Genomic DNA, 115,343 nt, shown 5'->3' on the forward strand with positions numbered 1-115,343 from the left:
AGCATCTGCCTTACAAGCAGAGGGTCATAGGTTCGAGCCCTATTGGTCCCATAGATATGGATGGATTCCCGAGTGGCCAAAGGGGGCAGACTGTAAATCTGTTGGCAACGCCTTCGAAGGTTCGAATCCTTCTCCATCCATTAGCCAACATGGCTTGTGCCGATGTGGCTCAATTGGCAGAGCAGCTGATTTGTAATCAGCAGGTTATCGGTTCGAGTCCGATCATCGGCTTTATCATGAAAATGATAGAATTAAATATTATCGCGGGGTGGAGCAGTCTGGAAGCTCGTCGGGCTCATAACCCGAAGGTCGTAGGTTCAAATCCTGCCCCCGCAATTCTGCCCAGATAGCTCAGTCGGTAGAGCAGAGGACTGAAAATCCTCGTGTCGCTGGTTCGATTCCGGCTCTGGGCATTTGTCTTAGTAAGACATTTGGTACGGGCGTGTAGCTCAGGTGGTAGAGCACTTGACTTTTAATCAAGTTGTCCGGGGTTCGAATCCCCGCACGCTCATAGGAATGAGAGAGAAGTAGTATTAATTTAATACTGCTTCTTTTTTATATACGAAATCAAACAAGAGAAAGTCTGCATAATTGTTTATAGAATTATTATTGACAAAAAGAAAAAATTTGTATATTCTAATAACACAATGATAAAAGGGAGTAACTGGCATCAATTAATGATGTTTACGACGTCGTCAGTACGATGAGCGATCATCCGTGTCGTAATGAAATGGTGAGACTTTTATTGCATATTTTATATGCAATAAGGTCTCTTTTTTGTTATGGCGACGAGGAAAATGCGCCATGCTTGCATGGCAGCATTTGACGACCGCTAATCAGCGAATAAAACTCGCAGAGCGTGTTTTATCGCTGTTATAGCGACAAGGAAATTTATGAAGAAAAGCATTTAACATCATAAAAGAGTGAATACTAAAAGAGATATTATTGCAGGAAAGGTAGAATGAATATGTTGACAAATGAACAGGCAAAAGAAAATCAAAAAAAATATGGATGGAACGAATTGGCAGAGGGAAAGAAAAAAAGCTGTATTACATTATTTTTGGAGCAGTTTAAAGATTTTCTTGTAATTATATTGATCATATCTGCAATAATATCCGGAATTCTGGGTGATGCAGAGAGTGCTGCAGTTATTTTCCTAGTTATTACAATGAATGCCATTTTAGGAACAGTACAGACATTAAAAGCGGAACAATCTTTAAAAAGTCTGAAACAATTGTCAGCACCGGAAGCGAAAGTAGTCAGAGACCATGCGGTGATACAGATCCCGGCAAAAGAAGTTACGATAGGGGATGAAGTGCTTATTGAAGCGGGGGATTGTATTCCGGCAGATGGTAAATTGATAGAAACGGCAAGTTTAAAAGTAGATGAGAGTGCATTGACGGGAGAAAGTCTGTCGGTGGAGAAGAATCTGGAAGAGGTTCCGGAAAATGCAGCAATCGGGGATCGGACGAATCAGGTATTTTCAGGAAGCTTTGTGACGTATGGTCACGGACGCTATGAAGTGACAGCAATTGGAATGAATACAGAGATGGGAAAGATTGCTTACCTGTTGAAGAATACTTCTGAAAAAATGACACCATTACAGAAGAATCTGGATGATTTCGGAAAGAAATTATCCATAATGATTTTAATATTATGTGGAATATTATTCATCTTAAGCATTTTACGTGGGGATAACATTTTAAATGCATTCCTTTTTGCTGTAGCATTGGCGGTTGCAGCAATCCCAGAAGCTTTAAGTTCTATCGTGACAATTGTTCTTTCATTTGGTACACAGAAAATGGCAAAAGAACATGCAATTATAAGAAAATTACAGGCAGTAGAAGGACTTGGAAGTGTTTCTGTAATCTGTTCTGATAAGACCGGAACCTTAACACAAAACAAAATGACAGTAGAAGACTATTATATTTATCCAAAGCGAATCTCCGTGTCTGAGCTAAATTTTGAAAATGATTCGGAAAAGGAATTGTTGATTTCCAGCATTTTGTGTAATGATGGAATGATCACAGATGGAGAGCAGATTGGAGATCCTACGGAAACGGCATTACTCGCAGTTCTGCAGGAAAAAAAGTATATAGAATATTCGTTTTCTGATGTCAGAGAAGCCTGTCCGAGATTATCGGAGATACCATTTGACAGTGATCGGAAAATGATGTCAACGGAAAACAAATGTGATGGAAGATATGTAATTTATGTAAAGGGTGCAGTAGATGTTCTTTTAAAGAGAATTACACATATCCGAAAATATGGAAGTGAAAAGCCGGAATTGATCAATGAGGAAGACAGATTATATATTGAAAAACAGAATCTTGAATTTTCACGAGAAGGGCTTCGTGTGCTGGCATTTGCGTACAAAGAATTAGATGCAGAGAAAGAACTTACTTTAGAAGATGAAAATAATCTGGTATTTTCAGGATTGATTGCAATGATGGATCCGCCACGGCAGGAGTCAAAACAGGCGGTCAAGGAGTGCATTAAAGCGGGAATCCGCCCGGTCATGATTACTGGTGATCATAAAGTGACGGCGGCTGCGATAGCAAAAAGAATTGGTATTATTAAAAATGAATCGGAGGCATGCGAAGGGGCAGTTATTGAAGAAATGTCAGATGAAGAACTGAGGACATTTGTAGAAGGAATTTCAGTATATGCACGTGTTTCGCCGGAACATAAGATCCGGATCGTGCGTGCATGGCAGGAACGTGGAAATATTGTTGCAATGACCGGTGACGGTGTGAATGATGCACCTGCATTGAAGCAGGCTGATGTCGGAGTTGCAATGGGAATTACGGGAAGTGAAGTATCTAAAGATGCTGCCGCAATGGTGCTTACAGATGACAATTTCGCAACGATTATAAAGGCAGTGGAAAATGGAAGAAATCTTTATCAGAATATAAAAAATGCCATTCAGTTTTTGCTTTCAGGAAATTTAGCAGCAATTCTTTCGGTATTATATGCATCTGTTGTTAATTTACCAGTTCCATTTGCACCGGTTCATTTACTTTTTATCAATCTGCTTACGGACAGCCTTCCGGCAATTGCACTGGGGTTGGAGCCGCACACAAAAGCGGTGATGGAAGAAAAACCAAGACCAATGAAGGAGTCAATTTTGAATAGAAGATTTCTCACAGATATAAGTGTAGAAGGTCTGGTTATTGGAATTATGACGATGACGGGATATTTTATTGGCTATAGTGAGAACGGCGCTCTGCTTGGAAGCACAATGGCATTTGGAATCTTGTGTACCAGCCGTCTGATACATGGATTTAATTGTAAATCCAGAAAACCAATTTTATTTACAAAGCAATTTTTTAATAATCCATATCTGATCGGAGCATTTGGAATGGGATTGCTATTGATCACAGGAGTATTAATGATCCCTGGATTACATGGGATTTTCCAGGTGGCAGCATTAGACTGGCAGCATTTATTGATAGTATACGGTCTGGCATTGCTTAATTTACCGGTTATACAGGGACTAAAATTAATTCGTGTGGGACGAGTTTAATTTTCATATCACTGTTAGCTGCTTTATCAATCGGAGAAAGGTGTCGGTGGCAGATTGTGTTTGTATAAAAGAAATTATGGAATGAAGGAAAATTTTAGGAGCGTATAAGTAAAGAACATAAGGAGTAAAGAAATTATATGGAATTAAACCGGGAGAATATGAAAAAAATACGAGAATTAATTTTGTTTACAGCAATTGTAATTGTCTGCTTGTGGAAATTTAATATGGTATTGCAAGTGCTATTGAAAGGATTAAATATATTCATTCCTTTTCTTTTAGGCGGAGCAATTGCATTTGTGTTAAATGTCCCGATGAATTTTGTGGAAAGACATTTATTTTCAGAGGATAAAAGAAAAGGAAAACGCTACATGCAAAAGGCAGCACGACCGTGTAGTATGATTCTTGTATTGATCTTTGTATTTGGAGTTGTAGCTGCGGTGATGTTTGTTTTAGTTCCACAACTGGGAAATACTTTTTCAAATCTAGGGAAAAATGTTCAGATATTTCTTCCACATGTACAGGCATGGGCAAAACAAGTTTTCCACAATAATAAGGAAATTATGAACATTGTGAATAATATTGAATTTGACTGGGATAAGATTATGAATGCCGGAATCGGTTTCTTTAAAAATGGTGCCGGAAGTGTGCTGGATTCCACGATAACAGCGGCAAAAAGTATCGTGAGTGGAGTCACAACATTTTTTATCGCATTTGTATTTGCTATCTATATCCTTTTGCAAAAAGAGAAGCTGGAAATCCAGGCTAAAAAAGTATTATTTGCTTTTGTACGAAAAGGACGTGCAGAGGCAATAATTGAAGTATGTTCTCTGACATATAAGACATTTTCCAGTTTTCTGACAGGACAATGTCTGGAGGCGGTGATTTTAGGTTCTATGTTTGTTGTTGCAATGACAATTTTCCGTCTGCCTTATGCATTGTTGATAGGAATTGTGATAGCATTTACTGCACTGATTCCGATATTTGGAGCATTTGTTGGGTGTGGAATAGGAGTTTTACTTATTTTTATGGTAAATCCGGCAAAAGCAGCTATTTTTATCGTACTGTTTCTTGTATTGCAGCAGATAGAAGGAAATCTTATTTATCCACATGTTGTTGGAAATTCAGTGGGGCTTCCGTCTATCTGGGTACTTGCGGCGGTTAGTGTCGGGGGAAGTCTGATGGGAATTACAGGAATGTTGATATTTATTCCGATTGTATCTGTGCTATATGCATTGTTTCGGGAAGTTGTATATTTAAAATTGAAGAAAAATAAGATTGATCCGGGGAAGATCCGCTAGCAGGAAAAAGATTGTCTGAGACATTGGTTTTGCAGAAATAATGCGATATAATATACTCCAAAGTAGTAATTTGGGAGGTATTTATGAAGAAGAGAGTAATTACAGTGCTTTTGTCAGGAATGATCGCCATGGCATGTACGATTGGCATGAATCCGGTAGAAAGTCAGGCGCAGGAGAAAGTTCATACAGAGAATCAGATTGCAGTACAGGATGCAGAAGAGACGGATGACAGTGTCATTACTGTAAGTGCAAAGAATGGATCTGATATAGCAAGGGAATTAGATAATGCTTTAAAAGAGGCAAGAGATACAGCTACAGACAGCAATCCGGTTACAGTAAAGGTGGTGGCAGGAAGCTATAAGCTGGGCTCCACGTTACATATTTACAGCAATACGACACTGGATCTGACGGAAGGCGTAACATTTACTTATTCAAGAACATCCAGTAATATGATAGAGACAGGAACAAATGGTACTTATAAAGGACATTCAGATTTTAATGCAAGTTTAGCTTGTAAAGGATATAGCGGATTCCGAAATATTTCTATTATAGGTGGAAAATGGTACGGAAATAGCAATTGTGATTCTTCTTTGATTCGTCTTTTTCATGCAAAGAATATTAAACTGGAAAATGTAACAGTATCAGGTGGAGGATGTGCACATCAGGTAGAACTTGCTGCAATTGATGGACTGAAAGTTAATAAATGTACGTTCAAAGATCTGGCAAGGAGAAAAAGCAGTGGCAATTTAAAACAGGAAGCTTTGCAGTTTGATATTCCATGTGATACATCTATTTATAAAAGTACATATTTGGATGGAACAACAATGAAAAATGTGGAAGTTACGAATTGTTTGTTCCAGAATGTACCACGTGGAGTAGGTACTCATACTCTTCTTAATGGCGCTTATCATGAAAATATTAAGATTACGGGAAATATTTTTAAAAATATACAGGAAGAAGCAATCATTGCATTAACATATTATAACTGTGAGATAAAAAATAATGTCATTGAAAATTGTGGCGGTGGTGTGTTAATTCAATATTTCAAACCACTTTCCAGTTCGGTAATGTCTACAATCTTTGATGGAAAGAAAGTTTACAAAGGACAGGTTCGCCATAATGCTAAAATGGTCGTTGAAAACAACCGTATGACGATCAAGTATACGAAATACAGTGATGAAGTATGCGGAGTTAAAGTTTACGGCAGAAAAGTTAGTACTACAGAAAAAGATAAGAAAAATAAAACAATCCCGAAAAAAGATTATTATATTAGTGGAGTAAAAGTAAGAAATAATGTAATTACTACAGCCGGACATGGTGTCCATATGATGGATGTACAGGATAGTGAGGCAACAGGTAATAAAATTACAGGAAAAAATTATTATGCTAAAGATCCAAGAAGGAAGAAATATGATGGCGTATTTGTAGATTTAGGATCAAAAAGAATTACTACAAATTCTAATATAATAAAAAATATGGCTCGAAGCGGTGTGTTTACACAGAATTACAGTACATCAATGATTATTACAAATAATCAGATTTCCGGCTGTAAACAGCATGGTGTACAAATGTTTAATAAGAGTACCTGCGGAAAGCTTTCCAGAAATGTGATCAGTAATATAAAAGAGCATGCAGTACATATTACAAAATCAACAGCCAATATTAGTGGAAATACAATCTCCGGAGTACCATATGGAGTATTTGTATCTTCTGATGCAAAAGGAAAGATTTATCAGAACACATATAAGAGTGGTGTAAAGAAAAAGGTTTATGTTGGTGGTAAGACGTCTGGAATAACACCAAAAGCGCCAAAGATAACAAAGAAATCCGGAAGTAAGACTTCTATGACTGTGAAATGGAAAAAAGTATCCGGTGCAGGAGGATATGAAGTGCAGTACAGCACGGATCCGAAACTTGTTTCGGGTGTGAAAAGTGTATCCTTATCTGCCAAGAAGACATCTGCTTCTATGAAAAAGCCGGCAGCAGGAAAGACATATTATGTGAAGGTGCTGTCTTATAAGAAAGTGAAGGGAATGCAGATGTATAGTTCTGCGAAAGCGATGAAATTGTAAAGCCATTCGGAATGCGCTACGCCGAGCCAGCTCCAACGCGAAAAACGCGTCGTCGCTGTAGGGCTGTCGCCGTATAAAGCAGCGCTACACCGAGCCAGCTCCAACGCGAAAAACGCGTCGTCGCTGTAGGGCTGTCGCCCAATAAGCCTAAAAATAAAGACGCTGGGAATTGGATGTAAGTACATCCTTTCCCGACGGCTGTCGCCCAATAAGCCAAAGCCGAGCCAGCTCCAACGCGAAAAACGCGTCGTCGCTGTAGGGCTGTCGCCCAATAAGCCTAAAAATAAAGACGCTGGGAATTGGATGTAAACACATCCTTTCCCAGCGTCTTTATTTTTATCCTTACTCGGCTTGTAGCTTAGCCAAAGTATCTCTTAAGCAGTCCTTCGAATGCTTTTCCGTGACGTGCTTCGTCTCTTGCCATCTCGTGTACTGTGTCGTGGATTGCATCCAGATTTGCAGCTTTTGCACGTTTTGCAAGGTCAAATTTACCAGCTGTTGCACCGTTCTCAGCGTCTACTCTGAGCTCAAGGTTCTTCTTAGTGCTGTCTGTGATAACTTCTCCGAGGAGCTCAGCGAATTTAGCAGCATGTTCAGCCTCTTCGTAAGCAGCTTTTTCATAGTATAATCCAATCTCCGGGTATCCTTCTCTGTGAGCAACTCTTGCCATTGCCAGGTACATACCAACTTCTGAACATTCTCCTTCGAAGTTTGCTCTTAAATCAGCAAGGATGTCTTCGCTTACACCTTTAGCTACTCCTACTACATGTTCAGCAGCCCATTCTCTCTCACCTGTCTGCTCTTTGAACTTGTCAGCACCTACTCCACAGACTGGACATTTCTCCGGTGCAGCTTCTCCTTCGTAAACATAACCACATACTGTACAAACAAATTTTTTCATAATGTTGATCTCCTTTTCTTATAATTAATTTTTATTGTGTTTTGCAATATCAATATTAGTAATTATTACTGATATTAATCTACCATACTTATTGAAAAATGTCAATCATTAAATTAACTTTTTTCATTAATTTTTGCCTTTTTTGAAGCATGCCGGACAAATACCAGAAAACAATGTTGTGTGAGATTCTATCAAGCCATCAAAGTTCTTACCTGCAGCTTCGTTCATCTCGTGGAAATACTTTACATCCATATCCAGATCAATGACTGCACCACAGGAAGTGCAGGTAAAATGATAATGTGGCTTCGTACATCCATCAAAACGATCTCCGCCATCCAGTGTAGTGATCTTGAGTGCTTCGCCCATGTCGGCTAAAAGATTCAGATTGCGATATACGGTACCAAGGCTGATGCGCGGAAATTCTTCTTTTACATGCTCATAAACAGTATCTGCAGTAGGATGTTCCGTTGTATGCATAAGATATTCTTTGATACACTCTCGCTGCCTGCTATATTTTAATGTAGCCATAAGCAATCTCCTTTCAATAATAGTAATAATTATTATAATTAGTATAAGATAATGATACAAGATTGTCAACAAGCAATCTGAAAATGTAACAATTTGTAACAAAATACTACATGGAAATGTCGTAGTATATCAAATACTGTAGTGTGATAGAAGCTTAAAAAAGCGTAAATAAGGTTGACATGATTGCTTTTGATGATATAATAATCACGTAACATATGTAACAATTCTGTAATATTTACAAAAGATAAGAAAACATAAAGGAGGGAGTTTATGGATTCTGTTCTTAAGAAAGGATTGTTCTTAGTTACTATAAGTAGCCTTGTGATGGGAATTTCTCCGGAAGTACAGGCTGCGGATACAGATTCTGTTTTACCCGGTGCAGGGATAGAGGAAGTTTTGAATGATTATGATGCTTCTGATCATAAAGTACAGGTAAAAGAGTATCTGGTTCCAACAGAGAAGGGTGAGTATTCAGATATGGCATTTGCGAATGTTCATTCGTTTCTTTATATAAGAAGTGAACCAACAAAGCAAAGTAAGTGGGTCGGCAAGCTTTATCCGGATTATGCAGCGAAAATAAAAGGTCCGGTAGGAGAGTGGACGAAGATCAAATCTGGTGATGTAACCGGATATGTATATTCACAATATATTACAATAGGAAAAAAAGCCCAAAAAAAAGCAAAAGAGATGAAAAAATTTCATTATGCGAGATCCAGAAAAGAGGAAGAAGCAATCCTGGCAAAACAGCGGGAAGCAAGCACAGCCGAAACGAACGGTGCGGACGGTGGCAGAGCAGGCAGTGGACAGGCGGTTGTGGAGTATGCCAGCCGTTTTATCGGAAATCCTTATGTATGGGGTGGTACAAGCCTTACACATGGTGCTGACTGTTCGGGGTTTGTACAGTCGGTATATAAGCATTTCGGTATACAGCTTCCAAGAACATCGTCTCAGATGCGCAGTGCGGGAAGAGCCGTCAGCTACAGCAATGCAAGACCTGGAGATGTTATCTGCTATAATGGACATGTAGGAATTTATAAAGGAAACGGGCAGATTGTAAATGCGATTAACCGGGCGCGGGGAATCGGAATCTTGTCGGCTACTTATGCTAATATTATAACAGTAAGAAGATTGTTATAAATTATGAAAATGTAAGACAATAAAGGTGAAAGAAATGAATAATTTCTTTCATCTTTTTTTGTGCTGTAAAGGAAAAAATCAGAAATAGCAAATTGTACAAAAATGTCATATTTTGAAAAAAGCGACGAAATAAAGTTATCCAAGTTATCCACATCAAAATATTGAAAAAAGGTGGAAAAATGGTACTTTGTTGCAATTTATCCACATTATCCACATTATTCACATCGAAAACGGGGGATTATTTTATGTTAAAAAAAGAACGAATGTTTTGTGGAGTTATAATAAAATTCGATTTTTGTCGAAAAAACTCGGCAAAAATGTTGACATTTAAGATGTCAAATATTAATAGTAAATTATAGGAAAATGTTTATACAATTGGAGCGGAAAGAAATGAGAATATCCAGAAGAGGAATTTACACGAGGAATTACACGAGGAAATCCCCTGAAAATGTTTACATGATGAAGAAAAACGGATATAATAAATACCACTGAAGAGAAAAGGAGGTGTCATGATGGCACAGGTTTCTAAAGATATGACAATCGGTGAAGTTCTTGCTATGAACCCGGAGGTAGCTCCGATCCTTATGGAGATTGGAATGCACTGTCTTGGTTGCCCGGCTTCTCAGGGAGAAAGTCTTGCTGAGGCTGCTATGGTTCACGGAATCGACAGCGATTTATTAGTAGAAAAGATTAATGCATTTCTGGCTGCACAATAAGCCAGAATATAAAAGCAGTTTTCGATAATTATCGAAAACTGCTTTTTTCATGCTTAAAATTCCATATTCAAACTGTAATCTGTGGGATGTACAATTAAATAGCTGCGAGCAGCTGGATTGCATTGTCTGCAACAAGTGCTTCGCAATGTTCTTCGAGAAAAGCAAGGATAACTCCGGATGTCTTCTCGGAAGTACCGTATTCTGTCAGCATATTACAGATACGGTTGAAATCATTAGCAGAATGTTCAGACTGGGATAATGCCAGAATATAAAGGTCTTCTGCCTGATCTTTGTATAAGGTGTTGGAACCGGTGTACATCGTGTTCAAAAGACGAGATGCTAAAAGCACATTGTCCATTGTGGCAAATGAAAACAAGCGAATCTTTGCTACCGGAGAATCTTCAGCAGCTGCATTGCTTTCGGAGTTCTCGTCAGTGGCAGAAGCTACATTTGCAGAATCTGTTCTGGCAGAAGAATCTGTTGCCTGTGCATCGGACGGAGAATCTGTCTTGTCCCTGCTTTCGGCTACATCCATCTTCTCTTTTACTTTGCCAAGAAGGTCCAGAAGTGTCTCTGCTCCTTCGAGCTTATTCACTGTTTCGGATTTTTTAGCATCGTTCTCACCCGCCGGTGACGGAGAAAACTTAGAAAATCTGGTGTCAAGTTCTTCCGGATCTTCTACTTTAGTAATTATCAGCACGATAGAATCGGAAGAAGCCGGAATTGCCTCGATCATAAGAGGAATGTCGTTGGCTTCAAATCCAAATTCAAAGGCTGCCTGTTGCATCATATCATGGAAAAGTGATTTTGCTTTTTCGGTTCCATAAGCCAGTTCGCTCAATTGAAGCTGGCGTTCGGCCAAGTCAGCACGTGTTAAAGTACAACGTATCTGATTGTCACTTATTTTCTCAATCTTCATATTCATCACTTCCTTCTAGTTTAGTATAGCATAGAATTTTTTGTATGTTAAATAAAATAAATATAAAATGAAAAAAGGACTTGCTTTTTAAAAAGCTGTCCGCTATAATGACGTTACTAAAAGATAGTTTTCCCGAATAGCTACATTCTTAGAACAAAGGAGGGAAATTTTTTTAACATTTCTGATATAGCATCTTTATTTCAAAACTATCAACAGATCAATAACATTATCGAACGTCGTTTCAGACAGACATTATCACAGAAATTAAGATCAACATCAACCTATTATGTAAATGAATACAATGCCTTACTGTCTTTTGGTTTAAGCTGCAGGAGGAGAAAAGTGTATCACAATTACAGCATTTTCTTTTGGAGTCTCTGGTATATGCAGCCGTAGTTATTATATGGGAACGGGCATTGAGAAGGAGGAATCCATGGGAGACCATCAGGAACAGCAGGTTCATAGTCTGTTTTCTGAGTTGACAGATTATGAAAAAGAAGGGATTCATATATTGCTGAATGGTCTGCCCGCAAGCCCTATGCAAGTCGTGCAGGCGCATATTATGCGGGAAGACTCAGTGTATATGCGAGATTATGTGTTGAATGAAAAAGGAGACATCAAGGAGCTGTGTTTTAACAACGTGGATCAACGAATTTCGGAACACGAATACCCCTCAAACTAGATTTTGTCAAATAAATAATGACGGGGCACATCTGTTTTGCTATAATAAGGTCTGACAGGAGGTACAGCATGGAAGAAAAAGATATGCAGCCGATGCAGCCGGAAGGCAGCTCACTGACAGGCAGACGAATCAAGGATGGTGCCAGAACGCCAGTTGCGGGCAGAAGAAGTAGCGCTTCAGAAGAACCAGGGATTTCCGGCAGAACAGGAAATTCCGGAAGATCAAGGATTTCCGGAAACAGAAGACTGGTAAGAAGAAAACCGCAATCCAGACGGAGAAGACAGCGGAATCTTATCATTAAGATGAGTGTCGTCCTGATATTACTGATCGTAGCCGTTGTAGGGACATTTTTGTGGAAAAAATACAGCCCTTCCAAGGAGAAAGCTGATCTGAATAAATATTATGGAATAGAAAAGAAAGGCCAGGTGGCGATCACAGTAAATAATAAGGTCGTGGATCCGCATGGTATGATATTCGATGGAAAGCTCTATGTGCAGTATGATGTGATCAGGGATTATGTAAACAGCAGATTTTACTGGGATCCGAATGAGAATATTTTATTGTATACACTGCCGAAGGACATGGTATCAGTTGAGGTCGGAAGCAAAGACTATATGGTGTCCAAGGAACGTAAGAGCGAGAAATATGTCATTGTTAAGACAGAAGGAAATACAGCTTATATTGCGCTTGATTTTGTTCAGCAATATACAAACATTGAGTATGAGGTATATGACAACCCGAGCCGTGTAATGATCGTCAGCGACTGGGGCAAGAAGAAAGTTGCCGAGGTTAAGAAGGATACTCAGGTTCGTTACCGCGGTGGTGTGAAGAGTCCGATCCTTTCAGATGTCAGCAAAGATGATACAGTTACGATTATTGAAAACGAAGGATCATGGGAGAAAGTCCGCACAAAAGACGGATTTATCGGCTATGTGAAAGACAGTGCACTCAGGACACCGGAGACCAAGAATGTAACCAGAAAATTTAACGAACAAAAATTTACCAGTATCAAGAAAGATTATAAGATTAACCTGGCATGGCACAATGTAACCAATAGTTCCGCTAATAACGGAGTGCTTGAAAAGATAGCAAAAAGTAAAGGGCTTACAACACTTGCGCCGACCTGGTATCATGTAGCAGATACGGAAGGTAATATAAAGTCAATCTCGTCGACAGATTATGTGAACTATGCACATAAAGCGAATATTGAAGTGTGGGCGACCGTCAGAGATTTTGACGGAGGAATCAATTCGCAGAAAGAATCTTATGAATTATTAAGCCATACTTCACGGAGAGAGAAGCTGATCAATCAACTGGTTGCAGCGGCATTGCAGACCGGAATTGACGGAATTAATGTTGACTTTGAAAAGATATCAAAAGAATGTGGTGAACATTATATTCAGTTTATCCGCGAATTATCTGTAAGATGCAGACAGAATGGTCTGGTATTATCCGTGGATAATTATGTTCCGAAGGGCTATAACATGCAGTATAACCGTAAAGAGCAGGGAATCGTAGCAGATTATGTTATCATTATGGGTTATGACGAACATTTTGCAGGATCACCGGAAGCCGGTTCTGTTTCTTCTTATAATTATGTAAAAGAGGGAATCTCTGAGACGTTAAAAGAAGTTCCGGCAAATAAAGTGATCAGCGGAATTCCATTTTTCACGCGTCTGTGGGAAGTAAGAGCGAAAACGGAAGATGAACTTGCACAAGATGCAGGTACAGCGAACGAAGAGTATACCAACAAAGTAACAAGTAAGGCACTTGGTATGGACAGTGCACAGGCTGTAGTCAAAGAAGCCGGTGTCAAGACGACATGGGATGATGAGACGAAGCAGAATTTCGCAAGCTGGACTTCCGGAGATACGACTTACAGCATCTGGCTGGAAGATGAGAAGTCTATGGAGTACAAGCTTCAGCTCATGAAGAAGAATAAGCTTGCAGGTACAGCTGAATGGGCACTCGGACAGGAAAATTCAGATATCTGGCAACTGATCCAGAAGTATGTAAATTAAATATTGAGAGAATAAACATATAAAATGCCTCCGGCAGACATATATTATGAAGAATAAAGTCTGGCTGGAGGTATTTTTTTGCATTTTCCAAATATCCGAAAGAACCGGCATATGACGGATGCGACAGGGAAGAAAATAGAATTTATACTGATTCTTCTGGCGCTTATGGTACTTGTACTGCTTAGTAAAAAATTGGAAAAATATGCATCAGGAGAGATTGTAAAACTGGCAGAAAAAGAGAAAAAATCGCAGGTGATTGTGCTGGATGCCGGGCATGGCGGAAGTGATCCGGGAAAGATCGGAGTACATGAAGAAAAAGAGAAAGAGATTAATCTGGAGATTGCTTTAAAAGTAGAGAAAATGCTGAAAAAGAAGAAAATAAAAGTAATCATGACAAGAACAGATGATCAGATGTTGGATGATCAATCGGATGCAGGACAAAAAGTCCGGGATCTGCGGGAACGGGTAAGAAAAATCAACGGGGAAAAGCCGGTATTTGCGGTTAGTATTCACCAGAACAGTTACCCGGACGCCGGAATCCATGGGGCGCAGGTGTTTTATTACCGCCATTCGGCAGAGAGTGAACAGGCTGCAAAGACAATGCAGGAAGCATTGCGGGCAGCAGATATCGGAAATACAAGACAGGCGAAAGCAAACGATACTTATTATCTGCTGAAACGGACGGAGGTGCCGATAATTATTGTAGAATGTGGCTTTTTAAGTAACCCGGAAGAAGCAAAAAAACTGACAACTCCGGAATATCAGGACGATGTTGCGAAAGCAATTGTAAATGGAATCGTAACTTGTATGGAGAAATAGAGTGTAGTATAATGAGACACATGGAAACGATTATAAAAAGAGTAAAAAAAGGACAATTGGATAAAGATAGTATTGAGATGGCAGGAGCCATTTTAAAAAAAGGCGGACTTGTCGCATTCCCAACAGAGACAGTATACGGACTGGGTGCAGATGCGTTGAATGAGAAGGCAGCAGAGAAGATTTATGCTGCAAAAGGAAGACCTTCCGATAATCCACTGATTGTACACATTACGAATCTTGGTGCATTGGAAAAAATTACAAAAAATGTTCCGGAGGAGACGAAAAAAATCGCAGATGCATACTGGCCGGGACCGCTGACGATGATTTTTGAGAAGAGCGAAGCAGTTCCGTATGGAACGACAGGCGGGCTGGATACTGTAGCTGTGCGTATGCCGAGTGATGAAGTAGCGCGTGCGCTGATTGATGTGGGCGGTGGATATATTGCAGCACCGAGTGCGAATACATCAGGCAGACCAAGCCCGACAATGGCAGAGCATGTAGAAGAGGATCTGACCGGAAGAATTGATATGATACTGGATGGAGGACCGGTCTCTATCGGACTGGAATCGACAATTCTGGATATGACGGTTACACCGCCAATGATCTTAAGACCGGGTGCGATTACAAAGGAGATGCTGGAAGCATGTATTGGCGAGGTGACAGTTGATAAGGCGGTCATTAAGCCGAACCAACGGCCGAAAGCACCGGGTATGAAGTACCGGCATTATGCGCCGAAAGCAGACTTAAGCATTGTAGAAGGTGAGATGTCAAAGGTTATTTCAAAGATCAATGAACTGGCAGCAGAGCAGGTGAAAGCCGGACATAAAGTTGGTATCATTGGAACCAAAGAGAGTGTAGCTAATTATATCTGTGGAGATGTGAAGTCTATCGGAACCAGGGAAGACGAGTCTACGATAGCCGTTCATTTATTTGCCATTCTGCGGGAATTTGATGCTGATCAGGTCGATTATATTTACAGCGAATCTTTTGATACCGAAGGAATCGGAAGCGCGATTATGAACCGTTTGTTAAAAGCGGCAGGACATCATGTCATAACGGTTTAAACAAATCAATATTATAAATTGATATTTTAAAATCAGAACAAGTGTCAAATGAGGAGGAAAAACATGTCTAAAGTACAGGTTATGGATCACCCATTGATCCAGCACAAAATCAATTGCATCCGCAAAGAGGATGTAGGAACAAAGGAATTTCGTCAGATCGTCAGTGAGATTGCTGCATTAATGTGTTTTGAAGCAACAAGAGATCTGAAGCTTCAGGATGTAAAAATCAAGACACCGATCTGTGAGATGGTGGGTAAAGAATTAAGTGGAAAGAAACTGGCAGTTGTTCCGATTTTAAGAGCCGGTCTTGGTATGGTTGATGGAATGTTAAGCATGATCCCGACTGCAAAGGTTGGACATATTGGTCTGTACCGTGATCCGGATACTTATGAACCGGTTGAATATTATTGCAAATTACCTGCAGACTGCGATGAGAGAGAAGTATTTGTCGTAGATCCGATGCTTGCTACAGGCGGTTCCAGCGTGGCTGCTATCCAGATGCTGAAAGACAAAGGCGTAAAACATATCCGTTTTATGTGCATTATTGCAGCACCGGAAGGTGTAGAACGTATGCAGAAAGAGCATCCGGATGTAGATGTTTATATTGGTGCACTGGATGAGCGTCTGAATGAACATAAATACATTGTTCCGGGACTTGGCGATGCAGGAGACCGTATTTTCGGAACAAAATAATTGTTGGAGGATGGCAGATGGGAAGCAAAAGAGAAGATTATATCAGCTGGGATGAATATTTTATGGGGGTTGCGCTTCTGTCTGGAAGACGCTCCAAAGATCCCAATACACAGGTGGGATGTTGTATTGTAAGTCAGGATAACAAGATTTTATCTATGGGATATAATGGACTTCCTACCGGCTGTTCAGATGATGAATTTCCATGGGTAAGAGAAGGCGACGATCCGCTGGAGACCAAGTATGTTTATACGGTTCACAGTGAATTGAATGCGATACTCAATTACCGTGGCGGAAGTCTGGAAGGCGCAAAATTATATGTATCTTTATTCCCGTGCAATGAATGTGCAAAAGCGATCATTCAGGCGGGGATCAAAGAAGTGATTTACGACAGCAACAAGTACAAGGGAACGCCGTCCGTGTGCGCATCTATGCGGATGTTTGATGCAGCGGGAGTCCGTTATCATCAATATCACCGGACGAACCGTGAGGTGCGGCTGGAGCTTTAAAGCATAGGATGACAGAATTGTGAGAATACGAAACAATTCGTAGGGCATCTTTTAAGAATAAAACTTAAAAAAGGACGATATACTGGAAGAAGAACAACCTTAATATCATAAAATGAGAAAGAAGGAATTACATATGCCGGGATATCGGACGCAGGTGCTTGTAAATTTTGTAGTCAGAGCTGTGATAGGAACAGCCTTGATCTTTTTTGTAAATCAGTTTTTAAACGCAAGAGGAATTGACATCCGGGTTGGAATGAACCCGGTGACAGTAGTGACTTCCGGTGTACTTGGTACACCGGGAGTTGCTTTATTATATGGAATTTCTTTTTATAGAGGATTCTGAACGCAGTAGGCGACACTGCAGAAATATTTATCCGGAGCCGGAAGTGCCTGAACCCGCCAGAGCGGATATTTTGTGAGCTGGTACAGACCGGAATCTGAATCGATCTCATCAATACGGAAGGAATCTGCGGAAATGGTAAATCCGGTTCCGATTCCTTTTAAAAATGCTTCTCGTATCGTCCAGTAAAGGAAAAAAAGCTGTGTACTTTCCCACTCCGGTAAATGTGCGAATCGCAGTTCTTCATCCGGGTGAAAGAAACGATGGACAAGGTGGCTGCTGCGTGCATTTTCACGTATTTTTTCGATGTCGATACCGACCGGGGAAGAAAAGGAAAATGCAAACGCAATCTGCTCTTCTGAATGAGAGAGATTAAAGGAAAGCCGTGGCAGATGTCCCAGACCTCTGACTGTAAGTGCATCATAATCCAGATAAAGTTTGCCATGTGTGCCTGTACGAAGCACAAGTTCTTCCGGTGCGATGTGCAGATATTTTCCAAGTAGCAGACGTAAGAGAAAGCGCGCAGTCTGATGCTGGATACGGTCTTTCCCCTGTGAATAACCGGCAATCCGATTCCGTTCTTCTGTGGAAAGAATTTGCGTATCCTGTGCATCTGGTGGAAAATCTTCTGTTTTAAAAAACCAGACGTCTATCGTCTGCATTGGCAGGGTAAAAGTTGCCGAAGATAAATCTGAAAAGTGAAAAATATTTATATTCATGTTGTTATTTCCTGACTGTTTTTTATTAGTATTATATCTTTTGATGTGAAATTTGTATAGAATTTTAAGGAAAATGAAGAACGAAATTTTAGCAGAGTTTCACAAAGATAGAAATTTTCAGAAAAAAGGATAGACAGGAAATAACCGGTAGAGTATAATCGTCCTACAAGTCAAATCTAAGACTTGTGTTGATCTGTTGAAAATAATAATTCTAAGTAATTCATGCCGTATCGGCGTAGGATTCAATGAAGTGCAACAAGTCCATAAGAGTATCAAATCGCAGCGAAAGCGGGCGTAGAAGAAGTGTTTTTACACAGGAGGCAGGCATATGTGAGTAACGGGAATTTAATTATATGTGATCCGGAAGAAGGATATGCGCAGGCACTTGCTTATTATCTGATGCATAAAAAGGAATTTGGCATGGAAGTGCAGGTGTATAACCAGATAGAAAAAGTGCAGGAAATTGCAGACAGAACGAAGATACAGATTTTATTTGTGGCAGCAGAGTACGAAGCAGAAGAACGGAAGAAAGTACCGGCAGAGCAGAAATTTCTGCTGACCGGTGCAGGGAACAGCCAGGTTCTGGAAGATGAGACGGCATTATATAAATATCAGTCGGGAGAGAAGATCGTAAAGCTGCTTTTGGAAAATGTTGATGCTCAGGAGTCGGAAAATATTCTCCTCGGACAGGCAGCAGGAAAGCAGGCAGTGAGACTGATCGGCGTGTATTCACCGGTTCACAGGATCGGAAAGACGTCTTATGCATTAAAGCTTGGAGAAGAACTGGCAGTGAATGCGAATGTATTATATCTCAACCTGGAACTGTATAGTGGTATTGGCGGACATTTTGCAGGAGAAGGACAGACGTTGTCGGATCTTCTGTATTATGCGAGACAGGAAAAAGGAAATCTTGGTTTATTTCTTACAACGATCGTGCAGCATAGAAGACATCTGGATTATGTACATCCAATGGCGGTCGCAGAAGACGTAAAGGCAGTAAGTGTACAGGAATGGAAAGATCTGCTTATGAAGATCGCAGAACAGAGTATTTATGAGATGATCGTACTTGATATTGATGAAGGACTCCCACAGGTATATCAGTTATTGCGGGTGTGTACAGAAGTACATGTTCCGGAGATAAGGGACTGTTATGCACAGGCGAAGATCCGGCAGTTTGAACAGGAACTTACGCTTCTGGGTTACGAAGATGTATTGCAGAAAATCAAAAGGAAGGATGTACATGATTGAGGCGGAACAGTTACATGCGAGGATTCTTGAAAAACTGGATCTGACAAGAGAAGTGGAAGATGAAGAACTGACCGGGATTATTTATCAGGTATTACAGGAAGCCGGGCAGAAAGAATATATTCCGCTGAAGATAAGGACAGCGCTTGGAAAGGAACTGTTTAATGCGTTCAGAAAACTGGATCTTTTACAGGATTTTCTGGAGGATGATGAGATTACTGAAGTGATGATCAATGGAGTACAGAGCATTTTCTATGAAAAACATGGAAAGCTGTATGAAGCAGAGAGACATTTCTTGTCCAGGGAGAAACTGGAAGATGTGATACAGCAGATTGTGGCGGGTTCAAACCGTATCGTCAATGAAGCATCACCGATCGTAGATGCGAGGCTGCCGGACGGCTCCCGAGTGAATGTCGTGCTTGCTCCGGTTGCGTTGAACGGACCAATCGTAACGATCCGTAAGTTTCCCAAAGATGCAATCACAATGGAGCAGCTGATTGCATGGGATTCCGTTAGCGAGGAAGTTACAGAATTTCTTGCTATGCTTGTAGTAGCAGGATATAACATATTTATCAGTGGAGGAACCGGTTCCGGGAAGACCACATTTCTAAATGCATTATCTCAATATATACCCAAAACAGAACGAATTATTACGATTGAGGACAACGCAGAGTTAAAAATACAGGATGTAAGCAACCTAGTCAGTCTGGAAGCCAGAAATGCAAATGTTGAAGGGAACGGAGCGATTACGATCCGTGATCTGATCAAATCGGCGCTGCGTATGCGACCGGATCGTATTATTGTCGGTGAGGTGCGCTCGGCGGAAGCAATAGATATGCTTCAGGCACTTAACACCGGACATGACGGGAGCCTTAGTACCGGACATGCGAACAGTCCAAAGGACATGCTCGCAAGACTGGAGACAATGGTATTAATGGGAATGGATATTCCGCTTCCGGCGGTCAGAAGACAGATTGCGTCCGGGATTGATATCATTGTCCATTTGGGAAGATTACGGGATAAGAGCAGGAAGCTGCTGGCAGTTACAGAAGTGATGGGATACGAAGCCGGAGAAGTGATACTGAAACCATTATATACATTTGAAGAGACAGGAGAAGTACATGGGAAGATTCAGGGGATCTGGAGAAAAGAACGAGAGCTTGAAAATATCACAAAATTACTGGCAGCAGGCTGTAAAACCGGTAGAACGAATGAAAATGGCAGGGCAGACAGCTGCGCTTCTCGCACTGACTGCATGGCTCTATTATCGGGAAATCTGGGCAATGGTGTTTCTGATACCGGTCGGAATTCTGTATTACCGGATGAAAAAAAAGGAATGCGTGAGGAAAAAACAACAGGTGTTTCTTTTGGAGTTCAAAGAGATGATCCAGAGTCTCGCCGCGGGACTGAACACAGGATATTCAGTGGAAAACGCAGTGCGGGAGACGCAAAAAGAATTAATGATGGTCTATCCCAAAGAGGCAGTTATTTCTAAGGAACTGGCAGTCATGACAAGAAAACTGAGGCTTAGTATGTCGATGGAACAGGTATTTGATGAGTTCGCAAGGCGGGTAGATATGGAAGATGTACGGAATTTTTCAGTTGTATTTACAGCAGCGAAAAAAAGTGGTGGAGATATGATCGCGATCATTCGGAACACTGTGGATCAGATCAGCGGAAAAATAGAGGTAAAGAGGGAGATCGAAACACTTCTTGCGGCAAAGAAATATGAATATAAAGTAATGTCGATCATTCCCTATGCCATTATCGCTTATATGCGGCTGAGTTTTCCGGAATTTATGTCTTACCTGTATGGAAATATATTAGGAATCGGGGTGATGTCTGTATGTTTGGGAATCTATGCCGGCGCATACGTGCTTGGTGCAAAAATGGTAGATATCGAAGTCTGAGCGTGGGTATTGCTGTGAGCATGTTCATTCTGGGGCTTACACTTCTGGCGGTGGATTTCGGACAGACACGGACAGCGATGAAAGATGGGTTGACAAGAAACCCCTCCGGGAAAGGAAGCAGTATGCATGATCTGGAAGCGGTTATTGGCGATTCACAGAAAGAAAAACTGAAAATTGAAGTTGGAGAACAGGAATATACAAAACAGGATATGAAGAAATTTTTCCGGCGCTGTATCAGAAAAATTGAAAAACAGATGCCGGGAGAAAATGAATCACTGGATCATGTAGAACAGGACCTTAATCTGATGACAACGCTGGAAGGAGAACCGGTGGAGATAAGCTGGGAATTATCGGAATACAAGGTTATGAATGTATATGGTGAGATCCAGAAAGAACATGTTCGGACAGACGGTACGCCGATCGAGCTTCATGCAGTACTGACTTATACGAAAGACCGGATGGAACAGGCAAGATACAGTTGTGCTGCAGTGATTTATCCGGAGTCACTCAGCGGAAATAAAAAAGAAACAGCAAGACTGAAAGAGAAAATTGAAGAAAAAGAAAAAGAGACACGGGAAAAGAAACGTTTTGTCCTGCCACAGACACTAGGGCAGAAAGCGGTGAAATATTATCGGGAGATGGATTACCGGGGACTGATCGTAATCGTGATGGGTATTCTTACGGGCGTGCTTTTGTGTGCACTGGAGAAACAGAAAGACGATGAAGCGAAAAAAGAACGGCAGAAGCAGATGCTTCTGGATTACCCGGAAGTTCTGAACAAACTGACGCTGTATTTAGGGGCAGGAATGACATTAAAACGGGCATGGTGGAAAATTGTAACAGATTATGAAGCACAGAGAGAAGTCTGGGGTGAACGTTTTGTATATGAAGAAATGAAACAGACCTGTTATGAGATGGAAAGCGGCATCATGGAGTCAGAGAGCTATGAGCGTTTCGGCAGAAGATGCGAAAGGCAGGAGTATATACGACTCGGCGCACTGCTGTCACAGAATCTGCGTAAAGGTGGAAAAGGACTGGGACAATTGCTGAAAACAGAAGCCATACAGGCGCAGGAAGAACGGAAAGCCCACGCAAAGAGAGCAGGAGAAGAAACAGGAACAAAGCTGTTACTTCCAATGTTCCTGATGCTTGCAGTTGTTCTGGTGATTGTGATCGTACCGGCATTTTTGTCGGTGCAGTTGTAGGTATACTTAAAATGTAAATGGTGTGAAAGAAAAAGGGATACAAAAGTAAAATGAAAATATAAAAAGGAGCGGAAATTATGTGGAGATGGTATCGGTTGAAACAGGTTTTACAGGAAGAAGACGGAATTGGTGTAGTGGAGGTTATTTTAATTCTGGTCGTGCTGATCGGTCTGGTTTTAATTTTCAAATCACAGCTGACCAGTCTGGTAGAGACGATTTTCGAGAAGATCACCAGCGAAAGTTCGGGAATATAGGAGGATAGAATGATGGTGTCAGGTGCAAAAAAAGGAGAAGTGACAGCCTATCTTAGCCTGATATTTATTCTGTTTATATCATTTGTCGGGGGCATTATGGAAAGTGCCTCCGTACAGATGGCAAAAAATTACAGGCGTGCGGATATGAACCGGGCAATGGAGTCCGTATTTGCAGAGTATCAGAAAGAACTTCTGGATGAATATGAGATTTTTGCATTGGAAGCAACTTATGAAACAGGGACGTATGGCGAAAGAAATATAAAGAAACGGCTGGAATTTTATGGGGCTGAAGGAATGGAACAGTCTGTGAAACGACTCAGCCTTTTGACGGATCATGGTGGGCAGCCTTTTCTTGAACAGGTGGCGGTTTATATGGAAGAGAAGTATGGAATGGATAAAGTGAAAGACCTGACAGGAAAAAGCGCAGACTGGAAAACACAGGAAGAAGAAGCGGGAAAATACGAAGAAAATGAGAAGAAACAGCAGGGAGAACTGGATCAGTTATTAGAAGAAAATGAAGGAGAACTTCCAGAGAAAGATAATCCGATTGCCCATGTAGCAGGTCTTAAAAAGTCGTCTCTTCCGGAATTGGTGATGCCGAAAGGAAAAGAAGTATCTGACAAGCAGATGAACCTGGCGGACACACTGGAATACAGAGGGAAAAGAGAGGGTTATGGTGACTTCTCGGATGTATCGGAAGGAATTGGAAAGTTAGATCATTTGCTTTTGGGAGAATATCTGATGGAACATTTCCCTGATGCAACAAAAGCAGGACGAAAAGGAGACCTGCTGGATTACCAGTTGGAGTATTTTCTGGAAGGAAAAGGAAGCGACCGGGAGAATCTGGAAGCTGTTGTAAAGAAACTGCTGATGTTACGTTTTGTTCCTAATTATATATATTTGCAGGGGAATGCTGCAAAAAAAGCAGAAGCGAAGGCGATGGCATTATCGCTTTGTGCGGTTCTTGCAGTTCCGGCGGTAACAGAGGCGGCAGCGCAGGTAATTCTTCTTGCATGGGCGTATGGAGAGTCGCTTGTAGATATACGAAGCCTGCTGGGAGGAGGGAAGATACCGCTTGTCAAATCAGATGAAAACTGGCAGTTATCTCTGGCGGGATTGTTGAAATTAGGTGAAGACGGAGATTTGAATGATGGAAAAGACTGCAAAGAAGGACTGGGATACCGGGACTATGTGCGCATGTTGTTATTTCTCACGAGTAAGGAGAAATTAGGACTTCGTGCACTGGATATGATCGAAGGTACATTGCGGGGGCGGTTCGGACTTGTTTTCTTCCGTGCAGACCAGTGCATCAGCAAGATAGAAATGAAAAGTACCTGTAAACTGCGGCGTGGGATTACTTATCAGTTTCCAACTTACTATGGATATCGCTAGGGGTGAAGACAGATGCTCTTTCAGACAAATAAAGAAAAACTTTTCATAGAACGAAGAAAGGAGAAGGATTCGTGCCATGATAAAAAATTATAAACTCCCCTTAAGACCTATCGAACGGACATCGTCTGAAAGAGTATCTGTCTTCACCTCTCGAAAAGGAAGTATCACAGTTGAGGCGGCTATAGCAGTGCCGATATTTTTCCTTGCAGTAGTCTGTCTTTTGTATTTGATGGAGATGATGGCAGTGCAGACGGCAGTGCGAAGCGGACTGCAGTACGCAGGAAAAAGGGCAGCGCAGGAATATGCCATAAAACCTTTTATGCAGACGAAGCAATTGGAAAAGGAAGTGATTGAAGGAATCGGTGCTGATCGGTTAGAGAGAAGTATTGTGGAAGGTGGCAGTGCAGGAATCGACTGCAGTCATTCGCAGATGTCAATACGGACAGGAATTGCGAATCTACAGGCGAAATACAGGATTCGTGTTCCAATTCCGATGTTTTCCATCCCTACGATTACATGTGGTGTGGAATTAAAGATCAAGGTGTGGACTGGTTATGAAAAAGAAGGATTTGGAGATCAGCAGAAAGAAACGGTATATATCACAGAAACAGGAATGGTTTACCACAGGGATTATCACTGTGCTTATCTGGATCTGACGATTAAGAGTGTGTCAAATGGACAACTGGATACTCTGCGCAACAGCAGTGGTGGAAAGTATCATCCTTGCGAGCACTGTCATCCGGCAAATGCAGGATCGGTATTTATTACCAATTATGGAAACCGGTATCACAGTTCTGTCTTGTGCAGTGGACTAAAGCGTACAGTATATGCCATTCCGGTGTCGGAGGCAGCAGGAAAAGGAGTGTGTTCAAAATGTGGAAAATAAGTCAGATGGTCTGCCTTGGGATTCTGGCAGGTATGTCTGTTACGGATTTATTATATCGGAAAGTGTCTGGAGAGCTTCTTGCGGCAGCGGGAATTGGAGCAGTCATTTTTCAGATATGCTATGGAAAATGTAATGTCTGGATTCTTGGCGGTGGAATTGCAGTCGGATTATGCTTCCTTGGGATCAGCAGACTGACAGGTGAAGGAATAGGATATGGAGACAGCATCATGATTCTGTTGCTTGGAATTTATCTGGGAATCTGGAAATTGCTGATTGTACTCTCTGGTGCATTTTTTCTTCTCGCACTGGCTGCGGTCGTGTTACTTAGTTATTACAGTATCCGGGGAAAGGGTATGGCGCAAGGAACTGTGGGGATGAAGAGAATATCCCGTAAATATGCACTTCCCTTTTATCCATTTCTGACATGTGGATATATATTGTATCTGGTCAGTTGGAAATAGAGCTGGGAGAAGACAAAGCTGAGAGGAGGCAGAAGTGTGAAAAGAAGAAAATTATCAGGAAGCATGACCGTAGAGATGTCTTTCTTAATGCCGATGATATTATTTCTGATCATGGGGTGTATTTTGGCGGTTTTTTACTATCATGATAAAAATATTCTCAGTGCGGCAGCATATGAGACAGCAGTGGTCGGAAGTACAAAAGCAAGGGAAAAAGATGGCGTAGAAACAGGAAAATTACAGGCATTATACAGAGAGCGGATAAGAAAAAAATGCGTTTTATTTCCAACGGGTCGAGCAAATGTAACCGTCGGAAAAGAAGAAATAGAAGTGACGGTAACCGCGAAAAAAGGAAAATTCAAAGTAGCGGTCCGAAAATGTGCTGCCGTTACAGAACCGGAAAGGAAGATCCGGGAGAAAAAGAAACTGGAGGAATTGGCAAATGGAGCGAAAAATAACAATTGAGGAAGAGACAGAATACAAAGAAGATTATCAGATGCGTATGCTGATGAGTAATGAAATTATAGGAATATTGCCGGTGAGAGGTAGAGGATTTAACGGGCGAAGTTGCTATGATTATAATGTGAGCGGCAAGATTTCTATGCGGGCAATGTATGAGCGAAATGAAATCAGTGCGAAAGACATAAAAATATTTCTGGAATGTTTAAGTATGGCGCTTGAAGAAGTGCAAAAATATCTGTTGGACATTCATTGTATATTATTAAACCCGGAATATATTTTTTATGAGGAGGAGCAGTTTTATTTCTGCTATTATCCACCGAAGACATCGGAATTATGGAAAGACCTGCATGAATTGACGGAGTATTTTGTCAAACATGCAGATTATCAGGATGAGGAAAGTGTACAGACGATCTTTTTTCTGCATAGAGAGACGATGGAAGAAAATTACAGCCTGGATAAGATTATGACAAAGATTCTCTATCAGGAGGATGAGCGAAAAGAAACCAGAGAGAATGAGGACAGAGAGATACAGAAAAAGGAGGTGCAAAACAGGAGGAATCTGTGGGAAAAAGAGGAAGTGCGGTATGATACGAGAGAACATGACTGGATCGCAGAGCAGGAGATGGGAAGCCTGATCATGGAAGAGACGGAGAATCTGTGGACACCGGTAAGGCGTTTCCTTAGAAAACACAAGAAGCCACGCTGGGGTGAATGGGATGATCTTCATATTGAAGAGGAAGAATTATAGATACAATTATGGATGGAATTGTAAAAGAAATTTTGATTTTTATATGTAATATATGCTATACTCAAGAAAAGATATCAGATAATTTGAAAGTGTGGTCTGACTAAATGAGATATAAACAGGAAAAAGCGCCCTGTACAGTTTTATTGATTCTGGCAAATATTATTGTATTCTTTGTACTGACAGCAAAAGGAATGACTGAGGATGCGGAGTTTATGCTTGGACATGGAGCCATGTATGTTCCTTATATTATAAATCGTGGAGAATACTATCGATTGTTTACGAGCATGTTTATGCATTTTGGATTCGATCATCTTGCGAATAATATGGTAATGTTGCTTGTTATAGGATGGAATCTGGAAGGTGAGATTGGAAAGATTAAGTTTTTGATCATATATTTCTTAAGTGGGCTGAGTGGGAATATCTTATCAGCACTCTGGGATATGCAAACGGGTGATTATGCGGTATCCGCAGGTGCATCCGGTGCAATCTTCGGGATTGTGGGAGCAATTTTATATGTAGCAATTCGTAACCGCGGCCGGATTGGAACGATTACCGGTCGCGGCATTCTATTTATGATCATACTGAGTCTGTACTATGGATTTACCAGTGGCGGTGTGGATAATTTCGCACACATTGGTGGTCTGGTATCCGGTCTCGTTCTTGCAGTGTTATTGTACTGGAAGAGAAAGCGTAAATACCGTGAAAGTGCCTGGGACTGAGGAGACAGTAAGTGTTCCGCCATGGGACGTGGCAATTCTCCGTGCCAGCGCAAGGCCAAGACCGGTTCCATCTTTTTTATAAGTGACGAATGGCTCAAAGATCTTATCACGTTGTTCTGATGTGATACCGCAGCCATTGTCCCGGATCTCGATTACAAGAGACTGTTTTGCACGACGGGCTTCCAGAAAGATGGAAGGAAGCTGTTCCGGGTTTTTCAAAGCCGGACTGAGTACAGCAGCTTTTGCATTTGTTAAGAGATTCAGTAACAGTTGACGCAGTTTTACCGGATCAGCCTGAATAACCGGAAGCGCAGGCGGAATTTTAGAAGTCATTTGAATATCGGTATCCAGGATGGATGTAGCAAAAGAAAGAGCAACATTCCGGAGGAAGGTATTCGTGTCGAGTGACTGAAGAGACAGGCGGTCTCCGTTATTAAAATCGGAGAGTTCCTCCAGAAGTTGTTTCATATATTCAACATCCTGGTGCATGTTCTTCCAGTGCTTCGAGGGGAGAAGTTCAGGAAATTCATTTTCCAGAAACTGCAGGTTACTGTATACCAGCGTAAGCGGGTTGCGGATTTCATGACTGATGGTACTGATCTCCATACGGTGATGGGAGAGAAGTCGGGTGAGAAGTTCCTTTTTCTCAGGGCTTTCTGCCATGATCTGTTGTAATTTGTCGTAGTCTGTCTGCGTAAACATAATACTTACCGCCTCCTTTCTGATTACTCAGTTTAGCATTGGCGGTTAAAATAATCAATTACATTTATAGAAAGGAAGAAGACATTATGAGAGATGATAATTGTATTTTTTGTAAACTGGCAAATGGGGAGATCCCGACAGCAACTTTATATGAGGATGAGGATTTTCGTGTGATTCTGGACGCAAGCCCGGCTGCAAAAGGACATGCACTGATCCTTCCAAAGCAACACTATGCGAATCTGTATGAGCTGGATGATTCTGTAGCATCAAAAGTACTCGTACTGGCGAAAAAGATGATCACTAAGATGACAGACATTCTTGGATGTGACGGGTACAACATTGTACAGAATAACGGAGAAGCTGCCGGACAGACAGTATTTCATTTCCATATGCATCTGATTCCGAGAAGCAAAGGCGATGAGGTAGGTCTTGGCTGGAAGATGGGCGAGCTTACAGATGAGGACAAGGAAGACATCTTGTCTAAGGTAAAATAAGATACAAGAGGCAGAGAATGTGTGTACATCACAGAATAATCTGCAGGTATCATAAAAAGCAGGCAACAAAGGATAAGTTATAGTTATAAAGGAAAGATGGGTGAGGTGTATGAACGTACGATCAATTGGGAAACAAGCGTTTGATGCAATTTATGAATCTAATCTTGATTATGTGTATCGTACAGCGTGTTATTACACCCAAAATCATTATCAGGCTGAAGAGATTACGCAGTGTGTATTTATTAAGTTGTACGATAATATAGATAACGTAAATATGCAGTCTGTGAATTCGTGGCTTTTAATAACAACAAAGCACATGGCATTAAATTACAAAAGAGATTATGCACGGGAAACGCTGATAGATGAACTTCTGTATGATAATGAAGTCGGAGACAGTCTGGAAACATGTTATATGACTGAGTTTGACAGGACAAAGCGAAAAGAACTGGCGGATGAAATCTATCTGAGATTATTTGAGGAAAATAAACGCTGGTATGATGCCATAATGGCGGTCTATTTGCTTGAAAAGCCACAGAAAGAAGTGGCACGTGAGATGGGCATTTCGCTGGAAGTGTTACACAGCATGCTATATCGTGCGAAGAAATGGATTCGTAAAAATTACGAGAAGAGATATCGCTATTTAGACGAGGCATAAGAAAAGGCTAATCTATAGGACAAAAGGTATAAGAAAAGCAGGTCGCAACAGGAATTTGCCTGTATGACCTGCTTTTATATACCTATTATTTACGCTTGCGGCTGACCGATTCAATCAGATCGATGATCGTATCGATAGAGTTCTGCTGAGAGGACTGCTTCATGGCATCGATGTATTTCTGACGGTTCTCATATACCTGATCTACCGTTGCCAGAAGGCTCTCGTTTGTCATCGTCTCTTCTTCCAGAACAACGCTGAAGCCCTGGCGTTCAAATGAACGGGCATTCAGGATCTGGTCTCCACGGCTGGCGCTTGCCGGAAGTGGGATCAGGATGTTCGGCTTATGTAAAGCAAGAAGTTCGCAGATAGCGTTCGCTCCGGCACGGGAAATAACAACATCTGCCATTGCAAACAGATCCTTCAGTTCGTCTTTGATATATTCGTACTGCATATAACCATCTAAGTGATTCAGTGTAGGATCAAGACGTCCTTTACCGCACAGATGGATGACCTGATATTTCTTCAATAACTGTGGAAGGATGGCACGGACTGCATTGTTGACTGCAACAGCGCCAAGACTTCCGCCGATGATGAGGATAACAGGTTTGTCAGATGTGAAACCGAGAAATTCTCTGGCTTTGAACTTATCACCGGTTAACAGTTCCTGGCGGATCGGTGATCCGGTAAGAACCGCTTTGCCTTCCGGCAGATAGCGAAGTGTCTCCGGAAAATTGCAGCAAATCTTTGTTGCAGCGGAAAAGGATAACTTGTTCGCAAGTCCCGGTGTCATATCAGATTCATGAATAATGGAAGGAACATGACAACTCTTACCAGCCAGAACAACAGGTACGGATACAAATCCACCTTTGGAGAAAATAACGTCCGGCTTTAGGATCTTGACCAGTTTCCTTGCATCTCCAAGACCTTTGAGAACACGGAATGGATCTGTAAAATTCTGAACGCTGAAATAACGTCTTAACTTACCGGTTGCAATCCCGTGATATGGGATTCCAAACTGCTCGATCAGTTCTTTCTCAATTCCGTTGTAAGAGCCGATATAGTGGATATCGTATTGCAATTCTTTTAAACGAGGAAGCAGTGCAATATTAGGAGTAACGTGACCTGCCGTACCGCCTCCGGTTAAAATAATTCGTTTCATAGTGACCTCCCAGATTTTAGCATTTACCTTTGTGGTAGTTATACTATATAATAAATGTACTATAATTGATGTCAGGTCTGAAAACATGACAGACCTCTGTACTTATATATTATACGTTACAGGGAAAATAGGTCAAGAGAAAGAAAAAAGTTCATTGATTTTTGAGAGAGAAAGGGAACAGGAAAAACATGAAAGAAAGCAAAGATCCATTCGATCGGATGATCCTGGATGATTTGGAGCGGGAAGCTGATGAGATTCGGCGCAACGTGGCAGCAGCGAATCTTCCGCCGATGACCAATGAACAGAAAGAAAGAATACGTGAAAATATCCAGAAAGAAATAGATGCCCGTGAGGTGCAGAAAATCTGCGAGCAATTGCCGAAAGAGTATCAGGAAGCCTTAAAAATCGGAATGGAAACGATAGAAAAAGAGAATTGGAAATCAGGCAAAGATAACGAAACGAAAGCAACGAAAGTCAGGGCAGAGAAGGAAACGGAAGAGCCGAAAGTCAGGGCAGAGAAGGAAACGGAAGAGCTGAAAGCCGGGGCAGATAAGGAGCCGGAAGAAGGAGAACCAGGATTCGGAGCAAACAAGGAGACAGAAGAAGGAGAGCTGAGTGCCGGAACAGATGAGAAAAAGCATAGATTCAGGAGAAAGGCATATCTTTCGCGGGTGGCGGCAGCAGTTGTTATAGTTCTGCTTGCAGGCGGAATCGGAGTTACCGGCTTTGGAGGACCTGAACGGGTGATGGAGATTGTAAAAAGTAAGGTTGGAACTCGTGAGGTAGAGAAAGTAAACTCGAATGATGATAACCTTGTAATAAAAAAAGAGAACGAAGAACAGGCTTATCAGAAGATAAAGGATGAGTTGGGCTTTGAACCAGTAAGAATTATAGATCGTCCAGATGGATTTAAATATAAATGGGCAAAGCTAGAAAAAGAGGCACAGATTTCGGAAATTATGTATCAATACAAAGGAGAAAACATTCTGTATACGGTCAGTATGACACAATCAAATAATTCATGGGGAATAGATGTGGATGATGCTGAAGTAGGACAATATACGAAGAAAGTAAATGGAGTAAATATAAGTATACATGAATATAAAGTTGCAACGTCTAAAAAAAAGAGATATGTTGCAAAATTTAAATATTTGGGTGCCGGATATTATCTGGCAGGAGTGATGCCACAAAAAGATTTTTATGATATTTTAAAAAAATTATATTTTTCATAAAATACGCGTCAGTTTTTCCAGACTTATGTGTCTTTATATATAGAGGATGGGATATGAGGAGAACATGGAGGATACATGAGATTGGAGGTGCTGATGGAAAAAAAGAATCGAAAAAGATATTCACTTCTACTGGTAATGTTAATGCTGACCTGTTTAATATGGAACAGTACATTATCAGTAAAAGCAGAAGGTGAGAAAAAGATTGGTGAGTCATATCTGACTCATGAGGAAGAAGCCGAAGGTACGACGCCAAAAAAAGTGACGCGTGGTGAAGACTTGATGACAGGATATTCTAAAATTCGGAGGATGGGACCGGAAAAATTATATGCAGGAGGATCAACAATAGCATCACATACAGTGGATCGCATTGGTGTGGCGGTTATGGTGGAACGTGCCAAGGAAGGCGCAACTGAATGGGATTTTTACGAAAGTTGGCAGAAATTTGATGAAAATACAGACAATCTTTCATCATGGAAACAGATGGATGTTGAAGGCGACTGGTATTACAGAGTTCGTTGTGTTCATTCCGCAGGTGAGGATGTGAGCAGCAGCTTTACAGACGGTGTTTTCATCGAAAAAAAGAGTATCCTTGAGCTTTAAAAAAGAAAATAAGTATAAAGAAAACAAGTATAAGGAAACCAAAAACTAATTTAACAAAGGAACATGTGCAATGCGGGGGCTGCGCCGGGCGCTGAGTGGAAAGGCGTCTGAAGAAACTGTCAATAATATTTTTAAAAGAAAGAGAATATTTCAGTTTACCGAGTTTTTCAACCGCATGCAAACAAAGTTAGGACTTATTTGAAGCTTGGCGTTCGGCGCAGTCCCCGCATAAGATTCTAAAAAATGAAAAAAGACAAGTGAAAAAACAAGTGAAAAGATAAGCGAAAAAGCTGCCGTAATGGCAGCTTTTTTGATGGAAAATTCGCAAAAAGTTGGAAAAGTGGATAAAAACTGTCAAAAACAGGTTAGAAAAGTGGATAAAAACAGCTAAAAATAGGTTGGAAAAGTGGATGAAAATAGCCAAAAATGGGTTGGAATAATGGATGAAATCATGTATGATATAGAAGAAAAGACGCATACTAGCAATGTGGAGGCGTAAAATATGATTCAGAGAATGATGAAAGCGACAGTGGATGACTGGATCGCGAATGGAAAAGAGGCACTTTTGCTTACAGGTGCAAGACAGATTGGAAAGACGTATTTAATAAGACAATGCCTTAAAGATAGCAATTATTCTTATATAGAGTTAAATTTTATAGAGCAACCAGAATTAGTTGAACTATTTTCGGGCGCAAAAGACGCAAAAGAATTATTGATGCGTCTGAGTATTGTGGCAGAAAAACCGTTGGAAAAGGGAAATACAATTATTTTCCTGGATGAAGTACAGGAATTTAAAGATATTGTTACAAGAATTAAATTTTTGGTAGAAGAAGGAAGTTATCGCTATATTATGAGTGGTTCTCTTCTTGGAGTGGAGTTGAATGACTTGCGGTCTGCGCCGGTAGGTTACATGAGAATTTGTGACATGTATCCGCTGGATTTTCGGGAGTTCGCAAAGTGTGTCGGCGTAAATGAAGAGATTATTGAATCTTTGCGGATACATTTTGAAAAAAGAACTCAGGTAGATACATTTGTTCATGAAAAAATGCTGGATGTTTTTAACCTATATTTGATTGTCGGCGGGATGCCGGAAGCAGTAGATGTCTATTTGAAAACGAATGATCTCTCACAAGTGGCACAGATACATGACAAGATCATCCGGCTTTATAAACAGGATTTTTCAAAATATGAACTGTATTATAAATTAAAATTGCAGGAAATATATGATGCAATGCCGGGGCAGTTAGATCAGAAAAATAAACGTTTTCAATTAAACTCTATTGGAAAAGGACTCAGTTATAATAAAGTTGAAAATGATTTCCTGTGGCTGAAAGATGCAGGAGTTGCGATACCTGTATATAATATCAGTGAACCGAAGCTTCCGCTGGTGATAAGCGAGAACCGCAATCTGTTCAAATTATTTTTCTCGGATGTAGGATTGCTGACAAGCCGGTATTCAAATCAGGTGAAAATGTCGATATTAAATAAAGATAAAGCCATCAACAATGGTGCACTATTTGAAAATGTGGTCGCACAGGAACTATTAGCAAAAGGGCATAAAGAATATTATTTTAACAGCAAAAAGCAAGGAGAACTGGACTTTGTAATAGAACTGGATGGAAAAGTAGTTCCGTTGGAAATTAAATCGGGGAAAGATTATAAACGTCATTCCGCGTTAAATAACGTGCTGGAATGTGAGGAATATCAGATTTCAGAAGGATATATTTTCTCAGAAGGAAATGTTGAGACTGTCGGACGGAAAGTTTATATGCCGATTTATATGATTATGTTTTTGGAAGAGAAGAAGATGGAAAATACAATATATAAACTGGATCTCAGTGGGCTTAAGGACAAAATTTAAAGAATGTTGTTTAGAAAACCAGCCACCCTCCGGAAAAGTAACGAATCAATGCTGTCTTTTCCGAAGAATGGCTGGTTAAAAATTGCTGTTTTTTAAATTAATTATTTCTCGTTTAATGCCTGGCGAAGCGCATGTGCAAGCTGATCCGGGCAGGATGTTGCTTTGCTGCCGCAGGTGATTCCCTCTAAGCGGGAAATTGCTTCGTTAGCATCCATTCCGCGAACGAGACTACTGAGTCCTTTTGTATTTCCGTTGCATCCGCCGAGAAATTCAACGTTTTTGATGGTAGTTCCGTCAAGTTCAACGTGAATTAACTGGGAACAGACACCGGTTGGTCTATAATCCATGGTAATTACCTCCTGATATGTTAATGTGGATGAAAGTATCCAATGCGCATTATAACAGAGTTGGAAAAGAAAAGCTACAGGAAATCTTTTAAAATTAACCGTTCCTGTGTTATACTGAAATCTCAGGTTGTATGAGTTTGTATTTTCTGTTTTATACAGAATACAAGGTAGGATTATAATAAAATTATTTTTAAATTATGAAGAGAGGAACGAAATTATGATAGGTATTATCGGAGCAATGGAAGAAGAAGTCGCTGCATTAAAAGAAACGATGCAGGTCGAGTCTGTAACAGAGTATGCATCTATGACATTTTGTAAAGGCGTTTTATGCGGGAAGGAAGTTGTGATTGTCCGCAGCGGAATCGGTAAAGTAAATGCAGGAATCTGTGCGCAGATTCTGGTAGATAAATTCGACGTAAACGCATTGATCAACACGGGAATTGCGGGATCATTGAACGCGAAGATTGATATCGGGGACGTTGTAGTGTCCAAAGAAGCACTGCATCACGATATGGATGCGACAGAATTTGGTGATCCGATTGGACAGGTGCCGCGTATGGATACACTGGCATTCCCGGCAGACGAGCGTCTGATCGGGCTTGCAAAAGCGGCAAATGAAAAGGTAAATCCGGATATTCATACATTTGTCGGAACGGTGGCGAGCGGTGATCAGTTTATTGCAAGCCAGGAAGCAAAAGATAAGATTGTAAATAATTTCCATGCTTACTGTACAGAAATGGAAGGGGCTGCGATTGCGCATGCCGCATATCTGAACAAAGTTTCGTATGTCATTATTCGTGCTATTTCGGACAAAGCCGACAACAGCGCACATGTTGACTATCCGGAGTTTGAAAAGATGGCAATTGCCCGTAATATCAAGCTTGTACAGGAAATGCTGACATCTATGTAAATAAGTCAGAAATTATTTTGCGACATAAGAAAAGAAAATCGGACAGTATGCGACAGATGCATGTCGAATACTGGGGAACGAATTTTCGGCCCTCCTCTAAGATTTCAATTATAATGCTTAGAAAAGGAGGGCTTTTTTATGGTGAAAATGATAGTAGAAAAACAAGTGCTGCTGATAATTGCGGGAGTGTTTATGGCATTGGGGATCGGGAGTAAATGTGTGGTCGATGCGACGCTCAGAAAACTGGTGTATGGAGCGGGAAATATGAATAAAAGTACACATCCGTTTATCCGGCTGGTGCGGGCGAAATTTGAGCATGCCTGTATGATCAGTGAGAAGGTGGAAAATGTAGGCGTTTTTGTGGATAAGTACCTGTATGAATACCGGGTGCTGGGGATACGTTTACATACGCTTCGGAGAATGGAGCGGATATCGGCAGTTTTATGTATTTGCTGCGGAGTGACCGGAGCAGGACTTCAGTATGTACAGGATGGCGGAATGACGGATGTGGTACTTAAGACAGGTGCAATTGGGATCGGCGCAGGAATTTTTGTGTTTCTTTTTCATCTGACAACAGATGAAAATTATAAGCTGCAGGTAGCGAGAAACTATATGGTTGACTATCTGGAAAATATCTGCCTGCACCGGTATGAAAAGGCTTACCGGAAAGAGAAGGAAGAGAGCCAGAAGATGAAAGAGAAAGTGGTTGCAGCGAGTGTGGATGTTAGTATGAGCAAGAATATGGCAGTGAATGGAGAAAGTTCAGTTGTAGGAGTGGACATGTCGGCGGGAAGAAATGTGGCAACGTGTACAGATGTGATGACGGAGAAAACCGGAACGGCAGGTACAGAGACATTTGCAAATAGATATGCAGAAAATGAAAATATAGTGGCAGCAAACGCAACAATTACCCCAATCCGGGAAGAACTGTCGAAAGGGGATTCGCCGGAAGAGAATATCCTGAGGGAAAAGGAAGAAAAGAAAGAAGAAAAAGAAGAGAAAGAAGAGAAAAAGTCAGTGGACAAGGATGTCCTGATCCGACAGATTCTGGAAGAATTCATGGCGTAAGCGAACTTAGCAGTAAGGAACAAGATCTGGGGTGTGGCAGGACTTATCTGGCGACACCCTATTATAACGTATTAAAACTTGCTATAATTTCCGTGATTTGTTAAAATTATGAAGAGAGTATGCATGTCCAAAGATATACGGATAATAACCGGACAGACCGGTCATGCAGAGAGTATTGAGGATGAAATACATGGGTAAAATATATTATATGATGGGCAAGAGTTCTTCCGGGAAAGATACTTTATATAAAGAAGTATTGAAAGCACTGCCGAAGCTTAAGACACTGGTGCTCTATACAACCCGCCCGATCCGGGAGGGAGAACAAGAAGGCATAGAGTATCATTTTGTGACGGATGAAGAGCTGGAGCGATTTGAGAAAGCCGGAAAAATAATTGAAGAAAGAACTTATGATACCGTGTATGGAGCGTGGAAATATGCTACAATAGAAGACGGACAGATAAATCTTGCGGCATATGATTATCTGGTTATCGGAACACTGGAGTCCTATGCCGGAATGAAGAAGTGCTATGGAGCAGAGAATCTGGTTCCAATCTATATAGAAGTGGAAGATGGTGAACGGCTTTCGCGGGCACTTTCGCGGGAACGGCAGCAGGAGCAGCCGAAATATGAAGAGATGTGCCGGAGATTTCTGGCAGATCAGAAGGATTTTTCCGAAGAGAATCTGGAAGAGGCAGGCATCGTCCGACGCTATTACAACGATGATAAGGTACAATGTTTAGAAAAAATTATAGGGGAAATACAAAATGGGAAGTTTTAAAGATGTGGTAGGCCACAAAGACATCATTCAATATCTGCATAATGCAATTTCAGAGGATCGCGTTTCACATGCGTATATTCTGAATGGAGAGCGTGGATCGGGAAAGAAGCTGTTGGCGAGATTATTTGCCATGACACTTCTATGTGAAGAACACGGACCGGAGCCGTGTAATCACTGTCATTCCTGCAAGCAGGCAGAGAGTGGGAATCATCCGGATATTATTACAGTTACACATGACAAGCCGAACACGATCAGTGTAGATGATATCCGTGTTCAAGTGAATAATACGATCGATGTCAAACCATATCAGGGACCATATAAGATTTATATTATCCCGGAGGCAGACAAGATGACGGTGCAGGCACAGAATGCCCTGCTTAAGACAATCGAGGAACCGCCGAAGTATGCAGTAATCTTACTGTTGACAGAGAATGCGGAACTTCTGCTTCCGACGATCAATTCCAGATGCGTTATGCTGAAGCTTCGTTATATCAAAGATAAACTGATCAAAAAATATTTGATGGAGAATCTGGAGATTCCGGACTACAAAGCGGAAGTATGTACTGCATTTGCACAGGGAAACATGGGCAAAGCAATCATGCTGGCAAATTCCGATCATTTTAATGAGATCCGTGAGGAGGCAATCCAGCTCCTTAAGTATATTCATGAGATGGAGTTAAGCGAGATTGTGGATGCAGTGAGCCACATTTCTGTATACAAACTGGAAATCACAGATTATCTGGATATTATCATGATCTGGTACCGTGATGTCCTAATGTACAAAGCAACGAAAGATCTGGACAAAGTGGTATTCAAAGACCAGATAAAATACATTAAGGAACAGGCACAGAAGAGTTCCTATGAGGGAATTGAACTGATTTTAGAAAGTCTGGAAAAAGCAAAGACAAGATTGAAAGCGAATGTAAACTTCGATCTGGTTATGGAGCTTTTATTCCTTACGATAAAGGAGAATTAGTACGATGACAAAAGTAATAGGTGTAAGATTCAGAACAGCGGGAAAGATCTACTTCTTTGCACCGGGAAAGCTGAATATACAAACCGGAGATAAAGTAATTGTAGAGACTGCCCGCGGGGTAGAATTTGGTACGGTTGTAACCGGAGAAAAGGAAGTGGAGGATGACAAGATCATGCAGCCACTGAAGCCGGTGATCCGTATTGCAACCGCAGAAGATAAGAAGAAGGATGCCAAGAACAGAGACAAAGAAAAAGAAGCTTTTGGCATTTGTTTGGAGAAGATCCGCAAACACGGTCTGGAGATGAAGCTGATTGATGCGGAGTATACATTTGACAATAATAAAGTGCTGTTTTATTTTACAGCAGATGGAAGAATCGATTTTCGTGAACTGGTCAAAGATCTGGCAAGTGTGTTCCGTACGAGAATTGAATTACGTCAGATTGGAGTAAGAGACGAGACAAAGATCCGTGGAGGAATCGGAATCTGCGGACGTCCGTTATGTTGTCACACTTATTTATCAGAGTTTGCGCCGGTATCGATTAAGATGGCAAAAGAGCAGAATCTTTCTTTGAATCCGACAAAGATTTCAGGTGTGTGCGGACGACTGATGTGCTGTCTGACGAATGAGGAAGAGACTTACGAAGAGCTGAACAGTCATTTACCATCTAACGGAGATCATGTGACAACACCAGAAGGGCTTAGAGGGGATGTACAGTCCGTGAATGTCCTGCGTCAGCTTGTAAAAGTAGTTGTTACGCTGGACAATGATGAAAAAGAGATCCGTGAGTACAAAGCAACCGAATTAAAATTTAAACCAAGACGCCGGAAGAAAGAGCAGAAGTTATCTAAAGAAGAGATGGCAGAGCTTAAGGCATTGGAAGGAAAACGTGGAGATTCTAAGTTAGATGATAATTAATCAAAAACCGGAAGAACGGCTGGATGATCTGCAGATCAAAGGGTATAAGATATTGCAGAATCCGGGACGCTTCTGTTTCGGGATGGATGCGGTGCTCTTATCTGCATTTGCAGATGTAAAGAAGAATGAGAGAGCGCTGGATTTGGGAACGGGAACGGGCATCCTGCCGATTCTGTTACATGCGAAATATAAGGGACAGCATTACACCGGGCTTGAAATCCAGCCGGAGAGTGCAGATATGGCAAGGCGAAGCGTAGCGTATAACAGTCTGGAAGACAAGATAGATATTGTAACAGGAGATATAAAAGAGGCGGCGGAACAATTCGGACCAGCCTCTTTTGATGTTATTACGACAAATCCGCCGTATATGATCGGAGAGCATGGTCTGAAAAATGAAAAAGAAGCACTGTACATTGCAAGACATGAAGCACTGTGTACACTGGATGATGTTCTGGCGCAGAGTGCGAAAGTGCTGAAAGTAAAAGGCCGTTTTTATATGGTGCATCGTCCGTTCAGACTGCCGGAGATCATGACGAAGATGTGTAACTATGGTCTGGAGCCGAAGAGAATGCGGCTGGTATATCCTTATGTGGACAAAGAACCAAATATGGTTCTGATCGAGGGAAGAAAAGGCGGTAATCCGAGAATGACAGTGGAGGCACCGTTGATCGTATATGAAAAAGATGGCAGTTATACACAAGAACTTTTGAAACTGTACGCAGGTGAATAGGCGACAGGTCATTTATAAGTGATTCTGCCGGGCGAATGATAGAGAAGTTTACTGGAATTGCCAGTTAGGGATTGTATGGATTCAATTTAAAAATTTATAATTAAAAAAGGAGACAGAAGATGGCAGGAACCTTATATTTATGTGCAACGCCGATCGGCAACCTGGAAGATATGACATTTCGTGCAGTGCGGATGCTGGGCGAAGTAGATTTGATCGCGGCGGAGGATACGAGAAACAGCATCAAGCTTCTAAATCATTTTGAAATAAAGACACCGATGACGAGTTATCATGAATATAATAAGATCGATAAGGGACATTATCTTGTAAGACGATTACTGGAAGGCGAAGATATTGCACTTATCACGGATGCAGGCACACCGGGGATCTCAGATCCGGGCGAGGAGCTTGTGAAAATGTGTCACGAAGCGGGTGTGACCGTGACGGCACTTCCGGGAGCGGCTGCATGTATCACCGCGCTCACCATTTCCGGACTGGGAACGAGAAGATTTGCATTTGAAGCATTTTTCCCCACCGATAAAAAAGAACGTCAGGACATATTAGAAGAGTTAAAAAATGAGACGAGAACAATGATCTTATACGAAGCACCGCACCGGCTTGTGCGAACACTGAAATTGTTAAATGAGACACTGGGGAACAGGAATGTCAGCATTTGCAGAGAGTTGACGAAGAAGCATGAGACGGTATTCAAGACGACGCTTGCAGATGCACTTGCTTATTATGAAGAAAATGCACCAAAGGGCGAGTGTGTGATCGTGCTGGAAGGAAAAAGCCGACAGGAGATCCGTGAGCAGGAGACTGCAAAATGGGAAGAGATGAGCATCGAAGATCATATGGAACATTACCTGAAAATGGGAATAGATAAAAAGGATGCCATGAAAAAGGTGGCAAAAGACCGTGGCGTGAGCAAAAGAGACATTTACCAGGCACTGCTGTAGCGTGCAGGTTGTACAGGAGGGAGAAAGATGGCAGGAGTATCATTGAAGCACATTTGCAAAACTTATCCAAATGGATTTGAGGCGGTAAAAGATTTTAATCTGGAAATAAAGGATAAAGAATTTCTGATTTTTGTCGGGCCATCAGGATGCGGAAAGTCTACGACACTCCGTATGATCGCAGGTTTGGAGGAGATTACTTCCGGAGAATTGAAAATTGGAGATACGGTTGTTAATGATGTAGAGCCGAAGGACAGGGATATTGCTATGGTATTTCAGAATTACGCGTTATATCCGCATATGACAGTTTATGAAAATATGGCATTTGGACTGAAACTTCGGAAGGTGCCGAAAGACCAGATAGATAAGATGGTGAAAGAAGCTGCAAAAATCCTGGATTTGGAGCAACTCCTTGATCGGAAACCAAAGGCATTATCAGGAGGACAGAGACAGCGTGTAGCGATGGGAAGAGCAATCGTGTGCAACCCGAAAGTGTTTTTGATGGATGAACCATTATCCAATCTGGATGCAAAATTGCGTGGACAGATGCGGATTGAAATTTCTAAATTGCATCAGCGTCTGGAAACAACGATTATTTATGTTACACACGATCAGACAGAAGCGATGACTCTGGGAACACGAATTGTTGTTATGAATGCCGGCGTGATCCAGCAGGTAGACACACCGCAGAAATTATACGAAGAACCAGGTAATATGTTCGTTGCCGGATTTATCGGATCGCCACAGATGAATTTTCTGGATGCGGTGTGCCAGGTGGAAGACGACGATGTGTATCTGACGATCGGAGAAATGAAACTTCGCCTGCCGGAAACAAAGGCAGAGAAATTAAAAGCCGGTGGATACGATGGAAAGACGGTTGTTCTTGGAATCCGTCCGGAAGATCTGCATGACGAATCGGAATTTGTTGAAAGTTCACAGGGTACAGCTCTGAAAGCGAAAATCCGGGTATATGAAATGGTGGGAGCGGAAGTTTTCCTGTGTTTTGAATATGAAGGAACAAATATGACGGCGAGAGTAGCACCGAAGACAGCCGCAAGAACCGGAGATATTGTAAAATTTGCTCTGGATGCGGATAAAATCCATGTATTTGATAAAGATACAGAAAAGACGATCACTAATTAAGGTCAGATTGTGTTGAATTGTACTTTTTCAGTGAATAGTTAGACACTTATACTTTACTATGCTAAAATGGAAGAGCGTGTAACAAAAGGGGCGGTTGTGTCAGAGAGAACAGCCCATATGAAGTACAGGAAAGATTAGGAGGACAGACAGAACATGATTAAATTATACGATGGAGGCGCATATCTGTTAAACGGAACAGAGATTGTAGAATCGGCTGCAGAAGTCGGAGCGAAGACCGGACAGACACCGGATCAGAAAGAAGCAGCAAAGCAGACAATGGCTTATCATATTTTGGCAGACCATAATACTTCCGGCAATATGGAGCAGCTGCAGATTAAATTTGACAAACTGACTTCTCATGATATTACATTTGTAGGAATTATCCAGACAGCGAGAGCTTCAGGACTGGAGCGTTTTCCAATTCCTTATGTACTTACAAACTGCCATAACTCACTATGTGCAGTAGGCGGGACAATCAATGAAGATGACCACATGTTTGGACTGACTTGTGCAAAGAAATACGGCGGAGTTTATGTACCGCCTCATCAGGCTGTTATCCACCAGTTTGCAAGAGAAATGCTTGCAGGCGGCGGTAAGATGATCCTTGGCTCGGACAGCCATACCCGTTACGGAGCGCTTGGAACGATGGCAATGGGTGAAGGCGGACCGGAGCTTGTAAAACAGCTTCTGAATAAAACTTATGATATTAAGATGCCGCAGGTAGTAGGAATCTATCTGGATGGAGAGCCGATGAAAGGTGTCGGACCACAGGATGTGGCACTGGCAATCATTGGAGCGACATTTAAAAATGGCTATGTAAACAATAAAGTGATGGAATTTGTCGGACCGGGTGTAGAAAAGTTAAGTGCAGACTTCCGAATTGGCATTGATGTTATGACAACCGAGACGACATGTCTGTCATCTATCTGGAAAACTGATGAAAAGATCAAAGAATTTTATGAGATCCACGGAAGAGTGGGAGAGTATAAAGAATTGAATCCGGGAGCAGTTACTTACTATGATGGTATGGTATATGTGAACTTAAGCGAGATCAAACCAATGATCGCGATGCCGTTCCATCCATCGAATGTCTACACAATCGATGAAGTGAATGCAAACTTAAAAGATATTTTGCATGATGTAGAGCAGAAAGCACTGGTAAGCCTGGACGGGGCAGTAGATTATTCTCTGCAGGATAAGGTTGTAAATGGTAAATTATATGTAGATCAGGGACTGATTGCAGGATGTGCCGGTGGTGGTTTTGAAAATATCTGTGCGGCAGCAGACATTATCAAAGGTCACTACATAGGGGCAGATGCATTTACATTCAGTGTATATCCGGCAAGTACACCGATTTATATGGAACTTGTGAAGAATGGCGTAGTGGCAGATCTGATGGAGGCAGGAACGATTGTGAAGACAGCATTCTGCGGACCTTGCTTTGGTGCAGGAGACACTCCGGCAAATAATGCATTTTCTATCCGTCACTCAACAAGAAACTTCCCGAACCGTGAAGGTTCCAAGTTACAGAGCGGACAGATTGCATCCGTTGCTCTTATGGATGCAAGATCAATTGCAGCAACAGCAGCAAACAAAGGCTTCCTGACACCTGCAACAGATATGGATGTCGAATACAAAGGACAGACCTATCATTTCGATGAGAAGATTTATGCAAACCGTGTATTTGACAGTAAGGGCGTAGCGGATCCATCTGTAGAGATTAAGTTTGGACCGAACATCAAAGACTGGCCGGCAATGGCAGCACTTCCGGAGAATCTGCTCTTGAAAGTAGTATCCGAGATCCACGATCCGGTAACGACAACAGATGAGCTGATCCCATCCGGAGAGACTTCTTCTTACCGTTCGAATCCTTTAGGACTTGCAGAATTTGCACTGTCCAGAAAAGATCCGGCTTACGTTGGAAGAGCCAAAGAAGTACAGAAAGCGGAGAAAGCAATTGAAGCAGGAAAATGTCCGTTGGATGAATTAGAAGAATTAAAACCAGTTATGGATGTGATACATACAAAATATCCGGAAGTCGGAAAAGGCAACCTCGGAATCGGAAGTACAATCTTCGCTGTAAAACCGGGAGATGGTTCTGCGAGAGAACAGGCAGCATCCTGCCAGAAAGTACTTGGTGGCTGGGCGAACATTGCAAATGAATATGCAACCAAACGTTATCGTTCCAACCTTATCAACTGGGGTATGCTTCCATTCCTCACAGAAGAGGATGATAAGAACTTAAGTTTCAAGAATGGCGATTACATCTATGTGCCGGAGATCCGCAAAGTGATCATAGAGAAAGCAACAGATGTAACGGCATATGTAGTCGGTGATGAGCTTAAGGAGATTCGCTTGAAGCTTGGAGATATGACAGATGCGGAGAGAGAAATTATCTTGAAAGGATGTCTTATCAACTACTATCGTGGATAAGTATGTGGATAGAATAAAAAACGCTGAAAAGGGGACGGGGATTTTCTAGAAAATCCCCGTCCCCTTTTCAGCGTTAACTTTTTTCCAACTTTTATGCAACACTTTTCCACATGTTTTCCTCTAATATATGTGGAAAATAATTCATCGATGATGGAAACAGTATCTAACAGGGAGGTCATTTATGAAATGTGATGTGGATACGTTCGCGCGGATGTATGAAGAGATTTATAAAGATTTGTATCGATTTGCATTGTGTATGATGAAAAATGAACAGGATGCAGAGGATGCGGTGAGTGATGCGGTACTTTCCGGGTATGAGAACATCCGGAAACTCCGGGATGAGAAGGCTTTTAAAAGCTGGATGTTTACAATACTGGCGAACACATGTAAGAAGAAACTGCAAAATAGAAGCAGAAAGTTTCGTATGGAGAAGGATATGGAGTCGTCAGAGTCGGAGAGAAATAATTTTGGAACCGGACATCCGGATTATGGAATATCCGTAGATGTGCAACGTGCATTTTTGCATTTGTCTGAGGAAGAGCAGACAATCATTGCGCTGTCTGTATTTGGTGGATATAACAGCAAAGAAATCGGCGAAATGCTGAAGCTGAATGCCAATACGGTACGGTCTAAGAGAAGCCGCGGACTTGAAAAGATGGAATGTATATTAGCGTAGGGAAAAGGAGCGTGCAATATGGAGAAAAGAGAACAGAATCTCTTGTATAAGATAGAAGTGGGCAGCGAAAATGTAGTAGTTCCGGATAGCCTGAAGCCGGAAAATATGAAGAAAAAACTGGAACAGTGTGCGTGGGAAGAACGCAGGAGAAAAAGACGCAGACAGTGGAAGTTCGCGGGTGCGGCAGCAGCCGGTATTGTATTGGTGGCAGGAATCACAGTATACCAGAATCGGACGAGAATGGTAAAATCGGATTCGGCTGTGATAAACAGTGCTGATTCTTCGGATGGTGTAGTGGCAAAGTCTGTTGAGAAATGTCCGGTAAACAAGGGGAATCAGGAAAACCAGAAATATTATGCAAAAAGCTACAAAGAAATCCGTAAATATATAGAAGCGAGTGAGAAAGAGGAAACTGCCAAAGGAAGCACAAAAGAACAACTGTTATGCGCAGACGCGACAGGAGATTATTCAAATACGAATGTGCGTCAGGAAGGTGTAGATGAAGCGGACGTGGCAAAGACGGATGGTCGTTATCTCTATGTGTTAGAGGATGACGGAGACTATGTTTCTATCGTAGACACGAAAACAAATATGAAAAAAATCAGTGAGATTAAGGCACCGAAGGATGAAACTATCGAGGAATTTTACCTGATAGAAAAAAATAAAAAAGTAGTAATGATATGCAGTAATTCATCGGATGATGATTATGAAGATGTGGAAGATGTTACCAGGAGCTCTTTAATAAGTAAACAAACAGAAGAAACCCAAGTAGTGACTTACGATGTGCAGGATAAGAAACATCCAAAAAAAGTGGGTAAAGTATCCCAAAGTGGAGAGTATGAATCTTCGAGGATTTCGGATGGGTATCTGTATATTTTCTCAAATTATTGGGTGCCGGAAAACTGGAAGAAAAAGCATCCGGAGACGTATATCCCTTACGTAGATGATAGTTTGATGAAAGCGAAAGATATTTGTTTGCCGGATGGAATGAAGGGATGCATGTATGAAATTGTTTCGTCAATTAATCTGAAACAGCCGGATAAGATCGCAGACAGCAAAGCTATTTTTTCAGAAGGCGGAGACGCATATGTAAGCAACAAAAATATTTACTATTATGAAGAAGAATGGACTGGCAACGGAAAGCAGGAGAAGACATTACTCCGTAAACTATCTTACAAAAAAGGAAAACTGGCGGTTGTTGCGCAGAAGACATTCAGAGGATATCTGAATGATTCATTTTCGATTGATGAATATGATGGATATCTCCGCATGGTTGTGGCGAGAGGTAAGACAAATGCGGTCTATGTCCTGGATCAGAAATTAAAGCTGACCGGAAAGATTACAAACCTTGCGAAAGACGAGCGCGTGTATTCTGCAAGATTTTTAGGAGATACAGGATATTTTGTTACTTATAAAGAAACGGATCCGCTGTTTTCGGTAGACTTATCTAATCCGAAGAATCCGAAGATCCTTGGGCGCTTAAAAATACCGGGATTTTCCAATTACCTGCATTTCTATGGAGAAGATAAGCTTCTTGGCATCGGAATGGATGTAGATAAGAAAGGTGATGTAACAGATGGTGTGAAGCTGTCCATGTTTGATATTTCCGATAAAAAAAATGTGAAAGAGGAACATAAGTATACACTGAAAGATGTTTATAGTACAGATGTGGAATGGGATTATAAAGCGGCGCTTATTGATGTGGAAAAAAATATAATCGGCTTCCCGGCAGGAGGAGAAAACAGACAAATGTATTATTTATTCAGCTATACAGAAGAAAAGGGATTTCAGTGTAACATGAAAGAAAAGATTTATGGAAGTGATGCGTTATCGACAAGAGGCATATATATTAAAGACCGTCTATATGTAATCCATGGAAATGTACTGAAAGCATACAGCCTGAAGACATATAAGAAAGTTGATGACTGTCTGTTGTAAACGGAATTTACGCTGTAAATATAATTGTTGACTGGGTGCTGCATACTGTTGCAACAAAAAAAGAATTTTAATCTTATAATATGTAAATAGCAGATATGAAAAATAAAGAAAACCTTCGGCAAAGGATTCCTGATTTACATGAGGTGAAAAAGGAACCGATATGTCGGAGGTTTTCTCTGTTTGGGCTCCGAATGAAAGTGCCAATTGCAAATTCAGTTGGGGCTCTATAGGGCTAAGATTTGGCTAAATCGATTTATTTTATTGCAGACAGACGGCTTCTTAAGATCGGTCCTACAATCATAGCGATAATGATCTTAACAGCATCTCCGGCAAGATACGGAAGCACGCCGACAGATAATCCTGCCATGAAAGAAATATGCATCTGGTAAGCAAGCCATGCAGTTCCGAAAATGTAAGCAACAGCAAGACCGAGTACCATGCCAAGAACAGCCGGAAGCTTTTTGCCGCCAAATTTGTTAGTACCGATTCCTGCGATTATCGTCATAAAAATGAATCCAATCAGATATCCGCCAGTCGGTCCGGCAAGCTTTTCAAGTCCACCGGTAAAACCGGAAAATACAGGCAGACCTGCAATTCCGAGAAGCAGATAAATGATATAGCTGAAAAGTGCATCATTCCAGGAAAGAATAAAAACAGCGATATATATAACCAGATTTGTCAGTGAAATCGGCACCGGACTGACTGGAATTGGAATAGCAAATGGTGCCAGAATACAGATAACGGCAGTGATCAAAGCAATCTCTACCATACGTTTTGTAGTAAAAGCTGATTTAGTAGTTGATGTTTCCATGTAAAAAGTCCTTTCTGTGATGTGAGTTTGTTCGTACAATAATCATTTATTTAACAAAGTCATTATAATTGTAGATATGAAGAATGTCAACTATAAAAATATAAAGGTTAACAATTAAGAGTCGAAAGATGTCATAAAATCACTCCCTGACAAGCACATCGAATTTGTCATCATTTAAATACATATCCAGTTTAATGAAACGTCCCGATTCTGGAAGCTTTGACACAGCGTGGATTGCATTTTTTATTTTGATATAGATATCGGTCACTTTCAATAAAATTGTCTTGTTATTCACATTGAAAAAACGGCATGTCACGCAGACGGAGCGCGCAGAGGATGAGCCAGTGAGCGTGGAAGTTATGGCAGAAAAAGCTGCAAATTATATAGAAGAGGAGTATGGAGATGATGATTTTGAGTCTGTTTGTTATGGTTTGAAAATGTTATGCTATGTATCAGAAGAACATGAATAAAAAGTCAGAATTGACAGATAATAATAAAATAACAATGATGAAATAAAATAATAAAATAAAAATATAAAAATAGTGTTGACAAAACAAAGGCGCGGTGCTATTATAAAGTCAATCCAAAAGAGATACGAAATCTAAAAATCAAATAAAAGAAGATCTGACGAGAAAGGATTTTCGAAATAACATTTGAGAGATTTGAAGATTTGGAAATTCATGTAAAGGAGGCTTATTCCGTTGGACAGTTTAATCGATTCATCAATTCAATATGTTAGTGGTATGGCAGAGAATGATTCCCGAAAAATAAGCCTTTACCATAGAAGTTAGAATCCGGTAAGATTAGAATGGAAGAAAAAAAGAAATCGGAGATGTCAAAAAACCGGAAGATAGAATAAAGAGTTACATCTGCACAGACATATTGGAAATAAATACCACAGATAGAAGAAAAACGAGTAAAACTTATGTGAAGTTATAAAATGTGTAAAGAAACATTTTATACATACCCCTTACTCATCCTTAAAAATAGAAAGGAAAAGGTTACGGGAATTGGTAATAATATTTCCTCCGATTTAATATAATAATAAATATGATAAAATTCAATATAAGATAGCCATTGCAATCAGGAACGACTGTAATGGCTATTTTAATGTTACATTTTTGTAATATTTTTTTAACAAATAGAGCGTATATTTTGACAATGCTAATACCATATGCTAAACTTATATCATCTTTAAATATAGTAAAATAGTAGAAATATAATTAAATTTTGAGGTGAGAAATTTGGATAAATATGAATATCGGGTTAAGACCGAGCAGATGCTCGAATACGTGGAGCAGAAGCAGTATAAAAAAGCTATGGAGATCGCAGATACGATTGACTGGCGCAGAGTAAAAAATGCATCCATGTTGAATACCGTCAGTGAGATTTACGAATGTAACGGAGAGTATCAGAAGAGCAGGGATGTGCTGTTCCTGGCATATGACCGTGCACCTGGAAGCCGTAAAGTTATATACCGGTTAGGTCTTCTGGCATTGAAACTGGAGGACACACAGGAAGCTTCTGACTGTTATGAAGAATTTGTTAAAGTGGCACCGCGTGATCCGAATCAGTATATTTTGAAATATAAGATTCTGAAAACACAGGGAGCTGATCTGGAAGAACAGATTCGTGCGCTGGAAGATTTCAAGAAATCTGAATATGTTGAGAAATGGGCATATGAACTGGCATTATTGTATCACGAGGCAGGAATGACAGCGAAGTGTCTGGAAGAATGTGATGATCTGATCTTGTGGTTCAGTGAAGGCAAATATGTATATCAGGCGATGGAATTAAAGATGAAATACAAACCGCTGACTCCGCTTCAGCAGGAGAAGTATGATAGCAGACCTGGCGGAGTAAGACCGGAACCGGCATTTGACGAAGAGGATGCTGAGAGCGAAGAAGAGGATATGCCGGAAGAGAGTGCGGCAGAAGAGGCAGTCGAAGAAGAGAAAGCTTATGAAGCAGAACCGGAAGAAGTCGTAGAGGAAACTTGCGAAACAGAACCGGAAGAAGTTACCGAAGAAGCAGTGGAGCAGGAGGTTTACGAAGCAGAGCCGGAAGAAGTTGCAGAGGAAACTTATGAAGCAGAACCGGAAGAAGCGGCAGAGGACGTTTACGAAGCGGAGCCGGAAGAAGTTGCAGAGGAAGCTTACGAAGCGGAGCCGGAAGAAGTTGCAGAGGAAGCTTATGAAGCAGAGCCGGAAGAAGTTGCAGAAGAAGATGTTCCGCTGGAGACAATGGAACCTGCAAGTGATCCGGTACAGGAGATCAATATAGAAGAAAAGGCAATGGCTGAGAAGGAAGAAGAACTTCTGCTTGGCGGACAGATGAAGATTGAAGAGATCCTGCAGGAGTGGGAAGAAAAGCAGAAAGCAAATGCAGAAGCAATCAAAGAGCAGAAAGCCAAAGATGAAGCGCGTCTTGCAAAAGAAAGAGAAGAAGCAAGAAAACGCCGCGAAGCAGAACGACTTGAACTGGAGCGAAAGGCTGCTGAGGCTGAGGCAGAGCGCAAGCGTATAGCGGCAGAAAAAGAAGCAGCAAGAAAGCGTGCCGAGGAAGAAGCGAGAAGAAAAGCGGAAGAGGAAGCTGAGAGAAAGCGCAAAGCCGAGGAAGAAGCGAGAAGAAAGGCTGAAGAAGAAGCAGCAAGAAAGCGTGCCGAGGAAGAAGCAAGAAGAAAGGCTGAAGAAGAAAGAGCCAGAAAAGAAGCTGAAAAAGAAGCCGCTATCCAGGAAGCAGCCAAAAAGGCAGCAGAACGACTTGCAAAACAGCAGACAATGGGTAAGCCGGACGAGAAAGTTACAGAAGAAAAGAAAAATACACAGCGTCTGCCAGACGATATTTTAGATTTGGTAGAGCAGCTTGAAAGCAGAGCAGCAACACCTAAGACTTCAAAAATTGTACTGGATGAAGATCTGGATGATGAAGAAGATCTGGAAGATGCAGTATTTGGTGGAGCAGAAGATGACTTCGACGGTGATGATTTTATTGAGGATGACTACAATGAAGAAGAATATGTAGAAGACTTCGATGAGGAATATGATGAAAATGATTTCGATGAAGAGAACTTTGACGAGGAGCCGGTAGAAGAAGACTTCGACGAGGCTGATTTTGACGAAGGAGATTTCGGCGAGGAAGACTTTGATGAAGAGGATTTCGCAGAAGGCGGCGAAGATTTTGATGAGGCTGATTTTGACGAAGGAGATTTCACAGAGGAAGGCTTTGATGAAGAGGATTTCGCAGAAGACGGCGAAGATTTTGATGAGGCTGATTTTGCTGAAGGAGATTTCGGCGAGGAAGACTTTGATGAAGCCGATTTTGCTGAAGAAGATTTTGAAGAAGCATCCGCGGAGGAAGAAGATTTCGTAGAAGGAGATTTCACAGAGGAAGATTTTGCAGAGCCGGAAGAAGTATCTGCAGAAGATGAGCCGGAAGAGGTTTCTTATGAAGAAGCTGAAGAAGAAGACTTTGATCTGGATGATTTCTTCAATGATGACAAAGATGATGATACAGATCTCGGTGAAGCGCTTGAGATCGAGGAGCCTTCAGAGGCAGAGATACAGAAACGTATCAAGAAGTCTAAAGGTGGCGGAGTTCCGTTTGATACAGGATTTGTAGTAACCGGTCGTTATGACTTAAGTGCAACAAGTGAGATTGGTCTGAAAGCCGGACTTACAGAAGAACAGAAGAAGTTATTCTCTTACTTTGTACCAGTCAGAGGTATGAGTGAGCAGATTGTAGAAGTTCTGGATAATGACCGCCGTGCACAGAGAGAAGGAACTTCCAAGACAGGAAACCTTATGGTTATCGGAAGAAAAGGATCTGGTAAGACAGTTCTTGCTGTTGATATTGTAAAAGCAATCCAGAAACAGCGTAACCTGAAACAGGGTAAAGTTGCAATTGTAACAGGAGAGTCACTGAATAAGAAAGAGTTATCCAATATTATCCAGAAACTCCGTGGTGGAGCGATCATTATCGAAAAAGCCGGTAAGTTAAATTCCAGAACAGTAGAAGAGTTAAGCTATCTGATGGAAAGAAAGACAGGAGAGATGCTGTTTGTACTGGAAGATCAGAGAAAACCATTGGAACGTATTATGACAGCTAATCCGGATTTCAAACGCAAGTTTACTTCAAAACTGGAGCTGCCGGTATTTATCAATGATGAGCTGGTAACATTCGGTCAGACATATGCGAAGGAAAATGGATATAAACTGGATGAAATGGGAATCCTTGCATTGTACAGCCGAATCGATGTAATGCAGAGAGAGGATCATGCCGTAACAGTTGCCGAGGTTAAAGAGATTATGGATGAAGCAATCGCTCATTCACAGAAAGCAAATGTAAAACATCTTGCAAGAAGAGTCTTTGGAAAAGGAACGGATCACGCAGACCGGATCATCCTTAAAGAAGAGGATTTCAGAATTTAGTTTGACAATAAAAATAAATTCAAACTATAAATGAGAAAAAAGAGTTTTGACAGATAATGTTTGTCAAAACTCTTTCTTTTTACCTTGTTCTAACGTATAATAAATATATTACCATAAGAGTATGGGAAGGTGGAATTATGGCTGAAAGAAAGAAAAAAACATATGAGATCGGGGAGCTGGATCAGTATCTTTTTGGACAGGGGAACCATTACGAGATATATAAGAAGCTGGGATCGCACCGAGTAAAGGATGGACACCGTCAGGGTGTGTATTTTGCTGTGTGGGCACCGCATGCGAAGTCGGTATCCGTTGTCGGTGAATTTAACGAATGGGATACACAGGCGAATCCGATGAAGCGGGAAGAGCCGTTGGGAATTTATACGTGCTTTATACCAAAGGTACAGGAAGATATGATGTATAAGTATTGTATTGAGACTTATACGGGAGACTACATTTTCAAGGCAGATCCATTTGCAAACTATGCAGAGTTACGACCGGGAACTGCATCGAGAGTGCATGATATCAGTGAGCTGAAATGGTCGGATACGCAGTGGATGAAGCGCAGGGAAGACTGGGATCATAAGAAAGAACCAGTGTCTGTGTATGAAGCGCATATCGGTTCGTGGAAGAAACATCCGGGGTGTGAGGACGATGGATTTTATACATACCGGGATTTCGGTAAAGAGATAGTCAAATATGTAAAAGACATGGGTTATACGCATGTGGAGCTGATTGGTATTGCGGAGCATCCGTTTGACGGTTCATGGGGATATCAGGTGACAGGGTATTATGCACCAACTTCCAGATATGGAACCCCGCAGGATTTTGCATGGATGGTCAACCATCTGCATCAGCATAATATCGGTATCATTCTTGACTGGGTGCCGGCACATTTTCCGAAAGATGCACACGGACTTGCTGATTTTGATGGAACCCCAACGTTTGAATATGCAGATCCGAGGATGGGAGAACATCCGGACTGGGGAACGAAGATTTTCGATTATGGAAAGAATGAAGTGCGGAACTTCCTGATTGCCAATGCGCTGTTCTGGGTGGAATACTTCCATATAGACGGTCTTCGCGTAGATGCGGTTGCGTCCATGTTATATCTGGATTATGGAAAGAATGCAGGAGAGTGGGTGCCGAATAAGTACGGAGAGAATAAGAATCTTGAAGCGATTGATTTCTTTAAGCATCTTAATTCGGTTGTGCTTGGCCGTAATCCAGGTGCAATGATGATTGCTGAGGAATCTACTGCATGGCCGAAGGTAACCGGGGATGTGGAAGATGACGGACTGGGATTCAGCTTGAAATGGAACATGGGCTGGATGCATGATTTTACAGAATATATGAAATTGGATCCGTATTTCAGAAAAGATAATCATAATCTGATGACATTTGCAATGAGTTATGCATATAGTGAGAACTATATTCTGGTTCTGTCGCATGATGAAGTTGTACATCTGAAGTGTTCAATGTTGAATAAGATGCCGGGACTTGGATTTGATAAATATGCGAATCTGAAAGTCGGATATGCATTTATGATGGGACATGTCGGTAAGAAACTGTTGTTTATGGGACAGGAATTTGCACAGCTCCGTGAGTGGAGTGAGGAGAGAGAGTTGGACTGGTATCTTCTTGCAGAGCCGGAACATCAGGCGATTCAGAACTGGGTACGTGATCTTCTGCATTTGTATAAGAATAAAAAAGCGATGTATGAGGCAGATCATGAATTTGGTGGCTTTGAGTGGATCAATGCTGATGACACATACAGAAGTATTTTCAGCTTCATGCGTCATTCCAAAGATGGCAAGAAGAATCTGTTGTTCGTATGTAACTTCACACCGATGGAAAGAGCAGATTATCGTGTCGGTGTTCCGAAGAGAAAACAGTATAAGTTGCTGCTGAACAGCGATGAAGAGAAATACGGTGGAACGGGTGAGAAACGCCCGCAGGTATACAAAGCACAGAAGCAGGAATGCGACGGAAGACCATATTCATTCGCATATTCACTTCCACCATACGGCGTAGCAGTTTTTGAATTTTAAGAGTAACTATTCAGAACCAAGTATAAAAAGAAGAACCGGATACACATGTTTACATGTGAGTATCCGGTTCTTCTTTTTATACAGGTGACTCGAATAGAGTCACCGCCCCGAACATGAGCAAAAGAGCTGCGAAGCAGCGGAAAAGCGCGAGGAACGCGCGATTTTGCGAATGAGCGGGGATGGTTCTGAAAAGTAAAAGAAACTCGAATAGAGTCACCGCCCCGAACATGAGCAAAAGAGCTGCAAAGCAGCGAAAAAGCGCGAGGAACGCGCGAATTTGCGAATGAGTGGGGAAGGTTCTGAATAGTAAAAGAAACTCGAATAGAGTCACCGCTTAGCTATTTCACTTCCTCCATCGTCGGGATAGAGACAGCCGCTCCCGCTCTGGAGCAGGTAATGGCAGATGCTTTTGACGCCAGTTCCAGCGAAGCAGGAATATTTTTGCCGTGTAACAGTCCAGATAAAAAGAACCCGGTAAATGTATCTCCGGCAGCGGTTGTGTCTACAGCTTTTATTTTAAAGGCTGGCTGATAAATCTGTGTGTCGGAAGAGAGATACATAGAACCTTCTTCGCCGAGTGTCAGTACAAAATCGTTCTCAGGGAAAAGCTCCTGCAGTCTGGAAGCAAGCTCTTCATTATCGGAAATATCAGCATCCGACAGTTTGCTCTTAATCAGCCCGGCAGCTTCAATCTCATTTACAAAAAACAGATCGATGAGATGCAGCGGAAGTTCAAAAATCTTCGCATCCATTGGAGATGGATTCAAGATGATCTTCATGCCTCTGGCTTTCGCATTGATAATGATATAAGAGAGCTGATTGATCTCATTCTGGAGAACCAGATAATCTCCTGAGCCAAAATGAGAGAGAACTTCATCTGCATATATTGTTGTGATTTGCTGGTTTGTTCCGCCATAGAGAAGAATACAATTGTCTCCCTGCACATCATTCTGGATGATTGCATGCCCGGTTGGCGTTTTGGTGTCGGTATGCAGAAATTCTGTATGTACTCCGGCAGCAGTCAAAATGTCAGAGAGAAATTGTCCATCGGCTCCGATGACTCCGGCATGCCAGACTGACATGCCGGCTTTTGCAAGGGCGATAGACTGGTTCAGTCCTTTTCCACCCGGATATTGTTTTAAATCTTCGGAAGAAAGGGTTTCCCCTTTCTTCACAAAGTGCGGTACTTTATATACGTGATCAATATTTAATGACCCGAAATTCAGTATTTTCATACCTGTATCCTCCGTCTGTAAAATATCGAAAGTACAGTGACTTTAGTTGGAGGAACTGTCGTCCGAAGAATTGCTGTCTGAGGAATCTGAATCACTTCCGGTCAGTCCCTTGAAAAAGTTCACGACTTTATCCCACCAGCCTTCAGTATCTGCATTCTGAACTTTGTCTTTGATATCGTCCAGTGTGCTGTTGCTGACAACATCACTTCCGAGAATATCATCTTTGGTCTGGCTGATGATTCCACCGGAATTGCTGTCATTTCCGCCGAAAAATCCTTTGATGTTATCGACTAGTTTTGTGAAGAAACCTTCGCTTTTGCCTTCCAGGTTGTTCAGCGTCTGCTGAAGAGATTTGACATCGTAATCATACTGGGAAATCTTCTCCATCAGGGATACGATCTTATCTTTCTGCTCGTCGGTGAGATTAACGTCCAGATCTTTCGCTTTTTCATCGACTGTATCTGCAATCTTATCTTCGTCGCTGATATCATTTGCAATGACATTTTCTTTGACATCGTTCATCAGATCCGTTGCCTTGTCCTGTCCGATATCGTCAGCAAGTTCACCGGTAGTTACAAGCTCTTCTGTAGCGGCTTCTTTCTGCCCTTCGTCCAATTTCTCACCGCTTGCAGTCTCATAAGCCATCATGATTCCGGTTAAAGCACCGGTTCCGGATACTTCGATCGGAGATGCCGCAACAACGTTGCAGTTTTCTACGCCGGAAGTTGTCAGAGTGCTGGCAATCATGGAACTGGTTACAAATGTAAGGTTTGCGACCTTCACCTGGATACCGCCGCTTGTAGTTGGCTCTACATAAGAACAGCTGTAGGTCTTGTGACCAATCTGCGCTTCAGATGCAATTCCTTCCATATATTTACGTTCGTCCTGATTGGTAACTTCGATCGTTTCTACACTGTCCTTGCTTGTCCCGAAATATTCATACATAGACTTCTTCTGGTCGTCTGACAGGTTTGTCCCGATCGTAACAACTTTGGAACTGTCTGCGTTGGCGATCATCGGAAGACTTGCACATGTAAGTGTAACTGCCAGAGCAAGTGGAATGATTTTTTTAAATTTTTTCATAATAATGGCTGTTGCCGTACCTCCTTTTATGACTGGTATTACCAGATGTATTTTTAATGAGTTTAAATAAAAATGATGCCAGAAGACTGCAGAAATGTATTGATTTTGCAATCTTTTCCATTATTATATGGGAGCTGGCATCATTATAGTATCATAATCGTTTTGGTTTGCAAAGAAAATCCGTCTTAACTCTTTCTGAAGATTTTCTTTAGGCGTTTTTCTAATATAGAAGAGGAAATCAGTCCGCCGAAAGAGGCGAGAACTGTACCGTTTTTAAAGCAGACGAATGTCGGGACGAGATCATCCGTATAAGTTTTGGCTAAGAGTGGTGATTCGTCAATGTCTACTTCTATAAATAAATACTGCGCATGGTATTTGCCGGATATTTCTTCTGCAATTGGTTTCATCATTGCACATTTTGTGCACCAGGATGCGTAAAACATCACAACGACCGGCACGCCGGAATTGTGTATAACAGCAGGAAAATTTGCTGTAGTGACATGCTTCATAAATCAGCCTCTTTTCTTCGTATGGCAGTCCGTGTCTGTATTCAGGTACCGGCATACTTCGCAGAAAGAATGTAAAAGACATGAGAATGGTCTGTGACAGCGCCTGTTGCAAATGTTGGTAAAACAAAAACAGGAGTGCCGTCGTCTTCGTTTCGGTTTCATGAATGTGTACCTCTGCACAGACTATTGTTACTTTATTATATGATACAAAGTAAAAAATGCGTATGATGAACGTGCAAGAGGCATATGCTTATTTCCTTGCCGCAATCAGTTTGTTGATCGGATGTTTCATGGAAGAGAATTTCTCCTCGTATTCTGTCATGACATTGCCTTCGTTCATGGCAGGATCATGATGCAGGTCATAGGTACATGCGGTCATTTTCCAGATGTCGGATGTTTCCAACTGTTCGGTGGAGAAATCAAAGAGATCTCGGTTGTCTGTTTTAAATTCGACAGTGCCATCCGGAATGAGGATCTTGTCATAGCGGGCAAAAAATTCTGCAGATGTCAGACGTCTTCTTGCATGGCGGGCTTTCGGCCATGGATCGGAGAAATTCAGATAGATCCGGGATACTTCATTTTCAGCAAAAACTTCCGGAAGATCTGTGGCATCCATACAGATAAAGCGTAGATTCGGAAGATGGAGTGTGACTGTTTCTTCGGATGAAGAATCGGATGTTACCTCCAGTTTCTCGACAGCACGTAGAAGAACGCTGGAATAACGCTCGATGCCGATATAGTTGATATCTGGGTTCTGCTCTGCCAATGTCAGAATAAACTGACCTTTTCCCATACCGACTTCAATATGAAGTGGATGATTATTGTGAAAAATTTCGCTGTTCCATTTGCCACGGAAGTGTCGCTCATCTTTGATTACCATTTCTGAATTGGCAAGTACGCTCTCCGCACGGGGTATATTTCTTAATCGCATAGAATGTTCCTTTCTGATATTATCCTTATTAAATACATTTTTTCATGTATATTGCATGTGCTTTTTCAGTTTAACTTTTGTCCTTTAAAATGTCAAATTTGCTATGGATTTTTCTAAAAATAAGAGTATTATATAACATATACATAAAAATATGGAAAAAGAACGGAGGCGGATTATGGATTCTGTAATAGAGCAGTTGAGCGAAATTGAAAAAACAGCAGAAGATATTGTTGAACATGCCGAAAAACAGAAGACGGAGATTGAACATCAGATACAAAATGAACGAGACGTGTTTGATCGGGAAACAGAGCAGGCTATACAGGAAGAGCTTTCCAGAATTCGTACGCAGGCAAAAGAAAAAATGGATGCAGTTATGGAGGAGCAGAGGGAGAAGAACCAGAAGCTTCTGGAAGAACTGCGAAAAGAATATGAAGAAAATCATGAGGCGTATGCCAGAGAGATATTAGAACATATCACAGAGGTATAGAACATGGGAAATGTTATGGCTTACAGCGGAATTGTCACGAAAGTCCACGGGATGCAGGCGAAACTTCTGTCGGAAGAGGAGCTTGAGGAAGTCGCATCCAAAAAGACAGTTCCGGAAGTAATTGAGTATCTGAAAGAAAAGCCGGCATATGCAGAGTATATGAACCGGCTGGAGGTAAAACTTTATCATCGAAGGAATGTTGAGAAAGTGCTGTATCAGTCTTTGTATGCAGACTGGTCCAGACTGTTCCGGTTTGCGGGAATGGAACAGAAGAAGTTTTTGAAAGTTTACTGGAAACGGTATGAAGTGGATTTGATCAATTACTGTCTTCGTATCGTATTTAATCATTATGAAAAACCATTTGATCTGGAATACAAGAAAGACTTTTTTGACCGGTATTCACAGATCTCGATTGACAAGATGATTACGTCCAGAAATATTGACGAGCTGGTAGATAATTTACAGGGTACGGAGTATTATGAACCGCTCATTAAGATAAAAGATTCAGGTGCAGCGACGTTGTTTGACTATGATCTTGCACTGGATCTCTATTATTTTACGACACTTTGGAGAAAACAGCGCAGACTGCTTAAGAAGAAAGAGCTGGAGATCTATACGCGAGACTGCGGAACAAAGATTGACCTTTTGAATATCCAGTGGATATACCGTGCGAAGAAATATTATCATTTACTGCCGCCGGATATTTATGCACTTACGATTCCAATCCATTACCGGCTGAATCTGGAAGATTTTAAGATGCTGGTAGACACACCGAGTGTGGAGGAATTTCAAAATCGGCTGGACGAAACATATTATGCGAAGAAATATGAGATCGGGAAGGAACAGAAGACGATGGAGCAGATCTATCAGGACTGCCTGCGTCAGTTGTACCTGTCAGACCGAAGGCGAGAGCCGTATTCGATCGCATCGATCAGCACATATCTGTTTTTAAAAGAAGAAGAAATTAAAAAGTTGACGACAGCGTTTGAATGTATTCGCTACGGATTAACAACAACAGAGACTTTAGCATATATGAAAGGGGTGATTCGATGATCGTCAAGATGAAATTCTTAAGCATAAGCGGGCCGAAGACAGACATTGACCGTGTCTGCGACCAGTATCTTTCTAAGTATGAGATGCAGTTGGAAAATGCAGTGGCTGAGCTTAAGACAACGGACAATCTGCAGCCATTTGTAGATTTGAATCCTTACCGGGAACCGCTCGCGAAGGCGGAGCAGTTTACGGCAATGATCAAGGATGACAAGATCTGTCCGAAAGCAGTGACATCGCAGGAGGAGATGCTTGCAATGATCCGGGAAGTGAATCATGATTTTCTGGAACTGCAGGAACAGAAAGAATTATTAAAAAAGAAAGTAGAAAGTTTACGGGAAAGACTGGATGTATTGACACCGTTTCAACCGCTGGATCTGGATCTGTACAAAGTTATGCGTTACCGCTATATGAAGGTGCGGTTTGGACGGATTTCGGTAGATTATTTTAATCGGCTTGAAAAATATTTATTTGATGATCTGAATGCAGTATTTATAGAGGGAGCAAGAGATGAGAATTATGTCTATGGATGTTATTTTACATCCAATCCGGAAGCGAGCAAAATAGACTCTGTATTTAATTCACTTCATTTTGAGCGGATCAGCCTGTCATCAGATTTTATTGGAACGCCGACACAGGCATGTGAGGAATTACAGAAAGAGATTGGTAAAACGAAAAAGAAGATCAAGAAGATTAAGCAAAGTATCCGTGTGCTGGTTGAAAAGCATGCGGCAGAACTGTTAGGAGCGCAGAAGCGTCTGGAAGAATTGTGCAATATCTTTGATGTGCGTAAGATGGCAGCGCGGATTGAGGAAGGCGACAACAAGGAAGAGTATTATATCCTGTGCGGATGGATGGGCGAAGAAGATGTCGCTAAATTCCTGGAAGAGACGAAAAAGGATGATAAGATATTTGTTGTAGTGGAAGAAGACAGAGAGAAGTTCTTCGGTGAACCGCCGACAAAACTTAAGAATCCGAAGCTTTTCAAACCGTTTGAGATGTTTGTACGGATGTATGGGCTTCCGGCGAATGATGAGATGGATCCGACAATGTTCGTGGCACTTACTTATACATTTATTTTCGGCGCGATGTTCGGAGATGTGGGACAGGGCTTCTGCCTGTTTGCAATTGGTGGAATCCTGTATTTGACGAAGAAGATAAATCTCGCGGGAATTATATCGGTTGCAGGTATTTTCTCAATGGCATTTGGATTTATGTTTGGAAGTGTATTTGGTTTTGAAGATGTGATACCGGCACTATGGTTGAAACCGGTAGAAGCTATGACAAATCTGCCATTTATCGGGCAGCTGAATACGGTATTTATTGTGGCGGTTGCCTTTGGCATGGGACTGAACCTGCTGGTGATCCTGTTCCAGATGATCAATGCGATAAAAGCACATGATAAAGGCAATCTGTTATTTTCCAATAACGGGCTGGCGGGATTTGTATTTTACGGATGTATCATTCTGACAATCGTTCTGTATATGACAGGACATAAGACGCCGAGTAATATTTTACTGGCAATCTGTCTTGGCATACCGGTCATCCTGTTTGTATTTAAAGAACCTCTGACGAATCTTGTGGAGCATAATCACAAGAAACTCGAAGAGGGAAAAGTGATGTTTCTTGTGCAGGGATTTTTTGAATTATTTGAAACGATGCTGAGTTATTTTTCCAATACATTGTCTTATGTGCGAATCGGTGCATTTGCAGTCAGCCATGCGGCGATCATGGAAGTTGTACTGATGTTGTCTGGAGCGGAGAGCGGAAGCGTGAATATCTTTGGCGTGATTCTCGGCAATGTGATCGTGTGCCTGTTAGAGGGACTGATTGTAGGAATCCAGGTACTCAGGCTGGAATATTATGAAATGTTCAGCCGTTTTTATAAAGGAACCGGAAGAGAGTTTAAACCATTTGATCAACATAAAAAAGAACATTAAGATCTGGAAAATAGGAGGATATTATTATGACACTGACTGTAAAATTACTGCTGATCGCAACTTTGATTCTGAGTATCATCATACCATTTGGGTATTATCTGCTTGGCGAGCAGTCGAAAAAACGCTATAAAAAAGCAATCGGAGCAAATGTGTTTTTCTTCTTTGGAGCATTTCTGATTGCGGGAATTATGTTATTTGGCGGAGACACTGTACATGCAGCAGAAGCTGCAACGCAGACCGCTTCTAATGCAACCGGATTCGGATATCTTGCCGCCGCACTTGCAACCGGTTTATCCTGTGTCGGTGGAGGTATTGCCGTAGCCAGTGCGGCAAGCGCAGCGCTGGGTGCCATCAGTGAAGATTCCAGCGCACTTGGAAAATCACTGATCTTCGTAGGACTTGCAGAAGGTGTTTGTCTGTATGGACTGATCATCTCCTTCATGATCCTTGGTAAATTGTAAGATGAAAATGTATCTGATCAGTGATAATATCGATACTCTGACAGGAATGAGGCTTGCCGGCGTAGACGGCGTGATGGTGCACACGCGGGAAGAGCTGCGCAGTGCCATTGAAGAAGCGATGCATGATAAGACCGTTGGAATTATCCTGCTGACAGAAAAATTTGGAAGGGAATTTCCAGATCTGATCAATGAGATTAAACTGGAAAGGACGATGCCGCTTCTGATTGAAATTCCTGACAGACACGGAACCGGACGAAAAAAAGATTTTATCACTTCGTATGTAAATGAGGCAATCGGACTGAAGTTATAGATAGGAAGAAGGTGGCATGCTTGACATTAGAGGAGAAAATAAAGCATCTTCGCACGAAGGCGATGGAAGAAGCCCGTGGCGAAGGAAATGCAATCATCAAACAGCATGAGGATGCGCTCCGGCAGCTTGCAAAGCAGCATGAAGAAGAGGTGAAACGTCAGGTAGAGACGCGGATCAAAGCAGAGCAGGTAAGTGCAAAGCAGCAGCTCAATATGGCAATGTCAAAGGCGCAGCTCGAATTGAAAAGAGAGATCAGCGCGACGCAATTTGAATTAAAAAAAGAACTGTTTCAGGAAGTGGAAGAAAAACTGAATGATTATATGCAGACACCACAGTATCAGGCACTTCTTGTTACTTATATAGAAAAGGCTGCCGGATTTGCAGATGGAAAAGAGATGACGATATATCTTAATCCGTCGGATGCAAGATGGAAAGATTATTTGGAAGAGCATACCGGCATGAAACTTACGATCAGTAAAGAAGATTTTATTGGCGGGGTGCGCGCGGTAATTCATGAAAGAAATATATTAGTTGACTATGCGTTTAAGGGAGCGCTGGAAAATGAATCCCATAAATTCTCATTCAAGGGAGGTGCGGGAATTGACTAGCGAAAAGACTGGAAAGATATATGGCATTAATGGCCCCGTTATCTATCTGAAAGGGAAGAATGGATTTAAAATGTCGGAGATGGTCTATGTCGGAAAGGAACGCCTTGTCGGTGAGGTGATTTCTCTGGATAAAGATCTGACAACGATCCAGGTATACGAGGAGACATCGGGACTGCGTCCGGGAGAAGAAGTTACGGCATCGGGCGCTGCTGTCTCTGTGACACTGGCTCCGGGAATACTAAATAACATATTTGATGGAATCGAACGACCGCTTGAGAGAATCGCAGAATCAGGAGGTGCATTTATCACACGTGGTGTCAGCGTGGACGAACTGGATAAAGAAAAATTATGGGATACACATATGACAGTGGGTATCGGTGATCTGGTGCACGGAGGAATGATTATTGCAGAAGTTCCGGAAACGCGTGCAATCGTGCATAAATGCATGGTGCCACCGGATGTAGAAGGAAAAGTAATTTCGGTTGTACCGGATGGACAGTATACGATCAAGGATACGCTGATAACACTGGAGCTTGCGGATGGAACATTAAAAGAACTGTCAATGACACAGAGATGGCCGATCCGTGTACCGCGGCCGGTATCGGAACGGTATCCGGCAAGCGTACCGCTTGTAACCGGACAGAGAATTCTGGATACCATGTTCCCGATTGCAAAGGGCGGAACCGCCGCAATTCCTGGAGGATTCGGAACCGGAAAGACGATGACACAGCATCAGATCGCAAAATGGTCCGATGCAGATATTATTATTTATATCGGATGTGGAGAGCGTGGAAATGAGATGACACAGGTTCTGGAAGAATTTTCCGAGCTGGTCGATCCGAAATCCGGCAATCCTCTGATGGATAGGACAGCGCTGATCGCAAATACTTCTAATATGCCGGTAGCTGCCCGTGAAGCATCTATTTATACCGGACTCACCCTGGCAGAGTATTATCGTGATATGGGGTATGATGTGGCGATTATGGCAGATTCTACTTCACGATGGGCAGAGGCACTGCGTGAACTGTCCGGACGACTGGAAGAGATGCCGGCAGAAGAGGGATTTCCGGCTTATCTTGCATCCAGACTGTCCGCATTCTATGAGCGTGCAGGTATGATGCAGACATTAAATGGAGCAACCGGATCAGTATCGATCATCGGTGCAGTATCGCCACAGGGTGGAGATTTCTCTGAACCGGTCACACAGAATACAAAGCGTTTCGTGCGCTGCTTCTGGGGACTGGATAAATCGCTGGCGTATGCGAGACATTTCCCGGCAATCCACTGGCTGTCCAGCTACAGTGAATATCTGAACGATTTAAGTGGATGGTATTCGGATCACGTATCGCCGAAGTTTGTAGATTACCGGAATCGTCTGATGGCAATTCTGAATCAGGAGAGCAGTCTGATGGAGATTGTAAAACTGATCGGTGGCGATGTACTTCCGGATGATCAGAAACTGATTTTGGAAATTGCAAGAGTGATCCGTCTTGGATTCTTGCAGCAGAATGCATTCCACAAAGATGATACATGCGTTTCGCTGGAGAAACAGTTTAAGATGATGGATGTTATTTTATATTTATATAAGAAAAGCCGGAGGCTGGTTGCGATGGGTATGCCGATGTCTGTGCTGAAAGCCGAAGGGATTTACGAAAAGGTAATCGCTATTAAATATGATGTGCCGAACGATAACCTGCAGCTTTTGGATCTGTATAAACGGGATATTGACGAGTTCTACGATCGTGTCGTAGAGAAGAATGCATAAAGGGGGAGTAAGTTGTGGCAATTGAATATTTAGGACTGAGCAGCATAAACGAACCTCTTGTTGTGCTGGAAGGGGTACAGGATGCATTTTATGATGAAATTGTAGAATTTGTAGTAGATCATAAGATCCATAAAATGGGAAGAATCGTGGAACTTGATGAGGACAAGGCAATCATCCAGGTATTTGAAGGTACGGAAAATATGTCGTTGGACAATACGCATACCAAGCTGACCGGACGTCCGATGGAAGTTGATGTGTCCCCGGAGATGCTGGGGCGTACATTTAACGGAATCGGCGAACCGATTGATGGACTTGGACCGATCACGGCAGCAGACAGGCGGGACATCAATGGGCTTCCGTTAAATCCGGTAAAGAGAGAGTATCCGAGAAACTATATCCGTACCGGCATTTCAGCAATTGACGGACTGACAACACTGATCCGTGGGCAGAAGCTCCCGATTTTCTCAGGAAACGGACTTCCGCATGACCAGCTTGCGGCGCAGATCGTGAAGCAGGCATCACTCGGCGAAGGTTCGGACGAGGAGTTTGCGGTTGTATTTGGCGCTATGGGTGTCAAACACGACGTGGCAGAATTTTTCCGCAGAACATTCGAAGAGAGCGGTGTATCCGATCATGTATGTATGTTCCTGAATCTTGCAAATGATCCGGTTGTTGAACGTCTGATCACGCCGAAAGTGGCACTGACAGTGGCAGAATATCTTGCTTTTGAGTGTAATATGCACATCCTTGTTATTCTGACAGATATGACATCCTTTGCGGAGGCGATGCGTGAAGTATCTTCTTCCAGAGGAGAAATCCCGTCAAGAAAAGGATATCCGGGCTATCTGTACAGTGAGCTGGCAACGATTTATGAGCGTGCCGGAATTGTAGAAGATTCGACTGGTTCTGTGACACAGCTTCCGATCCTGACGATGCCGAATGATGATATTACACATCCGATTCCGGATCTGACCGGATATATTACAGAAGGGCAGGTTGTTCTGGACCGGAATTTACACGGGCAGGCAATTTATCCGCCAATCAGTATCCTGCCGTCACTGTCCCGTCTGATGAAAGACGGGATTGGAGCAGGCTACACAAGAGAAGATCATCAGGATCTGGCAAATCAGTTATTTTCAGCTTATGCAAAGGTGGGGGAAGCGAGAAATCTTGCCTCCGTTATCGGAGAAGATGAGCTGTCACCGATCGACAAGCAGTATCTGAAATTCGGAGAAGAATTTGAAAAACGATATATCGGTCAGGGCCCAAAAGAAAACCGTACGATTCTGAATACGCTGGATCTCGGCTGGGAACTTTTAGGTTTACTTCCAAAAGAGGAATTAGACCGAATCGATACGAAACTGGTTGATAAATATTATAAGAAAAAAGAAGAGACGGATGAGGAAGAAAGTGAATCATAAGAAATAATTTTATTTCTATGACAGAGACCAGAATGAAAGCAGAAAAGGAGGCAGAGTATGGATCCGAGAGAATTTCCTACAAAAGGAAACTTAATGCTTGCCAAAAACTCGCTGGCACTGGCGCATCAGGGCTATGATCTGATGGATAAGAAGCGGAATATTCTGCTCAAAGAGCTGATGTCACTGATTGATGAGGCAAAGGATATTCAGGAAGAGATTGACCAGACATTTACAAAAGCATATGCATGCCTGCAGCGTGCGAATATCGAGCATGGAATCAGCAAAGTGCGGGAACTGGCATTTACCGTGCCGATCGAAGATTCTATCCGCATCCAGACGCGGAGTATTATGGGAACAGAGATCCCGCATGTCAAATACGATGCAAAGCAGAATGATCTGACGTATTCGTTCAGTACAACGAGAGAGTCGATCGATATTGCGCGAGAAGCATTCCGGGAAGTGAAAGATCTGACCATCAAATTGTCGATGGTGGAGAATGCGGCGTATCGTCTGGCAACGAATATTAAAAAGACACAGAAACGTGCCAATGCGCTTAAGAATATTACGATTCCGATGTACAGCAATCTGGTATACACGATCAGCAATGCGCTGGAGGAAAAAGAAAGGGAAGAGTTTACCAGATTGAAGGTGATTAAGCGGATGAAGTCGTAGAGGATTATATAATAATGAAATATAAGAAAAAGACTTGACAATTTTTGCGTGGGGGGGAGACTAAAACTAAAAAAGGGAGGCACAGGGGAATGAAAAAGTATAAAAAATATTTTATCATTACACTTATGTTAGCGTTCGTGTTTAGTTTTAGTTTTACTTCTTTACCGGTTTCAGCTGCATCAAAATATGGAACATATGGTAGAAGAACATATTACTATACTGTATCAAAAGCTAAGAATATTAGAATTGAAAAAAGAGGTAAAGCTGTTGGCAAGTATTTAAATGAATGGATGGAAGGCGGCGTGAAATTAGCTGTGAGCTATGCAATGGGAAATTATTCGATTCCATTTAGTATTGTCGAAATAATGGTTGGAGATGGTGGCGTTAAATATGATAAAAAATCATATTCATCCTATGTTTTTCAGGCAAAATATACGACAAGAAATATTTTTTATTATCAGGACAATGCAAAGAAAAAGAAAAAAGTAGTACTTTCTGATGAAAAAGGTGTAGCAGATGTGTTTTATGAATTTCATCCAGTTGGAGTTGGTTTTAAAAAGTCGACATATACTAAAAAATTAAAAAGTAAAGCAACCGTTAAAACAACTTATTATGATAAAAAGTCAAGGAACTTGGAAAGATGTAATATATTGGCAAATCATAATACAAAAGAAATGTGGACAATATCTTCAGAGCTTCTGACAGAAAAGTGGAGAAAAAAATAGCTCTAAAAGGAGTTGTCTCTTGTTGAGGGAAAATAATGAAAAAAAGAATTTTAATGTGCATAAGTACTGTTGTTGTAGTTGGAATTATAGCAATAATTATAGTTTTGAATGGACATACGACATTGGTAAGACAAATAGACAAAAATTTAGGTTCATCAACAAAATGGAAAATTATATCTGTCGAAAAAATGGAGAGTGATGAGAATCCAATTGTACATGACACAGATTTGCAGACGGTAATATATAAGAATCTTATTGATGAAATTAAAAAAACAAAGATGAAGCGTAAACGCAGAGAATTAGGGATGGAAATAAAAAAGCCACTCTATACAATGACAGTTTCTTCGGATAATGACTATATAACATTTACTGTAAATAATGAAGGTGAAATTCACTTAAATCAAACAGATATAACATATATTATTTTAAACGAAAATTCAAAACTATATGATGTACTCAAACAAAATTTTGGCTTGAAAAAATGATTAAAAGAGATAACAAAATAGTTAAGTGAAAGAAAACAGCTACGATATACTGTTGTGTAAGTATATTGTAGCTGTTTTAGCTGTCAGGGCATCCCCACTTTCTCTGGAACTTTTAATATGGCAGCTCCCGTTTACGCTGATGTTGACAGTTGTGCATGAATTGATTCACGGAATTACATGGGGAATATTTGCAGAAAAACATTTTCAATCTATAAATTTTGGCGTGATCTGGAAGATGCTGACGCCGTACTGCCATTGTTCGGTACCACTTAAGAAATGGCAGTATGTATTGGGAGCGGCAATGCCAACACTGGTTCTTGGAGCAGGGTTGGGAGTAGTGGCAATCATGACAGGCAATCTTGTGTGCCTTTATCTTGCGGAATTTATGACTCTCGGCGGCGGTGGAGATTTTTTGATTATTATGAAAATATTACGATATCACTCTGACAAGGAAGACCAGGTATATTATGACCATCCATATGAATGTGGAGTTGTTGTTTTTGAAAAATAGAACAAAAAAGAAATAAAAATAAGTTGAAAAGATGATTTGATAGTGCTAAACTCCTATAAAAGCATCTTTTTCTTTTGCGCTTTTAAGCGTGTCTTATTCATATCTAAAGTATCTGAAAGGAATTCATGCTTTTAAATTTCACTAATAACAGCAGGAGTCCTGAAGGTACTAACGAAGACCGCACAATTTCTTGTGAAGGACTCAGAATAAAGAAGGGAGTATTTCATGAGAAAAAACAGAGAGTACAAAAGTGATGTATTTTCCATGTTAATGGAAAGCAAAGAAAATGCGCTGGAAGTTTACAATGCATTAAACGATTCGGAATATACCAATCCGGAGGAAGTGGAGATTGTTCAGTTGGAGCGGGGCGTGTCGCTCTCCATTCGGAATGATGCTTCATTCATTATTGATATGAACATCAATTTTTATGAGCATCAATCCACATACAATCCCAATATGCCACTTCGAAGTTTAATCTATTTTGTAAATACATTGCAGGACTGGCTGAAAGATAATGACAAGGATCTATTCAGCAGAAGACAAATACAGATACCGACACCGCATTTTATCGTATTTTATAATGGGACACAAAAAAGAACGGAATACGAAGAAATGAGACTGTCGGATTCGTTTTACCACAAAGCCGAAGAACTGCAGATAGAGATCATCTGCAAAGTTTATAATATCAATCCGGAAAACAATCAGATTTTGAAAAGAAAATCAGCAGTACTGGAAGGATATACATATTTTGTGGAAAAGGTAAGGGAGAATCAAAGGCAGGGAATGAATCTGGAAGAGGCTGTGGACAGTGCGATAAATGATTGTATAACGAATCATATATTGGAAGATTTTTTCAGAAGCAGGAAGGATGAAGTGAAGAAAATGACACATCTGGATTATACGTGGGAAAAGCGGGAAAGGTTAATACGCATGGAAGAATATGCAGATGGCGAAGCGGCTGGAATACAGAAAGGCGAAGCCGCTGGAATACGGAAGGGCAAGATTGATTCGCTGATGGAAATCTTGCAGGAACTTGGCGATATTCCGGAAGTACTTCAAACCCGGATTGAATCAGAAAAAGACCTGCAGGTTTTAACGAGCTGGCTGAAAGCAGCCGCGAGAGCAGACTCTTTGAAAGAATTTCGAGAGAAAACAGGTTTGAATATTTAACGGTACTGCACCGTGGGTTTAGTCCGGAAATTATTTAAGCTATAAAATAAAAATTGTAACTAGTATGAATGAAAAGAGATTGGCGTATCAGTTGAATGATATGCCAATCTCTTTTTCAATCAATTCAGATTATGTAAGAAAAATATCATACTACAATTTAATATTCTGGATTATAACTGTCTGGATCTTTCAGCAGCAGCCTTGATACATTCCATAACCGAAGCGCGCATGCCGCCACGTTCCAGTGCTTCGCAGCCTTCGATGGTAGTTCCGGCAGGGGAAGTTACCATATCTTTTAAAGCACCCGGATGGATATCCATCTCAAGAAGCATCTTTGCAGTTCCAAGGCAGGTCTGCTCTGCAAGGCGGTATGCAGTAGCGCGAGGAAGTCCCTGTTTTACGCCACCGTCTGCCATTGCTTCGATGAACATTGCAACATAAGCCGGACCGCCACCGTTTAATGCGCAGGCTGCATCGATGAGATGCTCCGGAAGGAGTTCAACAACACCGATAGAGCTGTAGATGGATTTGGCGATTTCCATTTCATCTTCTTTGAAATCATTGTCAGAGCAAAGAGCAAATGCTCCTGCAAATACCATCGCCGGAGTATTTGGAAGAAGGCGCAGGATTCTAGGTGTACCATCGATCATAGCCTGAAGTCTTTCGACTGTTACACCGGCTACGATAGACATCATTGCTTTACCGTCCAGTGCTTTTTTGCACTGCTCTAAAGCTTCTGCGGCATTCTGAGGTTTAACGGCAAGTAAAATAATGTCGCTGTTCTTGCAGACATCTTCATCGTCTGCCGCGAGATTGACACCCCAGCCGTTTGCTTTTTCCATCATGGCAGGGTTAATGTCGTAAACGTATACATTCTCTTTTGCGAGTACACCGCTTTCCAGTGCGCCGTAGAGGATCGCGCCTCCCATGTTTCCGCATCCGATGACTCCGATTTTCTTTGTTACCATAATAATCGACCTCCTAAATCAAAATGTTTAATATGAATTATTATCAGACAGATTGTGTCGCGCGCTGCGCGTTCACAATCAGGCATCTGTATTCTTAAATTCTTCCCAGGCAGCAGTCAGTTTGTCCGGGGTTTCTAACAGCAGCTTTGTCCCTTCTGCTATACAGCGTGCAGCGTAAAGCATACCTTTGTGTCCGATACTCATGCCTGCCTGCTTTGCGGCAGCCCAGTGATGCAGAGACGTACCGCGGCACATGGTAGCAGCACTGATGGTGATGAGAGGAACGGTGTGGCTGACTTCCGTAGCGTCTGTACCGATGAAGATCGGAACAGGTTCCGGCTCCAGCGGTTCCAGTCCTTTGAAATAAATCCCGTCATTTTCCAACCCGGCTTCTTTACTGAGTTCGGCGGCAAATGTCAGTTCATCTTCGGTATATTCCGGAGTCGGGATATGTGTCATTGCCTCATAGTACAGCTCTGCAAGCACACGGTTGACTTTCATCTCTTTACAGCTGGTGACCAGTTCAATATCTACGGTTGTATCTGTCATCATGGCAGCACCGCGTGCACATTTATCCACACGTGCACTGGCATCTTCTGTGCGGGAACGCTTGAAAGAACGGATGAAATAATTCGTCTTTGCAAGATCCGGAACAACATTTGACGGGATTCCGTTATCGACATATGCATAATGCATACGGACTTCATCCGGCACATGTTCACGCAGATAATTTACACCGATATTCATAAGTTCGGCTGCATCCAGAGCGCTTCGCCCTTCCTGCGGAGATTTGGCGGCATGTGCGCTGACTCCGTGGAAAGTATAATTTTTCACATCCTGGGACATCCAGATATCGTTGCTGATCCGGTTCCGGTCAAATGGATGCCATGTTACGGCAACATCCAGGCCATCAAAGACGCCGGCTTTGTTCATAACAATCTTGCCGGACATGATCTCTTCAGCAGGACAACCGTAGACGCAGATCGTGCCGGGAATCTGTTCTGTTTCCATATGATTTTTCAGTGCGCAGGCGGCTCCGATTACGGCAGTGCCCAGTAAGTTATGACCGCAGGCATGTCCGACACCGGGAAGTGCATCGTATTCTGCGAGAAATCCAAGGATTGGTTTTCCTGTGCCCCAGGTTGCGGTAAAGGCAGTCTCAATATTTGCAGTTCCGCTTGAAACAGTAAATCCCTGTTCCTGTAAATAAGTACTTAAACGCACCGAAGATTTTTGTTCTTGATAGGCAAGTTCCGGATTGGCAAATATGTAATTTGCCGTATCAATTAATTCTGCCTGATGTGTTTTAAGCCAGTCTGCTACAATGTTACGGCTGGCGGAAGATTCGGAACAAATTTCTTCACTGAAATGATTGATCGTAGAATCTGTCATATTTAAACTTCCTCCGGGTAAGCACCCTCTAATACATCCAGATATTCCTGACCGAAAGTATCCACGTAATCAGCAAGGGCAAGATCAATTGCTTTCTGACCGTTTGTGCCAAGCTTTTCGATCAGTGTCTTACTAATTGTATCTTTCAGATGTGCGGTGTGAAAATTAAAATCTTTCATGCAGGAAGTGCCGAGATCCTTCTTCTTGGCAGCGAGAGCTTCGACATCTTCCGGCGTCAGTGGATAGCCCCAGTCAAATTCGCATTGTTCGCCGCCCCAGCTCATGGATGTAGCAGTTGGGGTACAGACAAAATCAGAGCGGAATCCCTGATAAACCGCATTATCAACATTGACACAATAAAGTTTACCGTATTCTGTAATATCGTGCTTTTTCCATGCTTCACACCAGGCACATTTCGAAATATAAGTCTGAAGTGTCGGTTCGGTACGGAGTGTACCAAATTGCATCTGTCCGTCATAGTCAGGCTTCCACTCGCCGTAAGCCTGGTTGGTCATTGTGTTGAGCGGATCGCCGTGAGCAATCGCTCGTGCAGCCATTCTTGCACCTCGTTCTTTACCATAGACAGTCATACCGTCTAAGATTGCCTGTTTTCCTTCTTCGCCACAGATTTCAATAGCGCGCTTGGCGAGAAAAGCAAACATCATTGCATGATGTTCGATCTTACAGGAAACCGTTTCTTTGGCTGTATTCATAATTATCATCCTTTCACATAGTAGTCTGTTAAAGTTTGGAGACATTATACTACATTTTATAAGAAGATACCAGTGTAAGGGAGGAAACTAAAGACACAAAATATAACTGATAATCTATAATCAGTAATAGAAAAAATCTATATCTGTCGTTAGTTATTAAAAAATATGAGTGGTTTTTTATCTGAAAAAAAGCTATGATGGTTATATGAGATAAACTGTATAAAAAATATAGAAAAAAAGAACGACAAAATGTAAAAAGAGGTAAAAAACAATGGACAAAAAACGTTTTATGGTAGTCAGTGGTTTCCTTGGAGCAGGAAAGACAACGACGATGGTAGCACTTACAGAGTACATTAACAGCACAGGCAAACATGCAGCAATCATTGCAAATGACCTGGGAGCAAATTATATTATCGATGCAGAGTATTCTGATCGTCAGAATGTAGAAGTCACACCGATCGGCGGCGACTGTATCTGCTATATTCCGGATACATTGATCGAAAGAATCGAGCGTCTGAACAGAGAGCCGAAAGATCTGGTTATGTCTGATATTCCGGGATGCGGAATCGGTGCACTGGATCATGTATATGGCAATCTGGACAAGAACCACAAGGATGAGTTTACACTGGCTCCGTTTCTTGTTGTAACAGACCCGGAGAGACTTCGTATGATCATGCCGGAGCAGGCAGATATCCATCTTCCGGAAGAATTAAAATTCCTTCTGGATGCACAGTTAAAAGAAGCAGACTGTATCGTTCTGAATAAGATCGATCTGATGTCTGATGAGGAAGTGGACCGCTATGTAAAATTCTTAAAAGAAGCTTGCCCGGATATTCCGGTGTTCCCTATCTCTGCAAAAGAAAAGATCGGTCTGGAACAGGTAGCAGACTATGTACTGACTGCAGAGAGCCGTGTGAACATTACAGATATCGGATACGGCGGACCGGAATTCGTTGCAGCTGAGAAGAGTATGTCATGGTTCAACAGAAATGTATTTATCACAGCAAAAGACGGCAAAGCATTTGACGGAAATGAATTAGTTGACGATCTCATTGACGAGATTCGTAACGGACTGATTGCAAATAAGAGAAATGTTCCACATCTGAAGACATTTGCAGTAGGAAAAGAGAATGATTATGGAAAATTCAGTCTGATCGGTGTAGATTATGACATCATCCATGACCAGGAACTGAAAGAAGAAACAGAAAAATTGCGTCTTGTTGTAAATGCGCGTGCAGTATGCGAATCTGATCTGTTATTAGATATTGTAGATGATGCATTTGATGCTGTAGCTGAAAAATATAATGTAAAGATTAAAGTATTCTTCAGTGAGTGCTTCGGAATGATGGACGAGGGAAGACATTAAGCGAAAGTCTGTTACAAAGTAATGGGAAAGAGATCACAAATTATGAGCAATGATATTCACGAACAAATAAAGGAATATTATGGAGTCATCCTGCAAAGCAGTGATGACCTCAAAACAAATGCGTGCTGCTGCAGTTCAGCGCCGCCGAAGTATGTAAAAGATATTTTGCCGTTGATCAAGGATGAGATAAAAAACCGTTTTTATGGCTGTGGTTCTCCGATTCCGATGGGAATGAAAGGATGCCATGTGCTGGATCTCGGATGTGGTACGGGAAGAGATGTCTATATTTTATCTAAACTGGTTGGGGAAGAGGGACATGTCTATGGCGTAGATATGACACCGTCCCAGATTGAAGTTGCCATCCGTAATGAAGCAGCGCAGATGGAGGCATTTGGATTCGAAAAGACGAATACAAGTTTTCATCTGGGATATATCGAAGATCTGAAAAGCATCGGAATTGAAGATAATTCCATCGATGTTGTGACATCTAACTGCGTAATTAATCTGTCGCCGTTCAAGGAGCAGATTTTCCGGGAAGTATACCGGGTATTAAAAGAAGGCGGAGAGATTTATTTCTCCGATGTTTTTGCCGACCGCAGGCTTCCGGATGAAATAAAAAATGATCCGGTCATGCGCGGAGAATGTATGGGTGGCTCCATGTATCTGGAAGATTTCCGCAGAATGATGGAAAAATGTGGTTTTGTCACTTATTATACGATGGAAAAGACACCGATCCAGCCGCATGATTTCGAGATTGCGAGATTGACAGGAGACATCCAGTTTTATTCCTGTACAGTACGCGCATTTAAGTGTAGCGGCCTGGAGGACCGGGAAGAAAATTACGGACATAGTGCGACCTATCTTGGAACGATGGAGGAAAATAAACGGTATTGCGATTTTGATGAGACATTCCGTTTTCTGAAAAATAAACCACTTGGAATCAGTGGTAATCTTGCAAAGATTTTAAGGGCTTCCAGATTCTGTAATTATTTTACGGTTGAAGGAGAAGGGGAGACACATTATGGCCTGTTTAAAGAACTGGATCAGAGTGTTAATCCGACGCAGTATGATAAAAATGCAAAGATTACAGCAAGGACACTGAAAGAAGAAGTCAGACGGTATGACATTCCGGAATTAATGGATCGTGTCAAAGGTGTGGATGAGCTGTATTCCAAAGAGCAGCTCACGACAATGCAGGTAAATGTCGGCTACAGGTGTAATCTGTCCTGTGCACACTGCTTCCTGGAGTGTGGGCCGGATAAAACGGAGATGATGAGCAAAGAGACAATGGATCAGTGCCTGCAGGCATTTAAGACCGGTGGGTTTCGAACGATGGATATTACCGGCGGTTCACCGGAGATGAATCCGAATCTTACTTATTTCATTGAGGCAGCATCGAAGCTTGGCGATGTGATTGTCCGCACAAATCTTGTTATTTTGCAGAAGGAAGCATATGCTCACTTAATAGATGTATATACAGAAAATAAAGTCCGTATTGTCTGTTCTCTGCCTTACTATAATAAGAAAGTTGTGGAAAAGCAGAGAGGCGCACATGTATTTGATCCGGCGATTAAGATTCTACAGGAATTAAATGCAAGAGGCTATGGCAGACAGGATGATCTGCGGCTGACGCTTGTGTATAATACAGATGGCCCGTATCTGCCACCGAATGAATTTATGCTGGAAAAGACATACAGAGAAATTCTGGAAAAGGAATATGGCATTGTATTTACGGATTTGATCGCAATTGGAAATGTGCCGATCGGAAGATTCGGGCAGGAGTTAAAGCACCAGGGAAAACTTGGATCTTATCTGAAACTGCAGAGTGAGAACTTCAATGAAGACAATCTGCCGAAGGTTATGTGCCGGGATCAGATCAATGTTGATTACGATGGCAGTCTGTATGACTGTGAATATTATCATGTCCTTGGAATGAAACCAGATGGGGAAGCACATATCAGAGAGCTTGCGGATCATGCGCCGAAGCCGCGGAAGATTCATACCTGTGCAGTTTGCTATAGTTGTACGGCAGGATATGGAAGCAGCTGTGGTGGGAATCTGTCACATTAAGTTGGCAGTGGAAGGTTCTGCCGGTGTGATTTGTCGGATAGAAAAAGAGCTGTTTGGAAATTATGAAAATGATTTCTGGAAAAATATGGAAGAAAAATAAAAAAATATTAAAAAACACTTGATTTTTAGAAAAACATGTCATATAATATTACTTGCGTCACGGAAAACTGATGACGCAGGATATGCGCGATTAGCTCAGTTGGCAGAGCACCTGACTCTTAATCAGGGTGTCCAGGGTTCGAACCCCTGATCGCGCACTATAAGATCGCTGTTTTTGCAGACAACAGAGCTGCAGGGACGGCGATTTTTTGTATAATAGGAAATTTCATTTCCTATTATACAAAAGCCTCCGGCAGGATGCGCACTGCGGCGTACAATGATGATGTCGCAAGCGACCACCGCAGGCGCGCGAATGTGCCAAGGCACATTCGATTTATAGCGACGAGGAGGGAACAACATGGCGGCATTTAACCGTTTTATAGAAAAATGGATGGCACTGGTGACACCAATCTGCCTTCTTTTGGGCGTGTGGTTCCCGGATATTGCAAAACATGGACTCCCATATGTTCCGTTTGTCTTTGCATTTATGACATTTAATGGTGCTTTGAAGTCTAGCTTCAAAGATGTGGCGGGGGTATTTAAGAACCCGTCAATACTTCTTGTGATGCTCGGGCTTATTCATGTTGTAATGCCGGTATTTGCCTGCGGACTTGGACATTTATTTTTCACAGATAATGCAAGGCTGATTGCCGGGATGGTGTTGGAATTTTCAGTGCCGACAGCGGTGTCAGGACTGATGTGGATAACAATCTACAGCGGAAATAGTCCGTTATCGCTGTCTCTGGTGGTGACAGATACGGTGTTGTCGCCGTTTTTAATTCCATTGACATTAAGGATTCTTCTTGGAAAAACAGTACATATGGATACAGTACAGATGATGCAGGAGCTGATCTTCATGGTGGCATTTCCGGCAATTTTTGCTATGTGCCTGAATCAGATCAGCCATAATCGCGCAAAAGAATGTTTGCCGAAAGTGCTCGCACCTTATTCCAAACTGGCGTTGATATTTGTTGTAATATCCAATTCATCCAAAGTGGCACCGTATATTCGCCATATGAACGGACAGCGGGTAGCTGTAGCAGTAACAATTCTCGTACTGGCGGCAAGCGGTTATGCAATCGGACTTCTGGTCGCAAAATTATGGAAGAAGGATCACGAAACATCTATTTCCATGATGTACGGAAACGGAATGCGTAATATCAGCGTGGGAGCCGTGATTGCGGCGGCATATTTCCCGGGAGAAGTGATGTTCCCGGTTATGATCGGAACGTTGTTCCAACAGGTACTGGCTGCATTTTATGGAAAAGCAACGGAGCAGCCGGGTGACAGCAGTAAAAACTAAGATTTCCCTAAGAATATCTTTAGAATTATTTTCTTTACAAGGATGTGTATTCTATTTATAATTTTACCAACAAAAGAAATGAGGAAAAAGGATGCACAAAAGACGAAGAGAGTTTAAGAAGAGAGCCAGATGTGTGTTGAAGACGCATTACTGGCTTTTTGTTATGTTATGCCTTATTGCAGGCATGATCGGAACAGAATTTACCACTTCCGTGAAACTGGGAAAGGACGCAGCAGTGTCTTATGCGGAAGCAGAGAACACGGTCAATCGTCTGACAACGGATAACCTGATCGGAGCGTTCTATGATAATCTGGAAGAATTTAATGAAGGAAAAGAGGCGGAGCAGAGAGCGCGCATTGATGAAAAGAAGAAACGCTATGAAGAAGAATCAAAAAAGAATGAAAATGCGGTTCTTGGACGAAGCAGGGGTGTCTTTTCCGGCATTGTAAATAAAGCCGCTTCCGGTGAATATATTGTTACACTTGCAGTTGCGGTGCGCTCACTGGTCGGCTCGGATAACATAGCTGCCTGGCTGCTGATCGTTGTCAGCCTGGCACTGATCTTTTTCGTGCAGACCTTTATCGTAGATGTGTATCAGATTGTTATGCGAAGGATGCTTTTGGAAGGGCGCTGTTATAAGCGCGTTCCGCTACACAGAGTGTGGTTCCTGATGCGGGTGCGCAAATGGATGCATGCGGGAGTCACGCTTCTGTTAAAACAGGCATTGCACACTGTGTGGGGGCTTACGGTTATCGGGGGCGTTGTCAAATATTATTCTTATTATCTGGTTCCTTATATTGCAGCAGAGAATCCATCAATTAAGGCGGCAGATGCGATCACATTATCAAGGCAGATGATGGACGGGCATAAGTGGGAATGTTTTGTGATGGAATTGTCGTTCTGGGGCTGGAGATTTCTTGGATTTTTTACAATGGGAATTGCCAACATTTTCTATATCAATCCATTTATGGCTGCGACAATGGCAGAATATTATGTGAGTCTGCGAGAGGAGGCAATCGACAGGAAACTTCCGCTGGCAGAACAGTTAAATGATAGATATCTGTATGAGCATCCGGAACAGATGGTGCTGGATGCGGCTTATGAAGACGTTAGAGAAGTGGAGGAAGAACCGCCGGTTGTTATAGAAGGTCTGACTGGAGTTCAGAAGTTTCTTGCAAATACACTGGGAATCACAGTGCTGCATCAGAAAGAGATGGATGCGCTGGAGGAAGAGGCAAACCGAAAATTCCGGGTTGTGCATGATATACGTGCATACAAAGGAATTGTTTATCCGACCAGACTGTATCCGATTTCGGAAGTGAAGAGAAATAATCTGCTGGAAAATATGAACTTTTTGCGTCATTACTCTATCTGGTCTGTGATCATGATGTTTTTTATTATGTCATTTGCAGGCTGGGTGTGGGAAGTGAGTCTACATTTTCTGACCAAAGGATGTTTTGTTAACCGTGGGGTTCTTCACGGTCCGTGGTTGCCGATTTACGGGGCTGGCAGTGTACTGATTTTATTGTTGCTGAACCGTCTGCGCAGAAAACCTGTGGCAGAATTTATTGCAGCGGTAGCCTTGTGTGGATTTATAGAATATTATACATCTTATTTCCTAGAGATTATAACGCATGGCAAGCGATGGTGGGATTATCATGGATATTTTCTGAATCTTAACGGAAGGATCTGTGCAGAAGGGCTTTTGACATTTGGAATCGGAGGCGTTGTAATGGTATATGTACTGGCGCCATTTTTAGACAATCTGATCCGCAGGCTTCCGATGCGACGTCTGATTGCGTTATGTGTGCTGTTGTTAGTATTGTTTGGCGCAGATCAGATGTGGTCGGTACGTCATCCGAATGAGGGGAAAGGAATCAGCAAAATGAGGACGACAGCCGTCCGGACATATGAAAAAGAAGGGAAGGTAGTAAAACAATGATCGCATTATATCTGGCTCCGCTGTATCTGTTATTATGCGGATATATACTCTGGCGCATGCTGCACTGGCTTGCAGCCTGTCACGATGTGACAAAAAATTTTTTTCTCAGGGGACTGCTCGTCACAGTGTACGTTTTTCTGGCGCTAAGCCTGCTTTTTGGATTCCTTGTACCGCCGTCGATGTTACAAAGAGTGCTGAAAGGGATTGGCAATTACTGGCTGGGTGTGTTATTATATATCTTGCTTACAGTTCTTGTAGCAGATCTTATAAGACTCATTCTGAAACATGTGTCATTTCCGAAAAAGGAAAGACTTTTTTCAAGAAAAGGACATGTTATCGTGGGCAGTATATGTCTGGCAGTGATTCTGGCATTCAGTGCCGCCGGGATCTATGGTGCACGTCATATCGTAACGACAGATTATCAGGTAAAGATATCAAAGAAAGCAGGGAATCGGAAGGAACTGAATCTTGTTCTTGTGGCTGATTTCCATCTGGGATACAGCATCGGCAGCAGCCATATGCAGCGGATGGTGGAGAAGATCAATGCGTCAAAACCGGATCTTGTAGTGATCGCGGGAGATATTTTTGACAATGAATATGAGGCATTGGATAATCCGGAGCGCCTGGAGAAGATATTAAGATCGATCAAGAGCAGGTATGGTGTCTATGCATGTTACGGCAACCATGATATACAGGAGAAGATTCTGGCAGGATTTACATTTCCGAGAAAAGGGAAGAAGATGAGCGATCCGCGGATGGATACATTTTTGGAGAAATCAAATATTCATCTGCTTCGGGATGAAGCAGTCGAGATCGACAATGCTTTTTATCTGTTCGGAAGAGCTGATTATGAACGTCCGGGAAGAGGGATCAGGAAGAGAAAGCTTCCGAAAGAACTGGTGAAGGAAATGGATCAGAAGAAACCAATTCTTGTAGTGGATCATGAACCGAGAGAATTAAAAGAACTGGCAGATGCGGGAGTGGATCTGGATCTGTGTGGACATACACATGATGGCCAGATGTTCCCGGGGAACTTGGTTACGGACATGATGTGGGAGAACTCCTATGGCTATCTGAAAAAGGGAAAGATGCATAATATCGTGACTTCCGGGCTTGGCGTATTCGGACCGGATATGAGAGTGGGTACGAAGAGTGAGATCTGCCGGATTAAGATAAAATTCAATTAGAGAGAAAGAGAGAAAGGGAATTGCAAAAAAGTAAAACTTTCTCTTTCTTTTCGCTCTGAATTGGTGTATGATAGTAAAAGACACAACATATTGTGTAATGACAAGTTAAAAATATCTATATTTTGTTATAAAAAAAGAATGCTAAAAAAGGAGAAATCAAGGGGATTATGGGAATTCAAGTGAAAAATCATGTGATCAAACGAAACGGAGAGGAAGTACCGTTCCAGCTTGATAAGATCATAAATGCGATCAAATCTGCAAACAAAGAGGTAGAACGGATCCATCAGTTGAATGAATATCAGATTCTTGCAGTGGCAGATACAATCGGTCAGAAAGTGAACGAATATCGCCATGCCGTGAATGTAGAAGATATTCAGGATATGGTAGAGACCGGCATCATGGAGATGCGTGGATATGAAGTCGCACAGAAGTATGTGCGTTATCGTTATAAGAGAGAGCTTACCAGAAAATCAAATACAACAGATAATGGAATCCTCGCACTGATCGAGCACATGAATGAAGAAGTAAATCAAGAGAATTCCAACAAGAATCCTGTGATCAATTCTACACAGAGAGATTACATGGCAGGAGAAGTCAGCAAAGACTTATCCAGACGTCTGCTCCTTCCGGAAGAGATTGTGCAGGCGCACGAAGCAGGAATCATCCACTTCCATGATTCTGATTATTTTGCACAGAAAGAACATAACTGTGATCTGATCAATTTACAGGATATGTTGCAGAATGGTACAGTGATCAGTGAGACGCTGATCGAGAAGCCGCATAGCTTTTTTACAGCATGTAATGTAACGACCCAGATCGTGGCACAGGTGGCAAGTAACCAGTATGGCGGACAGTCTTTTACACTGGCACATCTGGCACCGTTTGTAGATATCAGCAGACAGAAACTCCGTAAGAATGTTATCGCTGAGAGACAAGAATGTGGCGAGAGCATGGATCCGGAAATCATTGACAAGATTACAGAACGCAGACTCCGCGATGAAGTAAAGAGCGGAATCCAGACGATCCAGTATCAGCTTATCACACTGATGACCTGTAATGGACAGGCGCCGTTTGTAACCGTATTTATGTATCTGGATGAAGTAGAAGACGGACAGTTAAGAGATGACCTTGCTATGATCATTGAAGAAGTGATGAGACAGAGAATGCAGGGCGTTAAGAATGAAAAAGGTGTATGGATCACTCCGGCATTCCCGAAATTGATCTATGTATTGGATGAAGATAATATTACAGAAGGTTCCAAGTACTGGGAACTGACCAAGCTGGCAGCAGAATGTACAGCAAAACGTATGGTACCGGATTATATTTCCGCTAAGATGATGCGTGAGCTGAAGCAGGGAGAAGTTTACCCGTGTATGGGCTGCCGTTCATTTTTGACAGTTGAGGACGAGCAGAGAAATCCGGACGGAAGCCATAAGTTCTATGGACGTTTCAATCAGGGAGTTGTAACGATCAATCTTGTAGATGTGGCATGTTCTTCCAATGGAGATATGGATAAATTCTGGAAGATTCTGGATGAACGTCTGGAGTTGTGCCACCGGGCACTCCGCTGCAGACATGAGCGTCTTCTCGGAACGATTTCCGATGTAGCGCCGATCCTGTGGCAGTATGGTGCACTGGCAAGACTGAAGAAGGGTGAGACGATCGACAGACTGCTTTATAATGGATATTCAACAATCTCTCTCGGATATGCGGGCCTTTATGAGATGTGCATGCGTATGCTTGGCAAATCCCATACAGATCCGGAAGCAAGCCCGTTTGCACTGGAAGTTATGCAGAAACTGAATGATAAGTGCAAAGAATGGAAAGAAGCAGAGCACATCAGCTATTCCGTATACGGGACACCGATGGAATCTACAACTTACAAATTTGCAAAATGTTTACAGAAACGTTTTGGAATCATCAAAGGCGTAACCGATAAGAATTATATTACGAACAGCTATCACGTACATGTAACAGAGAAGATCGATGCATTTAAGAAACTGAAATTCGAATCCGAATTCCAGAAGTTGTCTCCGGGTGGAGCGATCAGCTACATCGAAGTACCGGATATGCAGGACAATATTCCGGCAGTACTCTCCGTTATGCAGTATATTTATGAGAATATCATGTATGCTGAGTTGAATACGAAGAGCGATTACTGTGAATGTTGCGGCTATACCGGTGAGATCCAGATCAAGGAAGACGGAAACGGTAAACTGATTTGGGAGTGTCCGAACTGCGGTAACAGAGATCAGGATAAGTTATGTGTAGCAAGAAGAACCTGTGGATATATCGGAACACAGTTCTGGAATCAGGGAAGAACACAGGAAATCAAAGACCGCGTACTTCACCTGTAAGAAGGAAAGATTGACAAAAAGAACAACTCCATATATAATATAACCTATTGAATTACTGGGAATATGAAGTGACCGGCGGGTGCATGCATGAGAGACATGGAATGCAGCCGCTGGTTTTGCGTAACAAACTTACAAAGCGTGTTCTATTATTGCGATAAAATCTGTGAGACACGTTTCGTACGGCAGAAGGAGAAGATAAGAAGATGCTGACACAATTTTCGAGAACCGAATTATTACTTGGAAAAGAAGCAATGGACAGGCTTGCGAATGCCAGAGTTGCGGTATTTGGAATCGGTGGCGTGGGCGGTTACGTCTGCGAGGCACTGGTGCGAAGCGGCGTAGGTGCATTTGATCTGATCGATGATGATAAAGTATGTCTGACGAACCTGAACCGTCAGATCATTGCGACAAGAAAGACTGTTGGAAAATATAAGACAAAAGTAATGCGTGACCGTATCCTGGAGATCAATCCGAATGCAAAAGTGACGATCCATGACTGCTTCTTCCTGCCGGAAAATGCAGATGATTTCGCATTTGAAGAGTATGATTATATCGTCGATGCTGTAGATACGGTAACGGCAAAGATCGCACTTGTGATGGCGGCAAAGGAGAAAAATGTGCCGATCATCAGCAGTATGGGGGCCGGAAATAAACTGGATGCCAGTATGTTCCGCGTGGCAGACATTTATAAGACGAAAGTATGCCCGCTTGCAAAAGTTATGCGCCGGGAACTGAAAAAACGTGGCGTAAAGAAGCTGAAAGTGGTATATTCAGAAGAGCAGCCAACCAGACCGAAAGAAGATATGGCGACCAGCTGCAGACACAACTGTATCTGCCCGCCGGGAGCAAAGCATAAGTGCACGGAGAGAAGAGATATTCCGGGAAGTGTGGCATTTGTACCTTCGGTGGCAGGACTTATTATTGCCGGTGAAGTGGTAAAAGACCTGGCTGCAGGAGAAACACAGAAATAGATTCGATAAGAAAGCAGAATTGGTGATACAAAGATGAGTATTTCAATAGCGGAATTAAAAAAATTAGAAAAAGACAGTTATGAGCTTCTGGATATCCGCAGTGAGGTAGAGATTTCCCACGGAGCAATTCCCGGAGCAATTGCGGTAAAGCCGGAAGAGATTGAAAAAAAATTAAAAAATAAAGAGCTGGATCCGGAGAAAAAGCAGGTTATTTGCTGTAGCAGAGGAAAAATCAGCGTAGAGATCGCAGAAGAGCTGGAAGAAGAAGGATATAACGCAGAGAGCCTGGAAGGCGGTTATGTAGCCTGGCTGATGGACGTTATGAAAGAGGAGATGGATAAGGATCAGAATAATGAGAAAGCAAAGGAAGTAGAGCAGAGCCTTCGCAAGAAATTCAAGAAAAAAATCTGGTCTAAATTTACAAAAGCGATCAACACGTATGAACTGGTAAAACCGGGAGATAAGATTGCAGTCTGTATTTCCGGTGGAAAAGATTCGATGCTGATGGCGAAATGCTTTCAGGAACTGAAAGTACACAACAAGTTTGATTTTGAAGTAAAGTTTCTTGTAATGGATCCGGGATACAGCCCGGAGAATCGCAAGGTTATTGAAGATAATGCGAAGAAACTGAATATTCCGATCACAATCTTTGAATCCGATATTTTTGAATCGGTATTTAATGTAGAGAAATCACCGTGCTATCTCTGTGCGAGAATGCGCAGAGGACATCTGTATCATTTCGCAAAAGATATGGGATGTAATAAGATCGCACTGGGACATCATTATGATGATGTGATCGAGACGATCCTGATGGGAATGCTTTACAGCGGACAGATCCAGACGATGATGCCAAAACTGCATAGTACAAATTTTGAGGGAATGGAGCTGATTCGTCCACTCTATCTTGTGCGTGAAGATGACATCAAGGCATGGAGAGATTATAACGATTTGCATTTTATTCAGTGTGCATGTAAATTTACAGACACTTGTACAACATGTAACAATGAAGAGAACCAGTCCAAGCGGATCGAGATCAAGAATCTCATCAGCGAATTGAAAAAGACGAACCGGTTCGTCGAGGGCAACATTTTCAAGAGCGTAGAAAATGTCAATTTAAATACCATTGTGGCATATAAGAAAGATGGAGTGAAACATAATTTCTTAGACACTTATGATGAAATATAAAAAACAGAGGGAACAGGAAAGTAAGTACGTGTTCCCTCTGTTTTTATAATGTGCAGTCTTTTTCAGTGAAAAAGAAAAGTTAAGAAGTTGTATCTCTGCGGATCAAAATCGGTGTAATCATTTTGTGGATGATATCAGACTGTGGTTTTGGCTTGCGTTTTTTTTGCTCGTTCATCTGTGATACAAGTAATTCCATTGCTTCATAAGCAATTTTATCAATCTGCTGACCTACAGTGCTGATAGGGATGATTGCTTCAGATGCAATTGGAGAATCATCAAATCCGACAATACGGTATTCGTCAGGGAAATGTCCATATTTGCGCATGAGTAAATTAAGAAAAATATTTGCATGTGTATCATTAGCCATAAAGATTCCTTTTCTTATATTTGGATATTTTCCCTCAATAGAAGAAAAAATATCAGCAATCCGCTGGGTGGTCTCGGCATAAGTATTTCCTAAATCAGAAAGAATGAGTTCATTCGGAATATTATATTGTTCGCATGTGTCACAGAACCCTTTGATTCGGCCATAGGAAGGGATCTGTGTGGGAACATGGGAATTAATGTGAATCAAAATCTCGCAATCGTTTTTGATAAGCAGACTGGTAGCCTGAACAGCACCCATATAGTTATCTGTGTTGATGCTGTTAACATATTGATCCTCACGTTCGATTGTAACAATTGGGATTTGATAGGAAGCCAGTTCCTTGGAAGGAATAGTATGGCTTAATACGATTAATCCCTCAATTTTATAAGCAAGTAATTCCTGGAGATATTTGCGCTCGGTTTCTTCGGATCCTTTTCCGGTTGAAAAGACAAGAAACTTGTATCCAAATTTTTCATAAGTAGATAAAATTTGATTTAACATTTCAGAGTAATAATGCAAAAATAAATTTGGAAGCATAATGCCGACAAATTCACTTTTCCCATTTGCAAGGACTTTTGCAAGTTTATTTTCCTGATAGTCCAGATCGATAAGAGCCTGGGCAATGATTTCCTGATTTTTCAGAGTGAGTGAATCTGGATTATTAAAATATCGGGAGATCGTAGTTTTGGAAAAATTCGTATATCTTGCTATATCATTAAAAGTAATTTTTTTCTTTTTTTCACTCATATATAGACACCTTCCTTTATATGTAGGTAATATGATCAACAATTATCAAATCTTCACTTAGTATAGCAGAAGTCCGCATACAATACAATTGTAAAATAACCAGTTAAGTAACCGGTTACATAAATGCGTAGAACAGTATTGACAAACAGGTTTCCCGGATGTATTATTGGATTATAAAGTAACCGGTTACTTTACCGGTTACACAGTGGAGTATAGATTGAATGGAAAGCTGGAAAGGAGACAAAAAAGATATGAAAAAACGCATAATAGCTGCGTTGATGGCCGGAGTGCTGATGATCAGTCTGACCGGATGTCAGAAGAGTACACCGAAGCCAGGAAGTATTGCAGGGTACGATAAAGGAGAACAATACTTGTCCATATGGGTGCATTCTATCGAAGATACGGATGAGGGACGATGCTACAGAGAAGCAGTGAATGCATTTAATAAGGCATATGATGGAAAATATTTTGCGGATATTGAATTTATTCCGAGAAATGATAGCGGTGGTGGCTACTCAGATAAAATCAATGCATCGGTTATGTCTGGAGATCTTCCGGATGTACTTACTGTTGATGGGCCAAATATTGCGGCTTATGCAGAGAACGGAATTATTCAGCCATTGGCAAAAATGACAGAAAAAGAAAAAAGTGTTTATTTGAAATCGATCATTGAGCAGGGAACTTACAACAATAAGTTATATGCATTAGGTGCGATGGAGTCAAGTGTCGGGCTGTATTATAATAAAGAAATTTTAGACGAAGCGGGCATTCAGGTGCCGGATGCAGATCATCCATGGACGCAGTCACAGTTTTTGGAAGTTCTGAAAAAACTGAAACCGATTATGGATAAGAAAAATGGTTATGCATTAGACATGACATTTCCGGTGGGTGAGGCTACCATATATTATTATGCTCCGTTTTTCTGGTCAAACGGCGGAGATCTGACAGACAAAACAGGACTTACCGTAGATGGAATTTTTAATTCTAAACAGAATATAAAAACAGTTTCTTATTTTAAGACATTATTGAAACAGAAATATATGTCGAAAGTTCCGATCGACTCTTTGTTTGAGAGCGGAAGAGCGGCATTTAAAATTGATGGAGCATGGGAAGTAAATACATTGTATACCAGTTATCCGGATGTATCTTTTGGTGTGGCACCGTATGTTGTGGGAGATGAATGGAATGGAGAGCAATATGCACCTACCGGTTCATGGGCATTTGCAGCTTCTTCCAAAACAAAGCATATCAAAGGAGCAACAGAACTTGTAAAATGGATGAGCGGCGTAGAGAGTGGAAAACGTCTGTGGGAAAAATCAAAATCTTTCCCATCTACTTATGAAGCATACGAGTCCATCGATGTGTTTAAAAAAGATAAGAACTATAAAGAATTATATTATCAGTTAAGTAAATACGGTCATCCAAGACCGAAGACACCTGCTTATCCGCAGGTAAGTACATCATTTCAGCAAGTACTGGAAAATTCTGTTCTGAGCGGATACGATGCAAAAGAACAGTTGGATAAATCTGTAGAAAGGATTGACGCAAAGCTGAAGCGTTATAAAACAAAGTAATGAGAAAAAGAATGGAATCCATTATGGGAATGGCTTTTTTCGGGCCGGCATTGATACTGTTAACCTTATTTCTGTTTTTGCCAATGATTCTGACTTTGATATTCAGTTTTACTGATTTCCTGGCATTAAACCCTGGACTGACACATTTTGTAGGACTGGACAATTATTTCCAGATCCTGAAGGATGATGATTTCCGACAGGCATTTGGCAATACATTAAAATTTGTTATAATCATAGTCCCTTTGCAGAGCATTGGTGCATTGGTACTTGCGTTGCTGATCAATAAAGTAGCATATTGCAAAACTTACTTTAAAGTAGCATTTTTTATTCCGGTTGTAATGTCTCTTGCAGTAGTTTCTACACTCTGGGTACAGATTTACAGCCCGGAAGGAATTTTGAATTCGATTCTTGCACATGTAGGAATCCATGCTCAGCCATTTATCAACAGTGCTTCACAGGCACTTCCGTCTATTGCGATCATGAGTGCATGGCAGGGAATGGGTTATCAGATGCTGATCTTCCTTGGAGGTTTGCAGCAGATTAATCCGGCACTTTATGAGGCGGCAGAAATGGATCATGCAAGCAACTGGCAGAAATTTAAAGATATTACATTGCCGGAATTAAAACCACTGTGTATTTTTGTATTCATTACCGTAACAATCGGAGCATTCCGCATGTTAGTACAGCCAATGGTTATGACCGGAGGAGGTCCATCCCATTCTACGTACACAATGGTATACGATATATACGAGACAGGTACTGTGAACTGGGAGATTGGACTGGCTTCCACTATGGCAATTGTATTTGCATTCTTTGTCATGGTTCTTACTGTAATTCAGACAATCGTTACAAAAGATAAGGAGGGTACAAAGCATGTTAACAAAAAAGCAAAAGCATTTTAACATCATTCTTGCAGTCGTGATGATTGCGATGTCTTTGTTTTTCCTGTTCCCGGTTATATGGATGCTGGCCAATTCATTTAAGACAGATGCAGCTATCACGAGTGATATGAACTCTCTGGCAGCATTTGTGCCGCCGGCATTAAGCGGTAAATTTTTAGACAATTACATTACAATTCTGACCAATACGAATTTTATTCGCTATATGCTGAATACACTATTTTACGCAGCGGTGCTGATTCTTTTGGGAATTATTGTTAACGGTCTGGCAGGTTATGCACTGGCAAAGATCAATTTCCCATTTAAAGAGAGATGGCTTCTGATCATTATGCTTCTGATGATCGTGCCTATGGAAACAATTATTACAATTCATTTTTTATTTATCGCAAAATTAGGATTACTGAACAATGTGATTGGATATGTTCTTCCGATGATCGTCAATCCATTTAACATCTTCTTGTTCCGGCAGGTGTTTGTAAGTTTGCCGGATGATGTGTATGAGGCGGCACAGCTGGATTTCTGCAGTCCGGTAAAATACTTTTTTACAATGGTGTTGCCTATGTCAAAGAGTGTAGTGGCAACGGTTAGCGTATTTACATTTTTAAATGTATGGAATGATTACTTATGGCCGTCACTGGTATTTACTTCCAGTGATCTTCTGACAGCACAGATCGGCTTGAATGCGATCACTTCAAACGATAATACAACGATGGGACAGACATTAGCCGTTATTACGTTAGTTACAATTCCGGTAATTATTATTTATGCATTATTCTCAAAACAGATTGTAGAAGGTGTAGTATCTACCGGTTCGAAGGAGGGTTAAGCGATGAGCTTTATTGAATTAAAAAATGTATGTAAACAGTATGCAAATACGAATAAAAAAGCAGTTACGGATTTCAATCTGAAAATTAATGAAAATGAATTTATTGCATTTGTAGGACCATCCGGATGTGGAAAATCAACGACACTTCGTATGATTGCCGGATTTGAGGAAATTACAAGTGGTGAATTATATATTGACGGGAAAAAGATGAATGAGGTTGCGCCAAGAGACAGAGGAATCTCAATGGTATTTCAGAATTATGCATTGTATCCGCACATGACAGTGGAGAAGAATATAGGATATGGTTTGAAAAATATGAAGGTACCGGCAGAAGAGATCAAGAAGAAAGTAGACTGGGCAATTGATATTCTGGGTCTGGAAGAATACAGAAAGCGCAAACCGAAAAATCTTTCTGGTGGTCAGAGACAGAGAGTAGCACTTGGACGTGCGATCGTAAAAGATCAGAAAGTATTTCTGATGGATGAACCTCTTTCAAACCTGGATGCAAAACTGAGAGTCAGTATGCGAAATGAGATCAGCAAACTTCATCGAAATCTGGGAAGTACAACGATTTATGTAACACATGACCAGGTAGAAGCAATGACAATGGCTGACCGCATTGTCATCATGAAAGACGGAGTAGTACAGCAGGTTGGAGAACCGATGGAGCTTTATGAACATCCGGTAAATAAGTTTGTAGCCGGATTTATCGGCTCTCCACAGATGAATTTCTTTGAAGTAGAAGTGGAGGATAGACAGATTGTATTCTCTGACGGAAACCGTATGCAGATCACAGAAGAAATGGCAAAAAAATTAAGCCCGTATAAAAAGAAAGTTATTCTCGGAATCCGTGGGGAAGATATCAAATTTGATCCACAGAATCTGGATGTATTCAAAGACAATAAAATGTGTGCAGTTGTGGATAACATAGAGATTATGGGAAATGAAAACAATCTGTATTTTAATTTTGGAGGCAATACAGCTATTGCAAGAGTATCCAAATACGAAGTGTGTCATGTCGGAGACAAAGTAGAATTTGTTTTTGTTCCCCACAGAATGCATTTCTTTGATTGTAAGACAGAAGAAGTAATTCCAGTATAGAAGGAGAAAGTATGAATAAATTAAGTAAAGCAAATGAATATGTGGCGAAAAATCACATAGCGAAGGAAGAATTACCGGTATTTCATGTAACTCCGCCATGTGGGTGGATGAATGACCCAAACGGATTTTCAGCTTTTCAGGGGAAAGCACATTTGTTCTACCAGTTTCATCCATATAGTGATGCGTGGGGACCGATGCATTGGGGACATTGTGAAACGGAAGATTTTATGAAATGGACAGAACTTCCGGTAGCGCTTGCACCGGATCAGAGTTATGATGCGGCAGGATGTTTTTCCGGCTCGGGAATTGAGACAGACCAGGGACATTTACTCGTCTATACCGGAGTAATTGAAAAAGAAGAAAACGGTGAAAAGATATGCCGTCAGAATCAGTGCATTGCATTGGGAGATGGAAAAACTTATGTAAAAACAGAAGGAAATCCGGTGGTAACCGGAGAAATGCTGCCGCAAACTTTCAGCAGAGAGCATTTCAGAGATCCAAAAATCGGCAAACAGGAAGACGGATATTACATGGTAGTCGGAAATAAGACGGAAGACGGAGTTCCACAGGTTGTAATGTTTTCTTCTGAAGATTTAAAAGAGTGGAAATATGTTTCCGTATTGGCCAGTGATGAAGAAGGAAAATATGGTTCCATGTGGGAGTGTCCAGATTTCTTCTTATTGGATGGAGAATATGTGCTGATTACTTCACCACAGGATATTTCCGCCGGCCCAGAATTACATAACGGAAATAATTCCGTTTATTACCTTGGAAAATATGAAAAGAAGACACACAAATTTCATTATGAACAGGTGTATTCTCTGGATGATGGACTGGATTTTTATGCACCGCAGACGATGCAAACTCCGGACGGAAGAAGAATCATGATCGGCTGGATGAAATCCTGGGATTCTGATGTACGCCCTGCAGGACAGAAATGGAATGGCATGATGACTTTGCCGCGAGAACTGCGTATGGAGCAGGGAAGACTGATGCAATGTCCGGTACGTGAAATCGAAAAATATTATAAAAATTCAGTTTCTTACGAAAAAGAGAATATTCAGGGAATCCGTAAATTAGAAAATATTTCAGGACGTGTGCTGGATATGACTGTTGAAATTACAGATGGAGATTATCGTGAATTTACCGTTGATTTTGCACAGGATGCACAGCATAAAGTAAGCTTTAGTTACTATAAGAATAAGAAAATGTTTGAAATCGACCGTACATATTCCGGCATGGTACGTGATGTATTGTCAAATAGAAAAGTCAGAGTTAAATCTTCAGATGCAAAAATGAAGATGCGATTTATTCTGGATAAATATTCTGCTGAAATTTTTATTAATGATGGAGCGCAGGTATTTAGTACAACCTTTTATACACCAATGAATGCAGATGGAATCCAGTTTGTATGTGATGGCTCTGCGGTGGTTAATATTCATAAACACGATATTGAAGTGAAATAACTAGGAGAACACCATGAAAAAGTTTGATGTGACTGCTTTAGGAGAATTGTTAGTAGATTTTACAGAAAATGGAATAAGTGCGCAGGGAAATACACTTCTGGAGGCAAATCCGGGAGGGGCACCCTGCAATGTATTGGCTATGCTTAAGAATCTCGGGAAAAAGACGGCATTTATTGGAAAAATCGGGAACGATGCATTAGGTAAAATGTTGAAAAAGACAGTAGAGGATCAGGGAATTTGCATAGACAATCTCGTAGAAGATGAAGAAATACACACAACACTTGCCTTTGTCCATTCAGATAAAGACGGAGACAGAAGTTTTTCTTTTTACCGTAATCCGGGGGCAGATCTTATGCTGCAGTGGGAGGAAATAAATGTCGATTTTCTGGTAAATACAAAGATTTTTCATTTTGGCACCCTGTCTATGACGGAAGAAGAGATAAAAAATGTGACAAAAAAAGCAGTTCAGAAAGCAAAAGAAAACGGTGTGTTGATTTCTTTTGATCCGAATTTCAGGCCACCGTTATGGAAAGATATGGAAGATGCCAGACAACAGATGTGGTACGGTATTGGGCAGTGTGATATTTTGAAGATATCAGATGATGAGATTCTCTTTCTGACAGGGACGAAAGACATTGATGAAGGGATTGCCAGAATTAGAGAGAAAAGTCATGCAAAACTAATTTGTGCAACAATGGGTAAAAATGGAAGTAAGGTATATTACAAAGGAAAAACTGTCTTTGGAAGACCATTTTTGCGGAAAGATACGATAGAGACAACAGGTGCCGGAGATACTTTTATGGCATGCGTATTAAATACCGTGCTGGAAAAAGGACTGGAGCAGTTGACACAGGAGTCTCTGACAGAAATGCTGTTATTTGCAAATGCAGCATCTTCCATTATTACTACACGTAAAGGTGCATTAAAAGTAATGCCACAGAGACAGGAGATTCTGGACTGCCTCATTTCCTAAATCATAGGAAATACGATTTCATTTCAGATAGAAATATGCTACTCTTACAACAATCGGAGGCTGCATCAGTCAGCCTCCGTTTATCAAAAGCTTTTATTCAAAGCACGCTTTCAATATGAAAACTTTGTTTTACCAACTTTACACTATTGCAAAAAAACACTACAATGTTATATAGAAATAATGTGAGGTATAACTATGAACTATGGAACGATAAAAGAATATGATATTGCAGACGGACCGGGTGTGCGTGTCAGCCTGTTCGTGTCCGGTTGCCGGCATCACTGCAAGGGATGCTTTAATGAAGAAACCTGGAATTTTAATTATGGAGAGCCTTTTACCGATGAAGTAAAAGACCGGATTTTAAAACTTCTGGAGCCGGTATATATTCAGGGATTTTCCCTGCTGGGTGGAGAGCCTTTTGAGCCGGAGAATCAAGTTGTGCTTGTGAATCTTCTAAGAGAGATCAAGGAGACGTATCCGAAGAAAGATATCTGGTGCTACAGCGGCTATCTCTTTGATGTGGATCTTGCAGAGGGAGGCAGAGTGTATACAGAGGTGACAGATGAGATGCTGTCTTATATCGATGTGCTTGTAGATGGTGAATTTGTAGAAGAATTAAAAGATATTACGCTGAAATTTCGCGGCAGTAGCAACCAGAGGATTCTGGAACTTGCAAAACTGCGGTAAATGTAAATAAGGAAGGGGACTTAATTATGAATTCAGCTTATGAGAAATTGACAGATTGTTATGAATCAGTAAAGGGGGAACTTCCGTTCAAACCAAAAGTAGCGCTGGTACTTGGTTCAGGACTCGGTGACTATGTGAAGAAGATGAAGGTGGAGAAAATTATTTCTTACCATGATATTGATGGTTTCCCGGTATCTACAGTTCAGGGACACAAAGGTCAGTTTGTATTTGGATATGTAGGGAACGTACCGATCGTAGCGATGCAGGGACGGGTTCACTACTATGAAGGCTATTCTATGACAGATGTAGTACTCCCAATCCGCCTGATGCGTCTGATGGGGGCAGAAGTGCTGTTTCTTACGAATGCTTCCGGCGGTGTAAACTACGATTATGAGCCGGGAGATTTTATGCTGATCCAGGATCAAATCGCAAGTTTTGTTCCGTCACCATTAATTGGAACGAATATAGATGAACTGGGAGCGAGATTTCCGGATATGTCAGAAATCTATGATGAAGATCTATGCAAATTGATTCGCTATACAGCAAGTGATCTTCAGCTTACTCTGCGCGAAGGTACTTATCTGCAGCTTACCGGACCACAGTATGAATCACCGGCTGAGATCCGGATGTACCGGCTGTTAGGTGCAGATGCAATCGGAATGAGTACGGCATGTGAAGCGATTGCAGCAAACCATATGGGTATGAAGATCTGCGGAATTTCCTGTATCTCTAATATGGCATGTGGCATGATAGATGAACCGCTCAGTCATACGGAAGTTCAGGAGACAGCAAACCGTGTGGCACCATTATTCAGAAGTCTTGTATCCGAATCGATTATCCGGATTTCAGATTTTCTGGAGCAGAAGGAGGCAGAAGCTCAGGAAAAAGAAGAAAAGTAAGAAAATACAGGAGAATCTATGAAAATAAGAATATATAATGCCAGGATTTTACCAATGACAGAAGAAAAGGCAGGACATTTTCAGATTGTGGAAGGGGAAATCCAGATTATAGAAGATAAGATTGCTTATGTCGGATCTTCGGAAATTGTACCATCCGGCTGTGGCAGTACAGGAAAAGAACAGTCTGCATCAGGTGCTGATGATAAATGGGATCGAGAGATTGATGCCCAAGGCAATCTGATTCTTCCGGGATTTAAGAATGCACATACACATTCGGGTATGACATTCTTGCGTTCGTATGCGGATGATCTGCCGCTTCTGGACTGGCTGAACAAACAGGTATTCCCAATGGAGGCGAAGCTTACACCGGAAGATATATATTTGTTTTCAAAACTGGCAGTTTTAGAATATCTGACAAGTGGGATTACGGCGAATTTTGATATGTATCTGACACCGGATACGATGGCACAGGCATCAAAGGATCTTGGATTCCGCACGGTTATCTGTGGTGCAGTAAATGATTTCGTACAGTCCGTGTCCGAGATGGAAAAATGGTACAAAACATACAATCAGTTTGATTCGCTGATCTCGTATCAGCTTGGATTCCATGCAGAATATACGACATCAAAGCCGGTTTTGGAGGACATAGCAGCGCTTGCAAAGGATTTAAAAGCACCTGTTTATATGCATAATTCGGAAAGTTGTTCCGAAACGAAACAATGTATTGACAGAACTGGAATGACACCGACAGCGTATCTGGACAGTCTTGGAATGTTCGCACATGGCGGCGGTGGCTTTCACTGTATCCACATGACAGAAGAAGATCTGGAGATTTTTAAAGAACGCGGATTATACGTTGTGACAAATCCAGCATCTAATATGAAGCTGGCAAGCGGGATACCTCCACTTACAAAGATGCTTCAAATGGGAATCCCGGTTGCGATCGGAACGGACGGACCGGCAAGCAACAATTGTCTGGACATGTTCCGGGAGATGTTTCTTGTGACAGGGCTTGCAAAGCTTAAAGAGAAAGATGCGGCAGTTGTTGATGCAAAGGAAGTGTTATATATGGCAGCCGTGCAGGGCGCACGGGCGATAGGGCTTGCGGACTGTGACAGCCTGGCACCGGGCAAACAGGCAGATCTTATTATGATCGACCTGCATCAGCCGAATATGCAGCCACTCAATAATCTTACAAAGAATATTGTATACAGCGGAAGTAAGCAGAATGTAGTGATGACGATGATCGCCGGAAAGATTCTTTATGAAAAAGGAGAATTTTATGTTCCGGAAGATGTGGAACGGCTGTATGCGGATGTGAACTGCCGGGTAGAAGAGTTGAAGAGATAACAATATAAGACAGAATGAAAACCATAATTTGAACATAGAAAAGAACTGGAGAATTACATGCAAAATATATTATTTGATCTGGATGGAACTTTATTACCGATGAATCAGGAGAAGTTTGTTACTTTTTATCTGCCGCTTCTTGCAGAAAAGATGAAGAAATATGACATAAGTACAAATGACCTGATCTCTGCAGTGTGGAAAGGGTTCTATGCAATGGTGGCAAATGACGGACACCAGACAAATGAAGATGCATTCTGGGAAGCATTTGATGCAGTAACCGGATGGGAGAGAACAGTAGTAGAGCCGGATGTAACCGATTTTTACCAGAATGAATTTAATCAGGCAGTTGTTTCGACAGATCCAACCGGAATGGCAGCAGAGATCATCCATACATTAAAAGAACAGGGGAAAAAGATCTATCTGGCAACGAATCCGGTATTTCCGGAATGTGCGACTATGAACCGTATCAAATGGGCAGGGCTGGATGCGTCGGATTTTGAAGCTGTCACAACTTATGAGAACAGTCATTACTGCAAGCCGAATGTGAAGTATTTTGAAGAAGTATTAAGGGATAATCATTTAAATCCGAAAGAATGTCTGATGATTGGTAATGATGTAAAAGAAGATCTGGCAGCAGGACAATTGGGGATAAAGACATGGCTTGTAACAGATTGTCTGGAACATGGAGAGGGACTGGATCTTACGAAAGATGTCAAAGCGAATTATCAGAGCACTTTGGAAGAACTTCTGGAGACGTGTCGCAGAGGTGAGCTTTAGAACCATTCAGCCTTTCAGTTGAAAGGAGATAAAAGATGAAGCACGGAAAAAAACACGGACAGAGAAGCTTCAACAGAGGCTTCTGGCAGACGGGCTGTACAGAGATATTTGAATGTATTTCTTATTATATGGGCAAATCTCTGATCCTGATTTTTACAACTGCATCTGTAGCGCAGGGTGGACTGGGACTGACTGCGGCGCAGGGGGCGGCATTACAATCATTGTTTATTGCTTTTGCATTTTTCGGGCCTCTGGTCGGCGGAGCGATAACAGACCGCTGGCTGGGTGCGAGATATGCGACACCAATTGGTATGGTGCTGGTCGGAATCGGATACTGGTGCGGCTCCATGGCAAAATCTGTGACGCTTGTATATGTCATGATCTTTTTCGTGTGTGCCGGGCGGAGCCTGTTTCAAGTCAGTGCGATGCTGGGGCGGATCGTGGTTGACAAAGACCGGATGGATGCGGCATATTCAATCCGCTATACATTAATGAATGTAGGCGGCTTTCTGGGAACATTTTCTCTTGGAATCTTATATAAAGATGTATTTGCAGTGAACGGCGTCTTTGGGTTTTCAGCATGTTTCCGTGTGGCAGCATGTGCCATGTTCCTTGGAACGATCTGGTTTATCAGTGGATGGAGAAAGATCGGTGAGGTTGGGAAACGACCGTTCAAGACAGAGAAAACAGCAGAAGAAAAGAACTGGGAAAAGGAAAAACTTCCGGTTACGGCAATCGAAAAGAAACGGATTGGCGCAATCTTTCTTGTGTCCGGATTTTCTGTTATTTTCTGGATGCTGTGGGATCTTGCATATCTGCCGGCATACTATTACTGGACAAAATATATGGACTGGACGATAGCAGGATATGAGATACCGGTGAGCTGGTTTGATTCCAGTAATTCGCTGTTCTGTGTCATATTAGGACCTGTAATGGCAGGAGTATGGCTCAGGCTTTCCAGAAGGCCGGAAGGGGATATGAGCCTGTTCCGGAAGACAGGGATCGCATTGTTTCTTCTTGGGCTGGCATATCTGTATTATGCAGTTCTCGATATTGTCCGGGGAAATGGAAAACCATCTGCTGTATGGCTGATATTTTTCACATTTACGCTGACACTGGGGGAAATGTTTTTTGCGCCGCTCGGACATGCATTTATCAGTAAATATGCACCGAGCAGGTATCTGTCAACAATGATGGCGGTGTGGGGACTGGCAATTTTCCTTGCATCATTATGCTATGGAAAAGTTTACGGACGTTTGTTTGAAAGCGGACTGCCTTTCACAAAGGTCTGCGTGGGGATTACCGTGACGGCAGTGGCAGCGGGGTTAATACTTTTTATGTTGGACAAACGGCTGTCCGGTCTGGTTAAAGAATAAATATTATAATAATCTGAAATTTGATATAAGAGAGGAACAAAAAATGAGCAGTATATGGAAATATAAATATTTCATAGATGTAGTAGAAAATAAAAGCTTTACAAAAGCGGGAACGATTAATTATGTATCGCAGACAGCGATTAGTCAGAATATTTCATCACTGGAGAAGAGCATCGGGGGAAAGCTTTTAAACCGTGGAAACGGAGAAATCATACTGACCGAGATTGGGGAAGTTGTGTACAAGCGCGCAAAAGAGATTCTGTCTCTGGAACAGCAGATGCTCCGGGAAGTGGAGCATATTAAAAATAAAGGAATGCTTCTGGTTGGAATGGACAGTGCAATCAATAAGCGTATGTGGATGATGGTAGAGAATGTCTATGAGACTTATTTTCCAAATCTTCCGATTGTTTTTACGAAAGTAGATTGCGCGATGGGAGCCTTGATGCTGGAGAGCAGGGATCTGGATGTATTTGTTGGATATCCGACAGAAGTGCTCAGGCGGATTCCGGCAATCGAGAAAAAAGAATTGTGCCGTCAGTCGGTAGGTATATACGTTGGGAAGCAGACGACCATTCCTTATGGCGAGATTTCTCTGAATGAATTAAAAAATCATCTTTGCTATTGCGCAAACCAGTACGGCGTCAGCTTACAGGAAGAAGCAGAAGAATATCTGAAGGGATCCTGTCCGATCATAGAGACTGGTAATGTGGAGACGATGAAACTGAAAGTCGAATTTAATGATGGCTTTGCTTTTGTAGACAGAGATTATTTTTATCGGAATGACGGTGAGATCAGGGATTTAAAAGATTATGAAAAAGAATGTGTGTTAAAGATGTATTATAAAGCGGACTGTAATAAAAAGACAGCATTTGAATTTATGAAAAAATTGAGAGAAGAATTAAAATAACCTTACCTTATTATGAGATAAGTTTTTGACGTTGGTATTTGTCCTCCCGAAACAGTAGAATAGTCTTATAAGATTGATACTTCAAGGAGGACAAACGAACATGGAGCGTAAAAACATGTGGGAAGGATATTCGGAGGCAGAACTGAAAGAATTAGAAGCGGTGAATGCCCGTTACAGAGAATGTCTGGACGTTGCCAAGACAGAGAGAGAATGTGTAAAACTTACTCGCAGACTGGCAGAAGAACAGGGCTATCAGAACCTGAAAACATTTATCGAAAATGGCACATCTTTAAAAGCCGGAGACAAAGTGTATGCAGAATGTATGGGGAAAACAATTGTCTTATTCCAGATCGGTAAAGAACCGATGGAAAAGGGAATGAACATTCTGGGTGCACATGTGGATTCTCCGCGTCTGGATGTAAAACAGAATCCATTATATGAGGATTCTCAGTTAGCATATCTGGATACGCATTATTATGGCGGTATCAAAAAATACCAGTGGGTAACAATTCCGCTGGCTCTGCATGGTGTATTTGCAAAGAAAGACGGAACAGTACAGGAAGTTTCAATTGGGGAAAAGAAAGAAGATCCTGTATTCGTTATTTCTGATCTGTTGATTCATATTTCACAGGAACAGTTAGAGAAAAAAGCATCTGTTGTGATCGAAGGCGAAGGTCTTGATCTGCTGATCGGTTCTAAACCGGTACTTGGGGACAGCAGGGAAGAGAAAGAAGCCAAAGCGTCCGTTAAGAATATGGTGCTTGATTATCTGAAAAAAGAATACGGTGTGGATGAAGAGGATTTCCTTTCTGCCGAACTGGAAGTCGTACCGGCAGGAGAATCCAGAGAGTGCGGTCTGGACCGTAGCATGATCTTAGGATACGGACAGGACGACAGAGTCTGCGCATTCCCGTCTCTTTTTGCAATGTTTGAGACGGAGGAGCCGGAGAAGACAACCTGCTGTATTTTAGTAGATAAGGAAGAAATCGGAAGTGTGGGGGCTACCGGTATGCATTCCAGATTCTTTGAAGATACAGTTGCCGAGGTGGTTGCCCTGACAGGAGGAAATGCACTCCATGTAAGACGTGCACTTGGTAACTCTGCAATGCTGTCATCTGACGTAAGTGCAGCATTTGATCCATTGTATGCAGATGCATTTGAAAAGAAAAATTCTGCTTATTTCGGAAAGGGAATTGTATTGAACAAGTATACCGGAAGCCGCGGAAAGAACAATGCCAGTGACGCAGGTGCAGAATATCTGGCACAGGTTCGTCATGTGTTTGATGAAAACGGAGTCGGATTCCAGACTGCAGAGATGGGACGTATCGATCTTGGCGGCGGTGGAACCATCGCATATATTATGGCAAACTATGGTATGCGTGTGCTTGACAGCGGTGTGGCAGTAATGTCTATGCATGCACCTTGGGAACTGACAAGCAAAGCTGATATTTATGAGTCTTACAAGGCTTATAGAGCATTCTTAAAAGATATGAGATAAGGATGTATTTAAGAGGTATTCTTCGTTGTTTTGGATAGCAGAGAAACTGAAAAGGGCTGGTTTTTTTCCAATGCCATGATCCCTCCAGATGATTTCCCTTTTCAGTTTCAAAATCTGCAAAACGGAAAGTTTATAGACATATTAACGAAAATAATTGGAATAGATGATAAAAAGTTGTGCGATATTCCTATTAAAAATTAGATTGTAATAAAATTTTAACATTTTTCTGTCAGAATCATAAAAAAATCATAAAAAATGACGAATGTTCACTAAAAAAATAAATAAAAAAATCGAATTTAAAAGCAGTCTCTTATTGAGGCTGCTTTTATTGACAAATGGGAGAAATAGAACTAATATAATCAAAAAAATTCAGGAAGGAAGGGGATCATACGGAAGATTTAACAAAGGCTCTCATAGAGGAATTGAACTGCAAAACAGTATTTACAATTCCGGTCTTTGGTGGGATCGCAGTAGACGAAGGCGTTGTCGTAACATGGATCATCATGATGGTACTGGCATTACTTTCGATTCTTTTTGTGCGAAACCTCAAAGTGGAGAATCCGGGAAAAGTTCAGCTTGCTTTAGAATCTGTGATCGAGTGGGGCGAGAACTTTTTCAAAGACATCATAGGGGAAGAAAACAAACGTTACATACCCTGGTTAATGACAGTTGCACTGTATCTTGCATGTGCGAATCTGATCGGACTTTTTGGATTTAAACCACCGACAAAAGATTTGAACATTACAGCGGGACTTGCAATTATGAGTATGCTGCTGATTGAATACAGTGGAATCCATAAAAACGGTGTAAAGCACTGGTGTGGACATTTCGCCAAACCGGTACCGCTTGTAGCACCGATCATGATATTGGAAATATTTATCCGTCCACTGTCATTATGTATGCGACTGTTTGGTAATATGCTTGGCGGATTTGTAGTTATGGAATTAGTTGAACAGGTAGTACCACTTTTTGTTCCGATACCGCTTAGTTTTTACTTTGATATCTTTGACGGATTATTACAGGCATATGTGTTTGTATTTTTAACAGGATTATTTATGAATGAAGAAATGGAATAAAGAAAAGGAGATTTAAGATTATGACAGGAACAATTATTGCAATTGGAGCAGCAGTAGCAGTATTAACAGGTGTTGGAGCCGGTGTAGGTATCGGTATTGCAACAGGTAAAGCAGTAGATGCAGTAGCAAGACAGCCGGAAGCAGAGGGCAAGATCAGTAAGAACCTGATTCTTGGTTGTGCACTTGCAGAGGCAACCGCTATTTATGGTTTCATCATTGGACTTCTGATTATCTTCTTCTTGAAATAAGGCGTGTAAAAGAACGAAAGAAAGGCAGGTAATAAGAAGTGCTGAGATTAGATTTTAATCTGGTTCTTACCATGATCAACCTCGTGGTTCTCTACCTCATCCTGCGTAAGTTTTTATTTCGCCCACTGATGAACATTATGGAACAGAGAAGAACGATGATCGCAGACGGACTTCAGCATGCAGAAGATACAAAGAAAGAAGCTTACGCATTGAAAAGTCAGTATGAGTCAGCTCTTGGCGGGGCAAAAGAAGAATCAACCCGGATCATCGGTCAGGCAAAGAAAGATGCAAAAGCAGAATACGACCGTATTCTGGATGAGGCAGATCAGGCAGCAGGCAAACTCATAAGGGATGCCAGAGAGACGATTGATCTGGAGAAAGAAAAGACACTGAGAGACATGCAGTCAGAAGTTGCCGCTCTTGCAGTAAGTGCTGCAAAAAAAATGGTAAAACAGCAATATGGGGCGGATGCAGATCAGGCGGCATATGACCAATTTCTGAAAGAAGCAGGTGACGCCCATGACGACAAATAAAAAAGAAAATGCCGGATTCTACTCCATGCCGGCAATCCGTTATGCATATGTACTTTCAGAACTTGGGATTTCCGGGGCAGCAGTTGAAGAGACAGAAGAAATTCTGGAGCAGACAAAAGAGTTGAAGGAAATCCTGGAACATCCGGTTATTACTAAAGAAAATAAACATGATATCATCGACCGGATATTTCCGGAAGAAATGAAGAATTTTCTGAAGGTTGTCGTAGATAACGGAAAAGTAGATATCGTCATGGAGATCTTCGGCGCATACGAAGAGCTGGAGAAAAAAAGAGCAAAGATCGCGACAGCAAAATTACGATATGTAACGCTTCCGTCCGAAGAACAGAAGAAAAAGATGGAAACATTTATATGTAAAACATTTGCGGCAGATGGCGTGAGCTGGGAAATGAAAGAAGATCCGGAACTGCTTGGCGGCTTCATACTCCTTGTTGATGGAAAGGAATATGATTACAGCATGGCAGGACGTCTGAACCGCTTAGAGCAGACATTAATGCGGAGGTGAAAATAGTGAGTACAATAAGCTCAGATGAGATTATCTCGATCCTGAAAGAAGAGATTGAGAATTATGATGAAATATGCAAAGACCAGGAAGTCGGCACAGTCATCTCTGTCGGCGACGGTATCGCCTCCATTTATGGAATTGACCATGCAATGTATGGCGAGATCGTAACTCTGGAAAATGGATTAAAAGGAATGGTGCAGGACATCAAACAGAATGAAATCAGCTGTATCCTGTTCGGTGATGATGCTGAAGTAAAACAGGGAACAAAAGTTGTCCGTACCGGTAAAAAGGCAGGTATTCCGGTAGGAGAAGCATACATTGGACGTATTGTAGATCCGCTGGGAGCGCCGATAGATGGAAAAGGTGAGATCGAGGCAACCGAGTACCGCCCGATCGAGCAGGAAGCGCCGGGAATCGTAGACCGTAAATCGGTAAGCGTACCGCTGGAAACAGGAATCTTATCGATTGACTCCATGTTCCCAATCGGACGTGGACAGCGTGAACTTATCATCGGTGACAGACAGACCGGTAAGACTTCGATTGCAATGGATGCGATCCTGAACCAGAAAGGAAAAGACTGTATCTGTATTTATGTAGCGATCGGTCAGAAAGCATCAACGGTAGCACAGCTTGTAAATACATTAAAGAAACACGATGCACTGGATTACACGACCGTATTTTGTTCGACAGCAAGTGAGTGTGCACCGATGCAGTATATCGTTCCATATTCCGCAACCGCACTTGCAGAGTATTTCATGTATAAAGGAAAAGACGTATTGATCGTTTATGATGATCTGTCCAAACATGCAGTAGCGTACCGTGCGATCTCACTGCTTCTTGGAAGATCTCCGGGACGTGAGGCTTATCCGGGAGATGTCTTCTATCTACATTCCAGACTTCTGGAGCGAAGCAGCAGACTGAGTGAGGAAGCCGGTGGCGGCTCGATCACGGCACTGCCGATCATCGAGACGCAGGCAGGAGATGTATCTGCATATATTCCGACCAACGTTATTTCTATTACAGACGGACAGATTTTCCTGGAGAGTGCGCTCTTTAATGCAGGTATGCGTCCGGCGGTCAATGTTGGACTTTCCGTATCCCGTGTAGGTGGTGCGGCGCAGACAAAAGCGATGAAGAAGGCAAGTGGAAGTATCCGTATCGATCTTGCGCAGGCAAGAGAAATGGAGTCCTTTACACAGTTCAGTTCAGATCTGGATGATGCGACAAAAGCACAGCTGAAATACGGAAGTACACTGACAGAGCTTCTGAAACAGCCACTGGGACGTCCGTTAAAACTGCATGAACAGGTAATTACGTTATGTGTGGCAACGCACCATCTGATGATGGATGTGGAAGATGCGAAAGTCAAAGAGTTCCAGATGGATATGCTGGCATATTTTGACCAAGAACATCCGGAGATCGGACAGGCAATCGAAGAGAAGAAAGTACTGGATGACGAACTGACAGAACAGATTATTGAGGTAGCTAAAAAGTTCAAAGAAAATAGATAAGCAGGTGAAAATATGTCGAATGCAAAAGAAATCAAAGAACGAATGGGCAGCATTCAGGAGACAAAAAAGATCACCAATGCCATGTATCTGATCTCTTCTTCCAAGATGAAACAGGCAAAGAAAAAACTGTCAGATACGGAACCATTTTTCTATAGGATGCAGGCAGAGATTGCCCGAATCTTAAGACATGTTCCGGATATGCACAGCCAGTTTTTTGATCAGAGAGAAGAGAAGAAACCGGAAGACAGGAAAATCGGCTACATTGTAGTCACCGCAGATAAAGGGCTTGCCGGAGCTTATAACCATAATGTACTTCGCATGGTGGAAGAGAAAATAAAAGGACCGGGACAGCATAAATTATTTGTATTAGGTGAACTGGGACGGCAGTATTTTGCAAAGCGTACAGATGTGGAGCTGGATATGAGTTTCCGGTATACCGTACAGAATCCGACGTTGTACCGTTCCAGAACGATCACCGGTGAGATGATCGGACAGTTCCGGAGCGGAGAGCTGGACGAAGTTTATGTGATTTATACCCGCATGGTAAATGCAATGCAGGTAGAGACAGATACAGTAAAACTTCTGCCGCTTCACAAGGCAGATTTCCTTCCGAAGGAAACATTGAACGCACTTGCAGATGTCTATCAGGAAGGTATGGTGTTCTATCCATCCACACATAGTGTGATGGCAAATATTGTGCCGAATTATATTAATGGTATGATCTATGGCTGTCTGGTTGAATCTTACTGCAGTGAGCAGAATTCCAGAATGCAGGCGATGCAGAATGCGACAGACAGTGCCACAAAGATGCTGGATGAGTTAAATATAACTTATAACCGTGTGCGCCAGGCCGATATCACACAGGAACTGACTGAGGTTATCGGCGGAGCGAATGCACAGAAAAGGAAGTGATAAGCGCTATGACAAAAGGAAAAATCGTACAGGTTATGGGACCTGTCGTAGACGTAGAATTTAAAAGCAAAGAAGAACTTCCATATATCAAAGATGCGCTGGAGGTTGACAATGGCGGAAAACGCTGTGTCATGGAAGTAGCGCAGCACATCGGAAATAATATTGCACGTTGTATCATGCTGGCTTCCAGTGACGGACTGTGCAAAGATATGGAAGTAACCGCTACCGGAGCAGGTATCAAAGTGCCGGTAGGAGAACAGACTCTGGGACGTCTGTTTAATGTATTAGGTGAGACAATTGATAATGGAGAACCGATCGCCAAAGATAAAGAGCATTGGGTAATCCACAGAAAAGCTCCTTCTTTCGAGGAGCAGAGTCCGGCAGTAGAAGTATTGGAGACAGGAATCAAAGTCATCGACCTTCTGACGCCATATGCCAAAGGTGGTAAGATCGGTCTGTTCGGTGGTGCCGGAGTTGGTAAAACCGTGCTGATCCAGGAGTTGATTCACAATATTGCAACCGAACATGGTGGATATTCTATTTTCACAGGAGTCGGAGAGCGTTCACGTGAAGGTAATGACCTCTGGACAGAGATGAGTGCATCGGGAGTTCTGGACAAAACCGCTTTGGTATTCGGTCAGATGAACGAGCCACCTGGAGCACGTATGCGTGTTGCTGAGACGGGACTTACGATGGCAGAATATTTCCGTGACCAGGAACATCAGAACGTATTGTTATTCATTGATAATATTTTCCGTTTCGTACAGGCAGGTTCCGAGGTGTCCGCACTTCTCGGACGTATGCCGTCAGCCGTAGGTTATCAGCCGACGCTGGCAAATGAAATGGGAGCACTGCAGGAGCGTATCGCTTCTACGAAGAACGGATCTGTCACATCTGTACAGGCAGTTTATGTGCCGGCCGATGACCTGACAGACCCGGCACCGGCAACAACATTCTCCCATCTGGATGCGACAACCGTATTATCCAGAAAGATCGTGGAGCAGGGTATTTATCCGGCGGTAGATCCGCTGGATTCTACATCCAGAATCCTGGAGCCGGACGTAGTTGGAGAAGAACATTATCAGGTTGCACGTAAAGTACAGGAAATCCTGCAGAAATATAAAGAATTGCAGGATATCATCGCAATCCTTGGTATGGAAGAACTTTCCGAGGAAGACAAGATGACAGTAAACCGTGCGCGTAAAGTGCAGAAATTCCTGTCACAGCCATTCTCAGTAGCAGAAACATTTACCGGAATCCCTGGAAAATATGTACCGTTAAAAGAGACGATCCGTGGATTTAAAGCAATCATTGACGGTGAGATGGATGAGTATCCGGAAAATGCATTCTTTAATGTCGGAACAATCGATGAAGTCATCGAGAAAGCTAAAGCAGAAGAAGCTGCAATGGAAGCTTAGTACCAGTGAAGGAGTGAAATTATGGATACATTTCAGTTGAAAGTCATATCCAGCGACAGAGTGTTCTACGAAGGACGCTGTAAACAGCTTATCATTCCGGCACCGGACGGACAGAAAGGCATCCTGCCGCATCATGAAAATATGATCATTGCAGTGGAAATCGGTGAACTGCATCTGCAGGATGAAGAAGGAAACTGGATTACCGCTTCGGTTTCTAAAGGTTTTGCAGAGATTATGAACAACCGTGTCTCCGTACTGGTAAATACAGCGGAGAGCCCGGAAGAGATTGATGTCAGACGTGCGACAGAAGCCAAAGAGCGTGCCCAGGAGCAGCTCCGGCAGAAGCAGAGTATTCAGGAATACCAGCTGTCGCAGGCATCGCTTGCAAGAGCGATGGCAAGACTTCGTGCATCGAAGGAAAAAGACTGGCGGATTTAATAAAAGGGGACGGGGGTTTTTTTGGAAAAGCCCCCGTCCCCTTTTAAGTCGTTATGAGATTACAGAGAGTAAGCCAGTTATTTCACCGTCGCTTTTTTCGAAAGCCCTTTTTTCAGGAAGATTTTCTTATAAGATTTTACTTTTCCTTTCGGCACAGTGATGATCGCTTTTGCATGTGTTTTCGTAAATGCCTGGCTGCCGACGCGGGCAGTTGTAAGCTGCGAGGTTTTGATGGTGACAGCCTTTAAATTCTTGCAGCCATAGAATGCTTTCTTGCCGATGTTTGTTACGGTTGACGGGATAACGATTTTCTTAACTTTCGTGTTACCTTTAAAAGCATTGCTCGCAATCTTAGTTACACGGTAAGTTTTGCCGTCACGCTTGACATACGTCGGTATTGTAACCGTGCCGGATGCTTTCTTTGAAGGTTTGTATGTTGTGTTACCACTGATCTTCGGAGCGGTATTGCCGGCAATGCTGATGCGGAGCGTCGGGCGGTCCACGGAGTTATTTGTAGAATATTTCTCTATATAATCTGCAGTGCTGTAAGTGTTATCATTGATAAAATATGTCAGATACAGCGTCCCTTTTTTCTTACCGGTCAGCACTTGCTTTCCGGCATTTCCGGAAAGCGTGGCAGTGCTGCTCTTTACCGGAGTTCCTTTGGCATTTGTAATCTTCCAGATTCCTTTTTTGGCGTTAAAACCGTAATAGTCAGCACCTTTTGTGTTGGTTGCTACCAGTTTAATCTTTGATAAAGAATAGTGCTGCTTTATATTGACTGATTTTGGCGCACCGCTTTTCACACTGATATCACTAAGCGGAAGTGTCGGGATAAGATCATCTACTTTGCTGGAAACGGAAGATAATGTTTCTGTGTAGGAGCCGCCTGCTGCGCTCATCAGTCCGTTTCTGCGGATGCGTTTCAATAATTCATCTCCATATTTATATTTTTTTACAGTTCCCCAGTTGATGCCATCCGGATCCGTCATGCTCGCCTGGATGTAGCTTCGTTTCTTAAGATTCGTGCGGGCATTCTTAGAACCTGCGCCGGTGAAGCTGGCGAGAACGTAAGAATTTAATTTACCGCCTCTTAAGTTGCGGTCATATTCAACGATTGTAACATCGTAATTGATATAGACCGGACATTTATAATAAGTCGTTGCAGTCTGTGTTTTTGTCTGCTGCTGGATAAGAGCTGCAGTATAAGGCAGGAGTGAAAGAGATACTTCGGAAGTATTTTCCGTTGAGCGCTCTTCGCTCTCCTCTTTTGACCAGCCTTTCTCAATGGACTGGCTGGCAGAAAATCCGATGGAAGTTTCCAAATCTCCGAAGAATGGAAGACTCTTGGAATGTGTAACTGTAACGGATTCTTCATAAGTATAAGATTTGGAGCCACTGATGCTGCTCAAAGCACCGTAAGTAGTTGAATTTGTCAGCGACTGCGTGCCGGACACTTCCACGCCACTGTTGTTGCGGATATCGGAGCTGTAAATATTACTGGTCTTTTTCTCGTCACTAATCACCCGCTTGTAGGAGTTATCGTACATTGGGAAAATCGGTGACACACGGAAATTATGAAAATACACAGCGTAAGCTTTGTAGCGTCCGGCGATATCACTGTCTTTTGCACGGAGTGCACCATGCCAGCGGACAACAACCGGAGATTCTTCGGTATCATTGGAAATGGAATCGAGTTTTTTTAATGGAAGCGATCCAAGCGGTGTACGCGTAAGATCATTTGCGATATGCTGCTGTGCATTCGCAAGACTGCTTTCACTGAAATACCCGCCCCAGTTATACCAGGCATCGTCCAGTTTCAGCTCAGATTTCCGCCGATTTCCATAAATGGTCATATTACAAAGTGTATCATTCAGATAACCATAATTTCCCTGCCCTTTTTCGACAGATAAGATCCATCCAAGATAATCCCAGTCGGACAGCAGATAGTCGCCCTTGCGTGTGCCCATAGGAACGTCATCATCTATAATGTAAGATTGTAGTGCTTTTTTATAACATTCCGCCGGAAGCATGGAGAGATCTGTATTAGTATTACGGTAAAAAACGCGGTCACTGCCGAGATCCTGTGAGTCTTTATCGATGAAAGTTTTCGGAAGATCCACAAGCCCATTTATAATCGCTTCCGGCGATTCATCTCCGGCCTTTACCTGAGTCATTGGAATACAGGAAAAAATCATGACAGAGGAAAGTGCCAGGGCAAATGTTTTCTTCCAGATTCTTATTTTTCGTTTATCATTCTTTTTCATAATGCACCATCCTTTCTAATATACCTTGACGGAAACTGTTGCTTTTCTGCCACTGCCATCGGTTGCGGCGGCTGTAATCTTTACAGTTTTTCCTTTTCCGGCTTTTAAAGCCTTTGCGACACCTTTGGAGGAAACAGTCATATATTTCGTGTTTGAAGAAGTGAAGGTTAAAGCTTTATTTGCACCTGCGGATGCAGTGACAACTGCCTTTAATTTCGTACTTTTTCCGGCTTTTATTTTTGACGGTGCAGTGACTTTCAGCTTCTTTACAATCCCTTTCATGGAAGTAATCTTAAAAGAGCCTTGTACTTTACTGCCATCTTTGGATAAGGCAGTGATGGTAACGGATTTTCCACCGCTGTTTTTCTTTAAAGTGACAACACCTTTGGAAGAAATAGTAGCAACTTTAGTGTTACTTGATTTCCATTGCAGAGCTTTATTGGTTGCGTTGGAAGGAGAAATCGTGGCTTTTAAAGTGAGCTTTTTCCCGGCAGCAATCTTGTGGGAAAGACCGGATAACCGGATTTTCTTTACTTTATAAACCGGATTTTCTGGTTTGTCAGGCTTTGGCGTTTCATTTTCATTGATTACCATTGCATTCTTTTCGAACATGGTATTATTGGAAGAAACCGTACCAGCTGATAAATAATTTACTTTTGAAAGATCAACATACATTGCAGGACGTAAAGGATAGTAATCCTGGGATGCCATGCTGGTTTTCATGATTTCACCTGTCGTTTGGACACTGTCATACAATGCTCTCGTTGTACCATAAGTTTCTAATCTCCAGTTGCAGTTTCCGGCATATTGTGGACGTTTGTCACGCCAGACATTCTGTGCAAATGCAAAGTCTGTACACTTCGCGCGTCTTGCATTATCTTCCAGCAGGGTGACATCTGTGAATCCATATGCCAGAGCTTCCGAACCGTAGGCTTCCGAGTTGCTTAACAGAAAAAGTTTATTTACAGAAGGCTTATAATTATTGCGGGTTGTATCAACGACAGCAGCCTGTTCTTCGGAAGAACATATCTGGAAAAATAGTTTGTTATTAAAGAAGTCAGGAATATCTGTCAGACTTCCCCGGTAGAAAATCTTGTCAGCAAGAAGAAAAGCGGTGGATTTATTCATCTTTAACACACGCCATTTCAATGGCTCGTATCGAAAATAGTGCCAGGTGCTGTCATCTTCCCAAGGGAAAATATTATAAGTCTGGGAATATTTAGTGGTTGGCCAGTAGTCCGGATCCAGGAGAGAAGAAACATCCGTCTGGCTGCGGCAAAGCCTCCGATATTTGTAGTTTCCAATGGTAATATCTCCGTTTTCATCCCACTGGGAGTCGTCGGCAGCTTTTAATTTTTCGTAAATTTGTCCATTTTCTGCTGTGACTTCAGACTGCGGATAGCTTCCGAGCCAGACGCAGTCCCAGGTGACTTTCTTCCCGGCATAGAGAGAAGAATCATCGGTGATTTTCGGATTGGATAAAGTGTCGGATGCCCGGACGGTCTCCGCCGGACAGATAAGTGAGGACAACGTTCCTGTCACGGTAAGAATCGAGACAAGAACGATGCCGGAGAATATTTTCTTAAGATGTAGTCTGTTCATAGTGCGCCCCCTTTTCATGATTTTGATAAGTACAGGTTTTAACGTTCACTTCTCTATCTTTATCATATGAAAAAGGGACAAAAATCATAGTGTCTGCCGGTCACATGTTAGGAAATCAATGGCTATGGCGGTATTTCGCAGCGGGTGTGTCATATTTTTGCTGGAATATTTTATAAAAATATCTTTTGTTGTTATAACCGACGGTGTGCATAATCTCGTCTACGGTTTTATCCGTGTGTTCCGGCATGGATTCCGCATGTTCCAGACGGATCTTCTGCACATAGAATGTAGTATCACAGGCAGATATCGATACACTGGTTGAAGAATATTATGACAAATATGAGAACCTTCTGGAAGGAAGAGATGAGAAAGAATTCCGCGAGCATGTTGCAGTGCAGGCAGGAATTGAAATTGGATTTGAGAGATCTCTGGAACAGTCTGGCATATTAAAATAGGACTGCAGATTGGGAGGTTTGCAGTCCTGAGGAAAAAGTTATGAAAAAGAATTATAAGTGTTCGTTTTCTTCGAACAATTATAGTATAGGCAGAAATTGTGATGAAAGTGTGATGAGATTAAGAAAAAAATGTTAACAAATACATTTTCTTATAAAAAGCTATTAAGCCACAAACCCACTCCTGAGCAAGCCCATCGTGGTTGCAGGCTTATGACCCTGGCATAAGAATATTAAAATTAAAAAATGCCAGACGAATTGCTCCGTACAGCGTACTCTCGCAATTCTGCCCAATATTCGCATATCGCGAAGCTTGCGCTTCCCTTTTATGCTCATATCGGGGCGGGTCATTAAGCCATGCACCCCCTCCTGAGCAAGCCCATCGTGGTTGCAGGCTTATGACCCTGGCATAAGAATATTAAAATTAAAAAATGCCAGACGAATTGCTCCGTACAGCGTACTCTCGCAATTCTGCCCAATATTCGCATATCGCGAAGCTTGCGCTTCCCTTTTATGCTCATATCGGGGCGGGTCATTAAGCCATGCACCCACTCCTGAGCAAGCCCATCGTGGTTGCAGGCTTATGACCCTGGCATCTTAAATTCTGAAGAAACATTAAAGATATTTTAAAGAAATAAGAAGAATGTGCACAAGTAGGAAAAAGTCTGCTATAATGAACAACATACGGTGAAAAGAGGTGCATTATGAAGAAAGACACGACACAGAAGAAAAAAATGATACCTTCTTATGCAATACTTCCGCTGCTGATCTGTGTAGCCGTGAATTTCACAGTTTATATAGGAACAGATAAGCTGATGGAGCACCGCAATTTTTATGATCTGACCTTACCGATTGACAGAATGGTTCCGGTGATTCCAGCATTTTCAGTCATTTATATCGGATGTTATTTATTCTGGATCGTAAATTATATTATGATCACCAGAATGAACAGAAGCCACTGTTATCGTTTTATTCTGGCGGATGTTATGTCAAGACTTGTATGTGGTTTCTTTTATATTGTAATGCCGACAACGAATGTGCGTCCGGTAGTGAATGGAACAGATATTTTCAGCCAGATGTTAAGATGGGTGTATCAGATAGATGATCCGACCAGATTGTTTCCGTCAATTCATTGTCTGGTAAGCTGGTTCTGTTATATCGGAATCCGTGGACAGAGGCAGATACCGAAGTGGTATCAGAGGTTCAGTCTTGTATTTGCAATTTTAGTCTGTGTATCAACGCAGGTAACAAAGCAGCATTATATTGTGGATGTTTTTGGAGGCATTGCTGTAGCAGAGATCTGTTACCGGATTTCCGGTAAGATTATGGAGCGGCGAAGCCGGGAAAAGGGGAAAAAGATTGTTAAATAAGAAGAAAAGTATTGCGAATACCATTTTTCTGGTTTTGATTTTCGCATTAACACTTTACAGTGTATTCCATGGTGAAGATCTTCCGGCGGTGCTCAGGACGATCGGTGAAGTGAATCCGTGGTATCTGATACCGGGAACAGCAGGTGTAATCCTGTTTATCTGGGGGGAATCGATCATTATCTGGTATATGTTCGGTACACTGGATATTCATGAAAAGAAACGGACGTGTTTTTTATATTCCTGTGTAGGGTTCTTCTTTAGTGCGGTGACACCGTCTGCAAGCGGCGGACAGCCGATGCAGATCTATTATATGAGAAAGAATAAAATACCGATTCCGGTAGCAACGCTTGTACTGATGATCGTTACGATTACATACAAATCTGTACTGGTATTTGTTGGTCTGTTCGTTGCATTTTTCCAGAGAGGATTTGTTCATAAATATCTGGAAGGAATACTGCCGATTTTTTATCTGGGAGTTGCATTAAATGTAGGCTGTTGTGTTGCAATGTCGATTCTGGCATTTCATCCGGAGCTTGCCAAATGGATCATGATGAAAGGTCTCAGGCTTCTGGAAAAGAGCCGGCTTATGAAACATAAGGAAAAGAGAACGAAAAAGCTTGCAGATTCTATGGAACAGTATAAGGCTACGGCGGCTTATTTCGGAACGCATAAGAAAGTGATCTTTAATGTTATACTGATTACATTTTTTCAGAGATTTTCATTATTTTTTGTAACATGGTTTGTATACAAAGCTTTCGGACTGCACGGAACGAGCATATATGATGTAGTGATGCTGCAGGCAGTCGTATCTGTATCAGTGGATATGCTCCCACTTCCGGGAGGAATGGGAATTAGTGAGAATCTGTTCCTGATTATTTTTAAAACAGTATTTACAGCAGGACTTCTGTTACCGGGAATGGTACTGAGCAGAGGAATTGCGTTTTATGTACAACTTCTCTTCAGCGCAACACTGACATTGGTTGCGCATGTTCGGATAGGACGAGGGCGGGAAGAGACAACAGAAACTTGTGAACAACAGGCTGGCTAATTCAGCGGAAAGAAAAGAGGGAAAAAATGATAGGAATTTATAATTATACGGTTGTGCTGACTTATATGAGTCTCTGCTCTTCCGTTTTTGGAATGACACAGGCAATACACGGACATTTTAAGATTGCGATTTTCTGTCTTGCATTATCCGGGCTTTGCGATATGTTTGACGGCAAAGTTGCGCGTTCTAAGAAAGACCGTACAGATGATGAGAAAGCTTTTGGTATCCAGATTGATTCACTGTGTGATGTAGTCTGTTTCGGAATCTTTCCGGCAATGATTTGTTATCTGCTGGGAGTACGTGGACCAATTGGTCTGCTTTTAATTGCATTTTATTGTATCAATTCGGTGATCCGGCTTGCTTATTTTAATGTAATGGAAGCAAAACAGGCACTGGTAACAGAGAGCGGAGAGAAGTTCTATAAGGGATTGCCGATCACATCCATGGCAATTGTATTGCCATTGGTATTCATGATCCAGTTTTTTGTACCGGATTTTGTTTTCCGTATCTGCCTGCATCTGGCACTGTTTATTGTCGGACTGTTATTTGTTGTAGACTTTAAATTAAAAAAACCAGGCAATAAAACACTTGCACTTCTTGTGCTGGTCGTTGGCGCGGCAGTGATCATTATGATGATATTTACAAAGTACAAAGTAAATATGCAGATGAACTGGCCATGGCTTTGCAGAAGATAAAAGGTTACATAAGAGATTAGAAGACGGCAGGATATGAGGAGAACACAGATGAAATACAGAGACCGGGAAGGCAGAGATGTCGGTGTTGAGACCGGACAGGATCAGTTTTTAAAACATTTATATGGAAATGCATTTGGAAGAGCTGTTATCCGGATCATGATCCGTCCGTGGGTGAGCAGGCTTGGCGGATATGTTCTGGACAGTTTCATATCCAAGATCGGCATCCGTCCGTTTGTAAAAAAGAACAATATTGACTTGTCTATGTGTGAGAAGACAAAGTTTCGTTCATATAATGATTTCTTTACAAGAAAATTAAGAGAAGAAGCACGCATACCACAGGGAGATGAAAAGACGTTGATCAGTCCTTGCGATGGGAAATTAAGCGTATATCCGATCAGTGATATAGCAGGTAGAGAGAATACATTCCGGATCAAGGATACACTTTATACAACCTCATCACTTCTGAGATCCGGCAAACTGGCAAAGCAGTATGAGGGCGGCATGGCGCTTGTGTTCCGTCTGACAGTGGATGATTATCACAGATATTGTTACGTGGCAGACGGAGAGAAATCCCAGAATTATCATATTCGGGGAGTATTCCATACGGTGAATCCGGTAGCCAATGATGTGTATCCGATTTACAAAGAGAATACAAGAGAGTACAGCCTGCTTAAGACAAAGCGGTTTAAGACGATTTTAATGATGGAAGTCGGCGCTCTTATGGTTGGACGGATCACAAACTATGAGGAAGCAGGAACAGTCCGTAAGGGGCAGGAAAAAGGAAAGTTTGAGTTTGGTGGGTCGACG

The 115,343-nt window shown here is 41.8% G+C and carries 107 protein-coding genes, 7 tRNA genes and 2 pseudogenes (2 of these 116 cut by a window edge); 97 read left to right on the forward strand and 19 right to left on the reverse strand.

Going from position 1 to position 115,343, the window contains the following annotated elements:
* The 9 genes from DW125_RS06115 to DW125_RS06155 form a co-directional block, all read left to right on the forward strand.
* Positions 1-51 (forward strand) — tRNA-OTHER (locus tag DW125_RS06115) (it extends 50 nt beyond the left edge of the window).
* Positions 52-58: 7 nt separating this feature from the next.
* Positions 59-140: transfer RNA gene (locus tag DW125_RS06120), tRNA-Tyr, on the forward strand.
* Positions 141-158: 18 nt separating this feature from the next.
* Positions 159-231, forward strand: a tRNA-Thr gene (locus tag DW125_RS06125).
* A 31-nt stretch (positions 232-262) separates the two neighbouring features.
* Positions 263-336: transfer RNA gene (locus DW125_RS06130), tRNA-Met, on the forward strand.
* Positions 337-340: 4 nt separating this feature from the next.
* Positions 341-413, forward strand: a tRNA-Phe gene (locus DW125_RS06135).
* 25 nt (positions 414-438) lie between these two features.
* Positions 439-511: transfer RNA gene (locus DW125_RS06140), tRNA-Lys, on the forward strand.
* 456 nt (positions 512-967) lie between these two features.
* Positions 968-3,526: a cation-translocating P-type ATPase gene (locus tag DW125_RS06145; RefSeq protein WP_117537730.1), complete on the forward strand. Its 2,559-nt coding sequence runs from the start codon at positions 968-970 to the stop codon at positions 3,524-3,526.
* A gap of 137 nt (positions 3,527-3,663) precedes the next feature.
* A complete protein-coding gene (locus tag DW125_RS06150) occupies positions 3,664-4,824 on the forward strand; it encodes an AI-2E family transporter (RefSeq protein ID WP_117537430.1) in 1,161 nt (386 codons plus the stop codon).
* Between the two features lie 83 nt (positions 4,825-4,907).
* Entirely contained in the window at positions 4,908-6,896 is a 1,989-nt protein-coding gene (locus DW125_RS06155) for a right-handed parallel beta-helix repeat-containing protein (protein WP_117537431.1), read from the forward strand.
* Positions 6,897-7,254: 358 nt separating this feature from the next.
* Here the strand turns inward: DW125_RS06155 and DW125_RS06160 are convergent, their stop codons facing one another.
* Together DW125_RS06160 and DW125_RS06165 are read right to left on the reverse strand one after the other, a co-directional pair.
* The gene (locus tag DW125_RS06160; protein ID WP_021859852.1) at positions 7,255-7,797 is read right to left on the reverse strand and encodes an NADH peroxidase; all 543 of its coding nucleotides are present in this window, start codon (positions 7,795-7,797) and stop codon (positions 7,255-7,257) included.
* A gap of 126 nt (positions 7,798-7,923) precedes the next feature.
* Positions 7,924-8,325, reverse strand: a complete 402-nt coding sequence (locus DW125_RS06165; protein ID WP_021859853.1) for a Fur family transcriptional regulator — start codon at positions 8,323-8,325, stop codon at positions 7,924-7,926.
* Positions 8,326-8,595: 270 nt separating this feature from the next.
* Between DW125_RS06165 and DW125_RS06170 the strand changes: the two genes are divergently transcribed.
* On the forward strand, positions 8,596-9,462 hold the full coding sequence (locus DW125_RS06170) for a C40 family peptidase (RefSeq protein ID WP_117537432.1): 867 nt from the start codon (positions 8,596-8,598) through the stop codon (positions 9,460-9,462).
* Positions 9,463-9,971: 509 nt separating this feature from the next.
* Positions 9,972-10,178, forward strand: coding sequence for a DUF1858 domain-containing protein (locus DW125_RS06175; RefSeq protein ID WP_117537434.1), 207 nt, complete (start codon positions 9,972-9,974; stop codon positions 10,176-10,178).
* 94 nt (positions 10,179-10,272) lie between these two features.
* Here DW125_RS06175 and DW125_RS06180 read toward each other — a convergent pair whose 3' ends face one another.
* Positions 10,273-11,097 (reverse strand): adaptor protein MecA, encoded by an 825-nt coding sequence (locus DW125_RS06180; RefSeq protein WP_199537826.1) that lies wholly within the window; start codon positions 11,095-11,097, stop codon positions 10,273-10,275.
* A gap of 433 nt (positions 11,098-11,530) precedes the next feature.
* Between DW125_RS06180 and DW125_RS06185 the strand changes: the two genes are divergently transcribed.
* The 7 genes from DW125_RS06185 (at position 11,531) to DW125_RS06215 (ending at position 17,225) form a co-directional block, all read left to right on the forward strand.
* Positions 11,531-11,779, forward strand: a complete 249-nt coding sequence (locus DW125_RS06185; RefSeq protein ID WP_021859857.1) for a hypothetical protein — start codon at positions 11,531-11,533, stop codon at positions 11,777-11,779.
* Between the two features lie 68 nt (positions 11,780-11,847).
* On the forward strand, positions 11,848-13,800 hold the full coding sequence (locus DW125_RS06190) for a glycosyl hydrolase family 18 protein (protein ID WP_242992902.1): 1,953 nt from the start codon (positions 11,848-11,850) through the stop codon (positions 13,798-13,800).
* A 78-nt stretch (positions 13,801-13,878) separates the two neighbouring features.
* Complete coding sequence (locus tag DW125_RS06195) at positions 13,879-14,619, forward strand: N-acetylmuramoyl-L-alanine amidase (RefSeq protein WP_318532597.1); 741 nt, start codon at positions 13,879-13,881, stop codon at positions 14,617-14,619.
* Positions 14,620-14,630: 11 nt separating this feature from the next.
* Positions 14,631-15,683 (forward strand): L-threonylcarbamoyladenylate synthase, encoded by a 1,053-nt coding sequence (locus DW125_RS06200; RefSeq protein ID WP_330411817.1) that lies wholly within the window; start codon positions 14,631-14,633, stop codon positions 15,681-15,683.
* 63 nt (positions 15,684-15,746) lie between these two features.
* Positions 15,747-16,376, forward strand: a complete 630-nt coding sequence (gene upp / locus DW125_RS06205) for a uracil phosphoribosyltransferase (RefSeq protein ID WP_021859861.1) — start codon at positions 15,747-15,749, stop codon at positions 16,374-16,376.
* A gap of 17 nt (positions 16,377-16,393) precedes the next feature.
* Entirely contained in the window at positions 16,394-16,882 is a 489-nt protein-coding gene (locus tag DW125_RS06210) for a deoxycytidylate deaminase (RefSeq protein WP_021859862.1), read from the forward strand.
* A gap of 133 nt (positions 16,883-17,015) precedes the next feature.
* Entirely contained in the window at positions 17,016-17,225 is a 210-nt protein-coding gene (locus tag DW125_RS06215; RefSeq protein ID WP_021859863.1) for a pro-sigmaK processing inhibitor BofA family protein, read from the forward strand.
* Here DW125_RS06215 and DW125_RS06220 read toward each other — a convergent pair.
* Positions 17,210-17,941, reverse strand: coding sequence for a 4'-phosphopantetheinyl transferase family protein (locus DW125_RS06220; RefSeq protein ID WP_117537440.1), 732 nt, complete (start codon positions 17,939-17,941; stop codon positions 17,210-17,212). The two genes, DW125_RS06215 and DW125_RS06220, sit on opposite strands and share 16 nt — an antisense overlap.
* Before the next feature lie 330 nt (positions 17,942-18,271).
* Between DW125_RS06220 and DW125_RS06225 the strand changes: the two genes are divergently transcribed.
* From DW125_RS06225 to DW125_RS06275, 11 genes and pseudogenes are all read left to right on the forward strand, one after another.
* Positions 18,272-19,189 carry a hypothetical protein gene (locus DW125_RS06225; RefSeq protein ID WP_117537442.1) on the forward strand — a complete coding sequence of 306 codons (918 nt, stop codon included), beginning with the start codon at positions 18,272-18,274 and terminating at the stop codon, positions 19,187-19,189.
* Positions 19,182-20,378 (forward strand): annotated as a pseudogene (locus DW125_RS06230) (CpaF family protein); the annotation flags it as partial. The gene DW125_RS06225 and the pseudogene DW125_RS06230, both read left to right, overlap by 8 nt.
* 316 nt (positions 20,379-20,694) lie before the next feature.
* Complete coding sequence (locus DW125_RS06235) at positions 20,695-21,096, forward strand: type II secretion system F family protein (RefSeq protein WP_442873169.1); 402 nt, start codon at positions 20,695-20,697, stop codon at positions 21,094-21,096.
* Positions 21,097-21,116: 20 nt separating this feature from the next.
* The gene (locus DW125_RS06240) at positions 21,117-22,301 is read left to right on the forward strand and encodes a hypothetical protein (protein ID WP_242992919.1); all 1,185 of its coding nucleotides are present in this window, start codon (positions 21,117-21,119) and stop codon (positions 22,299-22,301) included.
* A gap of 77 nt (positions 22,302-22,378) precedes the next feature.
* A complete protein-coding gene (locus DW125_RS06245) occupies positions 22,379-22,555 on the forward strand; it encodes a Flp1 family type IVb pilin (protein WP_021860450.1) in 177 nt (58 codons plus the stop codon).
* A 9-nt stretch (positions 22,556-22,564) separates the two neighbouring features.
* Positions 22,565-23,947: a DUF5702 domain-containing protein gene (locus DW125_RS06250; RefSeq protein WP_226976883.1), complete on the forward strand. Its 1,383-nt coding sequence runs from the start codon at positions 22,565-22,567 to the stop codon at positions 23,945-23,947.
* Between the two features lie 76 nt (positions 23,948-24,023).
* On the forward strand, positions 24,024-24,833 hold the full coding sequence (locus DW125_RS06255) for a TadE/TadG family type IV pilus assembly protein (protein ID WP_117537450.1): 810 nt from the start codon (positions 24,024-24,026) through the stop codon (positions 24,831-24,833).
* Positions 24,821-25,294: a prepilin peptidase gene (locus tag DW125_RS06260; protein WP_242992904.1), complete on the forward strand. Its 474-nt coding sequence runs from the start codon at positions 24,821-24,823 to the stop codon at positions 25,292-25,294. Before DW125_RS06255 ends, DW125_RS06260 begins: the two co-directional genes overlap by 13 nt.
* Positions 25,295-25,330: 36 nt before the next feature.
* Entirely contained in the window at positions 25,331-25,756 is a 426-nt protein-coding gene (locus DW125_RS06265) for a TadE family protein (RefSeq protein WP_242992905.1), read from the forward strand.
* Positions 25,734-26,501 (forward strand): DUF6382 domain-containing protein, encoded by a 768-nt coding sequence (locus tag DW125_RS06270; protein WP_117537452.1) that lies wholly within the window; start codon positions 25,734-25,736, stop codon positions 26,499-26,501. Before DW125_RS06265 ends, DW125_RS06270 begins: the two co-directional genes overlap by 23 nt.
* A gap of 104 nt (positions 26,502-26,605) precedes the next feature.
* Positions 26,606-27,220: a rhomboid family intramembrane serine protease gene (locus DW125_RS06275; RefSeq protein ID WP_117537454.1), complete on the forward strand. Its 615-nt coding sequence runs from the start codon at positions 26,606-26,608 to the stop codon at positions 27,218-27,220.
* Here DW125_RS06275 and DW125_RS06280 read toward each other — a convergent pair.
* A complete protein-coding gene (locus DW125_RS06280; RefSeq protein WP_117537456.1) occupies positions 27,170-27,922 on the reverse strand; it encodes a sensor histidine kinase in 753 nt (250 codons plus the stop codon). The genes DW125_RS06275 and DW125_RS06280 overlap by 51 nt on opposite strands.
* An 86-nt stretch (positions 27,923-28,008) precedes the next feature.
* Here DW125_RS06280 and DW125_RS06285 point away from each other — a divergent pair, with 86 nt between their 5' ends.
* Positions 28,009-28,416, forward strand: coding sequence for an HIT family protein (locus DW125_RS06285; protein ID WP_021860442.1), 408 nt, complete (start codon positions 28,009-28,011; stop codon positions 28,414-28,416).
* Between the two features lie 109 nt (positions 28,417-28,525).
* On the forward strand, positions 28,526-29,071 hold the full coding sequence (locus DW125_RS06290; RefSeq protein WP_117537457.1) for an RNA polymerase sigma factor: 546 nt from the start codon (positions 28,526-28,528) through the stop codon (positions 29,069-29,071).
* Between the two features lie 85 nt (positions 29,072-29,156).
* Here DW125_RS06290 and DW125_RS06295 read toward each other — a convergent pair whose 3' ends face one another.
* Positions 29,157-30,230, reverse strand: coding sequence for an undecaprenyldiphospho-muramoylpentapeptide beta-N-acetylglucosaminyltransferase (locus DW125_RS06295; RefSeq protein ID WP_021860440.1), 1,074 nt, complete (start codon positions 30,228-30,230; stop codon positions 29,157-29,159).
* A 188-nt stretch (positions 30,231-30,418) separates the two neighbouring features.
* On the opposite strand from DW125_RS06295, the gene DW125_RS06300 reads away from it, so the two are divergent.
* The 3 genes from DW125_RS06300 (at position 30,419) to DW125_RS06310 (ending at position 33,923) form a co-directional block, all read left to right on the forward strand.
* Positions 30,419-31,462 carry a DUF4367 domain-containing protein gene (locus DW125_RS06300; protein ID WP_117537459.1) on the forward strand — a complete coding sequence of 348 codons (1,044 nt, stop codon included), beginning with the start codon at positions 30,419-30,421 and terminating at the stop codon, positions 31,460-31,462.
* 93 nt (positions 31,463-31,555) lie between these two features.
* Positions 31,556-32,062, forward strand: a complete 507-nt coding sequence (locus tag DW125_RS06305) for a DUF6147 family protein (protein ID WP_117537736.1) — start codon at positions 31,556-31,558, stop codon at positions 32,060-32,062.
* A gap of 502 nt (positions 32,063-32,564) precedes the next feature.
* Positions 32,565-33,923, forward strand: a complete 1,359-nt coding sequence (locus tag DW125_RS06310) for an ATP-binding protein (protein ID WP_199537827.1) — start codon at positions 32,565-32,567, stop codon at positions 33,921-33,923.
* 101 nt (positions 33,924-34,024) lie between these two features.
* On the opposite strand, the gene DW125_RS06315 is transcribed toward DW125_RS06310, so the two are convergent.
* Entirely contained in the window at positions 34,025-34,270 is a 246-nt protein-coding gene (locus DW125_RS06315; protein ID WP_117537461.1) for a TIGR03905 family TSCPD domain-containing protein, read from the reverse strand.
* Between the two features lie 217 nt (positions 34,271-34,487).
* On the opposite strand from DW125_RS06315, the gene DW125_RS06320 reads away from it, so the two are divergent.
* The 11 genes from DW125_RS06320 (at position 34,488) to DW125_RS06370 (ending at position 46,791) form a co-directional block, all read left to right on the forward strand.
* Positions 34,488-35,180 carry a 5'-methylthioadenosine/adenosylhomocysteine nucleosidase gene (locus DW125_RS06320; protein ID WP_117537463.1) on the forward strand — a complete coding sequence of 231 codons (693 nt, stop codon included), beginning with the start codon at positions 34,488-34,490 and terminating at the stop codon, positions 35,178-35,180.
* A gap of 138 nt (positions 35,181-35,318) precedes the next feature.
* Positions 35,319-36,248, forward strand: coding sequence for a hypothetical protein (locus tag DW125_RS06325; RefSeq protein ID WP_199537828.1), 930 nt, complete (start codon positions 35,319-35,321; stop codon positions 36,246-36,248).
* Between the two features lie 190 nt (positions 36,249-36,438).
* Positions 36,439-37,026, forward strand: a complete 588-nt coding sequence (locus tag DW125_RS06330) for a guanylate kinase (protein WP_021860433.1) — start codon at positions 36,439-36,441, stop codon at positions 37,024-37,026.
* Positions 37,013-38,002, forward strand: coding sequence for a DNA polymerase III subunit delta' (holB, locus tag DW125_RS06335; protein WP_021860432.1), 990 nt, complete (start codon positions 37,013-37,015; stop codon positions 38,000-38,002). The genes DW125_RS06330 and holB overlap by 14 nt, the downstream gene beginning before the upstream one ends.
* 4 nt (positions 38,003-38,006) lie before the next feature.
* The gene (locus DW125_RS06340) at positions 38,007-38,918 is read left to right on the forward strand and encodes a PSP1 domain-containing protein (RefSeq protein WP_021860431.1); all 912 of its coding nucleotides are present in this window, start codon (positions 38,007-38,009) and stop codon (positions 38,916-38,918) included.
* Positions 38,908-39,648, forward strand: coding sequence for a tRNA1(Val) (adenine(37)-N6)-methyltransferase (locus DW125_RS06345; protein WP_021860430.1), 741 nt, complete (start codon positions 38,908-38,910; stop codon positions 39,646-39,648). Before DW125_RS06340 ends, DW125_RS06345 begins: the two co-directional genes overlap by 11 nt.
* Before the next feature lie 119 nt (positions 39,649-39,767).
* Positions 39,768-40,604, forward strand: coding sequence for a 16S rRNA (cytidine(1402)-2'-O)-methyltransferase (gene rsmI, locus DW125_RS06350; RefSeq protein ID WP_021860429.1), 837 nt, complete (start codon positions 39,768-39,770; stop codon positions 40,602-40,604).
* 27 nt (positions 40,605-40,631) lie between these two features.
* Positions 40,632-41,744, forward strand: a complete 1,113-nt coding sequence (locus tag DW125_RS06355; protein ID WP_021860428.1) for an ABC transporter ATP-binding protein — start codon at positions 40,632-40,634, stop codon at positions 41,742-41,744.
* A 153-nt stretch (positions 41,745-41,897) separates the two neighbouring features.
* On the forward strand, positions 41,898-44,177 hold the full coding sequence (locus tag DW125_RS06360; RefSeq protein ID WP_117537465.1) for a hydratase: 2,280 nt from the start codon (positions 41,898-41,900) through the stop codon (positions 44,175-44,177).
* A 181-nt stretch (positions 44,178-44,358) separates the two neighbouring features.
* Complete coding sequence (locus tag DW125_RS06365) at positions 44,359-44,853, forward strand: RNA polymerase sigma factor (RefSeq protein ID WP_021860426.1); 495 nt, start codon at positions 44,359-44,361, stop codon at positions 44,851-44,853.
* A gap of 18 nt (positions 44,854-44,871) precedes the next feature.
* On the forward strand, positions 44,872-46,791 hold the full coding sequence (locus DW125_RS06370; RefSeq protein ID WP_117537467.1) for a beta-propeller domain-containing protein: 1,920 nt from the start codon (positions 44,872-44,874) through the stop codon (positions 46,789-46,791).
* Between the two features lie 253 nt (positions 46,792-47,044).
* On the opposite strand, the gene DW125_RS06375 is transcribed toward DW125_RS06370, so the two are convergent.
* Positions 47,045-47,602 (reverse strand): biotin transporter BioY, encoded by a 558-nt coding sequence (locus DW125_RS06375; protein ID WP_021860424.1) that lies wholly within the window; start codon positions 47,600-47,602, stop codon positions 47,045-47,047.
* 344 nt (positions 47,603-47,946) lie between these two features.
* Between DW125_RS06375 and DW125_RS14345 the strand changes: the two genes are divergently transcribed.
* From DW125_RS14345 to glgB, 3 genes are all read left to right on the forward strand, one after another.
* Positions 47,947-48,072 (forward strand): hypothetical protein, encoded by a 126-nt coding sequence (locus tag DW125_RS14345; RefSeq protein ID WP_278336570.1) that lies wholly within the window; start codon positions 47,947-47,949, stop codon positions 48,070-48,072.
* Positions 48,073-48,846: 774 nt separating this feature from the next.
* Positions 48,847-52,032: a hypothetical protein gene (locus DW125_RS06380; protein WP_330411820.1), complete on the forward strand. Its 3,186-nt coding sequence runs from the start codon at positions 48,847-48,849 to the stop codon at positions 52,030-52,032.
* A 137-nt stretch (positions 52,033-52,169) separates the two neighbouring features.
* Positions 52,170-54,080, forward strand: coding sequence for a 1,4-alpha-glucan branching protein GlgB (gene glgB, locus DW125_RS06385; protein WP_117537471.1), 1,911 nt, complete (start codon positions 52,170-52,172; stop codon positions 54,078-54,080).
* A gap of 338 nt (positions 54,081-54,418) precedes the next feature.
* Here the strand turns inward: glgB and DW125_RS06390 are convergent, their stop codons facing one another.
* The 4 genes from DW125_RS06390 to trmB all read right to left on the reverse strand — a co-directional run bounded on the left by DW125_RS06390 (position 54,419) and on the right by trmB (position 57,838).
* Positions 54,419-55,315 (reverse strand): ribokinase, encoded by an 897-nt coding sequence (locus DW125_RS06390; RefSeq protein ID WP_117537473.1) that lies wholly within the window; start codon positions 55,313-55,315, stop codon positions 54,419-54,421.
* Between the two features lie 42 nt (positions 55,316-55,357).
* A complete protein-coding gene (locus tag DW125_RS06395; RefSeq protein WP_117537475.1) occupies positions 55,358-56,398 on the reverse strand; it encodes a DUF1002 domain-containing protein in 1,041 nt (346 codons plus the stop codon).
* A 185-nt stretch (positions 56,399-56,583) separates the two neighbouring features.
* Complete coding sequence (locus DW125_RS06400; protein WP_117537477.1) at positions 56,584-56,907, reverse strand: thioredoxin family protein; 324 nt, start codon at positions 56,905-56,907, stop codon at positions 56,584-56,586.
* 250 nt (positions 56,908-57,157) lie between these two features.
* A complete protein-coding gene (gene trmB, locus DW125_RS06405) occupies positions 57,158-57,838 on the reverse strand; it encodes a tRNA (guanosine(46)-N7)-methyltransferase TrmB (protein WP_117537479.1) in 681 nt (226 codons plus the stop codon).
* Between the two features lie 175 nt (positions 57,839-58,013).
* Here trmB and DW125_RS06410 point away from each other — a divergent pair, with 175 nt between their 5' ends.
* From DW125_RS06410 to DW125_RS06470, 13 genes are all read left to right on the forward strand, one after another.
* A complete protein-coding gene (locus DW125_RS06410; RefSeq protein ID WP_117537481.1) occupies positions 58,014-58,325 on the forward strand; it encodes a hypothetical protein in 312 nt (103 codons plus the stop codon).
* A 3-nt stretch (positions 58,326-58,328) separates the two neighbouring features.
* Complete coding sequence (locus DW125_RS06415) at positions 58,329-59,378, forward strand: V0D/AC39 family V-type ATPase subunit (RefSeq protein WP_021860416.1); 1,050 nt, start codon at positions 58,329-58,331, stop codon at positions 59,376-59,378.
* Positions 59,375-61,315: a V-type ATP synthase subunit I gene (locus DW125_RS06420; protein ID WP_117537483.1), complete on the forward strand. Its 1,941-nt coding sequence runs from the start codon at positions 59,375-59,377 to the stop codon at positions 61,313-61,315. Before DW125_RS06415 ends, DW125_RS06420 begins: the two co-directional genes overlap by 4 nt.
* A gap of 26 nt (positions 61,316-61,341) precedes the next feature.
* Positions 61,342-61,776: an ATP synthase subunit C gene (locus tag DW125_RS06425; RefSeq protein WP_117537485.1), complete on the forward strand. Its 435-nt coding sequence runs from the start codon at positions 61,342-61,344 to the stop codon at positions 61,774-61,776.
* 1 nt (position 61,777) lies between these two features.
* Positions 61,778-62,086, forward strand: coding sequence for a V-type ATP synthase subunit F (locus DW125_RS06430; protein WP_117537487.1), 309 nt, complete (start codon positions 61,778-61,780; stop codon positions 62,084-62,086).
* A 20-nt stretch (positions 62,087-62,106) separates the two neighbouring features.
* A complete protein-coding gene (locus tag DW125_RS06435; protein WP_117537488.1) occupies positions 62,107-62,694 on the forward strand; it encodes a V-type ATP synthase subunit E in 588 nt (195 codons plus the stop codon).
* On the forward strand, positions 62,648-64,459 hold the full coding sequence (locus DW125_RS06440; RefSeq protein WP_442873174.1) for a V-type ATP synthase subunit A: 1,812 nt from the start codon (positions 62,648-62,650) through the stop codon (positions 64,457-64,459). Before DW125_RS06435 ends, DW125_RS06440 begins: the two co-directional genes overlap by 47 nt.
* Positions 64,460-64,473: 14 nt before the next feature.
* Positions 64,474-65,880 (forward strand): V-type ATP synthase subunit B, encoded by a 1,407-nt coding sequence (locus DW125_RS06445; protein WP_117537492.1) that lies wholly within the window; start codon positions 64,474-64,476, stop codon positions 65,878-65,880.
* 57 nt (positions 65,881-65,937) lie between these two features.
* A complete protein-coding gene (locus DW125_RS06450; RefSeq protein WP_021860409.1) occupies positions 65,938-66,552 on the forward strand; it encodes a V-type ATP synthase subunit D in 615 nt (204 codons plus the stop codon).
* An 89-nt stretch (positions 66,553-66,641) separates the two neighbouring features.
* On the forward strand, positions 66,642-67,277 hold the full coding sequence (locus DW125_RS06455) for a hypothetical protein (RefSeq protein ID WP_021860408.1): 636 nt from the start codon (positions 66,642-66,644) through the stop codon (positions 67,275-67,277).
* 35 nt (positions 67,278-67,312) lie between these two features.
* The gene (locus DW125_RS06460; RefSeq protein ID WP_021860407.1) at positions 67,313-67,762 is read left to right on the forward strand and encodes a hypothetical protein; all 450 of its coding nucleotides are present in this window, start codon (positions 67,313-67,315) and stop codon (positions 67,760-67,762) included.
* A gap of 25 nt (positions 67,763-67,787) precedes the next feature.
* Positions 67,788-68,273 (forward strand): DUF3267 domain-containing protein, encoded by a 486-nt coding sequence (locus DW125_RS06465; RefSeq protein ID WP_021860406.1) that lies wholly within the window; start codon positions 67,788-67,790, stop codon positions 68,271-68,273.
* Positions 68,274-68,498: 225 nt separating this feature from the next.
* Positions 68,499-69,443 carry a hypothetical protein gene (locus tag DW125_RS06470; protein ID WP_021860405.1) on the forward strand — a complete coding sequence of 315 codons (945 nt, stop codon included), beginning with the start codon at positions 68,499-68,501 and terminating at the stop codon, positions 69,441-69,443.
* A gap of 170 nt (positions 69,444-69,613) precedes the next feature.
* Here DW125_RS06470 and proC read toward each other — a convergent pair whose 3' ends face one another.
* The 3 genes from proC to DW125_RS06485 form a co-directional block, all read right to left on the reverse strand.
* Positions 69,614-70,411, reverse strand: coding sequence for a pyrroline-5-carboxylate reductase (gene proC / locus DW125_RS06475; protein ID WP_117537494.1), 798 nt, complete (start codon positions 70,409-70,411; stop codon positions 69,614-69,616).
* A 78-nt stretch (positions 70,412-70,489) separates the two neighbouring features.
* Complete coding sequence (locus DW125_RS06480) at positions 70,490-71,803, reverse strand: amidohydrolase (protein ID WP_117537496.1); 1,314 nt, start codon at positions 71,801-71,803, stop codon at positions 70,490-70,492.
* A 2-nt stretch (positions 71,804-71,805) separates the two neighbouring features.
* Positions 71,806-72,516: an L-2-amino-thiazoline-4-carboxylic acid hydrolase gene (locus tag DW125_RS06485; protein ID WP_117537498.1), complete on the reverse strand. Its 711-nt coding sequence runs from the start codon at positions 72,514-72,516 to the stop codon at positions 71,806-71,808.
* Positions 72,517-72,787: 271 nt separating this feature from the next.
* Here DW125_RS06485 and DW125_RS06490 point away from each other — a divergent pair, with 271 nt between their 5' ends.
* From DW125_RS06490 to DW125_RS06530, 9 genes are all read left to right on the forward strand, one after another.
* The gene (locus DW125_RS06490; protein ID WP_021860401.1) at positions 72,788-73,882 is read left to right on the forward strand and encodes a GTP-binding protein; all 1,095 of its coding nucleotides are present in this window, start codon (positions 72,788-72,790) and stop codon (positions 73,880-73,882) included.
* Between the two features lie 42 nt (positions 73,883-73,924).
* The gene (arsS, locus tag DW125_RS06495) at positions 73,925-75,952 is read left to right on the forward strand and encodes an arsenosugar biosynthesis radical SAM (seleno)protein ArsS (protein WP_021860400.1); all 2,028 of its coding nucleotides are present in this window, start codon (positions 73,925-73,927) and stop codon (positions 75,950-75,952) included.
* Positions 75,953-76,136: 184 nt separating this feature from the next.
* Positions 76,137-76,209, forward strand: a tRNA-Lys gene (locus tag DW125_RS06500).
* 200 nt (positions 76,210-76,409) lie between these two features.
* A complete protein-coding gene (locus DW125_RS06505; RefSeq protein WP_117537500.1) occupies positions 76,410-77,354 on the forward strand; it encodes a bile acid:sodium symporter family protein in 945 nt (314 codons plus the stop codon).
* Positions 77,355-77,445: 91 nt separating this feature from the next.
* Positions 77,446-79,296, forward strand: coding sequence for a DUF975 family protein (locus tag DW125_RS06510; RefSeq protein ID WP_117537502.1), 1,851 nt, complete (start codon positions 77,446-77,448; stop codon positions 79,294-79,296).
* Positions 79,293-80,483, forward strand: a complete 1,191-nt coding sequence (locus DW125_RS06515) for a metallophosphoesterase (RefSeq protein WP_117537504.1) — start codon at positions 79,293-79,295, stop codon at positions 80,481-80,483. The genes DW125_RS06510 and DW125_RS06515 overlap by 4 nt, the downstream gene beginning before the upstream one ends.
* Positions 80,484-80,650: 167 nt before the next feature.
* The gene (gene nrdD, locus DW125_RS06520) at positions 80,651-82,840 is read left to right on the forward strand and encodes an anaerobic ribonucleoside-triphosphate reductase (RefSeq protein ID WP_021860080.1); all 2,190 of its coding nucleotides are present in this window, start codon (positions 80,651-80,653) and stop codon (positions 82,838-82,840) included.
* A 203-nt stretch (positions 82,841-83,043) separates the two neighbouring features.
* On the forward strand, positions 83,044-83,811 hold the full coding sequence (locus DW125_RS06525) for a tRNA threonylcarbamoyladenosine dehydratase (protein WP_117537506.1): 768 nt from the start codon (positions 83,044-83,046) through the stop codon (positions 83,809-83,811).
* A gap of 33 nt (positions 83,812-83,844) precedes the next feature.
* A complete protein-coding gene (locus DW125_RS06530; RefSeq protein ID WP_117537508.1) occupies positions 83,845-84,996 on the forward strand; it encodes an ATP-binding protein in 1,152 nt (383 codons plus the stop codon).
* Between the two features lie 79 nt (positions 84,997-85,075).
* Here DW125_RS06530 and DW125_RS06535 read toward each other — a convergent pair whose 3' ends face one another.
* Positions 85,076-86,110: a LacI family DNA-binding transcriptional regulator gene (locus DW125_RS06535; protein ID WP_117537509.1), complete on the reverse strand. Its 1,035-nt coding sequence runs from the start codon at positions 86,108-86,110 to the stop codon at positions 85,076-85,078.
* 221 nt (positions 86,111-86,331) lie between these two features.
* On the opposite strand from DW125_RS06535, the gene DW125_RS06540 reads away from it, so the two are divergent.
* From DW125_RS06540 to atpC, 22 genes are all read left to right on the forward strand, one after another.
* Positions 86,332-87,684: an ABC transporter substrate-binding protein gene (locus tag DW125_RS06540; RefSeq protein WP_242992906.1), complete on the forward strand. Its 1,353-nt coding sequence runs from the start codon at positions 86,332-86,334 to the stop codon at positions 87,682-87,684.
* An 11-nt stretch (positions 87,685-87,695) separates the two neighbouring features.
* A complete protein-coding gene (locus DW125_RS06545) occupies positions 87,696-88,586 on the forward strand; it encodes a carbohydrate ABC transporter permease (protein WP_330411826.1) in 891 nt (296 codons plus the stop codon).
* Complete coding sequence (locus DW125_RS06550) at positions 88,558-89,409, forward strand: carbohydrate ABC transporter permease (protein ID WP_117537512.1); 852 nt, start codon at positions 88,558-88,560, stop codon at positions 89,407-89,409. Before DW125_RS06545 ends, DW125_RS06550 begins: the two co-directional genes overlap by 29 nt.
* A 3-nt stretch (positions 89,410-89,412) precedes the next feature.
* Positions 89,413-90,510, forward strand: a complete 1,098-nt coding sequence (locus DW125_RS06555) for an ABC transporter ATP-binding protein (protein WP_117537514.1) — start codon at positions 89,413-89,415, stop codon at positions 90,508-90,510.
* An 11-nt stretch (positions 90,511-90,521) separates the two neighbouring features.
* Positions 90,522-91,976 carry a glycoside hydrolase family 32 protein gene (locus tag DW125_RS06560; RefSeq protein WP_117537516.1) on the forward strand — a complete coding sequence of 485 codons (1,455 nt, stop codon included), beginning with the start codon at positions 90,522-90,524 and terminating at the stop codon, positions 91,974-91,976.
* A 13-nt stretch (positions 91,977-91,989) separates the two neighbouring features.
* Entirely contained in the window at positions 91,990-92,949 is a 960-nt protein-coding gene (locus DW125_RS06565; RefSeq protein WP_117537518.1) for a carbohydrate kinase family protein, read from the forward strand.
* A 195-nt stretch (positions 92,950-93,144) separates the two neighbouring features.
* The gene (gene nrdG / locus DW125_RS06570) at positions 93,145-93,636 is read left to right on the forward strand and encodes an anaerobic ribonucleoside-triphosphate reductase activating protein (protein ID WP_021860083.1); all 492 of its coding nucleotides are present in this window, start codon (positions 93,145-93,147) and stop codon (positions 93,634-93,636) included.
* 23 nt (positions 93,637-93,659) lie between these two features.
* Positions 93,660-94,535 carry a purine-nucleoside phosphorylase gene (locus tag DW125_RS06575; RefSeq protein ID WP_117537520.1) on the forward strand — a complete coding sequence of 292 codons (876 nt, stop codon included), beginning with the start codon at positions 93,660-93,662 and terminating at the stop codon, positions 94,533-94,535.
* An 18-nt stretch (positions 94,536-94,553) separates the two neighbouring features.
* Positions 94,554-95,885, forward strand: a complete 1,332-nt coding sequence (locus DW125_RS06580; RefSeq protein WP_199537829.1) for an amidohydrolase family protein — start codon at positions 94,554-94,556, stop codon at positions 95,883-95,885.
* 57 nt (positions 95,886-95,942) lie between these two features.
* Positions 95,943-96,662, forward strand: a complete 720-nt coding sequence (locus DW125_RS06585) for an HAD family hydrolase (protein WP_117537522.1) — start codon at positions 95,943-95,945, stop codon at positions 96,660-96,662.
* A gap of 35 nt (positions 96,663-96,697) precedes the next feature.
* A complete protein-coding gene (locus tag DW125_RS06590) occupies positions 96,698-98,038 on the forward strand; it encodes a peptide MFS transporter (RefSeq protein WP_242992907.1) in 1,341 nt (446 codons plus the stop codon).
* A 43-nt stretch (positions 98,039-98,081) separates the two neighbouring features.
* Positions 98,082-98,945 carry a LysR family transcriptional regulator gene (locus DW125_RS06595; RefSeq protein WP_117537524.1) on the forward strand — a complete coding sequence of 288 codons (864 nt, stop codon included), beginning with the start codon at positions 98,082-98,084 and terminating at the stop codon, positions 98,943-98,945.
* A 100-nt stretch (positions 98,946-99,045) separates the two neighbouring features.
* On the forward strand, positions 99,046-100,443 hold the full coding sequence (locus tag DW125_RS06600; RefSeq protein WP_021860089.1) for an aminopeptidase: 1,398 nt from the start codon (positions 99,046-99,048) through the stop codon (positions 100,441-100,443).
* A 30-nt stretch (positions 100,444-100,473) separates the two neighbouring features.
* The gene (locus tag DW125_RS14135; RefSeq protein ID WP_158549896.1) at positions 100,474-100,644 is read left to right on the forward strand and encodes a hypothetical protein; all 171 of its coding nucleotides are present in this window, start codon (positions 100,474-100,476) and stop codon (positions 100,642-100,644) included.
* Between the two features lie 212 nt (positions 100,645-100,856).
* Entirely contained in the window at positions 100,857-101,519 is a 663-nt protein-coding gene (locus DW125_RS06605) for a F0F1 ATP synthase subunit A (RefSeq protein WP_117537526.1), read from the forward strand.
* A gap of 20 nt (positions 101,520-101,539) precedes the next feature.
* On the forward strand, positions 101,540-101,767 hold the full coding sequence (gene atpE / locus DW125_RS06610; protein ID WP_021860091.1) for an ATP synthase F0 subunit C: 228 nt from the start codon (positions 101,540-101,542) through the stop codon (positions 101,765-101,767).
* A 38-nt stretch (positions 101,768-101,805) separates the two neighbouring features.
* Entirely contained in the window at positions 101,806-102,300 is a 495-nt protein-coding gene (gene atpF / locus DW125_RS06615) for a F0F1 ATP synthase subunit B (RefSeq protein ID WP_117537527.1), read from the forward strand.
* Positions 102,287-102,823, forward strand: a complete 537-nt coding sequence (gene atpH, locus DW125_RS06620; RefSeq protein WP_242992908.1) for an ATP synthase F1 subunit delta — start codon at positions 102,287-102,289, stop codon at positions 102,821-102,823. Before atpF ends, atpH begins: the two co-directional genes overlap by 14 nt.
* Before the next feature lie 5 nt (positions 102,824-102,828).
* Positions 102,829-104,334, forward strand: coding sequence for a F0F1 ATP synthase subunit alpha (gene atpA, locus DW125_RS06625; RefSeq protein ID WP_021860094.1), 1,506 nt, complete (start codon positions 102,829-102,831; stop codon positions 104,332-104,334).
* Positions 104,335-104,346: 12 nt separating this feature from the next.
* Positions 104,347-105,246, forward strand: a complete 900-nt coding sequence (atpG, locus tag DW125_RS06630; RefSeq protein WP_117537529.1) for an ATP synthase F1 subunit gamma — start codon at positions 104,347-104,349, stop codon at positions 105,244-105,246.
* An 8-nt stretch (positions 105,247-105,254) separates the two neighbouring features.
* Positions 105,255-106,664, forward strand: a complete 1,410-nt coding sequence (gene atpD / locus DW125_RS06635) for a F0F1 ATP synthase subunit beta (RefSeq protein WP_021860096.1) — start codon at positions 105,255-105,257, stop codon at positions 106,662-106,664.
* A 21-nt stretch (positions 106,665-106,685) separates the two neighbouring features.
* Entirely contained in the window at positions 106,686-107,102 is a 417-nt protein-coding gene (gene atpC / locus DW125_RS06640; protein WP_117537530.1) for an ATP synthase F1 subunit epsilon, read from the forward strand.
* Positions 107,103-107,179: 77 nt separating this feature from the next.
* Here atpC and DW125_RS06645 read toward each other — a convergent pair whose 3' ends face one another.
* The 3 genes from DW125_RS06645 to DW125_RS14580 form a co-directional block, all read right to left on the reverse strand.
* Positions 107,180-109,369: a leucine-rich repeat protein gene (locus DW125_RS06645; protein WP_117537532.1), complete on the reverse strand. Its 2,190-nt coding sequence runs from the start codon at positions 109,367-109,369 to the stop codon at positions 107,180-107,182.
* 15 nt (positions 109,370-109,384) lie between these two features.
* Positions 109,385-110,971, reverse strand: a complete 1,587-nt coding sequence (locus tag DW125_RS06650) for an Ig-like domain-containing protein (protein WP_158549897.1) — start codon at positions 110,969-110,971, stop codon at positions 109,385-109,387.
* A 115-nt stretch (positions 110,972-111,086) separates the two neighbouring features.
* On the reverse strand, positions 111,087-111,251 hold the full coding sequence (locus tag DW125_RS14580; RefSeq protein WP_147323695.1) for a helix-turn-helix domain-containing protein: 165 nt from the start codon (positions 111,249-111,251) through the stop codon (positions 111,087-111,089).
* 4 nt (positions 111,252-111,255) lie between these two features.
* Here DW125_RS14580 and DW125_RS14585 point away from each other — a divergent pair.
* From DW125_RS14585 to DW125_RS06680, 5 genes and pseudogenes are all read left to right on the forward strand, one after another.
* Positions 111,256-111,408 (forward strand): annotated as a pseudogene (locus DW125_RS14585) (L-arabinose isomerase family protein); the annotation flags it as partial.
* A 719-nt stretch (positions 111,409-112,127) separates the two neighbouring features.
* The gene (locus DW125_RS06665) at positions 112,128-112,793 is read left to right on the forward strand and encodes a phosphatase PAP2 family protein (protein WP_117537538.1); all 666 of its coding nucleotides are present in this window, start codon (positions 112,128-112,130) and stop codon (positions 112,791-112,793) included.
* Positions 112,783-113,841 carry a lysylphosphatidylglycerol synthase transmembrane domain-containing protein gene (locus tag DW125_RS06670; RefSeq protein WP_021859581.1) on the forward strand — a complete coding sequence of 353 codons (1,059 nt, stop codon included), beginning with the start codon at positions 112,783-112,785 and terminating at the stop codon, positions 113,839-113,841. The genes DW125_RS06665 and DW125_RS06670 overlap by 11 nt, the downstream gene beginning before the upstream one ends.
* 26 nt (positions 113,842-113,867) lie before the next feature.
* The gene (locus tag DW125_RS06675) at positions 113,868-114,536 is read left to right on the forward strand and encodes a CDP-alcohol phosphatidyltransferase family protein (RefSeq protein WP_021859580.1); all 669 of its coding nucleotides are present in this window, start codon (positions 113,868-113,870) and stop codon (positions 114,534-114,536) included.
* Between the two features lie 48 nt (positions 114,537-114,584).
* Positions 114,585-115,343, forward strand: the 5' portion of a protein-coding gene (locus tag DW125_RS06680; RefSeq protein ID WP_117537540.1) for a phosphatidylserine decarboxylase. 117 nt of this gene lie beyond the right edge of the window; 759 of the gene's 876 nt are visible here — the first part of the coding sequence; it begins with the start codon at positions 114,585-114,587; the stop codon falls past the right edge of the window.

The sequence above is a fragment of the Dorea sp. AM10-31 genome (genome assembly GCF_003435815.1).
Classification (GTDB): Bacteria; Bacillota; Clostridia; order Lachnospirales; family Lachnospiraceae; genus Dorea_D; species Dorea_D hominis.

Excerpts from the sequence above, each read along its gene's own strand:
- DW125_RS06320 (WP_117537463.1), top strand. The coding sequence starts at position 34,488 with ATGATAGGTATTATCGGAGCAATGGAAGAAGAAGTCGCTGCATTAAAA.
- DW125_RS06595 (WP_117537524.1), top strand. The coding sequence starts at position 98,082 with ATGAGCAGTATATGGAAATATAAATATTTCATAGATGTAGTAGAAAAT.
- DW125_RS06455 (WP_021860408.1), top strand. The coding sequence starts at position 66,642 with ATGAAAAAGTATAAAAAATATTTTATCATTACACTTATGTTAGCGTTC.
- DW125_RS06665 (WP_117537538.1), top strand. The coding sequence starts at position 112,128 with ATGAAGAAAGACACGACACAGAAGAAAAAAATGATACCTTCTTATGCA.
- DW125_RS06600 (WP_021860089.1), top strand. The coding sequence starts at position 99,046 with ATGGAGCGTAAAAACATGTGGGAAGGATATTCGGAGGCAGAACTGAAA.
- DW125_RS06480 (WP_117537496.1), bottom strand. The coding sequence starts at position 71,803 with ATGACAGATTCTACGATCAATCATTTCAGTGAAGAAATTTGTTCCGAA.
- DW125_RS06650 (WP_158549897.1), bottom strand. The coding sequence starts at position 110,971 with ATGAACAGACTACATCTTAAGAAAATATTCTCCGGCATCGTTCTTGTC.
- DW125_RS06360 (WP_117537465.1), top strand. The coding sequence starts at position 41,898 with ATGATTAAATTATACGATGGAGGCGCATATCTGTTAAACGGAACAGAG.
- DW125_RS06395 (WP_117537475.1), bottom strand. The coding sequence starts at position 56,398 with ATGAAAAAATTTAAAAAAATCATTCCACTTGCTCTGGCAGTTACACTT.
- DW125_RS06215 (WP_021859863.1), top strand. The coding sequence starts at position 17,016 with ATGCCGGGATATCGGACGCAGGTGCTTGTAAATTTTGTAGTCAGAGCT.
- DW125_RS06235 (WP_442873169.1), top strand. The coding sequence starts at position 20,695 with ATGACAAGAAAACTGAGGCTTAGTATGTCGATGGAACAGGTATTTGAT.
- atpD (WP_021860096.1), top strand. The coding sequence starts at position 105,255 with ATGACAAAAGGAAAAATCGTACAGGTTATGGGACCTGTCGTAGACGTA.
- DW125_RS06365 (WP_021860426.1), top strand. The coding sequence starts at position 44,359 with ATGAAATGTGATGTGGATACGTTCGCGCGGATGTATGAAGAGATTTAT.
- DW125_RS06550 (WP_117537512.1), top strand. The coding sequence starts at position 88,558 with ATGTTAACAAAAAAGCAAAAGCATTTTAACATCATTCTTGCAGTCGTG.
- DW125_RS06155 (WP_117537431.1), top strand. The coding sequence starts at position 4,908 with ATGAAGAAGAGAGTAATTACAGTGCTTTTGTCAGGAATGATCGCCATG.
- DW125_RS06490 (WP_021860401.1), top strand. The coding sequence starts at position 72,788 with ATGGACAAAAAACGTTTTATGGTAGTCAGTGGTTTCCTTGGAGCAGGA.
- DW125_RS06525 (WP_117537506.1), top strand. The coding sequence starts at position 83,044 with ATGCTGACACAATTTTCGAGAACCGAATTATTACTTGGAAAAGAAGCA.
- DW125_RS06175 (WP_117537434.1), top strand. The coding sequence starts at position 9,972 with ATGATGGCACAGGTTTCTAAAGATATGACAATCGGTGAAGTTCTTGCT.
- DW125_RS06315 (WP_117537461.1), bottom strand. The coding sequence starts at position 34,270 with ATGGATTATAGACCAACCGGTGTCTGTTCCCAGTTAATTCACGTTGAA.
- rsmI (WP_021860429.1), top strand. The coding sequence starts at position 39,768 with ATGGCAGGAACCTTATATTTATGTGCAACGCCGATCGGCAACCTGGAA.
- DW125_RS06355 (WP_021860428.1), top strand. The coding sequence starts at position 40,632 with ATGGCAGGAGTATCATTGAAGCACATTTGCAAAACTTATCCAAATGGA.
- DW125_RS06565 (WP_117537518.1), top strand. The coding sequence starts at position 91,990 with ATGAAAAAGTTTGATGTGACTGCTTTAGGAGAATTGTTAGTAGATTTT.
- upp (WP_021859861.1), top strand. The coding sequence starts at position 15,747 with ATGTCTAAAGTACAGGTTATGGATCACCCATTGATCCAGCACAAAATC.
- DW125_RS06515 (WP_117537504.1), top strand. The coding sequence starts at position 79,293 with ATGATCGCATTATATCTGGCTCCGCTGTATCTGTTATTATGCGGATAT.
- DW125_RS06510 (WP_117537502.1), top strand. The coding sequence starts at position 77,446 with ATGCACAAAAGACGAAGAGAGTTTAAGAAGAGAGCCAGATGTGTGTTG.
- DW125_RS06280 (WP_117537456.1), bottom strand. The coding sequence starts at position 27,922 with ATGTTTACGCAGACAGACTACGACAAATTACAACAGATCATGGCAGAA.
- DW125_RS06410 (WP_117537481.1), top strand. The coding sequence starts at position 58,014 with ATGGATTCTGTAATAGAGCAGTTGAGCGAAATTGAAAAAACAGCAGAA.
- DW125_RS06150 (WP_117537430.1), top strand. The coding sequence starts at position 3,664 with ATGGAATTAAACCGGGAGAATATGAAAAAAATACGAGAATTAATTTTG.
- DW125_RS06275 (WP_117537454.1), top strand. The coding sequence starts at position 26,606 with ATGAGATATAAACAGGAAAAAGCGCCCTGTACAGTTTTATTGATTCTG.
- atpE (WP_021860091.1), top strand. The coding sequence starts at position 101,540 with ATGACAGGAACAATTATTGCAATTGGAGCAGCAGTAGCAGTATTAACA.
- DW125_RS06255 (WP_117537450.1), top strand. The coding sequence starts at position 24,024 with ATGATAAAAAATTATAAACTCCCCTTAAGACCTATCGAACGGACATCG.
- trmB (WP_117537479.1), bottom strand. The coding sequence starts at position 57,838 with ATGCGATTAAGAAATATACCCCGTGCGGAGAGCGTACTTGCCAATTCA.
- DW125_RS06305 (WP_117537736.1), top strand. The coding sequence starts at position 31,556 with ATGGAAAAAAAGAATCGAAAAAGATATTCACTTCTACTGGTAATGTTA.
- DW125_RS06535 (WP_117537509.1), bottom strand. The coding sequence starts at position 86,110 with ATGAGTGAAAAAAAGAAAAAAATTACTTTTAATGATATAGCAAGATAT.
- DW125_RS06290 (WP_117537457.1), top strand. The coding sequence starts at position 28,526 with ATGAACGTACGATCAATTGGGAAACAAGCGTTTGATGCAATTTATGAA.
- DW125_RS06345 (WP_021860430.1), top strand. The coding sequence starts at position 38,908 with ATGATAATTAATCAAAAACCGGAAGAACGGCTGGATGATCTGCAGATC.
- DW125_RS06400 (WP_117537477.1), bottom strand. The coding sequence starts at position 56,907 with ATGAAGCATGTCACTACAGCAAATTTTCCTGCTGTTATACACAATTCC.
- DW125_RS06170 (WP_117537432.1), top strand. The coding sequence starts at position 8,596 with ATGGATTCTGTTCTTAAGAAAGGATTGTTCTTAGTTACTATAAGTAGC.
- DW125_RS06250 (WP_226976883.1), top strand. The coding sequence starts at position 22,565 with ATGATGGTGTCAGGTGCAAAAAAAGGAGAAGTGACAGCCTATCTTAGC.
- DW125_RS06545 (WP_330411826.1), top strand. The coding sequence starts at position 87,696 with ATGGAATCCATTATGGGAATGGCTTTTTTCGGGCCGGCATTGATACTG.
- DW125_RS06430 (WP_117537487.1), top strand. The coding sequence starts at position 61,778 with ATGAAAATGTATCTGATCAGTGATAATATCGATACTCTGACAGGAATG.
- DW125_RS06390 (WP_117537473.1), bottom strand. The coding sequence starts at position 55,315 with ATGAAAATACTGAATTTCGGGTCATTAAATATTGATCACGTATATAAA.
- DW125_RS06260 (WP_242992904.1), top strand. The coding sequence starts at position 24,821 with ATGTGGAAAATAAGTCAGATGGTCTGCCTTGGGATTCTGGCAGGTATG.
- nrdG (WP_021860083.1), top strand. The coding sequence starts at position 93,145 with ATGAACTATGGAACGATAAAAGAATATGATATTGCAGACGGACCGGGT.
- DW125_RS06185 (WP_021859857.1), top strand. The coding sequence starts at position 11,531 with ATGGGAGACCATCAGGAACAGCAGGTTCATAGTCTGTTTTCTGAGTTG.
- DW125_RS06340 (WP_021860431.1), top strand. The coding sequence starts at position 38,007 with ATGACAAAAGTAATAGGTGTAAGATTCAGAACAGCGGGAAAGATCTAC.
- DW125_RS06180 (WP_199537826.1), bottom strand. The coding sequence starts at position 11,097 with ATGAAGATTGAGAAAATAAGTGACAATCAGATACGTTGTACTTTAACA.
- holB (WP_021860432.1), top strand. The coding sequence starts at position 37,013 with ATGGGAAGTTTTAAAGATGTGGTAGGCCACAAAGACATCATTCAATAT.
- DW125_RS06330 (WP_021860433.1), top strand. The coding sequence starts at position 36,439 with ATGGGTAAAATATATTATATGATGGGCAAGAGTTCTTCCGGGAAAGAT.
- DW125_RS06470 (WP_021860405.1), top strand. The coding sequence starts at position 68,499 with ATGAGAAAAAACAGAGAGTACAAAAGTGATGTATTTTCCATGTTAATG.
- DW125_RS06145 (WP_117537730.1), top strand. The coding sequence starts at position 968 with ATGTTGACAAATGAACAGGCAAAAGAAAATCAAAAAAAATATGGATGG.
- DW125_RS06450 (WP_021860409.1), top strand. The coding sequence starts at position 65,938 with ATGGATCCGAGAGAATTTCCTACAAAAGGAAACTTAATGCTTGCCAAA.
- atpG (WP_117537529.1), top strand. The coding sequence starts at position 104,347 with ATGTCGAATGCAAAAGAAATCAAAGAACGAATGGGCAGCATTCAGGAG.
- DW125_RS06285 (WP_021860442.1), top strand. The coding sequence starts at position 28,009 with ATGAGAGATGATAATTGTATTTTTTGTAAACTGGCAAATGGGGAGATC.
- DW125_RS06295 (WP_021860440.1), bottom strand. The coding sequence starts at position 30,230 with ATGAAACGAATTATTTTAACCGGAGGCGGTACGGCAGGTCACGTTACT.
- DW125_RS06555 (WP_117537514.1), top strand. The coding sequence starts at position 89,413 with ATGAGCTTTATTGAATTAAAAAATGTATGTAAACAGTATGCAAATACG.
- DW125_RS06300 (WP_117537459.1), top strand. The coding sequence starts at position 30,419 with ATGAAAGAAAGCAAAGATCCATTCGATCGGATGATCCTGGATGATTTG.
- DW125_RS06485 (WP_117537498.1), bottom strand. The coding sequence starts at position 72,516 with ATGAATACAGCCAAAGAAACGGTTTCCTGTAAGATCGAACATCATGCA.
- arsS (WP_021860400.1), top strand. The coding sequence starts at position 73,925 with ATGAGCAATGATATTCACGAACAAATAAAGGAATATTATGGAGTCATC.
- DW125_RS06530 (WP_117537508.1), top strand. The coding sequence starts at position 83,845 with ATGAGTATTTCAATAGCGGAATTAAAAAAATTAGAAAAAGACAGTTAT.
- DW125_RS06165 (WP_021859853.1), bottom strand. The coding sequence starts at position 8,325 with ATGGCTACATTAAAATATAGCAGGCAGCGAGAGTGTATCAAAGAATAT.
- DW125_RS06240 (WP_242992919.1), top strand. The coding sequence starts at position 21,117 with ATGTTCATTCTGGGGCTTACACTTCTGGCGGTGGATTTCGGACAGACA.
- DW125_RS06325 (WP_199537828.1), top strand. The coding sequence starts at position 35,319 with ATGGTGAAAATGATAGTAGAAAAACAAGTGCTGCTGATAATTGCGGGA.
- DW125_RS06580 (WP_199537829.1), top strand. The coding sequence starts at position 94,554 with ATGAAAATAAGAATATATAATGCCAGGATTTTACCAATGACAGAAGAA.
- DW125_RS06505 (WP_117537500.1), top strand. The coding sequence starts at position 76,410 with ATGGCGGCATTTAACCGTTTTATAGAAAAATGGATGGCACTGGTGACA.
- DW125_RS06460 (WP_021860407.1), top strand. The coding sequence starts at position 67,313 with ATGAAAAAAAGAATTTTAATGTGCATAAGTACTGTTGTTGTAGTTGGA.
- DW125_RS06370 (WP_117537467.1), top strand. The coding sequence starts at position 44,872 with ATGGAGAAAAGAGAACAGAATCTCTTGTATAAGATAGAAGTGGGCAGC.
- DW125_RS06645 (WP_117537532.1), bottom strand. The coding sequence starts at position 109,369 with ATGAAAAAGAATGATAAACGAAAAATAAGAATCTGGAAGAAAACATTT.
- DW125_RS06540 (WP_242992906.1), top strand. The coding sequence starts at position 86,332 with ATGGAAAGCTGGAAAGGAGACAAAAAAGATATGAAAAAACGCATAATA.
- DW125_RS06425 (WP_117537485.1), top strand. The coding sequence starts at position 61,342 with ATGACACTGACTGTAAAATTACTGCTGATCGCAACTTTGATTCTGAGT.
- nrdD (WP_021860080.1), top strand. The coding sequence starts at position 80,651 with ATGGGAATTCAAGTGAAAAATCATGTGATCAAACGAAACGGAGAGGAA.
- DW125_RS06375 (WP_021860424.1), bottom strand. The coding sequence starts at position 47,602 with ATGGAAACATCAACTACTAAATCAGCTTTTACTACAAAACGTATGGTA.
- DW125_RS06420 (WP_117537483.1), top strand. The coding sequence starts at position 59,375 with ATGATCGTCAAGATGAAATTCTTAAGCATAAGCGGGCCGAAGACAGAC.
- DW125_RS06590 (WP_242992907.1), top strand. The coding sequence starts at position 96,698 with ATGAAGCACGGAAAAAAACACGGACAGAGAAGCTTCAACAGAGGCTTC.
- DW125_RS06160 (WP_021859852.1), bottom strand. The coding sequence starts at position 7,797 with ATGAAAAAATTTGTTTGTACAGTATGTGGTTATGTTTACGAAGGAGAA.
- DW125_RS06675 (WP_021859580.1), top strand. The coding sequence starts at position 113,868 with ATGATAGGAATTTATAATTATACGGTTGTGCTGACTTATATGAGTCTC.
- DW125_RS06270 (WP_117537452.1), top strand. The coding sequence starts at position 25,734 with ATGGAGCGAAAAATAACAATTGAGGAAGAGACAGAATACAAAGAAGAT.
- atpC (WP_117537530.1), top strand. The coding sequence starts at position 106,686 with ATGGATACATTTCAGTTGAAAGTCATATCCAGCGACAGAGTGTTCTAC.
- DW125_RS06190 (WP_242992902.1), top strand. The coding sequence starts at position 11,848 with ATGGAAGAAAAAGATATGCAGCCGATGCAGCCGGAAGGCAGCTCACTG.
- DW125_RS06560 (WP_117537516.1), top strand. The coding sequence starts at position 90,522 with ATGAATAAATTAAGTAAAGCAAATGAATATGTGGCGAAAAATCACATA.
- glgB (WP_117537471.1), top strand. The coding sequence starts at position 52,170 with ATGGCTGAAAGAAAGAAAAAAACATATGAGATCGGGGAGCTGGATCAG.
- DW125_RS06310 (WP_199537827.1), top strand. The coding sequence starts at position 32,565 with ATGATTCAGAGAATGATGAAAGCGACAGTGGATGACTGGATCGCGAAT.
- DW125_RS06440 (WP_442873174.1), top strand. The coding sequence starts at position 62,648 with ATGAATCCCATAAATTCTCATTCAAGGGAGGTGCGGGAATTGACTAGC.
- DW125_RS06585 (WP_117537522.1), top strand. The coding sequence starts at position 95,943 with ATGCAAAATATATTATTTGATCTGGATGGAACTTTATTACCGATGAAT.
- DW125_RS06210 (WP_021859862.1), top strand. The coding sequence starts at position 16,394 with ATGGGAAGCAAAAGAGAAGATTATATCAGCTGGGATGAATATTTTATG.
- DW125_RS06245 (WP_021860450.1), top strand. The coding sequence starts at position 22,379 with ATGTGGAGATGGTATCGGTTGAAACAGGTTTTACAGGAAGAAGACGGA.
- DW125_RS06415 (WP_021860416.1), top strand. The coding sequence starts at position 58,329 with ATGGGAAATGTTATGGCTTACAGCGGAATTGTCACGAAAGTCCACGGG.
- proC (WP_117537494.1), bottom strand. The coding sequence starts at position 70,411 with ATGGTAACAAAGAAAATCGGAGTCATCGGATGCGGAAACATGGGAGGC.
- DW125_RS06200 (WP_330411817.1), top strand. The coding sequence starts at position 14,631 with ATGAGACACATGGAAACGATTATAAAAAGAGTAAAAAAAGGACAATTG.
- DW125_RS06220 (WP_117537440.1), bottom strand. The coding sequence starts at position 17,941 with ATGAATATAAATATTTTTCACTTTTCAGATTTATCTTCGGCAACTTTT.
- atpH (WP_242992908.1), top strand. The coding sequence starts at position 102,287 with ATGACGACAAATAAAAAAGAAAATGCCGGATTCTACTCCATGCCGGCA.